Origin of the sequence: Rhodococcus erythropolis NBRC 15567 (assembly GCF_001552595.1) — a bacterium.
GTDB classification, from domain to species: domain Bacteria; phylum Actinomycetota; class Actinomycetes; order Mycobacteriales; family Mycobacteriaceae; genus Rhodococcus_F; species Rhodococcus_F erythropolis.
The window spans coordinates 568,418-683,760 of sequence record NZ_BCRM01000001.1 but is presented as its reverse complement, the minus strand read 5'-3'; the positions used below and the strand labels follow the sequence as shown (position 1 = coordinate 683,760).

The following is a 115,343-nucleotide window of genomic DNA, read 5'->3' as shown; positions in this document are numbered from 1 at the left end:
AGCCGGCGGAACGGGCTTGACGGGAAGGCGACTGACAGCGGCGATCGATCGGATCGTGGCGATGGTGGACCCGGAAGGTATGCGAGAACGTCGACGCCGTGCTCTCACCGATCGGTTCGTCGGGGTCAGCGCTGCCGAGGACGGGATGGCAAAGATCTTGGGCAGCATTCCGGCAGAGCAGGCTCGGGCATTCGACGGCCGACTACGCGAGTTGGCAATGTCGGTATGCCGAAACGACTCTCGAACATACGAGCAGCGACGAGCCGACGCGCTCTTCGAGTTGACCAACGGATCACCGTTCTTGCCGTGCAACTGTGACCGAGATGATTGCCCGCAGGATCGTAGCGGTGGTGTTGTCGTTCGTCGGCCCGTGGTTCACGTCGTGATGACTGATTCCACTCTGCGCGGAGGCGGCGAGCCCGCTCACCTCGACGGGTACGGGGTGATCAGCGCTGAGCATGCTCGCGACATCGCCCAAGACGCCGTAATTCGAAACGTCCGAGTACCCGCAGATGCCGCCACCGAACCGGTGCTTGCTTCGGCGTACGTCTACCGGCCGGGTTCAGTTCTCGATACCTGGTTGCGGATCATCGCGGGCAGCTGCCAATGGCTGCATTGTGATGTCCCGGCCTGGAATTCCGATCTGGACCACAATGAACCGTTCCATCATGGCGACCCCGAACGCGGCGGCAAGACAGTCGAATCGAATATGAGTGCGTTCTGCCGCAACCACCATCGCCTCAAGCATTCCGACCGGTGGCAATTCGCGTCGAACCAGGATCGGACCATGTCGCTGACATCGCCGACTGGGCATTGCTACCGAACACGCCCCGCAGGGTTGATGGCCGGGCCGCACGGCCCGATGCCGCCGCAGTGCGGTCGAGATCGGCGGACCCAGGCGGAGAACAAGGCCGCCCGTATCCAGTCCGAACGCAATCGTCAACGCCGACGGATACAGAAACGAGCTGAGGAGCACGTTCAATGCAAGCGGCGGAAATCACCGCGAGCCCACCGAGAACCCATCGACTACGGGGACGACCCGCCACCGTTCTGAGATACCGAGCGGCGTCGAGGCGCGTCGACGTGTCGCAGGGTCAGGTCGACGTGTCGCAGGGTCAGTCCGAGGCCGGCTTGGTGTCGTCATCTCCCGCTGACGGATCGTCTCCAGCAACCGGGTCCGGATCGTCTTCACCAAACGGATCGATGGTGTCGACACCTTCGAGGACGGTCAGCTCTTCTTCAACCTCGGCCAGGAGGCCCTTGGCTTCAGCTTCGAACTTCTTCTCCCAATCGGACATACCGAGCCTCTTCTCTTCCGAAGCGAGTTCCCGCTGTATATGAACTCAGACTACGTCGCCGGCGACGAGTTTCGCCGTCCCCTCGAGTCAGTACTCATGACCGAGTACTCATGATTCACGACAGACGGAGCACCCATGCCCGGACAGTTGGAAGGCAAAACCGCACTGATCACCGGAGCCGCCCGAGGTCAGGGCCGAAGCCATGCCGTGCGATTGGCGCAGGAGGGTGCGGACATCATTGCACTCGACATCTGCCGCCAGATCGAATCGGTGGCCTACCCGATGGGTACCGCCGAGGATTTGAGGCAGACAACGGCAATGATCGAGGCTCTCGGGCGAAATGTCGTCGCGCGAGAAGTCGACGTTCGCGATTTACCCGCGCTGGGAGCTGCGGTATCCGAAGGTATGGCAGTGTTGGGCAGCCTCGACATCGTCCTGGCCAACGCCGGTATCGGCATGATGTCCCCGGACATCGACGATGCCCGCGCCTTCCGCGACCAGATGGAGGTCAATCTTTTCGGCGTCTGGAATACCGTCCAGGCCGCAGCGCCCGCGATGATCGAGCAAGGGACAGGCGGCGCAATAGTCCTGACCGGATCAACACTGGGACTTGTCGGCCGCGGAGGTGATGGAACCGGCGGATCCGACGGCTACTGCGCGAGTAAACACGCCATCGTCGGGTTGGGGCGCACGTGGGCGCACTGGCTTGCTCCCCACAACATTCGTGTCAACTCCGTGCATCCGGCGGGAGCGAATACACCGATGGTCGTCAACGATGCCGTCGCGAAACTGTTCGCAGACTCCCCCGCATCGAGCGGAGCCGACGTCGGCAATCTCTTGGACGTCGGGCTGATCGAAGCTTCCGACGTCAGCAACGCGATAGCCTGGTTGGTCTCGGATCAGGCTCGATACGTCACAGGTATCGCGTTGCCGGTCGATGCGGGATTCACGGCCAAATAGACGCCGGATTCTCGAGCCGAATTACTGCCGATCAGTCGACGGTCGGCGCCCACTGCACACCGTTGATGTGCCCACCACCGTCGACGAAGAGAGTGTTGCCGGTGACGTAACGGCTGTCGTCGCTCGCCAGGAAGGCCGCAACGGGGCCGATGTCGTCGAGGGGATCGCCGATCCGCCCCATCGGGTTCTGTGCGGCCATCACTGCCGCGTTTTCCGGATTGGCTTCGGCGACACGCTTGTACGCCGCACTCTGCGCACCGGGACAGATGACGTTGCAGTTCACGTGCTTGGGAGCCCACTCGCGGGCAGCAGTGCGAGTCAGCGTTCGCAACGCTTCCTTGGCCGCGTTGTACTGCACCGAGTACATGTGAGCATTCACGCCGTTGAGGCTGCACATGTTGATCACGCGGCCGGTGCCGTGACGCTCGAGTTCCGGCAACGCAGCCTGCATGGCCCAGAAAGCGGCCATCACTGCCATGTCGAAACCGCCGCGCAATTGCTCGTCGGTCATCTTCTCGAGCCGAGCGAAACCGAAAGTCCGCCAAGCATTGTTGACCAGGATGTCGAGGCGTCCGAACCGCTCGACGGACTTGTCGACCATGGCAACAACCTGAGCTTTGTCGGTGACGTCGGTCCGGACGAATTCCGCCTCCGCGCCCCATTCGTCCCGCAACCACTGGGCGGTTTCAAGGCCCGCTGGCTCGTCGATCTCGGCAACCAACACCGACGCGCCTTCACGCGCGAACGCGCCTGCCACTCCGCGCCCGATGCCCATACCGGCACCGGTGACCACTGCTACACGTCCGTCGAGCTTGCCCACTGGGCCCTCCTTCGTCAGACCCCTATCTGGGGCGCGGCACGGTCTTGTCGATGAACAATCCCTCTACCGACACACACAATTCGCCGTCCGCAGTCTTGATCTCACCGACGGTGTGAATCTTGCGGCCGTCCTTGGAAAGGAATTTGCCGCTGATCGTGAGGGGCTCGAACAGTGGAGTCGGGCGATGGTACCGAGTGCTCAATTGTGCTGTCATGCCGGAAGTTCCACCCCAGGCGTTCGCGACGCCAAGAACGTGATCGAGCAGCAGCGCCGAAACACCGCCGTGTACATGGCCGGGAGGGCCCTGATACGGCAGCGTCAACGTGACCACTCCCTGCACCGACCCGTCAGCGAGCCCTTCCAGAACCAGCGGCGGCGCAATGGCATTCTCGGGGCCGGTCACCGGATCGTGACGGGTCACGCCCTCGCCGTTCCACATGTCGATCAAGCGCTCGGCGACCTCGGGCGAGTGCTGCTCGAGGTGCTCGGCAATGCTGTTGAGCTCCTCCGCAACCCGATCCAGATTGGCGTTTCCGCGGTCGGTGCGCAGCATCGCGTCGACAACGCGACGCGCAGCTGCCGTGGCCCGGTCGACCGGGGCGTCCTGCGGCGGCGACGTCAAAATCGTGCCGCCCGGGTGTGTGGCTGCCGTGGGGTGCGTGCCGAGGTCCATCAGTTGATCTCCATTGTTGCGTGTGTGAGAACCGGGGAGTTCTCGCGCTCGGGGCACGTCGCCGCCAAGGTCAGTGTGTTGCCGTCCCGCCATACCGAGGTGTTGATGGATTCGCCGGGGAACAGCGAACCGGCGAACCGCACCGAGTAGTTCTTCATCCGCGTCGGATCTCCGTCGAGAATTCCGTCGACCACCGCCTTGCAGACGATGCCGTACGACGCCAGACCGTGCAGAATCGGAGCGTCGAATCCCGCCATCTTCGCGAAGGAGGGATCAGCGTGCAGCGGGTTCATGTCTCCACTGAGTCGGTACACCAGAGCTTGTGAGGTACTCGTGCTCGACGTCAGTACCTTGTCGGGCGCCCGGTCAGGCACCCCGGCAACAACTTCGGGACCGGCGCTGCCGCCGAATCCACCTTCGCCGCGGGCCCAGATCTGCATTCCGGTGGTCCACAACGGATTCCCGTCAAGGTCCTCGGCCGCCGTCTCGAGCACGATGACGGCAGCCTTGCCCTTGTCCCACACGTCAGCGATGCGAGTGGAAATACGAGCAGCACCCGTCGACGGGATCGGCGCGTGAAGTGCCAGCGACTGCCCACCGTGCAGAATCTTGCGCAGGTCGATGTCGATTCCCTGCATACTCATCGACGCTGCGGGCAGTACACCCGCCGAAACTCCCTGGCCCGCAACCATTGCAAAGGTCGGGAGCACTTTCAGACCCTTTTCGTACACCCAGGTGAGCTCGGCGGGATCCAGAGCGTTCACGCCGGCGCCGAGCCCCAACTGGTAGAGCATGACGTCGCGGTCCGTCCACGACGCTTCGCGCACAGTCGGTTCGGCGGACAATGCCACCTCGAGATCGATAGCCATCAGTTCTCCAAAGTTCCGGCTCGGTAGACGGTCACGACGCACGCGCCGCCCAGTCCGAGGTTGTGCTGCAATCCGATTCGTGCGCCTTCGACCTGGCGAGCGTCTGCGGTCCCGCGAAGCTGCCACGTCAGTTCGGCGCACTGTGCCAGCCCGGTGGCACCCAGCGGGTGGCCCTTCGAGATCAGACCGCCAGACGGGTTGACGACCCACTGGCCGCCGTACGTAGTGGCACCGGATTCGACGAGCTTTCCGCCTTCACCGGCGCCGCACATTCCGAGACCTTCGTAGGTGATGATCTCGTTGATCGCGAAGCAGTCGTGCAGTTCGATGACATCGACGTCGTCGATGCTGATGCCGGCTTCGGCAAAGACCTGCTCGGCGGCCGCAGCCGTCATCGGCGCGCCTACTACGTCGATCATCGACTTCTCGGCAAACGCTGCCGAGGTGTCGGTGGTCATGGCCTGAGCGACGATCTCGATCGCACGGTCCTCGAGTCCGTGCTCACGGACGAACTTCTCACTCACGACGACGGCAGCACCGGCACCGTCCGAAGTCGGTGAACACTGCGAGCGCGTCAGCGGCTCGTGAATCATCTTGTCGCCGAGCACCTGTTCGAGGGTGTACTCGTCACGGAACTGCGCATACGGATTGTTGACCGAGTGCTTGTGGTTCTTGACCGCCACGGCTGCAATCTGCTCGACCGTGGTGCCGTACTTCTTCATGTGCTCGACGGCGGCATTACCGAACAACTGAGCGGTCATGGGCGATCGGGCGAAGCCGTAGTCCTCGACCATGATCTTCAGCTGCGAATCCAAAGTGGTGACCTTGGGCATCTCACCGGTTCCGGTCAGCGCCGTTTTGGTCATCTTTTCGAAGCCGACGGCCAGTGCGCAGTCCGCTTGTCCGGCCTGTACCCACTCGCGCGCCGTCATCAGTGCCGTCGAGCCGGTGGCGCAGTTGTTGTTGACGTTGAAGATCGGGATACCGGACAGACCCGTTTCGTACAGGGCACGCTGGCCTGCTGTCGACGCGTTGAACACGTAACCGACTGCAGCACGCTGGATCTGGTCGTAGCTGATCCCGGCATCGGTGAGTGCATTCGAGACGGCTTCGGTCACCATGTCCGGGTATTCCCAGTCGCGGGTCTCGATCTTCTCGAACTTGGTCATGCCCACGCCGATGACGAAGGTGCGATTGCTCATGTGCAGGTCACTTTCCCGGTTCGGGGTCGCGAGGCAGACCCAGGATTCGCTCACCGATGATGTTGAGCTGAACATTGGTTGTACCACCCGCGATGGACATGCACTGCGAGTTCAAGAACATCTGGGTTGCAGACATCCGATGCTGGTCGCCCAGAAGTGAACTCGGCCCGGCCCACTCCATTGCCACATCCCAGACCTGCTGGATGTGCTCGACACCGATCAACTTCGCCACCGAGGATTCGGCCCCCGGCTGCGCGCCGGTGAGCGAGCGCAGCGTGGTGCGCAGACCGAGCAGACCGCCGGACTGCGCGTCGCACAGCACCTTTCCGAGCACCGTCAGCTGCTCGTCGTCGATGCCACCGGGTAGTCCGTCGACCAGGCTCAGAAGAGCCTCACCGCCCGATCCGAGAGACGAGTCGTTGGACAGCGAGACACGCTCGTTGGCCAGTGTCGTGCGAGCGAGCTTCCAGCCGTCCCCCGGCTCGCCGACCAGGCACTCGTCGGGGACGAAGACGTCGTCGAAGAAGACTTCGTTGAACAGTGCTTCACCGGTGATCTCGCGAAGCGGGCGAATGTCGAGGCCGCTGTTCTTGATGTCGATCAGGAAGTAGGACAGGCCCTTGTGCTTGGGGGCGTCGGCGTCGGTGCGCGCGAGGCAGATTCCCCAGTGCGCGTCGCGTGCCATCGACGTCCACACCTTCTGGCCCTGCAACTTCCAGCCACCGTCGACCTTGGTGGCCTTTGTACTCAGCGCGGCGAGGTCGGAACCTGCGCCGGGCTCGGAGAAGAGCTGACACCAGACGATGTCGCCGCGCAGTGACGGCGGGACGAACTTGGCGAGCTGCTCTTCGTTGCCGTGCGCGATGAGCGTCGGGATGACCCAGTTGCCGATGATCATGTCGTGCGGCTTGATCTTCGCAGCGCGCAGTTCTTCGGCGATGACCAGCTGACTGACGGCATCGGCGGACTTGCCCCACGGAGCCGTGAAGTGCGGTGCGGTGTAGCCCTTTTCCGCGAGGTACGTCTTCTGCGCGGCACCTTCGAGTTCGAGTGCAGGAGCGAGCTCGGCGCGGACGTCGGCGCGGATCGCCTCGGCCTCGGGCGGCAACTCGATGCTGAGCACGCGACGGGTGCCGGCAATGGTCAGCTCGGCAACGCGACGACGCCAGGATGCCGTGGAACCCAGCAGAATTCGCAGGGACTGCGCGCGGCGCAGGTACAGGTGCGCGTCGTGCTCCCACGTGTAGCCGATTCCGCCGAGCACCTGGATGCAGTCACGCGTGACGGAGAAGCCTGCTTCGAGGGCCGTGGCTCCGGCGACGGCTGCTGCGAGAGAAGCCTCTTCGGCACCGACGCCGTTGGCGGGCGTCAGTGCGCGCGCAGCGTCCCACGCGCAGACGCGCGCCTGCTCGGCAAGAGCGAGCATCCGAGCGGCCTTGTGCTTGACGCCCTGGAACTGGCCGATCGGGCGACCGAACTGCTGACGCACCTTCGCGTAGTCGGCCGAGGTCGTGACGGCCCAGTCGGCCAAACCTGATGCCTCGGCCGCGAACAGTGTTGCGGCAATGTCGAGTACACGCTGCGTATCGATGGTGAGGATCTCGGAATCGGCGAGGACCAGTCCGTCGACGGTGACCTCGGAGTTACGACGTACGACGTCGTAACTGGCCAAGTCCGTGACCTCGAGGCGGTCACGTCCGAGCAGAACGAATCCGCTGTCCGTCGCGAGGAGGAACACGTCGCCGACATGGCCACCGAGAATCTGGCTGGACGTTCCACTGAGGGTGGCGGTGTCGCCGTCGCGGGCGATCTTCAGCGAACCCGGCTGCAGTGCAACGGCTCCGAGTGTGCTGCCGTCGACCAGTCCGGCCAGCGGAGCGGTGACTCCGGCGTCGCTGAGAACGGCGCTGACCACGACTGTCGGCAGGAACGTGCCGGGAACCATGGAGCGCCCGAGTTCCTCGACGACGATCGCGAGCTCGACCAATCCGTATCCAGCGCCGCCGAATTCCTCGGCCACGTGTAGTCCGAGAAGTCCCTGCTCGGCAAGCCCGCTCCAGAGTTGGGGGCGAGTTTCGACCTTCGCCTCGACCGCTTCACGGATAGCGGTGGGTGTTGCGTGACGTGCCGCCCAGCCCCGTACGGAGTCGCGGAGGTCACGATCTTCTTCACTCAATCCAATGGTCATGTCTACCTCGTCAATTCGACAGTGTGAGTACGGGTCAGATGCGTTCGATGATGGTGGCGGTAGAGAGAGCGCCACCGGCGCACATCGTGACCAGCGCCGTGGACTTGTTCGAGCGCTCGAGTTCGTGCAGCGCGGTCGTGATCAGACGAGCGCCGGTCGAACCGACGGGATGCCCGAGTGCGATCGCACCGCCGTTGACGTTGACCTTGGACAGATCTGCGTCGTGAACCTGCGCCCAGGAGAGCACTACCGAGGCGAACGCTTCGTTGATTTCGACGAGATCGATGTCGTTCAGAGTCATTCCGGCCTTGTCGAGCACCATCTGGGTGGATTCGATCGGTCCGTCCAGGTGATAGAAGGGATCGGATCCGACCATGCCGGACGCGACGATCCGCGCGCGGGGCTTCAATCCCAGTTCCTGTGCGCGCTCTTCGCTCATCAGCAGTACCGCAGCCGCGCCGTCACTGATCTGCGACGAGTTGCCGGCGGTGTGGATATGGCCTTCGATGACCGGCTTGAGTCCGGCCAGCGCCTCGGCTGTCGTCGCGCGCAGGCCACCGTCGCGGGTGACAGTGGCGATCTCACCGGTCGGCACACCTTCCTTGGTGACGACGGGAGCCTTGACGGGCACGATCTCACGGTCGAAGCGTCCTTCGGCCCAAGCCTGGGCTGCGCGGCGCTGCGATTCCAGGCCGAAGGCGTCGACGTCGGCGCGTGTGATGCCACGCTTCTCGGCGATACGCTGCGCAGAAGTGAACTGGTCACCCATGTCGATGGTCCAGTCGTCCGGGTACGGGTTTCCCGTACCGGGCGCGTTTGCCTGGCCCAGAAACACACGGCTCATCGCCTCGACGCCGCAGCCGATACCGGCCGAGATCTGACCTGAGGAAATCAGGCCGGAAATCAAATGCACTGCCTGCTGGGCAGATCCACAGGCGCAGTCGATGGTGGTTGCCGCTGTGCTGTACGGCAATCCGGCGTGCAGCCACGCTTGCCGCGTGACGTTGTTGGACTGCTCACCTGCCTGGGTGACACAGCCGCCGATGATCTGCCCGATGTCTTCCGGTGCGACGCCTGCCCGTTCGAGAACGCCGAGTTGCGCTGCTCCCAGAATCTCGGCGGGGTGCAGCCCCGCCAGGGCGCCGCGACGACGGCCGATCGGTGTCCGAGCGGCCTCGACGATGACTGCATGACCCATGATGTGCGCTCCTTCGTGGAGTTTTCGGTCGGTGAGCTGACTCACCGTCAACTTTTCTGTAATGTATTCTATTGTTGATGTCAGGGCAATGCCGGAATGAACGTCATCTTTGAACCAAGTCTGACTCGAATAATAGAATTGATTTCAATTTTGAGGACATGACGAACCCACCCCGAGAAGGGGCGAGGTCACGTCAGTGTCGTGAGAGATTCACCAGAAGCAGGTCGCACCCCTTGCGGATGTCGTACTCCGCATCCGGGATGGAAATTCGACCGTTGAGGCACGATTGGATGACCCCGAACCACAGCTGCATCAGCAGACGCAACCCGGTGTTGTCTTCCTCGGTCGGGTTCTCGATCCCGGCCGCATCGAGGATGATCTGCCGGAAGCCGCGATCGATCTTGCCCACGTCCGGCACCGTCGCGACGTTGGCGGTACTGGACGACTGCAGCATCGCAGTCGAAAGGGCCGGCCGACGCAGTAACCCGCGAGTCGCGCGCACCAGGACCTCGTACACGGCGTCCTGCGGATTGGCCGACTGCACCTGATGCTTGGCGAAACTGTCGCCGATCTGATCGATCTGCTCGACCATCACAGCGACGAAGAGGTGCGTCTTCGAAGGGAAATAGCGGTAGAGAGTGCCGATGGCCACGCCTGCCCGCTTGGCAACTTCGTGCATCTGAACCCGTGAGAGTTCTTTCTCGGTCCCCAATTCGGCGGCCGCTTCCAGCATCCGCACATGGCGCGCCCGCTGCTCGTCCGAACTGGGCTCAGCAGCGTCCCTGACCTCGGCAATTCTCGGCAACGTCGCCCCCATCATCGATTATGTGTCCCGGCCGCGAACGACCGCGCTAATTCTCTCACCTGGACCACCCATCTCGGCATATTGCCCGCTCAGTGGGACCTGGCATGGCCTTCCAGTGCCGTGCGGTATTCCGTGGACACCCCACCCTCTTGGAGTAAGGACGCAATGATGCAGGACTGGACCAGCGAGTGCGACGTGTTGGTAGTCGGCTCCGGCGGCGGAGCGCTGACCGGCGCATATACCGCCGCTGCTCAGGGATTGACGACGATCGTCCTCGAGAAAACCGATCGTTTCGGCGGGACCTCCGCCTACTCGGGCGCCTCGATCTGGCTCCCAGGTACCCAGGTGCAGGAACGCGCCGGACTTCCCGACTCGACCGAGAATGCCCGCACCTATCTGCGCGCGTTGCTCGGTGACGCCGAGTCCGAGCGCCAGGACGCCTACGTCGAGACCGCTCCCGCTGTCGTCGCTCTACTCGAGCAGAACCCGAACATCGAATTCGAGTTCCGTGCGTTCCCCGACTACTACAAAGCCGAAGGCCGGATGGACACGGGACGCTCCATCAACCCTCTCGATCTCGATCCCGCCGACATCGGTGACCTCGCCGGCAAGGTGCGTCCGGAACTGGACCAAGACCGCACCGGTCAGGATCATGCTCCCGGCCCGATGATCGGTGGGCGCGCACTGATCGGCCGTCTGCTGGCCGCAGTTCAGAGCACCGGTAAGGCAGAACTTCGCACCGAATCCGTCCTCACCTCCCTGATCGTGGAAGACGGCCGTGTTGTCGGCGCCGAGGTCGAATCCGGCGGCGAAACCCAGCGAATCAAGGCGAACCGCGGTGTCCTGATGGCAGCAGGCGGCATCGAAGGCAACGCCGAGATGCGTGAGCAGGCAGGCACCCCCGGCAAGGCGATCTGGAGTATGGGTCCCTTCGGCGCCAACACCGGCGACGCGATCTCTGCCGGTATTGCTGTCGGCGGCGCAACAGCCTTGCTCGATCAGGCGTGGTTCTGCCCCGGCGTCGAGCAGCCCGACGGCAGCGCCGCCTTCATGGTCGGCGTTCGCGGTGGGCTCGTCGTCGACAGCGCCGGTGAGCGCTACCTCAACGAGTCGCTTCCGTACGACCAGTTCGGACGAGCCATGGATGCTCACGACGACAACGGTTCTGCCGTGCCGTCGTTCATGATCTTCGACTCGCGCGAGGGTGGCGGACTGCCCGCCATCTGCATCCCGAACACGGCGCCCGCCAAGCACCTCGAAGCCGGAACGTGGGTCGGTGCCGACACTCTCGAAGAACTCGCTGCCAAGACCGGACTACCGGCCGACGCATTGCGCAGCACTGTCGAAAAGTTCAACGATGCCGCAAAACTGGGCGTCGACGAAGAGTTCCATCGCGGCGAAGACCCGTACGACGCGTTCTTCTGCCCACCCAACGGCGGTGCGAATGCGGCACTGACGGCCATCGAGAACGGACCGTTCTACGCGGCCCGCATCGTCCTCAGTGACCTCGGCACCAAGGGCGGATTGGTCACCGACGTCAACGGCCGAGTCCTGCGTGCTGACGGCAGCGCCATCGACGGCCTGTACGCCGCCGGCAACACGAGCGCGTCACTGAGCGGCCGCTTCTACCCCGGCCCCGGAGTTCCACTCGGCACGGCTATGGTCTTCTCGTACCGAGCAGCTCAGGACATGGCGAAGTAACGCAGTTCAATCACACTCCGTGGAAACAGATCGTGGGGCAGCCGATATCGCAATCGGCTGCCCCACAATCTTTCTCACGGCGTCGCTATGTTGAAATTCGGATCGAACGTGTCCATGATGTCGGCGAGGCGAGTCAGCGTTGAAACATCACCGTCGGACGTGACTTTTCCGGTGTCGAGGATGGCAGCGGCCTTTCCTGGTTGGAGAAGGATGCCGGCAAGCAACGGCTTCGGACCGGTCAGGGTCAGTTGCGCGTCAGGGGCGCGGCCCGAACGCGCGTTGAGAACTGCCCGTCGAATCCACATATTCCAATCCTGTTTCGTGTCAGCAAAACTGAAGTTGACGGAAATGTCGACGTCCTCGGCCTTCTCCGCGATGAGGTGTACTGCCGCGTAGTCGAAAAGCAGATCGATTGGCATCGCCAGAATCGTGTCGGTGGTGTCGGTGTTGATCTGACCGGCGCTCGTCACTCCGTTGCGCAATTCCATCGCCGTGGCGAGGAAGATCGACCGATACTGCGGGACTTCCTGCTGGTATCCGAGTTGTTCGTAGGCGTCCGCCTGCAAATTCTTCGCTTCCTCGTCGTCAGGATCGGCGAAGACCAGGTGATGGAGTAGCTGCACCGCCCACCGATAGTCGCCCGCTTCAAAAGCACTGCGCCCCTCGGCAAGTATTTTCTCTCGCCCGATCAGGTCGACGTGCCGCTTGGCGTGATCCTCGGGTAGCAACGGCAAGATCGTCGCCGGGTCACCGTCCCAGAATCCCAACTCCTTGTGGAATACCGCGCGGACGTTGTGGTGCAGTCCGCCGTGGTAGTAACGGTTGTACCACTTCTGTCCGATGGCTTCCGGTAGCCGGACGACCTCCGCAGCTTCGAGCGGCGTGTAACCCTGGTTCGCGAATCGTAGCGCCTGATCGTGAATGAACTTGTACATGTCCCGTTGCGATTCAAGGAATTCCACCACCGTGGCGTTCCCCCATACCGGCCATGTGTGCGGACCGTGGTGAACTTCGACCTCGTCGCCCCACCGCACCAATGTCTCATCCAGGTACCTGGCGAAGTTGCGCGCATCTCGGGTGCGTGCGCCGCGGATGGTCTGGATGTTGTGCATCGAGTGATTGGCGTTCTCAGCACAGGTGAGCGCTTTGATGGCCGGGATCCAGATATGCATCTCCTCCGGCGCTTCGGTATCGGGAGCGTAGAGGAACTCGAAGTCCCACCCGCCGAGATTGCGTACCTCACCGGTCTTGGTGATGCCGTCAGTGGGCGGAATGTAGGTCATGTGGATGTTCATGTTGTCGGCACCAGGGGACAGACCAACTGTCACCAGACCACAATCACATTGCGGCAGAATCAAACCGAAGGTGTATCCCATCCGCCGCGACATCGCATTACCGGTGATGACGTTCTCGCCGATCGCGAACTTGTTGAAAGACTCGATGGTTCCGGGCGCGACGATCGGGACTTTTCCCGATGCCACGTCTGCTTCGTCGACCAGGCCTTTGACTCCGGCGTAATGGTCGAAGTGTGTATGGGTGTAGATGATCGCAGCGATAGGTTTGTCATTGTTCAGCTCACGCCGGAACAGTTCGAGCCCTGCTTTGGCAAGGTCGGCGCTGGTGGTGGTGTCGATGATGACGAGCCCGTCGGGTGCGTCGACGATGGTCAGGTTAACCGCGAATCTGACCTGGTACAGACCGTCGACAACCTTGTACAGACCGGACCGCTTCACTACTTGCGACTGGCGCCACAGGCTGGGGTTGACGGACTCTGGCGCAGGTTTGTCGTCCGCGATGTACTCGAGTGGTCGACCGTCGTGGATCAGATCGCCGTTGTCGTTGAAGACTTGATCGTTGTCCCACCCGGTGATGAATCCGCGGTCCGCGTCGCCGAAATCCTCCCGGTCAGACATGGGATAGTCGTCGACTGCCGCGCGATTGACCTCGACGGTGAACGGTGTTGCAGGCTTGGTCTCAGCACCCATGAGCACTCTCCTCCGGTCCTTGTGTCCTCGTCCACGCAAGCACGCGATGCCATCGACGTGACCTCACGCGGAACCCTCTGCAACCAATCTGGTGGCCACGCGGAATTCGCGCATCACCCATCGCAGGTGCGACGGCGACTGAACAACGGACAGGACCAGAGCCTCACTCCGGGTCGAGACCGGGCAACCCGTCCACACTCTTCGCGTTCTTCTCGGCGCGATAGGCGATGAGCCGCTCCGGACCCCTCTTCTCCGCTACGCGGTCGAGCACGTCACGATCGGATTGGTAGTCCATCAGCGGTACTGCGTATCCGCACGAATCCGAAATGCGCGTCAGATCGACCACGACGATCGACCGCAGTCCCGGGTGCTCGGGGAACCTACCGACAAGCTCGTTGAACGGTTCCGACCCTGCGGGCAGAACTTGTCCGTGACCGTGCAGTCGAACGATCTTCGGTGGTCCGTCAAATGCCATGAACATCAGGGTTATTCGCGAGTTCTCGCGCACGTGCGCGATGGTTTCCACACCGCTGCCAGTGAGATCGAGGTACGCCACGCGGGTGGATGTCAGCACCACGAACGATCCGACTCCCCCTTTGGGTGAGCAATTGATCAACCCGTCAGGAGACAAAGGTGCGGTAGCAACGACGAACAGCGGTTGGGCCTGCAACCACGTGGTGAGCTTTTCATCGATGCCTTCGTAGACGCGCCCCATGTCGAGAGTGTAGTTCGCGCCGACTGGACGTCACGGGGCAGACGCTGCGGCGGCTCGAATCTCCTCACACATCGCTGCGAAGGCGCGGTCGTCGGCGGGATCCGCCGGCACTGCCAGTGCAATGCCGTCGCAGAGACTCGCGTATTTCGAACTCAGCACCCCGGGGAGTTCGGCGTAGGTGCATTGCGTGACCAAGATGTCGAGAACATCGTCCGTGAGCACAGCTGGTAGTCGAGCCCAATCACCCGTTCGTGCCATCGCAGTCAGCTTCTCGCCGATCCCCGCCAAGCCGAGAACCTCGAGCGCGGTTCGATATGCCGGTGTGGAGTAGAGAAAGGCAAGTTCACTGCGCACCGCTTCTCGTCGAGCAAGTATCGCGGCACGATCCTTGCCGGTGATCGCCTTCGGAACGGCAATCAGCCGCGGCTTCCTTCCGCCGGCCGTCAAGGATGGAATGATCCTCTCCGCGAGCACCTTCGGATGGGAGCTGGTGGGGTGAGCAACAAAGCCGTCGGCGACGGCTCCTGCCAGTGAGCACATGCGGGAGTTCACTCCCCCGGTCCAGATCTCGGGAGCTGGAACGTCGAGCGGCCCCGGATTGAAGTAGGGCTGCAGTCGGTTGAAGGTGTAGTGCGAGCCGGCATAGTCGAGTTCGCCGCCCGTCTGGAACGCTTGAAATATCTCCCTTACAGCACTGACGTAATCGCGCAGTTGTGCAACAGGATTGGTCCACGGCATCGAGTACCGCCCGACGATGTTCCCGCGCACCTGCGTTGCGAGCCCCAGTTGAAATCGCCCACCCGAGAAACCTGCAAGATCCCAGGCAGCCAAAGCCGTCACCATGGGACTGCGCGCAAACGCGACAACCATCGACGTCCGGACAGTGAGAGTACTGCTGTGCTCGACGGCCAGTGCCGCCACGGCAAAGGGGTCGCGAATGGTCTCGGAGATGTGCACCGTGTCGAAACCGAGGTTCTCGATGCGTTCGACGTGCTGAGCCACCTGCCGCAGCGGAGTGTCGGCAGGTAGCGAGGTCACCAATTCCATGTCAGCCCAAAGGCTCCAGACGAATCGACAGCAGCTTTCCTTCTGTTGCCACCTTGCGAGCGTGTTCGTTGAAGTCCGGGGCGGCACAGACGAACAGCGTACGACCGTCGGAACCGCCGAGCCCGCAAGCGAAGACGCCGCTGTCGAAGGCAATTTCATCGATTATCTTGCCAGACGGGTCGACGTGGAGAATTCGACTTCCGAGTGCGTCGGCCACCCACATCGAATCGTCTCCGTCGATGCAACATCCGTCGGGCGCAACGACGATCTCAGCGAGGGTGGTCTCCATCTCGGGTCCACCAGGTACCGGCCCGAACGACGCCCAATCACGGCGTTCGCCCAGAGAGCCGTCGGGCCGGACGGCAAACGCACTGATTCGATTTCCCAGCGTTTCGTCCACGAGCAGATCTCCGGTCGACGCCAGAGCCATCCCGTTGGGGAAGTGGAGATCTCGCGCCACGACGTGCACCGATCCGTCCGGGTCGACGCGGAGGAGATCTGCCGTCTCGACGGGGGCCAGGTTCATCAGGTCGAACCCGAAGTTGCCCACGTACGCTCGTCCCTGCGCGTCGACCAGCATGTCGTTGACGTTGGCACTCACGTACTCGGACAAGTCTGCGTGCACCACCAAATCGCCATCGGATTCTCGCCGCAGAATCTTCTGGTCCCGCATGGAGACGACCAGTAATCTGCCGTCCGGAAGCCACCCCAACCCGGACGGCTGCCCTGGAATCTCCGCCTCGACGCGTACGTCGGTCCCGTCCTCACGGGCCGAAAGCACCTGGTAGGTATAGAAGTCCGACACCCAGATTCGGTCCTCGTGCCAGCGCGGGCATTCGAAGTAGGTATATCCCTCGAGAACTACCGCAACCTCTGGTGCCATCAGGCTCTCCCACGTCGGTGATTGAATGGTGTGTTCACTCCATTCAATCACCGGTGCCCCGGTGGCGGTGTCCGATTCCCGACTACTCGCCGCGGTATACCTTGTCCAGCACGTCGAACGCGGATTCCCACCCGTCGTAGACGTTGCCGTCGCCCTTGAAACCCGGGATCCCGACCAGATGGAATGTCATCTCGGTCTTGTCTCCCCGATCTGCGAGCGTGACCGTGATTCGAGGCGCGGTGTCCACCGAATCTCCCGGATCCCCCCAGGTGAAGACTAGCTTCTTCGGCTCGTCGACCTCGAGATAGGTTCCACCGGTAGGAAACTCGGCACCATTCTCGTCGTTGATCATCAGGTAGCGGTACGTTCCGCCAACTCTGGGGTCGATCGTGACGTGCTCCCGAGGGCTGCTGACACCCTCGGGGTGCCACCACCGCGCCGCCTCGTCGGGATCGGTCCACGCTTGCCAGACAAGGTCACGCGGCGCATCGAAGATCCGGGTGATGGTGAATTCTGCGGTGGCATCGGCATTCTGGTCACTCATTGTCCTTCTCCTTCTTCGGTCGACGTTGCTTCAGCTCACGTAGGCGCTCGTCGAGGAGGTCGAAGCGTTCGTTCCAACCGCGCCGGTGTTCGTCGACCCATGCGCTGGCGTCGTCGAGACCCTCCGCGCGAAGGGTGCAGGTGCGCCATTGCGCGGTGGCGGTTCGTTCGATGAGACCGGCTCGCTCGAGCACCTTCAGATGCTGCGAGATGGCGGGCCGACTCATCTCGAACGGCTCGGCCAGCTCACCGACGGTCATCGAACCATCCGTCAGGCGAGAGAGCATTTCACGCCTCGTCGGGTCGGCCAGTGCGCTGAACACTGCATCGAGTCGACCACTTCGCTCGTCCATGTAAGCAACTCCTTAATTAAGGAATAACTTAAACATAGAACTCACGATCCTAAGCGTCAACCCCTTCAACTCCAGGTGTATCGAAGCCGCTCGACGGTTGTCGCCTCGTCCATCTGGGAGAACGTCTCCTGCTCAGCTCCCTTCACGGACACCATCGCTTCGATGATCGACTCCCCGAAGATTTCCCTCGCCACCGAGGAGGAGTTGAACTTCTGCACGATCTCGCCGAGATCGGTGGGGACTCGGGTCACCCCGCGCTCATCACGTTCCGCCTCTGTGAGAGTCGACGGGTTCACCACGATTTCAGGCGGCAATGGCGCGGCATTGTCGATACCGATCTGCGAAAGACCGAGTACCGCAGCGGTGGCCAGATACGGATTGGCCGATGGATCGATAATCTTGACTTCGGCGTTGGCGCCGTGTGGATTCGACGGTGACTCCGTGCAGAACCTCAGTGCCGCTTCCCGGTTCTCGAGCCCCCAACAGACGTAGGCCCCCGACCAATTGTCCGGACGCAGCCTGAGGCCGGAGAGCGGCGAGGAAGCAAAGACGGCCGTGAATTCCGTGAGGTGAGAAAGGATTCCACCCAAAGCTGATGATCCTTCGTCGGTCATCCCGTAGTCCTGACCACCACCGGAGAAGACGGGCCGCCCACCTGAGATCAACGAAAAGTGCTGGTGTGCACCGTTCCCGGCACCTCCGATCGTAGGTATCGGTGAAAACGATGCCGCCAATCCATGGGCTCTGGCAGTGCGGCTGATCAAGATCCGGGCAAGCACCACAAGATCGGCGGCCTGAACGGGAGTTGCCGGAGCGATGGAGATCTCGAATTGATCCGGTCCGTACTCCGCATGAACTTGCTCGATATGAAGTTGTGCGCGTTCGGCATTGCGCAGAAGGTCCTTGAGGAAGTCCTCGCGGCGAAGGACTGCACCTAACCCGTACGCCGACCACGCTCCGTCGCACGCATCACCGAAAAGAGTGAATTCGATCTCGTGACCCACGCGAGCTTCCAGTCCGTCGGCAGCAAGCCGCGCCACGACGGCAGTGAGTGCGGACCGAGTGCACACGGCAGCCGTCGAACCGTCTTGCGCGTACAGAGTGGCCGGCGCCCACGACACACCCTCGCCGAGATCGCGGAGGTCGGAACGGTCGATACGCAACCGGAGATCACCCACGACGGAAAAGGAATCGGTGAAGGCAATCCGATCGTCGCTGCAGAAAACATTCCAACTCGGCGAGACCCCCGCACCGACTTCCTCGAAGACACCGCTTCGGCCTGCCGGCATCACTTTCGCCCGCGCGACACCCGCCATGTCGACGATCGAGCCGATGGTCAAAGCCGGAACTTCCCTCATCCAGAGGCAAATACCCCACTCGGCGATGCGCCAACCCGTCAGATCAGGTTGTCCTCCACCGGCAGTCCGAACGCCGCCCGGCCGTACAGCGCCAACGCGCGCTCGGGTTCGTTGGCAACGTGAACGCTGCCCGCATGAACGTCTCGCCACGCACGCTCGATCGGGTTTCCGCGAGAGAGGGAGTTCCCGCCTGCCGTCTTGAACAGCATGTCGATCGCCTCCACCGAACGTTCCGTCGCGCGAACCTGATCACGACGCGCGCGCAGCCTCATCGAGAGCGGAAGCTCCTTGCCGGCGACAGCAAGTTCGTACATCTCCCGGATATTGCGATCCATCTGCAGAATCGCGGCATCGATCTCCGACGACGCACGCGCGACGGCAACCTGAGCGAACTGGTCCTCACTGAACCGTCCACCACCCAAGCTCAGACGGACCCGCTCACGCATCACGTCCAGGTACCCCTCGTAACAACCGGCGACGATGCCCACACACGGAGCCGCGACCGTCGAGGTGAAGATACTCCCGAACGGAAGCTTGTACAGCGGACCAGGATTGACTGCTTGGCCTGGGCCGCGAAGTTGTGCGGTCTCGTAGTTGCGCTTCAATCGGTGCTCGGGCACAAAGGCCTTGTCGACCACGATCTCGTTGCTCGCGGTGCCGCGCATCCCCACGACATCCCAGACATCTCGGATCTCGTAATCCGTACGCGGCACCAACACCGTCATGAAATCGACCGGCCGGCCGTCCATCCCGACCACCATCGCGCCCAGCAATGCCCAACTCGCGTGATCACAGCCGGAAGAGAAGCCCCACTGGCCCGACAGTTCGTAACCACCGTCCACCGCCGTCAGTCGACCGACCGGCGCGTACGCGGACGAGATGAGCGTCGTCTGATCCTCTCCCCACACGTCGGCCTGTGCCTGGTCGTCGAAAAGCGCCAGATGCCACGGGTGCACTCCCACCACCGACGCGACCCAACCGGTCGAACCACAGGCAGCGGAGATTGCCCTGACCACTTCGTAGAAGTGGACCGGGTCGCTCTCGGCGCCCCCATATCTCTTGGGCGCCAGCATGGAGAAGACGCCGGCTTCGGAAAGCTCCCGGATGGTCCGTTCGGAGATCTTGCGCGAATCGTCGACCTTCTGAGCGCGGGCCGCGATCTTCGGAAGCAGATCACGGACTGAGCTCAGAACCTTGTTGACCATGGAAGACACTCCTCGCACCGAACCGTGAGGGAGCGGATCGGCAGATAGACATAACGGCTGCCCCGTCACGATATGTCGGTCACGCGTTCCGATGATCGGAAGTCCCGGAGGCCGGGATCAGCCGCCGGATCCACTCGCTCGCCGCTGGTCCCGGCCAGTGAGACGAGGCCCCAGCGGTAATTCACGCTCCCCTAGCGTCGGGCGTCGACACTGACCCTGGAAAGGACGGGACTCATCGTGACGATCAATCAGTCCGACAACGACGAAGTTCGCGAGATCCAAGCTGGAACCGCGCCTACTCGCTTTGCACGTGGATGGCACTGCATTGGGCTCACGGAGTCCTTCAAGGACGGCCAGCCGCACTCCATCGAGGCGTTCGGCACCAAGCTCGTCGTCTTCGCCGACAGTGAAGGCAACGTCAAGATCCTCGACGCGTACTGCCGTCACATGGGTGGCGACCTGAGCCAGGGCACCATCAAGGGCGACGCCATTGCCTGTCCGTTCCACGATTGGCGCTGGGGCGGCAACGGCAAGTGCCAGAAGATTCCCTATGCACGCCGCGTTCCCCCGCTGGCCAAGACGCGCGCATGGCAGACCCTCGACCAGGACGGCATGCTCTTCGTCTGGCACGACCCCGAGGGCAACCCGCCGACCGACGACGTAGCCATCCCCCGTATCGAAGGCGCGCTCAGCGACGAGTGGAGCGACTGGGTCTGGTACACCACGACCGTCGACACCAACTGTCGTGAAATCGTCGACAACATCGTCGACATGGCGCACTTCTTCTACGTGCACTACTCCTTCCCGACGTACTTCAAGAACGTCTTCGAAGGCCACGCCGCAACGCAGTACATGCGCGGCGTCGCTCGCTCCGATATGCGTCCCCACGCAGCAGGCACCCCGAAGATGGTCGGCAGCAACTCGGTTGCCACGTACTTCGGCCCCTCCTTCATGGTCGACGACCTGACCTACGAGTACGAGGACTACAACGTCGACTCTGTGCTCATCAACTGCCACTACCCGGTCAGCGCTGACAAGTTCGTGCTCCAGTACGGCATCATCGTCAAGAAGTCCGATCGCTTCCAGGGTGAAGCCGCCGACGCGATGGCCGCGAACTTCGGCACGTTCATCGCCAAGGGCTTCGAGCAGGACGTCGAGATCTGGAAGAACAAGACTCGCATCGAGAACCCGCTCCTGTGCGAAGAGGATGGCCCGGTCTACCAGCTCCGCCGCTGGTACGAACAGTTCTACGTCGACGTCGCGGACATTGCTCCCGAGATGACCGAACGCTTCGAATTCGAACTCGACACCGCGCGACCCGTCGCCGCCTGGCAGAAGGAAGTCGAAGACAACCTCGCTGCGAAGAAGGCAGACGAAGATGCAGCCTCTTCAGTGCGCTGAGTGCAAGGCGCAGGTCCTGGTCCAGAAGAACAGTTGGGAACACACCACCGTTCAGTGGAGTGACCAGGCCCGCGCCCAGTGCCTCGAAATCGCCGACGACCGTGAATTCGGGCAGCGAGAAGGACGACCCGGTGCTCCCCGCAAGGAGTGCGGCGCCTTGATCGCGTCCATCGTGAACGCTGCAACGGCCGGCAAGCTCGAGATTCTCAACGACGAGCCGGTGCCTCAGCCGATCGTCGACGACAGCGAACCAGTACCCGCTCCGTTTCACTAGCCGAGCCAACATCTTTCGAAGAAGGTAGTAATGATCGATCCCCAGTACTACGGCCCGTGGGCAGTCATCGCCGGCGGTTCCGAAGGTGTCGGCGCAGGGTTCGCCGACGAGCTCAGCAAGATCGGCATCAACCTCGTTCTCATCGCCCGCAAGCCGGGGCCGCTCGAGGAGACTGCGGCCAAGGCACGCGCCAACGGCGTCGAAGTACGCACTCTCGCACTGGATCTATTGGTTCCCGACGCGCTCGACCAGATCAAGGCTGTCACCGACGACGTCGAGGTCGGCCTGCTCATCTTCAACGCCGGCGCCAACAGCTACGGCCACGAGTTCGTGACCGGTGATCTGACGGGATTCGCCGGAGTCATCGAGCTGAACATCAACAAGCAACTCGAACTCTCTCACCACTTCGGCGGTTTGATGAAGGATCGCGGACGAGGCGGCATCATGCTGCTCGGTTCGCTGGCCGGATTCATGGGCTCCGAGCACCAGAGCATCTACGCGGCCTCGAAAGCTTTCGGTCGCATCTTCGCCGAAAGCCTGTGGCTCGAACTTCAGCCGTACGGCGTTCACGTCGTCGAGTTCATTCTCGGTGTCACTCGCACGCCGGCCATGATTCGCGCGGGATTGAACTTCGACATCCCGGGCATGAACGTCGCAGAGCCCGAGGATGTTGCACGCGAAGGTCTCGAACACCTTGCCGACGGCCCGATCTGGGTTGCTGCAGGAAACTACGAAGGCGCCAAGAAGCGCAGCGGCTTCCCCCGAGACAAGATGGTCAAGGGCGCTGCCGAAGCGATGCGCAAGCTGCTGAACCGCTGACTTCTGCTGTGCGCCTTTATTAACCCCCCGACGTTAAGAAAGGCGCACAGCATGGGCGTCGACATCACCACTCTTCTCGACGAACGCGAGATCACCCGCTCCATTTTCGAGTTCGCCCGAGCCATGGACGCGCGGGACTGGGATGAACTCCACCGGATCATGACTCCGGACGCTACGGCAGAACTGGGAACCGGAACTCTTCGTGGACCTGCCGAGGTAGTGGCTTCCATCCGCTCGTTCCTCGACGAGTGCGGTCCCACCCAACATCTGATCGGCAACGTGCTGGTCGAGGTGGTCGGTGATATTGCCACCAGCCGCTCCTATGTCAGCGACATGCATGTGGGCACCGGGAGCAAAGCTCACCTGAACTTCTTCACCCTCGGCGACTACCACGATTCGTGGACCCGAATCGACGGAAGGTGGCGAATGACGCACCGCACCAAGCATTCACACGCCAGTCAGGGATCCATCGAGGTTCTGGGTGCCGGCCCCAGCGGTTGGCGGAGCTGACTCAGCTCAACATCGACGAACGGCCGGTCGCGAGCGGGCTCTTGCTGGTGAGTCCCCCGTCGACCACCAAGGTCTGCCCCGTCATGTAGCGAGACTCGTCCGAGGCCAGGTAGACCATGGCGTGTGCGATGTCTTCAGGTTCGCCGAGGTAGGGAAGCGCGTTTGCCTGCTTCATTCCTTCGATGACGTCAGCCGGGATGTTGTCCACGAGTGCGGGTGTCATAATCGCACCCGGTGCCACGGCGTTGCACCGAATGTTCTCCGGCCCGTACTGAACAGCGATGTACTGAGTCAGCCGGATCACCGCAGCCTTGGCCGCGCCGTAGGCCGACTGCAAAGAGTCACCGATCAATCCGCCAACCGACGCGGTGTTCACGATCGACCCACCGCCGGCCTTGATCATGTGCGGAATCGCCAGCCGCGACGCGACAACGGTGCTGCGAGCGTTGAGCGACATCACGCGATCCCACTCGTCCAGGTCCATCCGGAGCAGGTCGAGATCCTTGCGCGGATTACTACCGCCCACGTGATTGCACAAGACGTTGATGCCACCGAATTCGGCGACCGCCCTTTCGATCATCGCTGCCAGAGACTCCTCGTTCATGACATCGACGCCGAAACCCAGCGCAGTGCCGCCGGTCTCGCGTATCGCCGCCGCTGCTTCCTCCGCTCGAGCTGGATCGAGGTCGGCGACCAGCACCTTGGCGCCTTCTGCCGCCATGAGTTGTGCTGCTGCACGCCCGATTCCGCTGGCGGCGCCGGTGATCACTACATTTTTGCCTTCGAGCCTGTTCATATTCATTCCCTTCGCGGGGAATCGCCGTACCCGGATCTCATGTGCCCGAAATTGACAGCTCGGCGATTACCCGATCACTACCAGTGAACGCAGGATCGACAGCCGCGTCCAACTTTCTTGAATGAACTCACAAGTACGTGACCACGGCCCGCGCACCTGCTACACCGCCGAAATCGAGTGGCGACAGAAGACTCCACTGTGCTGAAGTGGCACTATGCAGAATTCTGTTCGACCGCTGTCCATCGACGACCTCGACCGTGCCGCCGAGGTTCTCGGCGAGGCTTTTGCCGACTATCCCTGGACGAACTGGTGCGTCGCCGAAGACTCTCACGCGGAACGGGTCGCCGCTCTGCAACGGATCTACCTCGAACACCTGGCACTACCGTTCGGACGTTCATACATCGATGATTCAGGCAACGGCGTCATCGCAGTCCTGCCGCCCGACGCCCCGGAGCCTGATGAAGCGACTGTCGAGAAGATCGTGGAACTGCACGGAGATCGGTTCGAGCGCGTTCTCCAGGCTGACGAACAACTGTCTGCGCTTCCCGCCCTCGAGCACGCGTGGTCGTTGGCAACGATCGGTACGACACCGCGTTCGCAGGGCAGTGGATTGGGCTCTGCACTACTGAAACATGCTTTGGCGGAACTGGATCGAACCGAACAGGCTTGCTGGCTCGACACGTCGACCGAACGAAATCTCCCGCTGTACCAACGGTTCGGTTTCACGATCGTCGGCCAGACCTCGCTCCCCGACGGACTGGACGTATGGCGGATGCATCGACTTCAGGGCTGATTGTTCGACTTCAGCACTCGCCGAATCATTTTCGACAACGACGTGTATTGGGTGATCGTGTTGACGGCGATCCACCTCGAGACCGGCCACGTCCGGGTCCACGAGAAAACCCCGACCGACAGCAGTTGATCGTCTTCGAGAGTTCCCACGTATCGACGCAGCGCTGCGACAGCCGCGCGCAAACGATCCCGAAGCTCTCGAACCGAGGTACCTGCACTCGCCTCGACCACCGACTGGTTCAGCGCGGGTGTTTGCGTCCACTTGTAACCCGCAGCCGGCGTCTGCGGTGTCTCGTCTTGCAGTCCGGCACCTATCCACTCTACGACGGCCTCTGCCCACCAGACACGCACAGCGAGTACGTCGTGCACCGTCCACGCATCGACGGCAACGGCGTCGAACGCATCGGCCTCGGCGACGCCGTCGAGTAACGCGTCGAGTTTCGAATACGCCGAGTCCAGCGCACTCGCCAGTTCCTCACGTGACAAGGTCTGCGCCACAATGCCTCCGAACGATCAGTAGAGAAAGAAGAAGCGGGACCATCTCGACTCGATGGCCCCGCATTCAACATTAACGTCCTACGAGTTTCAGTTCAGCTCGCCCAGGAACCTTTCGAGGTTCTCGGCGATCTCCTTCGACTTGGTGTGGTGTAGGTAGTGGTCTCCGTCCAGCAAGACCAATTCACCATGATCGACCGATGCTGCCTGTCCTTCGTGCAGCTCTGTCCAGCCCTGGACCTTGGAATTCTGTACAGCGAACAACAGAATCGGGAGATCGGCAGGGAACGTCTTGCCGATCGCCGCGGCGAAGTTGCTGGAAAGGTGATCCATTTCGTTGAGATACGTGTCGCTGAAGTTGTTCTTCGCGACCAGTCGGCTCATCTCTGCCTTCTCGGCTTCATCGAGGTAGGCATCGGTTTCCTCACTGCCACCGAGTTTCGCCAGAACGTCGGAGAAGCCCAATTTCTTTGCAACGCGGAAGACTTCGATCGGGAACTTGGTGTCCATGTTCGGCTGCCCCGGGACGCTGCTGTCGATGCCCACGAAAGCGGTGACCTCGTCGCCGTACTTCGCGGTGTAGTCCAAGGCATAAACACCTGTGATGGAGTGACCCATGAGGATGTATTCGTCAATCCCCAAGGCCTGCACAGCCTCGTGTATCTCTTCGACGATGTTCTCAGCCGTGCGGTCCTTGTCGGTTGCGTCGCTGTATCCGTAGCCGAAGGGCTCGATCGTGACAACGCGGTAGTCAGGTGCAAGCTCGTCGATGAGTGATTTGAAGTCGAGGATCGGTGCGGACGTTCCGAACCCGGGCAGCAGCACGATGGTCCGATCACCGCTGCCGCGAATCGAGTAGCTCATGTTCTTGCCGTCGACGGACACGAACTGGTTGCCCGTTTCCGCGGTCGGAACGTTCGCCTTGCTGGAGCCGACGTTGAATACGAGCGCTATCGATACCAGCACAACCAGAACTACGGACACCGAAGCAACCACCTTCAGTGCAACGGTACGAATCTTCTTCATTCTCATCCTCATCTTCTCGGGCGTCGATACGGCGTCGATACGGCTAGGAAAGGCTCGATATCGAGGCCGCACTGGTCTCGTCGAGCACACGCAACACGTTGTTGCCCATCAGCTTTGCCAAGTCCTCCGCGGACCAACCGCGTTCCGCCAGACGGTCTATCAACACCGCGAAACCGGATACGTCCTGCATACCGTCCGGAAAGTCGTCGAACCCATCGTAGTCACTTCCCAAACCGATGTGGTCGATGCCCGCGACGTCTCGGGCATGCTCGACGTGATCGGCCAGATGGTCCACCGTCATCGCCGGCCGTGGGCCGACCCGCCCGCCTTTGAACCACTCGTTGTACTCGGAAGAAAGGAACATGGGCACAAAGGCGATCATGATGACCCCGCCGTTGTCCGCGAGCAGCCTCATGACGTCGTCGGGAACATTACGGGGGTGACCGCATAGCTGAGTGCAGGACGAATGGCTGAAGATCACCGGCGCCGACGACGTCTCGATGGCATCTCTCATCGTTTCCACCGAGACGTGCGACAGATCGACGAGCACGCCGAGCCGGTTCATTTCGCGCACGATCTCGCGACCGAAGTCGGTCAGCCCGCCGTGTACTCGAGTGTCCGTCGCGGAGTCCGCCCACCCGGTGTTGTCGTTGTGCGTCAGAGTCATGTACCGAAGACCAAGGCGCGCCATCATTCTCAGAACGCCGAGCGAACTGCCGATGCTGTGACCGCCCTCCGCACCCAACAATGACGCGACCTTGCCCTCGCTCCAGATGCGACGCACATCGTCACCGGTGCGCGCGAATTCGAAAGTATCCGGGTACCGCTCGATCATCCGGTATACATAGTCGATCTGCTCGAGTGTGTACTGAACAGCCTCGGCCTCCGTCCTGTCACACGGGGTGTAAACCGACCAGAACTGCGCACCGACGCCACCGCGACCGAGTTTGTCGATGTCGGTTTGGAATATGGAATCCTTCTCCAGATTTTCCACCGAGTATGCGGCAGTTTCGCGAGCCGTCCATGCCAGATCGTTGTGACCGTCGATGACCGGCGCAAGGCCGTAAGCATCCAGTGCCGCTGGGTGATTCACGTCCGGAAAAGGAGCGAGAGGTTTCAACATGAGTTTTCCTCGAGAAAGTAGTGCGGGCAGGTCGAGGGCCCTCATCGCCCTCGACCTGCCCGAGATTTCATTCAGCGGAGAGAATCATCTCGCCGCGGCTAGTCGGAAATCTTCTTGAAAAGCCGTGTCATGTACAGATATTCCTCGCCATCGATCGTGAGGTGAGCCATCTCGCCAGAAGCGCTCTCGTTACTGATCGAGAACCGGGAAGCAGACAGAGGCACGACCTTGGTGGGCGGGGCCGGCGGCTCGCCGTCGATCTCGACCTTGGCGAAGTTCTGAACCTGGAATCCGCCGTCGTCGCCACGCGTGAGTTCGATTCGAACGGTTGTCGATTCATAGGTCCCGAGAATGTGAGACAGATCGATGTCTGCTGCATCCGGTTCGGACTTCGGCTCCGGCAGAACGAGATCGAGCTCCTGAGCGATCTCCTTCTCGATGTCGTGAGCCAGGGCACCGCCACCACGCGAGTTGGTGACAACTGCCATGGCCAGGCCGAGTTCGGGGAAGGTGTGAAAACGAGTGATCTGGCCGATCGTCGCACCACCGTGCTGCGCGGACGTCACACCGCCCCAGTCGGACAGGATCCAGCCGAGCCCCCAGGCCTGATCGACGCTCGAAACCGCGGTCAGGTCGAACTGTGGGGTGCGCATCAGACGCGCGGATTCTTCGGACAGGATACGTTCACCCGTCAACGCGAGGCCGTCACGCATGTGTGCAGCACCGAAGGTCAGAAGCGAGCTGACGGATCCGGTGATGATCCCGGCCGGACCGATACCGCGCGGAAGCAGCCACTGCTTGGTCGGAACCACCTTGTCCGGCGACGTCCGATCCGGGTTCGCCACATGACCGACGGCGGTGCGGAACAGCGGGGCATCCTTGGCCTTGGTGATGATGTGCGTCAATCCGAGTGGCTTCCAGAGGTATTCGACCAACGCCTCGTCCCACGTCATCTCACGAAGAACCTCGACGATACGGCCGGCAACGGCGAAACCTGCATTGCTGTAACTCAGATGCGCGCCGGGCTCGGTGACGCTGATCGCGGTCGCGAGTTCGTCGACGTACTTCTCGACGCAGTCGTCGCCGTCGCCGGTGTCGTTGAACAGGTCTCCGTCGATACCGCTTGTGTGCGTGAGCAACTGGCGGATCGTGATTTCCTTCGTGTTGGAAGGATCCGCGATCGTGAACTCCGGAAGCACCTCCACCACCAGGGTGTCCAGCGTCAGCTTGCCCTCGTCGACGAGCTGCATGATCAGAGTCGTCGTCCAGATCTTGCTCGCGGATCCGTACTGGAACAGGGTGTCTGCGTCGACGTCGACACGCGTGTTCAGGCTCGTCACTCCGGTGGTGATGACACGGATATCCGCTGCACCGTCTTCGCCCAGCGCGATCACACCGACCTGCGCGCCAGGTACCGAATGCTTGGCTGCCAGTTCGTCGAGGCGTTCCTGCCACTTCGGGGCGACAAGTAGGTCCTTGGGCAAGTCGGTCACAGGTCGAACTCCTTCGATCATGGAAGCCAGTGGCGTAGACAGCGTTGCTGCGATCCGCTCAGGTCTCACTCGTCGGGAAGTGAGGTTGCGGAAGCAATAACCGTCCACCCATGATCTCAGTGTGCTCGCAGTCACGTCCTGGTCGATTGCACCGAACTCGACCCCGAAAATGGTGCGATCGGACGAGCCTGCGTTCAGGACTCCCCACTCGAAACGATCAGCGCTCGAAGGTTCCTTCCAAGCGATTGCGTGAACCGGGGTGGATCAAGCGCGCCGCACTGACCAACCCGTTGGCCGACCAGGTGCGGCGGCGAATCAACAGACACGGTTCCCCTCGATCGATGCGGAGCAGCTCGCATTCGTCCGGGCTCCCTAACACTGCTTCCACGACATGCTCGCCGCGAACCAGAGGCGCAACGTCACTCAAGTAGTTGTTGGGGGTGATCGCGGTGAAGTCCTGGCGCAGATAGTCGGGCGCCTCGTTCGGATTCACGAACCGGTCTTCCACCTGAATCGGGGTTTCGTCCTCGAAGTGCACCATCAGCGAATGGAACACCCGTTTGCCCACCGATTCACGAAGGAACGTCTGCCCGTGGTCGGTTTCTTCCTCACGAACGAACACGACCGCGGTTCGATGACGGTGGCCGCGGCGCTGAATCTCGTCGGCGATGTTCTTTACTTCGAACAGCGGGGACGCGGTCTTCGTGGCGGCGACAAAAGTACCGACCCCCATCATCCGCACGATCAGACCGTCGCTGGTGAGTTCACGAAGCGCTCGGTTGATCGTCATACGTGACAACCCAAGCGCACTGACCAGTTGATTTTCCGAAGGCAGCTGATCGCCTTCGGTCCACCGACCCGAATTGATCTGCGAGACCACGAGGTTCTTCACCCGTTCGTAGGCAGGGGCGGACTCGCCGCCTGCCTCGTTGAACAGCACGGCGAGTTCTGCGTCCACTTCAGCAATCGCCATCGCCACCACCCGTTCGTCGAAAACCACCGAGTCGGTTCTCCCGTTCGGCCTTCGAAGTCTATCCGTCTCGCGCACCTTTCCGATCAATCCGCGGGCGTCCGCGCCGGGCCTAGCCCACCATGCGCCGCAATTGGCTCGTCGCAACCGAAAGCGCAGCAAGATCGTGTTGCCCCGATGCCTCGATCTCGGCGAGCGCGAGAGTCGACCTCTCGATTCTCGACGCATTCCTTTCTTCCCACCTGGAGAGTTTTTCCGCTGTCGAGTCACCCGCTTCCGCGTCGGCCAAGACGTCGAGGGTCAAGGCCCGCACCGTCGAGTACAACTCGTCCCGCAGCGACAACCTCGCCAATGCGTTCCATTTTCCGTCCTTGCTCAATGCCGACACTCGATTGAGCATCGGGACGAGCCCAACAAGCTCGCCGAGCCGGAAGTAGAGTTCACCGGTCTCCGAGATTGTGCGATCGGCGAGGTCAGCGATCTCCACCACATCGAGCAGTCCGAACTGATCGAGCAAGATCTCCACTCGCCTGACCAGGTTCTCCGGCGCGCCCTTGTCCGTGATGAGGACCGTTCGCGCAGCCAGGTTCCGCTGATCTGCGCCTACCAGCCAGTCATCGAGCTCGGTCGACGCCTCCGCGATGCGATCACCGAATCTGCTGATCTCGGCCCCGACGGCCAGCGGTTGCGGCCGACGCGTCAGCATCCACCGTGACGCCCGGTCGAGCAGTCGCCTGGTGAGCAGGATCAACTCGTCGGATACGGCAGTCGAGATCGAGGCTTTGCTGATGTCGTGCCACAACTTCCACAGTCCGAACACCTCGGAAACCACGGTGAAGGCACGTACCGCGTCTTCCGGATCAGCGCCGACCTCTTCACCGAGCCGATACGCATAGGTGATGCCGCCCCGATCGATGACGTTGTTCGTCAGCACGGTCGCGACGATCTCGCGCCGCAATGGGTGCCGGTCGAGGGCGTCGCCCCCTGCATCTCGAACACCCTCCGGAAAGTAGTTCACCAGCGCCTTGCGGTAGATCTGGTTGTCGATCGAGCTTCCAGCCAACAGCGTGGATTTCAGATCGAGTTTGACGTGGGCCATCAGTGTGGCGAGTTCCGGCGACGTCAGCCCCGTTCCCGTCTTCTCGGCCGCGGCGAACTGCTTCTTGGTCGGAAACCCTTCGATGACGCGGTCGACGATTCCGCGAGATTCGAGGTTCGAAATCACTCTTCCGTGCACGCCGATCATTGCCCCCGCATCCGCACGCGTGGTGCCCATCAGTTCGTTCTGTGAACGGTTGTCTGCAAGAACGAGTTCGGCGACCTGGTCGGTCAACGATTCGAGCAGTGCGTCGCGATGTGAGTCCGCGACGACGCCTGAGCTGATCAGGGAGTCGAGAAGGATCTTGATGTTCACCTCGTGATCGGAGCAATCGACTCCCGCGGAATTGTCGAGGGCGTCTGTATTGATCCGTCCGCCGATACGCGCGTATTCGATTCGTCCTGCTTGGGTGAGGCCGAGGTTGCCTCCTTCCCCGATCACACGTGCACGCACTTCGTTGCCGTTCACCCGAACCGCGTCATTACTCTTGTCGCCGACTTCGAGGTCGGACTCACCGGAGGCCTTGACGTACGTTCCAATGCCGCCGTTCCACAAGAGATCTGTCGGGGACCGCAGAATCGCCCGAACCAGTTGCGGTGGAGTCAGTTCGGTGACGTCGGCGTCGAGACCCAGTGCCTGTCGCATCTCGTCACTGATCGGAACGCGCTTCGCCGAGCGTTCCCACACTCCGCCACCCGCACTGATCAAGGTCGGGTCGTAGTCGGCCCACGACGATCGTGGGAGCGAGAAGAGACGTGATCGCTCGTCGTACGAGCGCTCAGGTGACGGGTTCGGGTCGACGAACACGTGCCGATGATCGAACGCCGCGAGGAGACGAATGTGCTTGCTGCACAACATACCGTTGCCGAAGACGTCACCACTCATGTCTCCGATCCCCACCGCGGTGAAGTCGTCGTGCTGGGTATCGACGCCGAATTCCCGGAAGTGCCGCTTGACACTCTCCCAGGCGCCCTTCGCCGTGATACCCATGGCTTTGTGGTCGTAGCCGACCGATCCGCCGGATGCGAAGGCGTCGCCGAGCCAGAATCCGTACTGCGCGGCAACGTCGTTCGCGATGTCGGAAAACTTTGCAGTGCCCTTGTCCGCGGCGACAACAAGATAAGTGTCGTCCCCGTCGTGGCGAACGACCCTTCGCGCCGCGACAACGGCGCCGCTCTGTTTGTCGACGTTGTCGGTCAGATCGAGTAGTCCGCGAATGAAGGATCGGTAGCACTCGATCCCGGCCGCCAACGTGGCTTCTCGGTCCGCGTCTACACCCTGTCCTGGAACCGGCGGGCGTTTGACGACAAATCCGCCCTTCGCACCGACAGGCACGATGACCGCGTTCTTGACTGCCTGCGCCTTCACCAATCCCAGGACCTCGGTGCGGAAGTCCTCTTTCCGATCCGACCAGCGCAAGCCGCCGCGGGCAACCGTACCGAAGCGAAGGTGCACACCTGCTACATCGGGTGAGTACACGAATATCTCGAACTTCGGTCGAGGGAAGGGCAGTACGGACACCTTCTCCGAATCGAACTTCAACGAGAGTGCGCCGAGCGATTCGGTGCCATAGACGAAGTAGTTGGTACGCAACGTGTTACGGACCAGCTCGGACAACGCGCGCAGGATCCGATCGGCGTCGAGTCCTTGCACTTGTGCCACGGCTGTTTCCACCTCCGCTGCTGCACACGCACCTCGATCTCCGTCTACGACGTCGGGATCGAAACGGCTCTCGAACAATTCGCACAGACCGGCGGCGATCTCGGGATGATCGGCAAGTACCTCGGCGACGCGACTGGTGCTGTACGGAAATCCTGCTTGCTGCAAGAACTCCGCGTATGCCCGCAGCACCACTACTTGTTTCCAACCGAGTCCGGCGATCGCGACAAGTTCGTTGAACGAGTCCGGCTCGGCGGAGCCGTTTCGAACCGCGGCAAACGTCGCCGCGAACCGCGCGGCAAAGTTGTCGAAGCCTTCGACCGGCGCACTCGGATAGTCGAGCGTGAACTCGTAGATCCAGGACTGTTCCGAACCTGCCGAGACGAGCTCGTACGGACGCTCGTCGACCACGTCGACGCCCAGGCTCTGCAATACGGGCAGAACCTCGCCCAGCGAGAGCGGGTCACCTGATACGTACAGCCCGAGTCGGTGAGTACCGGGTCCGTCGACAGATCGGGCCAACCGTGGGCTCACCTCTCCGAGTTCGAGGCCGTCGAATACCGCCATGTCCTCGGCGGCGCGGACGGCGTCGAAATCCTGCTTGTATGCCACCGGAACTTGCTCGGCGAACTGAGCACGCCTGCGCTGCTCGTCGTAGTGCGAAGCATCCAGAACGAATCGCTCGTCCCACGTCAGGCACGCGTCGACGACGAGATCCCGAATCTCCCGCGCTTGTCGCGCCGATGCGAAGTTTGCTCCACCGCCGACTGTGGCCGTGAAATGCACGACAGCCAAGGGAGATTCCGATACTCGACTGGAGAACTCGATGGTGCGGGCACCGAGCGCCTCGGCGAGTACCGACTCGGCCGTTGTTCTGATCGTCGTACTGAATTTCTCGCGCGGAACGAACAGCAAAGCCGACAGCTCCTGGTCTTGCCCCGTCGTCGGAGAGCATCCCACGGGTTGCAGGAACAGATGGAACGACGTGCGGCCGTCCACAGAAGTGAGTTCGTCCAGTGCGTCCGCAATTCGGGCCGGGTCGGCGGCAAAGAGGACTGTGATCGGAATCGACTGAATCACCGCCAGCATCGATTGTCCGACAAACGAATCCACGGTGGATCCGGAGGCGTCGAAGATGTCTGCGACGCGTCCTCGCACGAGCGGGGTCCGCCTGACGTCTGCGACAAGTCCGGTCGAGGTGAAGGACCCGATGAATCGGTATTCACGGTCACCGACGGACACGTCGATCTCGGTGGCGTATGCGGATCCACCGAACCCTTGCCCGAGGTACACCACTCCGATCGAGAGGGGCACCGCCTTCGAATCCGAAGAGCCGGTTGGATCGGGGAGCACGCCGAGGGTGTACGGCTCGTGCCTGTCGATTGTTCGCGCACCGCCGACGACACTGAAGTTTCCGGCACTGCACCACTGGAGGAAGTCAGCTTCTTCGGCGTGACCGCCCGAGGTCAGTTGCCCGCGCGCCTCGTCGACGAGATCCCGCAGGGGCGAGGTATCGCGGAAGGCACGCGCGATACGGTCGAGGATTCCGGCGACGTCATCAGCGATCACCTGCGCCTGCGCGTCCGAACAATGTGCGGGTAGTCCTATGTGGATCCATGATTCGGCACGCTCCCCGACCCGGGCGTCTTCGGTGCTGTGCGCCGGTTGCACGACTGTGCGAAGCACTGGGTGCACCACGAATTCCGGCTCCATGCGCGCGCGGGCAAGTGTCGCCAGTACCGCTTCGACGAGCTGCGGCATGTCGTCGCCGACGTATTGAATTGCCGGCCCGTCCCCCAGCTCCCCGGCCGGCGCGAGTCTCGAGATCGACGAGTTGTGTCCCCGTCGGCGCGAAAGATCCATGTGCGCGGCGACCATCGCAAGCTTGCGGTCTTCGGCGAGCGCCGCGTATCGATCAGCCGACAAGCCCTCGAAATACCTACTGCACACCCTCCTCACATTCTCGGAGTCCGGTGTCGTGTCGACTGAAACGAGGCTCATGTCAGCACCTTCCGCCGAAAGCCACGCTGCTTCCGACTTGTAGTGGGTTCGATCCGCGATCAACTTGTCTATACAGGATTAGACAAGTTGATCATTGCAGAACGTGAGCCGCGACACAACAGCTCCACCCCTGGACAAATTCGCCACCCTCAGCCATAGTCAGTCGTGCCAACTAGTGGCAATTAGATTCCATTAGATGAAATTCGTGAACTACCTCGCTTCGAAGGAGCCCCCCGTGACCACCCAGACCGCGCACGACATCGACAGCGTTGATCTCGCTGAGTTCCGCAGCACCGTCCGAGCCTTCGCCAACGCCGAGATCCAACCCGGAGCAGCCGCACGCGACGAATCCAAAGAGTTCCCGGCGCAGCTGGTCAAGCGCCTCGGACAGCAGGACCTCATGGGCATTTCCGTGCCGGAGGAATTCGGCGGTCTGGGCCTGTCGACACGAACCCAACTGGTCGCCATCGAAGAAGTTGCACGCACCGACGCCGCACTGGCATCGATTTACACCGCGCACTACCTGGGCCTCGAGCCGATTCTCGTCGGCGGTTCCGAAGAGCAGAAGCACCGCTGGTTGCCCCAGCTCGCGTCGGGCGAACTGCTGGCCGGATTTGCACTCACCGAACCCGACGCCGGCTCCGACATCGCCTCGATGCGTACCGTCGCTCGACGCGAGGACGACGGCTGGCATCTCTCCGGATCCAAGACGTACATCTCCAACGCGAAGGAAGCCGACCTGGTCGTGCTCTTCGCCAAGACGGACCCGAGCGCAGGATTCCGCGGCATCACCGCCTTCGTCGTCCCCAAGGGCACTCCGGGAATCAGTTACTCGGAGCCGCAGGACAAGATGGGAATTCGTTCGGCTCCGACATACACCGTCTACCTCGACGACGTCGTGCTGCCGCTCGACTCGGTGATCGGCACCGAAGGTCGCGGCGGCAACATCGCCTTGACCGCCCTGAACCGAGCACGCATCGACGTAGCGGCAATGGCAAACGGCATCGCTTTGCGCGCTTGGGAACTGGGACGCGAGTACGCAACGGAGCGAAAGCAGTTCGGCACGCCGATCTTCGACTTCCAGGCAATCCAGCTACTCCTCGGTGGCTGCGACGCGCAACTGGTCGCATCACGCGTCACCGCAGACTGGGCCGCCGACGTCAAGGACGCCGGTCAGGACATCCGCCGCGCCGCATCGATTTCGAAGTACGTCGCCACCGAGGCCTGCTTCTCGATCGTCGATCAAACCGTACAGATCCACGGCGGCGCGGGATTCATGCGCGAATCGGAAATCGAACGCCTGTACCGCGATTGCCGCATTCTCCGCATCTTCGAGGGCACCTCGCAGATCCAATTGCTCACCATTGCCGGCAACGCTCCGTCGCCGCGTTCCACCGATTTCTGAAAGGCACGGACATGTCTGCACTTCCCCCACTCGACGGCATCCGGGTCATCGACCTCTCGCGCGTCCTCGCCGGACCCTACTGCACCGCACTGCTTTCCGACGCCGGTGCGGACGTCGTCAAGATCGAATCCGAACACGGTGAAGACTCGAGGCACCTCGGCCCGTTCCGCGACGGCGAGAGCATCTACTTCAACGTGCTCAATCGTGGCAAGCGTTCGGTGGCACTCAACCTCAAGAACGACGAGGACCGTGAGGCGCTGCTGACGCTCATCGAGACCGCCGACGTCGTCGTGGAAAACTTTCGCCCGGGCGTCACCAAGCGCCTGGGAATCGACTACGAAGCTGCGCGGGCTCGCAATCCGCGGATCGTGTACGCGTCCATCTCCGGTTTCGGCCAGGACGGACCCATGTCCGGCGCCGCCGCCTACGACCTTGTAGTCCAGGCTCTTTCGGGAATCATGAGCATCACCGGCTCGGAAGAATCCGGCCCGACCCGGCTGGGTGAGTCGTTCGGAGACCTGGTCGCCGGGCTGTTCGCTGCCTGGGGAATCAGTACCGCCCTGCTGGGCGCTCGGGCGACCGGGCTCGGGCAGCATCTGGACGTCGCGATGTTCGACAGCATGCTCGCCATGCTGCCGACAGCACACAGCCAACTGCAATCCACCGGGCTCACTCCCCCACGCGTCGGTAACCGTCATCCGGTGTCGACACCATTCGACACCTATCGGGCCGACGACGGACTCTTTGTCCTCGCGGTTGCGAGCCAATCCGGCTTCGAGAAATTGGCGCAGACGATGAATCGCATCGACCTGATCGCAGATCCTCGATTTGCCGACGACACCGCCCGGACCGAGAACGAGCCGGCACTGCGCAAGGAGATCGAAAACTGGGCTGCCGGAAAGACCGTCGCCGACGTGGTCGGCATTCTCGGCGACGCGGGCCTCGCCGGCTCGGAGATCTGGGACGTCCAGCAGGCACTCACCTCCGCACAGGCCGAGTATCGCGGAGTCGTCGAATCGTTCGAGCACCCGGTAGCAGGAAAGATCTCCTACGTACGACAACCCGTCGTGTTCGGTGAGAGCCAACGCCCCGATGTCCGCCGCAGTCCCCTGCTGGACGAGCACCACGGTGAGGTACTGCCGGGCTCGCGATAGATTCAGCGCAGACATCCCTCGGCACTTGGAGTAGGACATGGCCCCCGGCGACGTGACCCGCAGCGCGAATCGCACGTTCGAACTTCTCGGTGCGATCGTCGAGCACGGCGGATTGACGCTCGGCGACGCCGCCAAGGCAACCGATCTGGCAACCAGTACCGCCCTTCGCCTGATCAGAAGCCTCGAACAAACCGAGTTCGTCGTTCGCGGCGAGGACAACGTCTATCGCGTCGGCCCGCGGCTACTGCAGATCGGAGCTCGCGCTCTCGGTGACAATCAACTGTTGCCGAGAGCCCGGCCCGCGATGAAGGCCATCGCCGAAACCACGAGGGAATCGACCTACCTGTCGACGATGGGACCGAAAGACACTGCGCTGTATCTCGATCAGATCGAGGGCACGCACGCGATCCGCCACATGGGGTGGGTGGGACAGAGCGTTCCCCTGGACGGCACCGCCGTCGGCGCAGCGTTGAGCGGCAAGGTAGGCGAGAGCGGGTACGCCATTGCGCACGACACCATCGAGGATCACTCGACCGGAGTTGCCGCGCCGATCTACAACGCAGTCGGTCAGATAGCCGGAGCGCTCAGCGTCGTCGGCCCGACATTCCGTCTGACGGACGAGGTCTGCGCCAGCCACGGTCGCGTCTTGGTGGAGCATTGCGCCCGGTTGTCCGCGGAACTCGGTAGCCAGACTCCCTGACCACCCCGAGCGCTTGGCGATTCAGTCTCGTATCCGAGACAATGTGGGTTCCCCACTCCCTCCTCCGACCTACCTGTAAGGACACACCCCATGAGCACGAGCCGCGTGAAATCCGCTGAGCGTGTGCTCGACGTGCTCGATCTGCTGGCTCGCCGGGGTGTGCCGCTGGCGACCGCGGACATCTCCAGCGCCCTCGACCTGCCCAAGAGCACGACGCATCATCTGCTCAATGTCATGCGGGATCGACGGTTCGTCTCGTACTGGGCTGATCAACGCGCCTGGACCCTGGGTGTCTCGGCGTTCGAAGTCGGTGCGTCGTACATGCGCTCAGGCCCACTTCACCGTGAGGGCCAACGATTCATGCTGGCACTCACTCAGTCGACGGATGAGACGTCTCATCTCGCGGTACTACAGGGGTCTGACGTCATCTACCTCGACAAACGTGAACCACTGAAGCCGGGCGTGCGATTGGTGACCGAAATCGGGACTCGCCTTCCAGCGCATCTCACCGCAGTCGGGCGCGCGATTCTGAGCCGTCTGGACGTGGAACAGATCAGTGCGCTCTACGAGGGATACACCTGGCCGACGCGGACCGGAACGGGACCGTCGACGCTCGCCGAACTGCGAGAACTGCTCGCCGCAGCACGTGAGAGCGGATATGCGGTCGAAGAGAATGCGACGACATCCGGAATCAATTGCATCGCCAGCCCCGTGATCACGCGGGACGGTCGTCCGGTCGCAGCTCTCGGCGTCACCTTCCTCTCGGGCTCCAAATCGGCCGAGGAGAGTGCCCTGATCGCCGACCGAGTGCGCGCCGTCAGCGCCGAGTTCTCCGCCGATCTCGGAGATCGAATGGTGGAGACCCCGACCGCAGACATGTAGCCAATTTCTCCGTTCCGTACTTTTCGGGCCTTGTTTTCGTCTCATATTCAAGACTAGAGTCTCGTATACAAGACTTGCTGAATCACCACCGCATCATCATTGGAGTCCCATGAACGCCACCCCTGCCACCCATACAGCCACCCGAACCATTGAGGTCGGAATCGGGGCTGTCACCATCGCCGACGTCGTCGACGTCGCGCGCAACGGTTACGGCGTCGCATTGACCGCGGAATCACTGACCGCGATCGCCGAAAGTCGTGCACGCATCGAGGCCCTGGCCGCAGATCCCACGCCGGTCTACGGGGTTTCCACCGGATTCGGCGCACTTGCCACCCGGCACATTCCGGCGCATCTGCGGACGCAGTTGCAGCGCAGCCTGATCCGCTCACACGCGGCAGGTTCGGGACCGGAAGTCGAACGCGAAGTGATCCGGGCCTTGATGCTTCTGCGCCTGTCGACGCTCGCCACCGGAAGGACCGGAGTGCGCCCCGTGGTCGCACAGGCGTACGCCGACCTACTCACCGCAGGCATCACCCCGGTGGTGCACGAATACGGCAGCCTCGGATGCTCGGGAGATCTGGCACCACTGGCTCATGTGGCGATGGCAATCATCGGCGAAGGTTCCGTCCGCACCGCCGACGGTGAACTCACCGATGCGGCAACGGCATTGGCTGCCCATGGCCTCGAACCGGTGGTTCTGGCCGAGAAAGAAGGCCTCGCACTGATCAACGGTACCGACGGGATGCTCGGCCAACTGGCCCTTGCGATCACCGATCTCGATCATCTGCTCAAGTTGGCCGACATCGCTGCCTCCATGAGCGTCGAGGGCTTGCTCGGCACAGATCAGGTGTTCGCCGCGGACCTCCAAACGCTTCGCCCCCACCCCGGCCAGGGCGCGGCCGCGTCGAACATGGTGCGTCTGCTTGCCGATTCCCCGATCGTCGCCAGCCATGCGGGCCCTGACTGCACCAGGGTTCAAGACGCGTACTCACTGCGGTGCGCACCGCAGGTCGCCGGCGGCGCACGCGACACCGTCGATCACGCCCGCCTCGTCGCCGGGCGCGAATTGGCCAGTGCTGTCGACAATCCCGTTGTCACCCTCGACGGACGGGTTCGATCCAACGGTAACTTCCACGGAGCTCCCGTGGCTTACGTCTTGGACTTCCTCGCCATCGTGACCGCGGATGTCGCGGGTATCAGCGAACGCCGAACCGACCGCTTCCTCGATGTTGCGCGCAACCACGGTCTGACTCCCTTCCTTGCCGACGACCCCGGAGTCGACAGCGGACTGATGATCGCGCAGTACACACAAGCTGCCGTCGTGTCCGAACTCAAGCGACTCGCGAGCCCCGCCAGCGTCGATTCGATTCCCTCCTCGGCCATGCAGGAAGATCACGTCTCCATGGGATGGTCGGGTGCACGTAAGCTCCGCCAGTCCATCGACGGTCTCACCCGAGTTCTCGCGATCGAGATACTCACTGCAGCAAGAGGAATCGATTTGCGATCCCCACTCGAGCCCTCACCAGCCACCGGAGCCGTCCTTCGGACCCTGCGCGAGAAGGTGCAGGGGCCGGGCACCGATCGCTTCCTGTCCCCCGAGATCGAGGCCGCGGTGGACTTGGCGGCATCCGGTGCACTCGTTGCGGCCGCGGAGAACGCGATCGGCGCCCTGGCATGAGCGCGCCCGGAGCGCTGCGGCCTCGCCCCCGACCCGAAATCGAAGCACTCCCTCGATACTCCAAAGCCGCCGGCCTCGAGCAGGTTCGGTGGCGGGCGTCGAGCAACGAGTCGACGGTTGCACCCTCGGCGGCAATTCTCGAGGCCGTCAATCTCGCGGCCTCACACTCGCACTTGTATCCGTCGCTGTTCGGCGACACGCTGATCGCCCGGTTGAGCGACCGCCTGGGCGTCGGCGACGACCAGGTATTGGTCGGCGCCGGGTCATTGGCACTGCTCCAGCAGGTATTGACCGCATACACGGGCCCGGGCACCGAAGTCGTCTACCCGTGGCGCAGCTACGAGGCGTACCCGATTCTGATCGGAATCGCCGGGGCGAGCGGTGTACCCGTCGCACTCGATTCCGAACACCGGCACGATCTGAGTGCAATGGCGGCAGCCGTGACTCCGCAGACCCGCGCGGTACTCGTCTGCAACCCCAACAATCCGACCGGAAGCGAGTTCTCGACCGCCGAGTTCGTCTCGTTCGCACGCTCGATCCCGGGTGACGTCCTCATCCTTCTGGACGAGGCTTACCGGGAGTTCGCGACCAGCGATGTCGACGGCGTCGACCTGCTTCGAGCCTTTCCCAACATAGTCGTATTCCGAACCTTCTCCAAGGCTTACGGATTGGCCGGCCTTCGGGCCGGCTATGCCATCACCAATCCGGCGATCGCAGCGGACCTTTCCAGCGCGGCACCGCCCTTCGGGCTCAGCGCCGTTGCCGAGGCCGCGGCCTGCGCAGCGTTGACCGATCCGGCGCACACCGATTCGATAGTCGAAACGGTAACCGCGGGTCGCGCTCACCTACGTGAGCAACTCGCTGTGCGCGGCGTCGAGTCCGTCCCCAGCGGAGCGAACTTCGTCTGGATCCCTCTCGGCGAGAGAGCTTCTGCACTAGAAGCGGCTTGCGTCGCCCAGGGTGTCTCGGTCCGGATGTTCCCCGGCGAGGGAGTGCGGGTCACCGTCGGCGAGCGGGCCGCAGAAGACGCCGTGATCGCGGCTGTGGACGCTCTCGCACACAACCTTTGACCGACTGGAGAAAAGAATGTCCGTCCACGAACTCGCTCGGTCGATCGGTTCGAGTCGCCTGATCACCGACCCGGCGGTAATGGACTCGTACCGTCGCGACGAGGCCCATCTCGCCGAACCCGGCCATCCGGCAGCCGTCATGCTCGCTGAAACTGCGGCCGACATTTCCGAGGCTCTGAAATGGGCTACTGCTCACCGTGTCCCGGTGGTAACCCGCGGTGCGGGAACCGGTTTGGCGGGTGGCGGGGCAGCCGTCGAGGGCTGCCTGGTCATCTCGACCACTCGCATGCGCTCGATTCTCGAGGTCAATCCGGACGATCAGCTGGCTGTCGTGGAAGCCGGGGTGATCAACGCTGACATCAGCCGAGCAGCAGACGAGCACGGGCTGATGTACGCCCCCGATCCGAGCAGCTTCGAGATCTCCACGATCGGCGGAAACATCGCCACCAACGCCGGTGGACTGCGTTGCGTGAAGTACGGCGTCACCCGCGATTCAGTCCTGGGTCTCGAGGTTGTGCTCGCCGACGGTCGGATCGTGCGGACAGGCCGAAGGACCGTCAAAGGTGTTGCGGGATACGACTTGACCAGTCTTCTCGTCGGTTCGGAAGGAACACTCGGAGTCGTCACGAGTGCCACGCTCAAGTTGCAGCCCAAGCCCAAGAGAGCACCGGTCACCGTCGTCGGCAGTTTCGATTCTCTCCGCTCCGCAGCGGACGCGGTTGCCGCGGTCGTTCGCGACGGAATCGGGCCGAGCCTGCTGGAGCTGATCGATCGAGCAACCCTTCGCGCAGTCGACGACTGGAAACGAATCGGGTTGGAAGACAACACCGCCGCGATGCTGATCGCACAGGCCGATGGGGTCGACGCCGACGCAGCAGCCGCGGCGATGCAGAAACACTTCGAGCAGGCCGGCGCCGATTTTGTCGCCGTCTCACAGGACGCAGCAGAAGCCGCACAGCTACTCGAGATTCGCCGACTCGCCTATCCGGCATCCGAACGACTCGGGCAATGTCTGGTGGAAGACGTCGGGGTCCCGCGGTCGAAACTGCCCGACATGCTCGAAAGTATCGACCGGGCGGCCGCCGAGCACTCGGTCAAGATCATGACCGTCGCGCACGCGGGTGACGGCAACGTCCATCCGACCTTCGTCTTCGACCGCACTGCCGACGGCTCGGCCCCCGAAGCCGTGTGGACCGCCGCGGACGAGGTCTTCCGGCGTGCTCTCGAACTCGGCGGAACTCTGACCGGAGAGCACGGCGTCGGCGTTCTGAAGCGTCGCTGGCTCTCTCTCGAGCTCGGTGAGGACAGCATGCAACTGCACCGATCGATCAAGGCCGCGTTCGATCCACTCGGAATCCTCAACCCTGGTAAGGGTTTCTGATTCTCGAGCGGTGTTACACAGCATTTACGCGAAATCGGGTTTCAGGTATTGACGCCTGTATATACAGGCATATACATTTATCCGCAGTGACAGTGACCCAGCGCACAGAGCACCAGGCGCAAAAGCACCAAGCACGAAGAAGGTGGGCAATACCCCGACGTCGATTCCGTCGCTCGACGGGCTCGCAGCAGAAAGACAGGCCTATGACTCACGATGGACCGGCCGAGGTCATCCTCACTCCGGAACGACGCACTATCGACGTCGTCCCGGATGCAGAACGACACGGCACCCCGCGCAGCCAGTTCACTCTCTGGTTCGGCGCCAACATGCAGATCACGGCAATCGTCGACGGTGCTCTCGCCGTCGTATTCGGCGCGGACGCCATCTGGGCAATCGTCGGACTTCTGATCGGCAACATCTTCGGTGGCGCTGTCATGGCGCTTCACTCCGCACAGGGCCCGCGCATGGGCCTCCCCCAGATGATCTCGAGTCGCGCCCAGTTCGGCGTCAAGGGAGCCGTCGTACCGCTAGTTCTCGTCATCCTGATGTACCTCGGCTTCGCTGCCACCGGCACCGTGTTGGCCGGCCAAGCCGTCAACAAGATCCTGCACATCGACAGCCCCACCGTCGGCATCGTCGTCTTCGGTCTCCTCACCGCATTCGTCGCGGTCACCGGCTACAAGCTGATCCACATCGTCGGCAGGATCGCCACCGTCGTGGGCATCGTCGGATTCTCCTACCTGGCCGTTCGACTGTTCCTCGAGTACGACGTCGCCTCGTACGTCGGCATCAAGGGCTTCGACATCGTCACCTTCCTGCTCGCGATCTCGCTGGGTGCCGGCTGGCAGCTCACGTTCGGCCCGTACGTCGCCGACTACTCGCGTTACCTGCCGCGCAGCACCTCCGAGAGCACCACTTTCTGGTCGACGTTCCTCGGTAGCGTCATCGGATCACAGTGGTCCATGACCTTCGGCGCCCTCGTCGCGGCCTGCGCCGGCGACGCCTTCCTGGGTAACCAGGTCGGCTTCATGGGAGATCTGGCCGGACCCGCTGCCATCGCCTTCCTGATCTACTTCGTCATCCTGGTCGGCAAGCTGACGGTGAACGTGCTCAACGCGTACGGCGGATTCATGTCGATCCTGACCACCGTCACAGCCTTCAACGGCCAGTCACGAATCTCGAGCACCGCCCGTACCCTCTACATTCTCGGTTTCACCGCTGTCTCGGTGTTGATCGCGATCGCCGCCAGCGCCGACTTCCTGGACAACTTCAAGAACTTCGTCCTGGTGTTGCTGATGGTGTTCACGCCGTGGAGTGCGATCAATCTGATCGACTACTACCTGATCTCCAAGGAGCGCATCGACATTCCGGCGCTCTACGACGTCAACGGTCGATACGGAGCATGGAACTTCACCGCATTGGCTTGCTACGCCGCCGGCGTTCTCGCCCAGATCCCGTTCCTCGCCCAGAAGATGTACACCGGCCCCGTCACGGACATGCTCGGCGGCGCCGACATCTCCTGGATCGTCGGCATCGTGTTCACCGGCCTGATCTACTACCCGCTCGCCAAGCGCACCAGCAATCCGCCTACATCGATGATCTACCCCGATCACACCGCGATGACCGACTCTCGCGTCTGATCCCCCAACATCTTTCGAACTTCAGTTAAGCAAGGAGAACACCATGGAAATCAGCACCCCCGGCCACGAGCCGCGCCCCGTCCGTGCTCCCCGCGGCCCCGAGCTCACGACGCTCGGTTGGCAGCAGGAGGGCGCCCTGCGCATGCTCATGAACAACCTCGACCCCGATGTTGCCGAGCACCCGGACAGCCTCGTCGTCTACGGCGGAACCGGTCGCGCAGCACGTAGTTGGGCGGCATTCGACGCCATGGTCGCCACACTGAAGACGCTGAAGAACGACGAGACCATGCTCGTGCAGTCCGGCAAGCCGGTCGGTGTCTTCCGCACCAACGAGTGGGCACCGCGAGTGCTGATCGCCAACTCCAACCTCGTCGGTGACTGGGCGAACTGGGAAGAGTTCCGCCGTCTCGAAGACCTCGGCCTGACTATGTACGGCCAGATGACCGCAGGCTCCTGGATTTACATCGGCACCCAGGGAATCCTGCAGGGCACCTACGAGACCTTCGGCGCCATTGCGAAGAAGCGCTACAACGGATCGCTCGCCGGAACGATCACGCTCACTGCGGGTCTCGGCGGAATGGGCGGCGCCCAGCCTCTCGCCGTCACCATGAACGACGGCGTCGCGATCTGCGTCGACTGCGACATCACACGCATCGACCGTCGTATCGCCCACAAGTACCTCGACACCAAGGCCGACAGCATCGAGCACGCGCTCGAACTGGCGACAGCGGCACGCGACGCCAAGAAGCCGCTCTCCATCGGCCTCGAAGGCAATGCGGCAGAGATCTTCCCGGCTCTGCTGGAGATGAAGGCCCCCATCGACATCGTCACCGACCAGACCTCGGCGCACGATCCCCTCGCCTACCTGCCGATCGGGATCGACTTCCCCGACATGAAGATCATGTCGGAGAAGGATCCGCAGAAGTTCACCGAAGATTCCCGCAACGCGATGGCCGCGCACGTCAAAGCCATGGTCGGATTCATGGACGCCGGCGCCGAGGTGTTCGACTACGGCAACTCCATCCGTGACGAGGCCCGCAAGGCCGGCTACGACCGCGCTTTCGACTTCCCAGGATTCGTTCCGGCCTACATCCGCCCGCTCTTCGAAGAAGGTCTCGGCCCCTTCCGCTGGGCAGCTCTCTCCGGTGATCCCAAGGACATCGAGGCCACCGACAAGGCCATCCTCGAACTCTTCCCCGAGAACGAGCACCTGCGTCGCTGGATCACCATGGCAGGCGAAAAGGTTGCCTTCGAGGGCCTTCCGGCCCGCATCTGCTGGCTCGGATACGGTGAGCGCCACCTCGCGGGCCTCAAGTTCAACGAGATGGTCGCCTCGGGCGAACTGTCCGCGCCGATCGCCATCGGCCGCGATCACCTCGACTCGGGATCGGTCGCCTCGCCGTACCGCGAAACCGAATCGATGATCGACGGGTCCGACGCGATCGCCGACTGGCCGCTGCTCAACGCCCTGGTCAACACCGCGTCCGGCGCTTCGTGGGTCTCACTTCACCAAGGCGGCGGCGTCGGTATGGGACGCTCCATCCACGCGGGACAGGTGTGCATCGCCGACGGCACCGAACTCGCAGCCAAGAAGCTCGAAGCGGTTCTCACCAACGATCCCGGGATGGGCGTCATCCGGCATGCGGATGCAGGATACGACCACGCCATCGACACGGCGGCCACGCGCGGCGTCCGTATCCCGATGACCGAGAACTGAAACAGCTCCACCACCTCACCCTGAGTTAGGAATGACATTGACCACGAATGGTTCTCGAACCACAGTTCTGACCAACATCGGAACCCTCGTCACCAATGACCCGACTCTGGGTGAGGGCAAGCTCGGCGTACGACACGACGCGGCAATCGTTTTCGACGACGGCGTTGTTGCTTGGGTCGGCGATTCCGCCGACGCCCCGGCTGCCGATATCGGTCAGGATATCGGCGGTCGGGCCCTGCTCCCCGGTTTCGTGGAGAGTCACTCGCACCTGGTGTTCGGTGGCGAGCGGGCCGAGGAATTCGCAGCTCGCATGGCGGGCGAGAAGTACGCCGCCGGCGGCATTCGCAACACCATCGAAGCGACGCGCTCGGCCACCGACGAGCAATTGCAGGCCAATGTTCGACGCCTACTCGACGAATCCCTGCGCTCGGGCAGCACAACCGTCGAATGCAAGACCGGGTACGGGCAGAACACCGAGAGCGAACTACGCAGCGCACTGATCGCCGGACAGTTCACCGACGAGGTCACACTGCTGGCCGCCCATGTTCCACCACCCGAATATGCCGGCCGCGCCGATGATTACGTCGCCATGGCGTGCGACGAGATGATCCCTGCCTGTGCGCCACACGCGAAGTGGATCGATGTCTTCTGCGAGCGAGGAGCATTCAACCGCGAACAGGCTCATGCAGTCCTGAGCGCAGGCGTCGCCGCCGGACTGATCCCCCGCGTCCACGGCAATCAGCTCGGCGAAGGGCCAGGAGTCCAGCTCGCCGTCGAGATGGGAGCAGCGTCCGTCGACCACGTCACGTACGTCACCGCCGAGGACATCGATGCCCTGGCTCAGAGTTCTACCGTCGCAACGCTGTTGCCCGGCGCCGACTTCTCCACCCGCAACAAGTACCCCGACGCCCGCGCACTGCTCGACGCCGGAGTCACCGTAGCTCTGGGCGCCGACTGCAATCCCGGTACCTGTTACACCACGAGCCTTCCGTTCTGCATCGCAATTGCGGTGCGAGACATGCACATGACGCCCGCTGAGGCAGTCTGGGCAGCCACTGCAGGTGGCGCTCGGGCGCTGCAGCGCACCGACGTCGGAACCCTTTCTCTCGGAACACGTGCCGACGCCATCGCGCTCGATGCACCGTCGTACCTCCACCTCGCCTACCGCCCGGGCGTCCCTCTGGTGCGCGAGGTCTGGAAAAACGGCGCACTCGCCACAAGCTACTGAAATACACTCACCGGGAGGCCGTCGTGGCACATCAGATCGCAGTCGACATCGAACCCAAGCCGTGGACCGGGCGCTCCGACGGCACCACTGCCGAGCATCTGCGGTGGCATCATGCCGTGCAACCGTATTCAGCCGAAACAGCTCCCGGCGACTGTGTTCTGATCGGATTCTCCAGCGACGAAGGAGTCCGCCGCAACAAGGGCCGCCGCGGCGCCGCGGATGGCCCGGACGCATTGCGAGCGGGGTTGGCCTCCATGGCGCTGGCCGAACCACTGCAGATTCAGGACGCGGGAACCGTTGCCGTGTCGGGTGAAGAACTCGAGGCCGGTCAGGCCGCACTCGGGAACGCCGTCAGTGCCGCGCTCGATTCGGGACACTTCCCCGTGGTTCTCGGGGGAGGACACGAAATCGCCTACGGTACATACCTCGGCGTCGCGGGCTCCGAGTTGCGAACCGCCGGAGCCAAACTCGGAATCCTCAACTTGGATGCGCACTTCGACCTTCGTGGCGACCCGATCCCCAGTTCCGGCACGCCCTTTCGTCAGATCGCCGAGGACGAAGCCGCGGCAGGCACCTCACATCAGTACAGCGTGATCGGAATCAGCCAACCGAGCAACACCACTGCTCTGTTCGACACGGCTCACCGCCTTGGCGTTCGCTATCTGCTCGACGAAGAATGCGGAGTGATCGCTCGAGGCGTCGTGGATCAGTTCCTCGCAGACTTCCTCGACGACGTCGATCTTGTCTACCTGACCATCGACCTCGACGTGCTTCCCGCCGCCGTGGCGCCGGGCGTCAGCGCACCCGCGGCCTACGGCGTCAGCCTGGAAACAATCCAATACGTATGTGATCGAGTCACATCCAGCGGAAAGCTCGCGGTTCTCGATGTCGCCGAACTGAACCCGAGCCTCGACATCGACAATCGCACTGCCCGGACCGCTGCTCGCCTGATCCACCGGATAGTCACCAAGCACGTGCCGGTTCGGCGCTAGCATCGGCGCGCCTCCAGCGCATCGAGGATGAGATCGAGACCGTAGGCGAACTCACGCGTGTGGTCGTAAGCCGGACTCAGACCGTGATCGACGATCATCTCGTGAAGGAAGGGCAACTCTCCAGCCGGAAGGTGCTCGAGGATGTCACTCGCAACTTCTTCGACGTCGACGGGCCCGCCGATCGGCAGATTCGCCTCCTGGAGAACATATCCGCCGACGTAGCTGTCGATCAGCGAGACTCCGTGGGCGGCCATCGGGAGTGTGAACCCGGCCTTCCGGAGCACTCCGAGCACAGCGTCGAGATGACGCAGGGTCGCCGAGCCAGGGTTGCGTCGCGAATCCAGCAAACCGAGAGCCCAACGGTGCTGCGACAGGACTGTGCGAGCGGAAAAGGCGCGTCCGCGGATTGCATCTCGCCAATCCGCGCACTCGCCGTCGGGTAGGTCGATCGCCTCGAAGACCGCATCGACGAGGCCGTCGAGAATCGCATCTTTGTTGGGCACGTGGTGGTAGAGCGACATCGCCTCGATGCCCAACTCCTGGGCCACCCGTCGCATCGTGACAGCCTCGACACCACCCGCGTCGGCAACGCGGATCGCACCCTCGATTACGCGAGTCCTGTTCAGCGACTGTCGCGGCTGCCGTGACACACAGACTCCCCTCCGAGGAACGAATACGTTGACAACCTTACATCCGTAAGTCACCCTTACAGGTGTAAGCCTGCCTTACGTTGGTAAGGCGCTCGCGAAGGGAGACCGCAATGCCGATGCCGAGATGGTGGGGACACGTCAACAAGCGAGTGTTCAATCCGCGAGCGATCTCGAGCGGAAAGTGGCCGGTACTGACACACGTCGGACGCACATCCGGCACGACCTACCGGACCCCTCTCGACGCCTATCCGGTCGAGGGTGGCTATGTCTTCATTCTGGTGTACGGATCGGGCTCGGACTGGGTGCAGAACGTCTTGAAAGCGGGGAGCGCTCGACTGTCGGTCGACGAGACGGAGGTGAGCCTCGGCGCCCCGCGCCTCGTCGCGAAAGACGAAGCATTTCAGACACTTTCCTCAGACGTGTCCCAACCCCCGAGACTGCTCCGCATCACCGAGTACCTTCGGATGGATCTGATTACGGCCTGAGGCTGCCCGTCACGCGAGGACCTCACGCACGGCGGACCTGACTTCGTCCATGCTGCAACCGGATTCGATCAGTTCAGTACCCGTATGCACCAGCGAGTTGATCAACTTGGCGGTGAGCTTCGGGTCCGACACGCCACGGAGGCGAAGGGCCTCGACAAGCGGAAGTACAAGACTGTCGTGCATTTCCATGATCCGCGAATCTCGAAACGTTTGCGGGGTCAGCGTCGCCAGCGCTCCGACTATCGCATGCTCCCCGTCGGCTACCAGTTGGAGGTTTGCTTCGACGTAAGCCCATATCGGATCGTCTGCGCCTGCCATCGCCTCGACGATCTTGTCGTTCCAGCGCGGGAACATGTCTTCGACGACGGCACTGAGGAGATCTTCTCGGGACCGGAAGTAGTGGTAGGCACTCGACCTGGCGAGCCCGGCCTTCGCTGCCACCTCACCGAGCCCCGGCGGCCGGTCCGGGGTCTCGGACAGAAGAGCGTGTGCAGCGTCGAGGAGGGCACGCCGCTGAGCAGCACGATGCTCGACCACAGTGGGGGCATCGATCCTCGGCACCGAATCTCCTCCAGTCCCCTTGCGGGCTTACTCGCTCTGACGCAATCGACCGTCAACCATTTCGAGGATGCGGTCGCAGTGCCCGAGCACGTCGTGATCGTGGGTCACCATGATCGTAGCGACGCCGGCCTCGTGAGTTTCGCGCGAGAGCAGTTCAACCACCTCATGGCTACGTTTTCGGTCGAGAGCAGCCGTCGGCTCGTCGACGAGCAGTAGCGAGGGATTGCTCATCAATGCCCGAGCGATACCGACGCGCTGTCGTTCGCCGCCGGAGAGTTGACCAGGTCGACGATCCGCACGGTGGCTCATACCGACCGAGTCGAGCAATTCCTCGGGATCGCGCCCCGGCCGCCCCGTGAGCTTGGGAATCAGCCGAAGCTGATCGCGCGCCGTCAGCGCTGGAATCAGATTGCCGGATTGAAAGACGAAGCCGACCTTGTCTCGTCGAAGTTTGGCCAATGCACGGGCCGGCATCGCCGACACGTCGACGCCGTCGATGACAATCGTTCCACTCGACGGCCGACCGAGTCCGCCTGCCACAGCGAGCAAGCTCGACTTTCCAGCCCCTGACGGCCCGACGATCGCCACGAGTTCGCCGCCCGTGACCTCGAGGTCCACGTTGTCGAGGGCGAGCACTGTGGAGTCACCGTCACCGAATCGAAGACTGACAGCGGTCAATACCAGTCCGGTAGTGGTTTTTTCGACTGTGGTCATCGGTTTTCCCCCAATGCAGTGAGCGGGTTGACACGCGTAACGCGGACGATGGAAACGGCTGCGCCGATCAGCCCGAGTACCGCCAAGAGCACTGCGCCGTTGACGACAGGGCCGGACTCCAGAGCAAACGGCATCCCACCGCCTTCGAGTCCCGAGCCGAGCCCCAAGCCCAGCAACACACCGATGCCGATGGAACCAAGCAGCACTACCAGTGCCTGTGCCATGCCGTCGCGAAGCAGAAAGCCGGTGGAGGCTCCCATCGCACGCAACACTGCGAGTTCGCGACCACGCTGAACTGTCCAGATACTGAAGAATGCGCCGACGACCAGTGCGGAGATCGCGTACAGAAACGCCTTGATCATCGACATTGTCATCATTTCCGCGGAGAAGCCCGGTGAGGAGTCGAAAGATTCCTCGAGCGTCTTTGCGGACGTTCCCGCCGCCGCATCGCCCGATACGAGGTTCGGCAGTGTATCGTCCAGCCCGCGAATCGCGACAACACTCGCTTCGGAATACGCACTGGCGTTGGCGGTTTCGCCGATCTTGGCACCGGCGTGAACCTCCTGCCAGGTACGCAGGGGCAGGTAGGCGACGTCGACGTGCCCGAAAGTGCGCTTGTCTTCGGTGAATCCGACAACTGTCAGCTCCGTACCGAGTCGATCGAGTATCACCGTGTCACCGATCGCAACACCATCATCACGGAAGGTAGAGCTGACGATGATGTCCGTGTCGGCTTGCAGTCCCCTCCCGTCGGCGGTGACGGGCTCGAGGAAGGAGCCAGGTTCGATACCGAAGAGCGTGAGATCGACAGGTGTGCCACTGCGAGTTTTTGCATTGACGATCATGTTGCCGAAGAGCTCGGCGTCTTGGACATCGGGTTGCATGCGCCATGCCTGCGCCTGCTCCTCGGTGACGACCGAGCGCGAAAACGCCGAGTCGGCTTTGGTGTCCGGCGCGAAGGCAAACGCCTGAATCGGCGTCCGCTGCAAAGCGGACACACCATCGTTGACCAGGCCGGACGAGAGGCCGGACAGGATCACCATCAGGATCGAGATGAGGGCAACCACGGCACCCATCAAGAGGAAACGATTTCGCGCAAACCACAGTTCACGCAGGGCGAGGAACATTCGGGAAGCTCCAAAGTCGTCGGTGCGAGTTACGCCGACTTTTATCGACGCCTTGTCGAAATCATATCGACAAGGCGTCGAAAAACTATGTGAGGTGCGTTACTACTATTCGTAGTAGACATCGTGAGGCGCTGAGCGTCGTATCAGTCCCCGACGCCCACTGGCCGATCGCCGACAATCGAGATTCGATCCATCACACGACGAGCCGGGAAGTAGTCACTGGCCGCGTAATGCTGGCAGGTCCGATTGTCCCAGAAGGCAACAGTATTCGGCTCCCACTTCAGTCGGACCTGGAATTCCGGACGATTGACGTGGCGATACAGCATCGCGAGAAGTTCGTTCGATTCCTCTTCGGATACGCCCAAGATCCGTTGCGTGAAGGTCATGTTGACGAACAACACCCGCCTGCCGCTTTCCGGAATGACCCGAACCACCGGATGCTGCACCGCGGGGAACTTCGGACGCAACATCTCGACCGCATCCGCCGGCATCGACCTGCCGAACGAGTTGATCCAATCATGTTCTGCAACAAGCGGGTCGATACGCTTCTTGACGTCTTCCGGAAGCAGATCGTAGGCAGCAGCGGTGTCAGCCCACAACGTGTCACCACCCACCTCTGGCACCTCGACTGCACGAAGTACGGCGGCAAATGAAGGAAACTCGTGCCACGTCACGTCGTTGTGCCAGTTGTTCTCGACGCCGCCGACCATCGCATCCTTGGCCAGCGTCGTGACATCGACGTCCGCCTGCCCTGGCTGCGTGTACTTGAAGAACGGATGCTGTTCGAGATCGCCCCAACGCTCGGCAAAAGCTCGATGTTCTGCTCGGCCGAGGTCCTGATCCCGAAAGAAGAGGACTTTCCATTCGAGGAGAGCGCGGCGAAGTTCCGCAATCACGGCATCAGACAGGTCCCCACCGAGTCGAATGCCGGAGATTTCCGCTCCGATCGTCGGCGTGACCGCCTTGACCGCACAGTGTTCGTACAGCGCCGGAACTACGGACTCGGGATTCCGGCGAGCGACAAGTGGACCATAGGCAGCAAGCGGATCGGTGGGGATCGGAAAGATCGTTGCCGCAGGCAAAAGGGTAGCCATCAAGGCACTTCCTCGGAATCGACGATGTCGTAACGGACAAAATCCAGATTAAGGCTATGTCCTTAACGTGTCAACGGTCACGTTCTCCGGCGCGCACCTTGACCCTGACGCCGCGTCAGGGTTGGAGAATGGTTTCCACAGACGAAATCCGAATCGACAAACGGGAGGGCGAGGCGATGATGACCATCGGCGAGCTGGCGAATCTGGCCGGCACCACCGTCAGATCCGTGCGCTACTACCACTCGAACGGGCTTCTCGAAGAACCACAACGCCAACCCAACGGCTACCGCATGTACCGGGCGGTGGACCTGGCACGACTGAGCCGCATCCGCCGCCTGCGCGATCTGGGGATTCCTGTTGCCAAGATCGCCGAACTGCTCGACGGCGACGCTCACGACACCCGGTCCGCACTCGACGCACTCGACAAGGAACTGGCAGCCAAGGCCGAACAGATCGCGGTTCAACGTGCTCACATCGAGTCGCTACGCCGCAACGCCGATCCCGAACTACCCGACGCGTTTTCGGAAGTGCTCGCACAGTATGTCGTTGCCGGTGCACCGACAGCGTGGATCGACAACGAGCGCGAACTCCTGATCCTCGCGCTCACCGTCTCCGGGGGTGATCCTGAAGTCTGCGATTCACTCCTGAGCGCACACCGCCGGGCGTTGGCGAAGCCGAACCGCAAGCAGGCAATCGAATTGATTACTCGCATGTACGCCCTCACCGACGCTCCGGCGGACGCCGACACGATTGCGGCCCTTGCCATTCAGTTCTGCGATTTCACCGAGAGAGTGCTTCCTGAACAGGCCGCACCGGAACGCCCTTCACCCACCCGGTTGGTAGCGGTGCTGCGCGAGCACCAAGCAGATCGAAGAACCCCGACCCAGGAAAGATTCGCGAAGGCTGTAGCGGCCGAGTTCGCTGCCCGCCAGTCTCGACCCTGAAACTCCGCCACTGAATCCCCACATCGGAAGTGGGGTGATCAACGCTGCCCGAAAATGGGCTCGAAACAAGGACACGACACGACAATGACTGGATCCATCATGCCCAGATCACGCACGCCTCGACCACGAAAGTGGCTGGCTACCACAATCGCCGCCGCCGCACTCGCAGTACCTGCACTGGCGGCGTGCTCGGATCCTGCTGCTCCGCAGGAAGATCCACAATCGAATCTCAGCGCGTTCTACGACCAGGATGTCGAATGGGGGCCATGCGCCACAGACACCGGAACATCGACGGCAAGTGACTGCGCCATGGTCACAGTACCTTTGGACTATTCCGCCCCTGACGGCAAGACAATCGAAGTGGCGATCTCGCGGGTCGCGTCCACCGACCCTGCACAGCGACGCGGGATCTTGCTCACCAACCCTGGTGGCCCGGGCGGCCGAGGACTGGGATTGCCCGAGATTCTGAATGCCGGGATGACACCGGAAGTCGCAGCGGCATACGACGTCATCGGCATGGACACCCGAGGGCTCGGCAAGAGCACGCCGATCGACTGCGGCGTCGAGCAGATGACATGGATGCGTTCACCGGGTACCACAGAGGAAGGGTGGAACGAAAGTGTTGCGCTCGCACGCGAGGCCGCTGACACATGCTGGGACAAGTACCCGGACTATCTGCCGCACATCAATACTCAGAACATCGCCCGCGACCTCGACGTGATTCGTGGCGCCCTCGACCAGGAGAAGGCGTCGTACTTCGGGTGGTCGTACGGCACATATCTTGGTGCGACCTATGCGCAAATGTTCCCAGACAGGATCGACCGTGTGGTTCTCGACAGCGCACCGGACCCGAAGAAATACGGATACGAGATGTTCCAGGACATGGGCCCGGCCAATGAGAAAGCGATCGACGGATTCTCACAGTGGGCAGCAGAACGCAATTCCACCTATGCACTCGGATCGACGCCCGCCGAAGTTCGCGCCCTCATCGAGAAGCTGATCTCGGACGCTGCCACCACTCCGATTCAGATCGGTGACTACGCCGTCGACGATCACGTCCTTCCATTCCTGATGTACGTCAACGGAACCGGGGACACCGAAAAGGAAAGCGAGGCATTCGCTCAGGTATTGGTTCAGTTGCGCGAACTCGCCGCAGGCAAGACCGTCGAGGACATCCATCCCCAGCTGACGGGACTGATGCAGGCGTGGTTCCAGACCGAATTGGGGACCGGCCCTGACTATGCCGGAACAATCGCCATTGTCTGCGGAGACGTGTCGATGCCGAGCGATCCCGCGTGGTATCGCAACAAGTTGGAGGAGCACCGTGGTGATCAGCCGATCTTCGCCGGCACGCACAACACGATCATGCCCTGCGCGTTCTGGCGCAGTGAGGCCCCGAAGCGGATCGACATCGACAACAACGTTCCGGCATTGCAGATCCAGGCAACCGGTGACACCCGCACGACGTACGACGAAGGCCTCGGCATGCACGAAGCGATGAAAGGCTCACGGCTCGTGACAGTTCCAGGCCGCACTCATGCGGTGTTCCCGGGCTACGCGAATACTTGCGCAAACGCCGCCGTCAACTCGTACCTGCTCGACGGCTCACTGCCCGCCGAAGACGTGGTGTGCGAGTCGTGACGATATCCGGCGATCCCATCACCGGAAGACCTGCGTGATCTGATGCGCGATTGCCCCTCGACAATCGCGCATCAGGCAGACAGAATAGTTCGGTGAGTCCCATTCATCGGGCCGATGGCGAGGTTTCCGCAATTGGTCGTTCCACCGAGATCCTGAAGACTTTTCGTGACAGCTCAGGCGTTCTCAGCGCAGCAGCGCTTGTTCGACGGACAGGCATGGCCAAAACAACGGTGTATCGAATGGTCGACGATCTCGTCCGAGTCGGGTTGCTCGAACGGCAAGGAACCAACTACCGCTTGGGTCTCCTCCTGTTCGAGATCGGCGAATCTGTTCCACGGCAGCGAAACCTCCGCGAAGCAGCGCGGCGCCACCTTTCGGCCTTGCGTGAAGCAACGGGGCACAACGTGGGACTCGCTGTATTGGACGGTTTCGACGTGGTTTACCTTGATGTCTTCCGTGGCGACGACGGACCACGCCTTCCGCAGCAAATCGGTGGTCGGTGGCCTGCACACGCAAGTTGTTCCGGCAAAGCAGTATTGGCGTTCACCAACTCTCGGGATTTCACGATGCCCACTGTCCTCGAAGCACACACCGAGAACACCATCACCGACCCCGAACTCTTCCACCGAGAACTGGATCGTGTTCGCAAGCGTGGTGTCGCCTTCGACCGCCAGGAAGCATTTCCCCGGATCGTCGGCGCCGCAGCACCAATATTCGGCCCGGACGAAGACGTCCTCGGCGCCATCTCCATTTCCGGTATGGCAGGCCGAATAAATCTGACCCGTATCGACGCGGCGGTGCGGACGACGGCAATCGCCATCTCACGTGATCTCTCGAGTGCCCAGTCCGTCGTCCGCCCTGTCCTACAACGACGCTGACGCCGTCAACCGCGCCCGACGTACGGCATCCGGTTTGCCATGATCGTCAGAGTCGGGACATTCACGTCGAGTGGTAGATCTATCAGTTGCACAACGGTGTTCGCGACATGACGAGGATCGAATGTCGGCTCGGGCCTGGTGGTGCCGTCAGCTTGTCGTGCCGAGTGGCCGATTCCGGCTGTCATGTCAGTTGCCGCATTGCCGATGTCGATTTGACTGCAACAGATGTCGAATTCTCGGCCGTCGAGAGAGATCGACTTCGTCAAACCTGACACACCGTGTTTGGTCGCGGTGTAGGCGGCACTGTCAGGCCGGGGCGTGTGAGCGGAGAGCGACCCGTTGTTGATGATCCGGCCTCCTCTCGGATCCTGTGTTTTCATGATACGAATCGCTTCACGCGCACAAAGGAATACGCCGGTGAGATTGGCTGCGACTGTCGCGTTCCACGCTTCAGGATCGATCTCGTCCACACTCCCCGACGGACCGAATGTCCCTGCGTTGTTGACAAGCACATCGAGTCTGCCGACACGCTCAGTCACGGATGTGAACAACCGGTGAACCGATTCGGGCGAGGACACATCAGCGGGAATTACCACTGCACGCTCGTGACCCCCACCTGTCGCTTCCAAGCTCACGCTGTTTCGACCAGCCAATACAACGTGGTGTCCTGCATCGAGTAGACCTCTGGCCATTGCGCGGCCGAGTCCCGACCCTGCACCGGTCACGACCACGACTCGGCCGACACGCTCAGTGATTGTCACCGTGTACCTCCGTTCCACGCCTGCCCACCAGGAAATCGAAATCGACTCCGCGGTCGGCCTGCATCACATGATCCACGAACAGTCGTTGATACCCACTCGTACTCTTTTGTACGCGTGGCGGCAACGCCTCGAGACGCCTGGCCAGCTCGTCGTCGTCGACGAGTACACGCAAGACTCCACGAGCAACATCCAACTCGATCAAATCACCATCCCTGACCGCGCCGAGAGGCCCACCGGCTCCCGCTTCAGGCGCAACGTGCAAAACGACTGTGCCGAAGGCTGTTCCGCTCATTCGCGCATCCGAGATCCTGACCATGTCTCGCACACCCTGCTCGAGCAGCCTTCGAGGGAGTGGCAGATTACCTACCTCTGGCATACCCGGAAACCCCTTCGGTCCAGCACCGGTGAGGACGATGACGTCGTCGGCTTCGATGTCGAGATCCGGCGAGTCGACGCGCGCCGAGAAGTCGTCCATTCCGTGAAACACGACCGCACGACCCACGTGGCTGAGCAACTCGGGCGACGCCGCAGACGGCTTGATCACTGCACCGTTCGGCGCGAGATTGCCGGTCAATACCGCTATGCCGGCTTGCTCCAGCAACGGTGCCGCCGTGCTACGAATTACGTCGTCATCCCAAATCGTTTCGCCGGAGTTGTTCTCACCGAGAGTCATTCCGGTAACCGTGGCGGCATCCAGATGGAGGATGTCTCCGAGCTCGGCGATCACCGCGGGCAGTCCGCCTGCGTAGAAGAAATCTTCCATCAAATAGGTACCCGAAGGCATGAGGTTGACCAGCAGGGGAACGTCACGACTCTGCTCCCCGAAATCGCTGAGTTCGAGGGGAATTTCCAGCCTCCCGGCGATGGCAAGCAAGTGCACCACAGCGTTGGTGGACCCACCGATAGCCGTGTTCACCTTGATCGCATTCTCGAATGAATTTCGGTCGACGACCGAAGACATCGTCAGGTTCTCGACGACCATCTCCACGATTCTCACGCCGCTGTCGCGTGCAAGTACACGTCGCCGTGAATCCACTGCCGGGATCGCAGCATTACCGGGCAGCGTGAGGCCCAAAGTCTCGACAATCGAAGCCATCGTCGACGCGGTGCCCATAGTGTTGCAGTGACCAGGCGATCGAGACATCGCCGATTCCGCTGCTCTGAACTCACATTCGCTCATGCACCCCGCTCGCACTGCTTCACTCATCTCGAACACCGAGGTTCCAGATCCGACAGTTTTACCTTGATGGCGGCCGTTCAACATGGGCCCACCGGATACGACAATGGTGGGAAGGTCACAACTGGCTGCGCCCATTACCAGCGCCGGGGTGGTTTTGTCGCAGCCGCAGAGCAGTACGACGCCGTCGATCGGATTGGCTCGAATCGACTCCTCCACGTCCATGCTGACGAGGTTCCGATAGAGCATCGTGGTGGGGCGGATGATCGTCTCACCCAATGACATCACCGGAAACTCAACTGGAAATCCGCCCGCTTCGATGACACCCAGTCGCACCTGCTCGGCCAGATCTCTGAAGTGAGCGTTGCACGGCGTGAGCTCGGAATACGTGTTGCAGATACCGATAACCGGTCGGCCGTCGAACATCCGATCAGGGATACCCTGGTTCTTCATCCACGAGCGGTGGATGAATGCATTGAGATCATTGCCTCCGAACCAATCCTGCGAGCGAAGTGTTCTACTCGTCGGTGTTCTACTCATCCGAACCCTCCAAACCAAGGATTGCCCTTGCCTCCCCAGGTGTTGCAGGCTGCATTCCGAGTCGCTGGACGATGTCGACGATGTTCTCCACCAAACGAACGTTCTCGGCCGGCTCCCCATTCGCGAGAAACGGATAGTCTTCGATTCCCACACGCACGTGCCCACCGAGCACGAGTGCATGAGTCAGACCACGCAGTTGATCTGGCCCGCTGATGCTCACGGAGAAGACCGATTTCTCCGGTAGGTGTTCCACCATCTGCTGCAAGATCTGCGGGGAGTACGGCATCGCATTCTGAAAAGTTCGATCAAGTCCCAGTACAAGATTGACGAGGTGCGGGCCAGGCTGCTCTTCGGTCAACGTACGTATCTCCTGGAGCAGATGTGACGGGCTGAAGGCCTCCCATTCAGGTTTGATTCCTAGTTCGCGCATTGACGCTGCCAGTTCGGCGGCACGACTGGGCGGCGTGTCCATCAGTACCTCACCGACCGGTGATGTCACATAGGCCGTGATGGCATCGAGCGTGCATGTGTCTGCTCCGCCATGCAGGCCCTGCAGCCTCGCGTCCCAGTCCACGACGCGCGTTCCGTCACTGCGAACACTCACCATGTCACCGTTGACTCCGCCGCCGGTCGAGTTGTTGATCACGATGTCGCAGCTTTGGCGGACAAGCGTATTCATCCGCCGATAGATTGCGGCATCACAGGTCGCTTGATCGTCCGGTCGTCGAGCATGAAGTGCTGCCACGCTGGCTCCAGCGCTGTGGCAGCGTGCCACATCCGCCGCAATCTGCTCAGGCTGAGTCGGAATGAACGGATTGTCGGCAACAGTGAGGAAGCCACCCGTCGGGGCAACTGTGACGATGACCTTGTCTCGCAGATCGCTCATGCCGGAACGCTCTTGTAGCTGGATGCGGCGAAGAACATGGCAATCGCCGATGCCCCAGGGTCCTCGACGCCCCTGGCGTGTTCTCCCACGTAGGTCGCGCGTCCGCGGCGGGCGAGCATCGCGCGAGTCGATTCGGCGCCGAGCCTCGCAGCCGTGGCCGCAGAGCTCAAGGCAGCAGACAAGGTTGCCCCGCTGACTGCCGCCTCGGTCAATGCGCTGGTTGCGGGGACCATGGCGTCGACCATGGTCTTGTGACCCACCTGGGCATTGCCGAGACGCTGCACCGCAGCTGTCGCCGTACCTAGGGCAGAAGCCAAGTCTGTTGCGGTCACTTCAACTCCAGAGACTGCTCCGATCCGGCCGAACCACAGACCGAGAAGTGGTCCGCTTGTCCCACCGATGCCGAGAAACGCATCCGACGTACGGGCGAACACTTCACCAGGACTGGTCGGCGGGTCGGAACGAAGTCGTTGCACCGCACTTCGCAGGCCCGTCCGCAGATTCATTCCGAAATCGCCGTCTCCGACAAGCCGGTCCAAATCTGTGAGGGAATCGAATTGATCTTCGGCGGCGTCGGCAAATCGATCGATCCACGCCCGAGTGTCCCCAACGCTCAACGTTGTCATCATGAAACTCTTTTCAGTAGTGCATATTCGAGTTACCAAGCGAGAGCGGGAGTGCGTACCGTTGCATCCCAGAGATCCACAAACTCCTCGGTCGAACGGAGAAGGGTGATAGAGAGCCCGTGCATATCCAATGCAGTGACGAAAGAACCTGCAATCACCCGATCCAAACCGATACCGGCATCCCCGAGGAAAGACTTCAATTCTGCAGTGGCAATCGATAATTCGAGTCCATGTGTTGCCCCTAGCCCATTCACTATCGCTATCACACCATCCCCGCGCTCCACCCCGACAGCATCGAGGATCGGCTCCGACAACTGCGCCACGAGTTCGGCGGCAGGAACCGTCGGACGCGTCTCACGTCCACGCTCGCCATGGATTCCGATGCCGAACTCCATCTCCCCCGGCGCCAGTTCGAAGGACGGACGATCCTGTCCGGGAGCCGTGCACGAGCGGAAAGCTGCACCCAACGTCGCCGACGCCGCCACCACCCGGCGCCCCAGGTCAGCGATCTCGGAAAGCGCCCAGTGCCGTTCCGCGGCCGCCCCACAAATCTTCTCCACGGCGATTACCGCAGCGGTACCACGACGTCCAGGTCCACCCTCGTCTGCAGTCGTCGTCGCGAGGTCGTCGTCGACCATCACGATCTCCACTTGCCGCTCAGTTCCGAGTAACTCGGCCGCGATCGAGAAATTCAGTTTGTCTCCGGTGTAGTTCTTCACGATGAGAAGTGCACCCCGTCCGGTCTCGACAGCATTGACCGCAGCACGGATCTGAAAGGCTGTGGGACTGGCGAAGACCGACCCAGGAACTGCGGCGTCCAACATGCCGGATCCGACGAACTCCGCGTGTAACGGCTCATGCCCGGCCCCGCCACCTGAGACCAACACAACTTTGTCTCGGGCGACAACCGCGCGAGTCACAAACAACGGATCTCGGTGGTAGGAGAGCATTTCCGGGTGCAGGATCTGAAGTCCTTCGAGCGCTTCGCGGACTACATCCTCGGGCCGGTTGACCACATGGCCGATCATGACGAACTCTCGGACGCCGACATTGGGCCGACAGGGAAGCGAACCGCAAACGCACTCACACACGTGCGAACGTTGTCACCGACCCGTATCCCAGCCGCCGCTGCGGGCTCGTTGACATACGAAACAGTTCCGTTGTGCCACATATCCATTCCATTGCTGATCTCGGCAGAGTCGTGACTGACCGCTACGCCGGCAAGTCCCGAATCTCCCATGCGGACGATTCCGATGATCCCCGCGTTGTCCTTGCCGATTCCGGCATCGTTCAGCACAGCCAACGCACAGCCCGTCGCAATCGCCATCCGCCCTGACTCTTGACCTCCGTTGGATGCCGCAACGACGATGCGGTCGCGGTCCGACCGTTCGATCTGCGACATACTGTCCATGACGACAATCTGTCTACCGTTCTCCACACCGACAATGTTCCGAAACATCAGTCGACGCTCCTCTCTATCAGTGCCAGCACTTCTTCGGAAACGCGGCTGCCCACACGCACACCCGCTGCGACTGCAGTCGGATTGGCATACGTCACGATGCCGCACTCCCACACGTCCTTGCCATCTCCGATACGCGAACTCTCGTGTCCGACTGCAATGCCGACGATCTTCTGGGCGTCGATCGCAGCCAAACCTGCGATTCCTGCCTTGTTCTTCCCTATGCCGGCGTCATTGCACACCACAACACGAACCCCGAACCCGACGGCGTACTCTCCAGCACTCGTCCCTCCGTGTGATCCGGTCACGATCACATCACCGGCCTGAGCCGAGGAAGCAAACGCAATCGAATCCATGATCCACACTCTCTTTCCGTTAGAGGAATGAACCAAAGTAGGTTCGGCACCTTCGGTTTCAACTACTCGCATGGACATCCACCCCTAGAATTCGACGTGCCTGATCAGGACTTGCGGGTTCACGCCCGTACCGCCGAGCGATCGAAACAACTTCGGCGACCAGATCAGGTGTGGAGGGGTATCCCAGTTCTTCGTAGTGGTAGTCACCGGCACCGATTGCTACATGGCCCCCGCGCTTGATCGACTCCTCCGCTGCTGCAAGAACATTGCCTCGGTAGGCCGAGACGATCCACTCCACTGGAAGATCAGTCGGCAGGAGGTCCAGTTGCGCACGTAGCCCTGCTGCTGTCGCCGGATGTGCAGCCGGAAACTCGTCACCACCGAGAATGAAAGCGATCACCAATGGTGACGACGGATTCCGCACCCTTGCGTGGGCGAAGATCGCGCGCGTCCAACTCACGTTGAATGACGTCTGATACGGCACCAGACCCAATTCACCAGCGCGCGAAAGTAACTCGATCTGTGTTCGAGTGTCGTTGACGAAGACCCTGGAATCGGTTGCGAACAAGCCTGTCGTCGCATCGATCAAGTCCATCGCCGCACAGCCCATATCGACGACCAAGAAGTCGGAACGTCGTTTCGGATCACTTTGGTTCGGGGCAAGATTCGACAGCCGCTCATCTATCGTGTAGCCGGGAACATTGGCCATCGACGGCGCAAGCAGCAGATTCGATACCGCCCGAACCCGCTCGACGATCTCTCCGTAGGTCGCCGCCGAGTGATCCACGCCGCCGTCCACGGCTCGACCGTGAAAATGCATCAACGACGCCCCCGCATCCTCACAAGCGCGAGCAGTGTCGGCTATTTCGCTGGGCGTCCACGGAATGTGGGGATTGGGTGCGCGCATGGTGTTCTCGTTGACGTGCACTCCGATGATTACCGGTTTCTCCGTTGTATTGGACGTTGCGTCAAGAGTCATGTCGCTCCTTCGCAAGATTCCAACCGGCTGTCATCGACTGACCTCCGTCGACCGTCCACGTCTGACCCGTCACGAAACCGGCGCCGGGACCAGCGACAAAGGTCACGACTTCGGCAATCTCAGCCGGCTCCGCGTAACGGCTCAACGGGATCGACTGCAAGATGGCGCTCTGCATTTCAGGGCTCTGGGCCCGACTTGCAAGCGGTGTCCGCGTCGAACCCGGTGCAACACAATTGACTCGGATCCCCTCGCCGGCGAGCTCGATCGCGAGTTGTGTGGTCAACGCGACCACGCCACCTTTCGAGGCGGAATACGCGGCACGGTCTACGCTGCCGCGTAGGCCGGAAACCGAGGCAATTGTCACCACCGATCCGCCGCCATCTCCGGCGAGCAGATCCACGAACTCCCTGACCACCGCAAACGTGGAAACGAGGTTCAGCTCGAGGGTTCGCCTGAATCGATCGGGTGTGGTGTGCCGGATCGGCGCGTTGTCCGCGGTTCCCGCCGAGGTCACAACCGTGTCGACACGACCGAACAGCTTTTCGGCGACGTCGCGAAGCCGTCGGATATCCCCCTCATCGGTGACATCCACTCGAACGCCGACTGTCCGTGTATCTGGTTCTGGCGCAGTGTCTCCGGATGTATGCGACAGGTCGGCAGAGATGACATTCCAACCCAAGTCGGCGAATCGTTTGCACGTTGCCAGGCCGATCCCCGATGCGCCACCAGTGACGATCGCTACCTTCCTACTCACGACTACAGCACCTTCCTCATGTCGCGAATGGGATTCGACCCGTCCCACTCCTTCGATGCAGCCTCGACTGCGCGAAACAGATCACCCTTCCTTCCGCTGACCTCCGAGATTTCGATGACTGTTCCCGGATACGGGCCGTCCTCGTAGTACACGAATCGCTCGTCCGGAGCGCCACTACCGGACCTACCACTCTGCAATTCGACGAGCCCTCGGTTCTTGGATTCCTCCATATATCGATCGAAATCCGTTGTCCAGTAGGCAACATGTTGAAGTCCTTCGAGCCCGCGATCGGCGAACTCGCGAAATGCCGACGGCTCATCGTTGTGTTGTTGAATCAGCTCGATCTGCGCGCTTCCGCTGTGCGCGAGCGCCACACTGAATCGAGGCGCACTCGACTTGCCACGGAAGACGAAGTCGTTCAACGGTTGGTCCTCCACGAAGAAGAAGGGGCCAACGCCGACAACGTCGATCCAATGCTTCAGCGCACTGTCGATGTCGTTGACCACAAAACCCAATTGGCGCAAAGGCCCGAAGTATCTACTCACGAAGTCCTCGTTTGTTCGTTGCCGACGAAACCACGGTCGACGACTGTGATCCTGATAAGTGATGATGTCCTGCGCATGCTCGCCTGAAGAATGAAGAATTCCCGTTGATCGGGAATCTTCCGGGCCGAGACTCGGCTCAAACCTGCTCAGGTGCAACCAAGGTTCCGGCGTCGCGCTCCGCCCGGTAATCCAGAGTCAGTTGGGCGTTGGCCTTGTCGGCCTTTCTGGTGATCACCTTGAGCAGCAGCACGATCAATGCTGCCGTCGCCAGCACCGCGGAGTACACCCCGATTGCCGGTGTGAAACTGTTGGTCGCGTCCTTGATCCAGCCGGTGACCTGTGGACCGAAATAGCCTCCGAGGTTACCCATTCCGTTGATGACACCGAAACCTGCCGCCAAGGCAGCGCCGGTAAGGAAGCTCGAAGGCATGGTGATGAAGATGCTCATCGAACTGTAGAGACCGATCCCGGCGATGCAGAATCCGAAGATGGCGACAACCGGTGTGGTGAAGAACAGCGCAGCAATAGCAAAACCGAGTGCTGCGACCGATGCGGCGATGGCGAAGTGCACGGGGCGCTCTCCGGCGCGGTCCGAATGGCGCGTCCACCAGATCATCGGTCCGATCGCAATCAGTGCAGGTAGTGCGGCAACCCATCCGATCTGATTGGTGCTCATCCCGAATTGCGCGTAAATCTGCGGCATCCAAATCTGGAAACCGTTGAGGCTGAAGGTGAAACAGATGAACACGGCGATCAACACCAGTACTCGTGGGTGCACGAGTCCCTGGAGGAAGCTGTGCTTACCGACGACCGCTTCGCGCTCTTGCGCCTCCGACTCGAGCGTATCGGTGAGCCAACCGCGTTCTTCCTCGGAGAGGAACTCCGCCTCGGAAGGCTTGTCCCGCAGAACCTTGTAGATCACAAACGCCATGACCACGGCGGGGACGCCGGTGAGAATGAATACCCATCGCCATCCGGAAAGCCCGAGAAAGCCGTCGATAGCCATCAGGTGTGTGGTGATCGGAGTACCCAGGCCGGAGATACAGATGAAGGTCACGATCCACGCCATTGCTTTGCCTCGATCCCGATTCGGGAACCACTTCGAGACGAAGAACAGCATGCCGGGCGAAAAGCCGGCTTCGGCAATACCCAACAGGAATCGTGCTGCCACCAATCCGCTGGCACCCTGAACGAACGCGGTTCCGATGGTGACCACGCCCCACGTGATCATGATTCGTGTGATCCAGCGCCGCGCACCGACCTTTGTGAGGATGTAGTTGCTCGGGGGTTCGCAGATCGTGTAACTCCAGAAATAGATTCCGGCCGCAAACCCGAACATCGAGGCCGATATTCCGAGTTCTTTGTTCATCGTCAATGCTGCAACGCCGATGTTCAATCGGTCGAGATACAGGACGATGTATGCCAATCCGATGACCGGCATGAAGCGGAGCATGACCTTCCGGACGGTCCTGGCCGGAAGGGGAAGTTGCTCGGTGACTGTTCTTTCGTGACGCATGATTCACCTCGTACTCATTCGAACACATCATTGTGATGGCTGACACAGAGACGATGCGGGTCGCGATTCGAACTTCACAGACACGATTCCCGATGATCGGTACTCGATTCGTGAGCAATCGACCGGCCGCGGTGACAAGAAGGCGGAGTGCCTGTCGGTTTCGACAGGCACTCCGCGCGGTGAAACATAGGCGTTCCGGGGGTATTCAGCCAGTCAGCTCGCTTTTGATCTCGTTCTTGAGAACTTTGCCGACCTTGGAGCGAGGTAGATCGTCCCAGACGATGACTTGCTTCGGAGTCTTCACACTTCCGATGCGAGACTTCACGAAAGCCATCACCTCGGCGCCGTCGATGTCTGCGCCGAGGTGTGGCTGCACCACTGCCACAACACGTTCGCCCCACTTGTCGTCCGGCAACCCGATCACTCCGCAGTCCTGAATCCCCGGATACGCCATGAGTGCCTGCTCCACCTCGACCGAATAGACGTTGAAACCGCCGGTGATGATCATGTCCTTCGCACGATCGACGATGAACAGGAAATTGTCCTCGTCCAGGTACCCGATGTCGCCGGTGTGATGCCAGCCGTGGGCTGACGCTTCCGCGGTTGCGTCGGAGTTCTTGTAATAACCCGCCATCACCAACGAACTGCGAATCACCACCTCACCACGCTCGCCACGTCCGAGCAGCGCGCCTTTGTCGTCCATGATCCCCACGGTCACCAGCGGCGACGGTCGACCCGCCGACGAAAGTCGTGACGTTGCGACAGTGCCGTCCGGGCCGAAATGCTCCTTCGGTGACATCGTCGAGATCATCATGGGGGCTTCACTCTGCCCGAACAGCTGAGCCATGACCGGTCCGATCTTGTCGATCGCCTCCTCTAGCCTGGTCGGGGAGATCGGTGCCGCGCCGTACCAGAAACACTGCAGCGAGCTACGATCCGTTACCGCGAGGTCCTCGTGCTCGAGCAACATGTAGATGAGCGTCGGCGGCAGGAAGGTGTGAGTCACCTTGTGCTTCTGAACGTTCGCGAGGAAGTACCCGAGATCGGGCTTCGGCATGATCACCACTTCGCCGCCGAGGGCCATGATCGGGAAGCACAAAACACCGGCGGCGTGAGTCAACGGCGCCAACGCCAGATACACCGGGCGCCCCTCGAATGGATAACTCATCAAAGTGATTGCGGTCATCGTCTCGATGTTGTGCCCGGTCAACATCACGCCTTTGGGGCGGCCCGTCGTACCACCGGTACCGACCAGCATGGTGACGTCGTCGGGCGCCGCGGCGTCGAGTTCTTCTTCCCCGAGCCAGCTTTCGAGGGACTGTGCCGAATCCCACTCGCCGTCGATACAGACGAGCGTCACCAACTGTGGAAGCGCGTCCTTGATCTGGTCGACAAGCGGCGCATAGGACTTCTGGAAGAACAGAGCGCGACAATCGAACAGATCCAACAGGTCTCGGTTCTCCGCAGCTTCGTTGCGGGGGTTGATCGGGCACCAGACCGCGCCAGCCCTACTGATACCGAATACGCAGGAGAACGAGATCGGGTCATTGCCGGACAGAATCGCGACCTTCTCGCCCGCCGCGATGCCCGAAGCCGCGAGCGAAGCTGCGAAGCGTCGGCTGAACTGTTGCACCTCGCCGTAGGAGAGAGTGCGCTCCCCCATCGTCAAACACGGTGCGGTGGAACCAAGAGAGGCTCCCTTGTCGAGATAGTCGGTCAAACGCATGGGGAGCCTCCAGGGCGGGGCTCCCGGCGCGATGCACGCCGGGAGCCGTGAACATGATAACGAGGGCGACGAGCTAGGCGTTGATGGTTACTTCCGGCTCCAGAGCCAGCCCGAAACTACGTAGCGCGCCAAGCAGTTCGCGATGGCCGAACGCCTGGCAGGCCGAGGCAAGCCCGGTCCGCTTGGGCGCCTGCTGAAGCAACGAATGCGCTGCATAGGCGTGCAGGAGGCCCGTCTGCTTGTAGTTGCAGTTTCCGTGAATCACGACGTGCGAGCGACCCAGCGGTCCCGACGCGTAGACGGAGTCGAGTGAGGTGTTGATGCGCGGATTTTCACGAGGGGGCATACCCGCCTGAACCGAACCGGCGATCTCGGCCAAGGCGGCTTCCTGCTCGTCGGCGGGCAGGGTCTTGATCTGCTCCTCCACGATCTTCTGTGTCGCGACAACACCTTCCATCACGGTGCGGTCGAACACCCCGCCCGCAGCCTTGACGTTGGAAACTCGCGGATCGTTCTTGAACCACACGGGGTGGCAAGTTCCGCCCCACGGCAATGCAAGCGCAGTTTCGTGCTGGCCGGGAACGACGACGTCGAAAGTCTGGCCGGGCGCCCACTGCACGTACTTGTTCTGCTCGAGGTAGTACCAGTTCGCTTTGAGGATGGTGAAGATCGTCTGAGTGGAGGCATAGGTGGGAAATCCCTTCCACAGCACGAGAATGTCGAGCGTATCGAGACCCGGCGTTTCCAGTGCGATGTTGGCCGCGATCTCACCGGTGGTGTACATCTGCGCGATACCGGGCGAGAGAAGCAGACCCTTCTCCTGGTACTTGTCGCCGAACTTCTCCTGGACGTCGAGTACCCAGTCCTGCTCACCGGTGGTGTCCATGTAGTGGCAACCGGCATTCAACGCAGCCTCGACGACGGTGCCGCCAAGCTTGATGAACGGCCCGACCATGTTGCTGACAACCTGTGCGCCGGTGAACAATTCGGTGAGAGCCTCGACCGTGTGCTCGACCTCGACGACCTCGTGATCGACGGTGTCCAAACCGGGGATCTTGTCGAGGACCTCTTGGATGCGAGCGGCGTCGCGACCGGCCGCGATGAACGGGATGTTGTACTCGCGCAGGTATTCACACACCAGACGGCCGGTGTACCCGGAGACGCCGTAGACGATGACTGGCTTCTTTTCGGACATGTTCGTGGAACCTTTCGAAAACGTGAGGAGGGTGTACGTACGAATGAGGAGGGCGAGTTACATGCCCATGCCACCGTCGACTGGTAGGCCGATTCCGGTGATGAATCGTGCCGCGTCGGAGGACAAGAACACCACGGCGTCAGCCATGTCGTTCACTTCACCGAGGCGGCCGAGCGGGGTGAGACCGATGACGTCGCCGACTGCCGCTTCGGCACTGGGCCACAGGCCGAGCTTCTCCATGTCCGCCGCGAGTCCGAGACCCATCTCCGTGGCGACGAGGCCCGGGTAGATGCAGTTGACGCGGACTCCGTAGCCGAGCTTGCCCGACTCGGCGGCGGCAACTCTGGTGAAGCGATCGACCGCGGACTTGGTCGCGGAGTATCCACTTATCCCGGGAAACGGAATGGTTGCGGCCACTGAAGAGATGTTGATGATGGAGCCGCCGGTTCCGGCTACGCCACCCGGACGCATGCTGCGCAGTCCGTGTTTAGTTCCGAGCGCTGTTCCGAGGATGTTGACCTCACACATACGGCGGATGTCGCCCGGATCGAGGTCAACCACCAGCGAGGAAATCTCGATGCCTGCGTTGTTGACGAGGATGTCGAAGCCGCCGAGAGTCTCCGCGGTGGCGGCGACTGCCTCTTCCCAGTTGGCGTCGTCGGTGACGTCCAGCTTTACGAACCCGGTTTTGACTCCGCCCGAACCAACGGCCTCTGCGGTGGCACGACCTTCGTCTTCGAGAACATCGCCGATCATCACCGACGCCCCCGCCTTCGCCAACGCCTCAGCCATTCCGGCTCCGAGCCCCTTGGCACCACCTGTGACCAGTGCTTTTCGTCCCTCGAGATCAAACACGCTCATTTTCGACTGCCTCCATGACTGAAACGACTCTCGCGATGCCACCGTTCACAGCGACGCTGCCAAGTGGTGTGAGTCACAGAGTATTCAACTTTGGACGAGTGTCAAGAGAAATCTTGACGACTGTCAAGATTTTGTTACACGCTCGTCAAAGACCAGGGGTTACACTGATTCGGACGCGGCGATCGTGCCGCTGTGGAAATCGCAGGGAACAGGACGTGCCATCGTGACCACGACAGTCGAGAAGCCAGGTGGGGCAGGAAAAAAGGCGGTTCCTGTCTCTTCGGAGAAGCGGTCCAACGCAGACAAGGTGTCACGTCGTCAGGTCGACAAATTCTCCGAGCGACGTGATCAACTGGCCGAGGCCGCACTGCAAACGCTGGCCGAACTGGGCTACGCACGCACGAGCCTGCGCGAAATCGCCCAGAATTCGGAGTTCTCACACGGCGTCCTGCACTACTACTTCAGCGACAAGGTCGATCTCATCACCCACTGCGTGCGCCACTACAAGGCACGCTGCGTCACCCGCTACGACGGCATCGTCGCCACCGCTCAGACGCCGGAGGAACTGAAAACGGGTTTCGGCGCGCTGCTCGCCGAGACCATGATCGACGAGCCGACGATGCACCGCCTCTGGTACGACCTGCGCGCGCAGTCGATGTTCGAGGAGTCGTTCCGAACCGACGTGGCCGCGATCGACGAGAGTCTCGAAAACATGATCTGGCGCATCGTCTCTCGCTATGCCGAGCTTCTCGACGTGGAGCCCTCGGTCACCTCGCCGGCGATGTACGCGATCTTCGACGGCCTGTTCCAGCAGAGTCTGCTGCGCCATCTGTCCGGTGATCAGACTGCCGCGAACTATCTTTCGGAGAGCGTCCAGCAGATGCTGCCCATGGTAGTGCCCACACCCTGAGCCGGCACCACGTCCTGAGTCGACTCAGCGAGCAGCGATGCCTTCCGCGACGTACCTGGCACCGCGATCGAATTCGCCGACCACGTCGTAATCGGCGTCTTGCCGCCAGAAGCGGACCAACGCTCCGTACGTACCGCCGATCATCTGCGCGAGAAACAGCGGCGGGTAGTCCGATCTCACTTCGCCGGCTTCGATACCGGCAGTGACGATCCGCAGAAGTTCCACATGGAACCGATGATCGTGTGCCGCCCCCGCTCCGGAGGAGGCGAAGTCGCGCTCGAGTTCTGCAGTCACCATGCGCAGATAGCGCGGATGCATGATCGCTTGTTGCGCAAAGTCCTGAAAAATCCGGGAGATCCGATCAGAGGTCGGCATCGGAGATTCCATGAGCTGATCCACCAGTGCCGCAAGCTGATCGAGATGATCACTGTGCAGCGCCTCGAGAACCGAGTCCTTGCCCTGGAAGTAATTGAAGAAGGTGGCTCGCGACACCTCGGCTCGCTCGGCGATGTCGTCGACGGTCGTGCTGGCGAAACCCTTTGCCGAGAACAGAATTCGAGCAGCTAAGAGCAACCTGTCGTTGGTATCGCGCTTGTTCTGTTCTCGTTTGGAAATCACGTCGACCTGCCTTTCTCCGCCTCAGGACACAGTCTTCGCCACAGTCCGGAATGTGTCCAATGTCGGTCTCGCCAGTTGACGCACCACCCCCTCGATAGATGGACTACAGTCCAATTATGTCGACTGTTTCCACAGAACGCCACGACCGCGTTCTCATCGTCAGAATCGAACGCGAAGAACGTCGTAATGCGATCAATCGTGAAACTGCCGAGGGAATCGAAGCCGCACTGAACCTTCTCGACGACGACCCTTCTCTGTGGGTCGGCATCATCACCGGAACCCCCAACATCTTTTGCGCCGGAACCGATATCCGAGAGCGAGCCGACCTTCGCATGCCTCGCGGCGGTGAGTACGGCGTCATTCGGCGTCAGCGAAACAAGCCTTTGATCGCCGCAGTGGAGGGATACGCGCTGGGCGGCGGCTTCGAAATCGCATTGGCCTGCGATCTGATCGTCGCTTCCGCCACAGCCCAATTCGGTCTGCCCGAAACCAAACGCGGTCTGGTTGCGACGTCCGGTGCGCTCTTTCGGGCGCCACGTGCCCTTCCGATCAATGTCGCTCGCGAACTCCTGATCACCGGGCGCACTCTCGATCCCAATCGGGCCAAAGATCTCGGCGTCGTCAATGCAGTGACTGCCCCGGGTAAGGCGCTCGACGAGGCTCTGGTGATGGCGGCCGAGATCTGCGAGTCCTCTCCGACCTCGGTAAGCCTGAGCCTGAAGGCAATCGACGCTCTTTACGCCGAGGCCGATACTGCCGGATGGACCATCACCGACGACGCCAAGGACGCGGTGCTCCGATCGCCGGACATCGCCGAAGGACTCGACGCTTTTGCGAGCCGTCGGACGCCGCAGTGGAGCGGACTGCCGCCCACATGAGCGACCACGATCCGAGACGGATTTCCTATAGGGCTGGTCGGAAAGGGTGGGAACCGGTTACAGTCTCTTCCGTGACGGGAATTGGCGCATACGAGACGGGCACGCTGCTGACGCGGCGACGCCATGTCGATTTTGCGCACGTCTGTACATCCGGGTGTCCGATCTACTGATCGGACCTACGACGTGAGCGCCGCTCACGTCGATACTCGTATGTACACCCAGATCAGGGGACATTTCTGTCATGACCACCGCTTCGATCTCGCACCTGAGTTCCGTCGTAGCAGCCAATGCCGACGCCATCGACAAGGACGCAAGCAAAGCGCACGTCGTCTTCAAGGCATCCGCTCAGGCGCACGACGCCGTTGCCAGCACCATTTCTCTCGGTAAGTACACCGTCGAGGTCGACGAGCCGCCGGCCCTCGGCGGCGAGAACACCGCAGCCAATCCCGTCGAGTACTACCTCGCATCCCTGCTCTCCTGCCAGGTGGTCACCTACCGTGTGTGGGCGGACAAGCTCGGTATCGCGCTCGACGACATCTCGGCCAGGGCAGAAGGCGACCTCGACGTTCGTGGATTCTTCGGATTCGACGATGCCGTCCGCCCGGGATTCTCCGAGGTTCGCGTCGTGGTGACCCTGACCGGTCCGGAAACTCGCGAGCGATACCTCGAGTTGCAGGAGACGGTCGACGCCCACTGCCCCGTACTCGATCTCACCCGAAATCCCGTCCCAGTGCATACAGTCGTCGAAACCGCCTGACCCGCACCAACCCACCTTCACCACGGAGTATGAATTCATGAGCGAGAACACCCCCGTCGACACCGATCCGACCGCCGATTGGTCGTTCGAAACCAAGCAGGTCCACGCCGGACAGGGCCCGGACAGCGCTACCAACGCTCGAGCGCTTCCGATCTACCAGACCACCAGCTACGTCTTCGACAACACCGACCATGCGGCGGCGCTCTTCGGCCTCGCCGAGCCGGGCAACATCTACACCCGCATCATGAATCCGACGCAGGACGCCGTCGAGCAGCGCATCGCCGCTCTCGAAGGCGGAGTCGCGGCTCTGCTGGTTGCGTCCGGTCAGGCCGCCGAGTCCTTCGCGATCCTCAACCTCGCCGAGGCCGGGGACCACATCGTCTCCAGCCCTCGCCTGTACGGCGGCACGTACAACCTCTTCCACTACACGCTGCCCAAGCTCGGCATCACCGTCGACTTCGTCGAGGACCCGGACAACCTCGATCACTGGCGTGAGGCGATCCGTCCGAACACCAAGGCGTTCTACGGCGAAACCATCTCCAACCCCAAGAACGACGTATTCGACATCCCCGGCATCAGCGCAGTCGCCCATGAGCACGGCATCCCGCTGATCGTGGACAACACGGTTGCAACTCCGTACCTCATTCAGCCGCTGAAGCACGGCGCCGACATCGTCGTCCACTCCGCCACCAAATACCTTGGTGGACACGGCACCGCAATCGCCGGCGTCATCGTCGACGGCGGCACGTTCGACTGGACCCAGGGACGCCACACCAACTTCACGACCCCCGACCCCAGCTACCACGGCGTCACCTTCGCCGATCTCGGTGCACCCGCCTACGCCCTCAAGGCACGCGTTCAGCTTCTGCGCGACCTCGGCTCGGCCATCGCACCGTTCAACGCCTTCCTTATCTCGCAGGGCATCGAGACACTGAGCCTGCGCATCGAGCGCCACGTGTCCAACGCCCAGAAGGTCGCGAAATTCCTCGAGGGCCGCGCCGAAGTCACGTCGGTCGCGTACGCCGGACTGGAATCCTCACCCTGGCACGAGCGTGGAAAGCAGCTGGCTCCCAAGGGAACCGGCGCCATCGTCGCGTTCGAGCTCGCCGGCGGAGTCGACGCAGGCAAGAAGTTCGTCAACGCACTGACGCTGCACAGCCACGTCGCCAACATCGGTGACGTTCGCTCACTCGTCATCCACCCCGCGTCGACGACGCACTCGCAGCTCACCCCCGAGGAGCAGCTCGCTTCGGGTGTCACCCCGGGGCTCGTCCGCCTCGCGGTCGGTATCGAAGGAATCGACGACATCCTCGCCGACCTCGAAACCGGTTTGGCAGCAGCAGCTTCCTGATCGAGCACACGAAAAAGCTCGGTCCCGACAGGCGTCGGGACCGAGCTTTTTTGTTGCGTCAGAACTAGCTCTTGGGAGTGAACGCGGCCAGCGGTTCACTGTCGGACCAGTCATGGCCCCAGTAGCTGTCCGCCGTGATTTCCTCAGCGGTGTAGAAGGTTTCGTCGACAAGCGTGCCTTCACAACCGAACTCGAGATCCCAGCCACCGGGTGCGCGCACGTAGAACGAGACCATCTTGTCGTTCGTGTGGCGACCCAACGTCGAGGAGATCGAGAAGCCGAGCTTGGCAACACGATCGAGAGCCTGACCGACGGCGTCGAGAGTCTCGGCTTCCATCATCAGATGCACGAGACCGGGTTCGTCAACCGGCGGCGCCGGGCACAGCGCCAGGCTGTGGTGGCGCTGGTTGACACCCATGAAGCGAACGCGGCGAGCCGGCGGCGGCGCATCGATTCCGCCGAGACGGATGGAACCGCGCGGGAGGAATCCGAGCACCTCGGTGTAGAAGGTGTACGCCTCGTCGAAACGCGTAACCGGAAGCACCACATGGCCGAGTCCCTGATCACCGGTGACAAAGCGGCCGCCGTGCGGGGTGACCAACGGGCTGTGGTCGAGTACCGGTCCGAAGAAGACCTCGACACGGTTGCCGTTGGGATCGTCGAATGCGATGACCTGCTCGGCATCGCGGTAGCTGGCGTCGACCTCGGAAAGAACCTCGACCTCGACTCCGGCCTTCTCGACCTCTTCACGAACACGCTGGAGCGCGAACTGATCTCGCACTTCCCAGCCCACTGCGAGGGCCTTGTCCGTCTCACCGGGCAGGACAATCAGTCGCGCACGACGCTCGTCCAGGCGCAAGTAGAGGCCGTCGGCTTCCGGGCCACTACCGACCGCGAGGCCGAGTCCGTCGACCACGAGCTCGCGCCAGCGAGCCACGTCCTGCGTTTGGATCCTGAGATACCCCAGGCCCCGAATTTCAGTCATGCCTAACCGTCCTTGCTTCGAGAGTGATTGTGGGACTAGATCATCGAGCGGTGGATGCCCTGCGGTTCGCCACCGATCTGCGAGAGCGTCGACGCGTGGAAGATGGAACCGGGTACGTGGATCGCGTGCGCGAGACCGGCATGCGCGTCACGCCAGAACCGCTGCATCGGCGTGTTCAACTGCAACGCGCCACCACCGGAACGAGCAAAGATCTCGTCCACCGCCCGCACCGCCCGCCACGCCGCAGCAGTCTGCGTACGCCGACCGATCGCACGAAGCTCGAACGAAACTTCCTGCCCCTTCTCGGTCATGTCCCAGAAACGATCCACCGTCTCCAAGATCGCAGCCCGAGAAGCAGCGATCTCGGCCGCAGCCTCACCGATCGCGAACAACACGTACGGATCTTCCTTGATCGGAACACCACTGACCGTCACACGCTCACGCTGCGCCGCCATGTTGCACGCCAACGCACCCTCCGCGATACCGATCAACGACGAAGTGATCCCCAACGGGAAAATGCAGGAGAACGGGAACTTGTACAACGTCTCCGTACGGCCCGCTTCCTTCCACGCCGTCCCGTCGTACACCTTTCCGGCGTCGATCGTGCGGTAGGTGGGCAGGAACGCGTCCTTGACGATCAGATCCTTCGACCCCGTACCGCGCAGCCCCACGACATTCCAGCTGTCCTGGTCGATGTCGTAATCGGAGCGCGGCAGCAGTACGTGCAGGTGCTTCGGCGGCATCAACGGCTTACCGGACTCGTCACCGACCATCGCGCCGATCATGATCCAGTCACAGTGATCGGTACCGGAGGAGAACGACCAGCGCCCGTTGAGGATGTAGCCACCCTCGACCGGCCTCGCCACGCCCATCGGCGCATACGGTGACGCCATCCACGTATCGGGATCGGTTCCCCACACCTCTTCCTGAGCCTTGCGGTCGAAGAACGCAAGCTCCCACGGATGAACACCGACGATGCCGCTGACCCAGCCCGTGGCACCGTCCATCGCGCCGATAGCCATTGCCGTCTCGGCGAATTCACGCGGATGTGCCTCGATGCCTCCGAATTCCTTCGGCTGGAACATCCGGATGACGCCGGAGTCGCGCAGGCGCTTCGCGCTGCCGTCCGTCAAGCGCATCAGCTTGTCGCCCTCGACTCCGTCGGCGCGGATCTCGTCGGCGAACTGTGAGATGTTGTCCAGAACCTGACCCATGATTTTTCCGGCTTTCTGGTTTCGCTACCCGGCGAGTGCCTGGGCAGAATGAAAATCTGTTGGTGAAACGGTGGCAGGTAGCCCGCCGAAGTGCAGAAACGCTTCCCGGTGAGTGGGAGCACCCCCTGTGCGCCTTTTTGGTAGTGGGAGCTACCAAAAAGGCGCACGGGGGCGAAGCCCCTTACTTGCCTTCTGGACGCGTCAGGAATGCCAGAACGGACGCGACCCAGGCGTCACGGGCTTCGATCATCGTCCAGTGTCCGCAGTTGGGGAAGATGTGAACTTCGCCGTTGGGGATGTCGCGCATCGGCAGTATCGCCATGTCCACGGGGCTGACGCGGTCGTCGCGTCCCCAGGTCAACAGCGTCGGCGCCTTGATCTTGTTCAGCTGCGCCCAGTACGGCACGGCGGTCGACGCAGCGGCAGCCGCGCCCATGGCGGCCATGGCCTTGCTGCTGTACATCCGTCGGGCGATCTCGAGCGTCGTCGGCTCGGTGGCCAGGGCCCAACGCTCTTCGATGAGCTGCTCGGTGACGACGGCGCGGTCGAAGACCATCGAATGCAACCAGCGGACGAGAGCTTCGCGAGTGGGGTTGTCGGTGAACTCCATGAGGAGTTTGATGCCTTCACCGGGGCCCGGCGAGAAGGTGTTCTTTCCCATGCCGCCGATGGTGACGAGCTTGCTCACCCGGTGCGGTTCGTCGATCGCGACCTTGGTGGCGACGATGCCGCCCATGGAGTTGCCGATCATGTGGACAGGTCCGAGGCCGAGGCCGTCGAGGAACATCCCCACCGATGCCTGCGCCATCATCATCGGGTGGTCGGGGCCGGGATCGCTGACGCCGAATCCGGGGAACTCGAGAACGTAGCAGTGGAAGTGCTCCGCGAAGTCCGCGAGAACGCCGCGGTAATTACGCCAACCCGTGACACCGGGGCCCGAACCGTGCAGCAGCAGGAGCGGCGGGCCGTCGCCGGCTTCGTGGTACCGGAGCACACCGAGATCGGTCTGCAGTTCCTTCAGGGTTCCCTCGTAGCTCAGTTCAGTCGTCATGGTCCGAACGGTGCCATCAGTACCGCTGAGCTGCTATGACTCGTCCCGATCAGCGAGACAAGTCGATCAAAATACGTCAGATCCAGTGGTCGGACGACGCTGCCAGCAGGCGATCCATCGTCTCCGCCGAGAACGTATTGGTCGGAACGGGAGGCGTCTTGCGGCCGCGTCGAGGAGCACCCAGTTCGGGGTACAACGTCCGCGAGACCTCGCGAGCCGCGTCGACGACCAGCGGAGCAACTCGCTCGAGCTGAGCGGTCCGCATGTCACCACACAACGCGATGCTGCCGACGGGACCCTCGTGTCCGCGAATTGCCGAAGCCACACATGCGACTCCACGCGCCGACTCCCCGCGTTCGAAAGCCAGTCCCCGACGCTGACGGATGCGGTTCAGTTCCTGATGGAGCACGGCGACGTCGGTGATGGTGTTCTCGGTGCAGCGGGGAAGTGCCGACCCGAACAGAGCGTCGACGCGCTCGGGGTCGATCCATGCCAGCATCGCCTTGCCGCCGGCCGTCGAATGAGCGAGCACTCTGCCGCCGACGCGGGACGGCAGCGCCGCGGCGAATCGTCCGCCGACCTTGTCGAGGTAGACGCTCTCGCGTCCGTCGAGCACCGACAGGTGAACGACCATGCCGGTCTGCAGGTGCAGTTCGTGCAGAAGCGGTGCTGCGGCTTCGCGGATCTGGCTGTGGCCGCCGTCGCCACCACCGAGGCCGAGCGCGCGGCGCCCGAGGCAGTAGCCGAACGATGCGTGATCGACCCAGTCCAGCTTGACGAGCTGATCGAGAATGCGGTGGACGGTGGACCGCGGCAACTGAGTGCGGCACGCGACTTCTTCCAGCGTCAGCCGCGCGGCGCGGCCGTCGAAGGCGTCGAGAATCAATGTCATCCGCTCGACCATCGACGGCGGCAGATCCTTCTTGGGTTGCCCGGCGGCGTTCTGGACGGTGGACAGTGTGTCGTTCATGTCAACGATGGTCATGGACGCCTCCCGAAAACTGGAATTGATTCTACCGACTATAACCCAGGTCACAGTTTCTGGAAAGTGAATCGGTCGTTTCGATCCCGATCAGCGGTAATTCACCCGCCGCCGCGTCGGTGGGAGCGCTATAAACGCCCGATGCACCTGGGAATCGTCACGCCGGTCCTGATTCAGCACCCGAGCACGCGTTCGGAGTGGGAGGCGAGTGCTGACATCGGCGAGATCGCCACAGTGGCTGCCACGGCGGATCGACTCGGTTTCCATCATCTGACCTGCAGTGAACACGTGGCGGTTCCCGAAGAAATTGCCACCGAACGCGGCGGAACCTATTGGGATCCGCTCGCCACGCTGGGTTACCTGGCCGCACGCACGTCGCGGATCCTCCTGGCGACGCAGGTGCTGGTACTGGGTTATCACCACCCCCTCGAGATCGCCAAGCGCTACGGAACGCTTGATCGCGTCAGCAACGGACGTCTGATACTCGGTCTCGGAGTGGGGACCCTGAAACAAGAATTCGATCTCATAAATGCTCCGTTCGTCGACCGAGGAGCACGTGCCGACGACGCTCTGGCAGCACTTCGAGCATCACTGTCGACTCCGACTCCGGAGTATCACGGCGAGTTCTACGACTACTCCGGATTTGTCGTCGAACCCCATGCCGTCCAGAAACGTGTGCCCCTCTGGATCGGCGGCCGGACCAAGAGATCGTTGCGCCGGGCCACCACACACGGCGACGGGTGGGTGCCGTTCGGGCTGCGATTCTCCGAACTGAAGGAAATGCTCGACGCCACGACGCTCCCCGACGGATTCGACGTAGTGCTTCCCGCCGGTGCTCCGCTCGACCCCCTCGGCAATCGCGAATCCGCCCTTCGCGCCTTGACACGCGTCCGTGACGCCGGGGCGACCATAGCCAGTTGCTCGGTCGGCGCTCGAAGCGTCGAGCACTACTGCGAACAACTCGAAGAACTTCACCGAATCGCCCTCGCCGAGGGCTCTTCTTTCACCACTTCCTGATTTGCCGACAATCCAATGCAAAGGACGTACCGATGACCGACTCGACCGCCCTGATCGAATCTCTGCTCGCCCGAGTGGAATTGCTCGAGGACAAGCTCGCGATCACCGAACTGCTGACCACGTACAGCCCTGCCGTCGACAGTGGATCAGCCGACGAGGTCGCGAACCTGTGGCTCGAGGACGGTGTCTACGACGTCGACACCGGCGCGATGCACGGCCGCGGCGAACTGCGTGCGATGGTTCACAGCGCCTCTCACCAGAACTGGATCATGAACGGCGCGGCTCACATAATGACGCCCGCGCACATCCGCATCGACGGCAACAAGGCCGTCGCGACCTGCCATTCGCAGTTGGTCATCAAGGACCCCGAGAACCCGACGGGGTTCAAGGTCCTCCGTATCACCGCGAACCGTTGGGAACTGATCAAGACCGACGGCGAGTGGAAGGTCGAACTGCGTACCAACGCGCTCCTCGACGGCCGACCCGAGGCCCGCGCTCTCCTGGCCGCCGGGGTGACTGCCTAACCCCTGTGCGCGGTTAGGGACCCTCTGGGGTCGCTGACCGCGCACAGCTGTTGAAAGTTCGGCTCCCCGAACTCTATAGTTCACATATTCGAACCAACAGGTCCGAGCACGTGTGACCAGGAGACCGATGAGCACCAGTACGCAAGAGCCGACGACTCCGCGCCGACGACCTACGGGAAGATCCATCGCCCTGCTCGGTCCGGCGTTCGTCGCGGCAATCGCGTACGTCGATCCGGGTAACGTCGCCGCCAACCTGACCGCCGGCGCGAAGTACGGCTACCTCCTCATCTGGGTACTGGTACTCGCCAATGCAATGGCCGTCCTGGTGCAGTACCTCTCCGCGAAACTCGGGCTGGTCTCCGGCAGATCCTTGCCCGAAATGCTGGGTCAGCGCCTGCGTAAGAACAACCGCCGCGCCTTCTGGCTCCAGGCCGAGATGATGGCGATCGCAACCGACGTCGCCGAAGTCATCGGCGGCGCAATCGCACTCAACCTGCTGTTCAACATCCCGCTCTTCCTCGGCGGGTTGATCACCGGATGCGTGTCGATGGTGATCCTGACGATCCAAAGTCGGCGCGGACAGCGCACTTTCGAGTTCGTGGTCATGGGATTGCTGGCCATCATCACCATCGGCTTCCTGACCGGGCTCGCCTTCACCGACGTCTCCGGCAGCGAAGCCGTCGCCGGGTTGGTCCCCCGCTTCGAAGGAACCGAGACCGTACTGCTCGCCGCCAGCATGCTCGGAGCAACGGTCATGCCGCACGCGATCTACCTTCACTCCGCATTGGCACGTGATCGCCACGGCCACATCAAACCCGGGCCACGGTTGCAGCGACTACTCAAAGTCACCCGTTGGGATGTCGTCGTCGCGTTGATCATTGCCGGTGGCGTGAACATCGGCATGCTGCTTCTGGCCGCTTCGGCGCTGCGCGGAGTACCCGGCACCGACACCATCGACGGCGCGCATGCCGCGATCGAGAATTCACTCGGTCCGGGCGTAGCCGTGGTGTTTGCGATCGGACTCCTCGCCTCCGGACTCGCGTCGACCTCCGTGGGGTGCGCGGCCGGCGCCGAGATCATGCATGGTCTTCTGGCCATTCGCATTCCGGTGATCACACGCCGAATCGTCACTCTCATCCCGGCACTGATCGTGCTCGGACTCGGCGTCGACCCGACGCTGGCACTCGTGCTCAGCCAAGTGGTCTTGAGCCTGTGTATCCCCTTCGCGATCATCCCGCTGGTGCGAATGACCTCGGACTCCGAACTCATGGGCGACGCGCGCAATGCCCCGTTCACGACCGTCGCGGCATGGATTGCGGCCGGCTTGATCGTTGCACTCAACGTCGCTCTGCTGGTTCTGACGGTGACAGGCTAGAGCACCGGAGCCACCCAACGCGTCCCTCACAAACGCGCTGGATGGCTCCGGCCGGACTAGGAAACTTGCTCGGCGAGAGTGGCCTTGGCCCAGCGATAGTCGGCCTTTCCGCTGGGAGAACGCCTGATCGACGGAACGTTCATGACGGTGCGCGGCACTTTGTACCGAGCGACCTGCGACGCGCAATGCTCACCGATCTCGGCAGCGTCCGGGACGTCGAAGCCTTCTCGGGTCGTGATGACCGCAGCGACGCGCTCACCGAACTTCGCATCCGGAATTCCCGCGACCAGAGCGTCGAGCACCGCCGGGTGACTCTTGAGTGCCTGCTCGACCTCTTCGGGGTACACCTTCTCCCCGCCGGTGTTGATGCACTGAGAACCACGCCCCAGCAGGACGATCGAGCCGTCGGCTTCCACGCGCCCGACGTCGCCGAGCACCGACATCCGCACCCCGTCGATCACCGGGAACGTAGCCGCGGTCTTGACCGGATCGTTGAAGTAACCGACCGGCACGTGACCACTGCGAGCGATGTAACCGGTCTCGGGCGATCCCGGCTCCAGCGGCCGCATCCTTTCGTCCACGACGCGGGTCTCGTCGCGAGCGGCGATGCGCATCAGGCCGTCTTCGCCGATTTCGAGATTGCCGTCGACGCCCGACTCCGAGGAGCCGAATCCGTCGCGGATCACCAGGTTCGGAAGTATCGACTTGAGCTGCTCCCGCAGTGAGAGCGAGAACAAGGCCCCGCCGGACGAGACCATGCCGACCGTACTGAGGTCGTAATCTGCTGCGTTTGCTGCCAATTCGTCTGCGAGCGGACGGGCCATCGCGTCTCCGACGACGGTGATGGAGACGGCCTTCTCACTCCCGGCGAGCTGCAGGGTCGTCTTCGCGTCGAACCGCGCCATGAGAATTGCGTTGGCGCCCATGAAGAATCCGGTGAACAGCGAGTACGACGCCGCACCGTGCATCAGGGGTGCGGTACTGAGCATGTTCATCGCGGGAACGTTCGGCACCGCGGCGAACAGAGCCTGTGCGGTCGTGTGCGGCGGACCGAACGGATTTCCGCCGGTGAGCGCCGCGAAGTAGAAGTCTTCATGACGCCACATGACACCCTTGGGCATACCCGTCGTGCCGCCGGTGTAAATGACAAAGAGGTCGTCGTTGCTGCGGGGCGCGAAGTCACGAGTGGCGGGCTGCTCCGCGGCGGCGTCGGCAAATCGAACGACGTCGACGCCTTCGATATCGCGGACGGCTGACTCGCCGACGACAACGACGTGCTTGATGCCGGGCGCGGCCGGGAGAACCGTCTCCACGACGGAAACGAACTCCTCGTCCACGATCAGTGCCACCGACTGCGAATCGTTGTACAGGTAGGTCAGTTCGGCGTCGACGTAGCGATAGTTGACGTTGATCGGGACCGCACGAATCTTGAGGCAGCCGAGCAAACTCTCGACGAACTCGACGCTGTTGCGCATGTGCAGAGCGACGTGATCGCCCGGCCCGACACCGACACTCGCCAAGTGGCTGGCAATGCGGTTCGATCCCTCGTCCAGTTCGACGTAGGTGCGACGACGGCCATCGCACACGAGCGCCGTGCGGTCCGGAATCAGATCCGAAATGCCCTCGTACAGATCTGCCAAATTCAGTGACACTGCTGGTGCCTTCCTTGATGTCCGGCCCGGTGAATTCGGGGCCGACCGTACTGCGTTTTCGGTGAGAACTATCCGACCCTGGAGCCGACGAATGCGGCCGAGAACTGAGCGGATCGGTGGTGACGCAAACGCGTACGCGGTGGGATCGCCGCGTCGACCCAAGGTGGCATGCAGCGCTCGTGACCCAGATCACCGCTCCCGCTGAGTGAGACTGCCCCTCAGTTGGTCAAACTTCTGCTCAAAACTAGAACTAATTCTGATTTCGCTCGAATGATTTTTTCGGAAAGACTGCCGAACTCTCGACTTCAAATTAGAATGAATACTAATTTTTCTGTACCTACCCGGCAGACCGGATCGAAGGAGCACGACATGACGCAATCACTGAGCTTGGAAGGCAAAGTTGCCGCCGTCACCGGCGCCGGCGCCGGCCTGGGTCGCGCCGAAGCACTCGGACTCGCGGCTGCCGGTGCAGCCGTCATCGTCAACGACATGGGTGCAGCGGCCAACGACGTGGTCGACGAGATCAAGGCCGCAGGTGGACAGGCACTCGCCATCACCGGCGACGTCTCCGACTGGTCGCTCGGCGGGCGCATCATCGAAGAGGCTGTCAAGAACTTCGGATCCTTCGACATCCTCGTCAACAATGCAGGCATCCTGCGCGACAAGATGATCTTCAACCTGACCGAATCCGATTGGGACGACGTCATCCGCGTGCACCTCAAGGGCCACGCCGCCACCTCGCACGCAGCCGCAGTCCACTGGCGCGCAGCCAGCAAGGCAGCCGACGCACCGGTCTACGGCCGCATCATCAACACCTCTTCCGAGGCCTTCCTCTTCGGCAGCGCCGGACAGCCCAACTACTCGGCAGCCAAGGCCGGCATCACCGCTCTGACGCTCTCGAGCGCAGCAGGTCTCTCCCGCTACGGCGTCCGCACGAACGCGATCTGCCCCCGTGCCCGCACCGCCATGACGGCAGAAGCCTTCGGCGAGAACAACACCGGCGTCGTCGGCCTCGATCCGCTTGCACCCGAGCGCGTCGCGACCCTGGTCAGCTACCTCGCATCCCCCGATTCCGACGAGATCAACGGACAGGTCTTCGTCGTCTACGGCAAGATGGTGGCGTTGATGGAAGCACCCAAGGTCGAGAACCGTTTCGACGCAGCCGGATCCGCGTTCACCGTCGAAGAACTCGGTGGCCAGCTCTCGTCTTACTTCTCCGGCCGTGGGCCGTACGAGACCTACGCTGCCTACAGCATCGCCGGCCTCGAAAAGATCGCACTTGCAGTCGACGAGACCGCAACAGTTTAAGCAGCACTTACGAAGAGGAGCGTTTTCATGAGGTTGAACGGCAAGGTAGCGATCGTCACCGGCGGCGCCGGTGGAATCGGTCGCGCTATCACCCGAGTCTTCGCCCGTGAAGGCGCGAAGGTCCTGTTCGTCGACATCAACGACGAGCAGGGCCAGGCCCTCGAACAAGAACTGGCCGGCTCCGGCAAGTTCCTGAACGTCGACCTTGCTGCCGCCGGTTCGGCCGAGCAGATCCGTGACGCCGCGCTCGAGGCTTTCGGCAAGCTCGACATCCTGGTGAACAACGCTCACGCGTCCCGTCAGGCTCCGTTGCTCGAAACCACGCAGGACATGTTCGACCTGTCCTTCAACACCGGTTTCTACCCCGTTGTCCACCTCATGCAGGCGTGCCACGACGAACTCGCGAAGACCAAGGGTTCGGTCGTCAACTTCGCATCGGGTTCAGGTTTGGACGGAATGCCCACCCAGACGTCCTACGCTGCGGCCAAGGAAGCTGTGCGAGGCCTGACGCGCGTCGTCGCCAACGAGTGGGCGCCGGAAGGCATTCGGGTCAACGTGGTCTGCCCGTTCGCCGCCACCGAAGGCGTCGTCAAGTGGCAGGAAGCCTTCCCCGAGCGCGCAGCCGCATCGGTTGCCAAGGTACCTCTCGGACGCATCGGTGATCCCGAAACCGACATCGCTCCCGTCGTGGTATTCCTGGCGAGCGAGGATTCCAAGTACATGACCGGACAGACGTTGATGGCCGACGGCGGCAGCATCAAATTGCGCTGAGCGAAATACTTCTCGGTGGGCTCAGCTCACCGAGAAGAGTTTCGCAGCGTTGTCGTGCACGACGGCTCGCAGCCATTCGTCTCCGAGATCGAAGCGCGTAACCGCTTGCAAGGCTGTGAGATACGGGTACGGAATGTTCGGGAAGTCGCTACCGAACAGAATCCGGTCCTGCATGTCGACGAGCCTTGAAACGTCTGCCTTCGGGAAGGCGCACTGCTCTTCCGTGAAATCGGTGAACGCCATGGTCGTATCCAGGCGGACGTTGCCGTAAGCCTCTGCCAGATCGAGGAATTCGCTGTACTCGGGCATCCCCATGTGGGCGACGATCAACGACAGGCGCGGGTACCGTGCGAGCAGCGAAGCAATGCGATCGGGTCCCGTGTACTCCCCCGGCGCCGGTCCCGATCCACAGTGAATCACGATGGGCGTCTCGGAGTCCTCGAGCTGACCCCAGACCTTGTCGAGCAGAGGGTCGTTCGGGTCGTAGTTTCCGACCTGGATGTGGGACTTGAAGATTCGCGCGCCCGACTCCAGAGCCTTTCCGACGTACGACGCCGCCGACTCCTCGGGGTAGAACGTGGCCGTGTGCAGGCAATCAGGTGTTTGCGCGGCAAATTCGACGGCCCACTGATTGAGCCACTCGGCCATCGCGTGCTTGTGCGGGTAGATCATCGACGTGAAAGCCCGGACACCGAACTCGCGGAGACGGTGTACCCGCTCCTCCTCGGCAAGTCGGTACGCGATCGGCCATGGTCGACCGATCATCGGTCCCGCTGAATCGAAGTAGCCCCACACCTTGTCCATGACGCTCTTCGGCATGAAATGGGTATGGACGTCGATCACGCCAGGAACACCCAACTCGCGCCAGAAAGCCCGAACCTCGGCGATCTCCTCCGGTCCGGTCGATGGGACCTCTTCGGTACACACGTCTGACACCCCTTTCGTTCGCTCGACCATACCGAGTGCCGTCGCGCTCACCGGGACAGGTCGTTGACGGCCCGCGCTGAGCACCCGAATGTGAACCCATCTTGCCGATCACCGTTGGAGGTTGAATGTCTCAGGCCGAGTCCGAAGTGGGATCGATCAGTGCCGTCGAGGAACTGCTCGCAATCGAGGAAATCAAACGTGTCTTCGCCGCGCGCCTACGCTGCATGGACACCAAGCAGTGGCACGTCTACCCAACCCTGCACACCGCAGACGTCGTCAGCGAGACGTGGGGCGGACTCCCGACAGACAAGCAACCCAAGACCGGTGACACCTCGAACCAGGTAGTGGGCATCGACAAACTCACCGCGGCAATTCGGAACATGCTCGACGGCGACATCCCCCTCACCACGGCGCACCACGCACACACTCCCGAAATCGTGCTGACCTCACCCACCACCGCAACCGGTATCTGGGCGATGGAAGACATGCTGTGGTGGAACGACGGCGAGAAAGAACTACACCTGCACGGCTACGGCCACTACCACGAGGAATACCGCAAAGAAGACGGCAAGTGGCTGATCAGCTACCGAACCCTCACCCGGCTCCGTGTCGACCAGGACCCCGGATTCTTCCGATTCATGAAAGCGCTGTGACGAAGTGACCAACCCGCTGTTTCAACCGCTCCGCATCCGTTCGCTCGAATTGTCCAACCGCATAGTCATGTCGCCGATGACGCGCACGTACTCCATCGAGGGCGTGCCTGGCCGCGACGTCGCCGACTATTACCGCCGACGCGCCGAGGGCGGTACCGGACTGATCGTCACCGAAGGCGTCGCGATCGATCACGAGACTGCTGTCGACCACGCCAACGTCCCCAACCTCCACACTCCCGCTGCTCAGGCCGGATGGCGCAAGGTAGTCGACGACGTGCACGCTGCTGGCGGCAAGATCGTGCCTCAGCTCTGGCACGTCGGGCCTCTGTGGGGCGCGATGACGCAGATGGACCCTTCGCTCAAGCCGATGCGTCCCTCGGGCGAGTGGGGTCCGCTCGGCGTCACCTCGTACTCCGCGGCCTACGTCGAACGCGCGCAGGCGAGCACCGAAGCGATGACCGAGCAAGACATCCAGGACGTCATCGACGCGTATGTCCGTAGCGCGAAGCACGCCGTCGAACTCGGCTTCGACGGTATCGCGATCCACGGCGGTCACGGCTACCTCCTCGATTCCTTCTTCTGGGAGGGCACCAACCAGCGCGACGACGCGTGGGGCGGCGACCTGGAGCGTCGAACCAAGTTCCCGGCCGCCGTCGTCGCTGCGATCCGCGCGGCCATCGGACCGGATCTGCCGATCATCTATCGTTTCTCGCAGCACAAGCAGCAGGATTTCACCGCGAAGATCGCGGAGACCCCCGAGGAGTTGGGCGTCATCCTGGGCGCGCTGGTCGACGCCGGAGTCGACGTTCTCGATGCCAGCATCAGGCGCTTCGACGTCCCCGCCTTCGAAGGCAGCGATCTCTCGCTGGCCGGCTGGGCGAAAAAATTGACCGGCGCCGTCACGATGGCCGTCGGCAGCGTCGGTATCGGAAAGTCGCTGCGGGACAGCCGTATCGAAGGCGTCGCCCCTGTCGTCGACAACATCCCACAGCTCGAGGAGCGCATCGGCAGTGGAGAGTTCGATCTGATCGCGATCGGCCGTCTCCACCTCGCCGATCCGGCATTGGCGACAACCCTGCGCGACGGTAGTCCGCTGCCGGCCTTCGATCGAGCGGTGCATGAGGGCAGCTTGATCTAGGGGCTCCGCCCCTGTGTTGATCTAGGGGCTCCGCCCCTGTGCGCCTTTCCGGTAGTTCGCACTACCGGAAAGGCGCACAGGGCCGAAGGCCTTTATGTTCGACCCATGACTACTTTCAACGCCTGGGTCGCCCGCGAAAGCGACGGCACCATCGACTTCGCCCCCGAAACCGTCGACGAATCCTTCCTCCCGGCAGGTGAGGTCACCATTCGCGTCGAGTATTCGAGCGTCAACTACAAGGACGCGCTCGCGGTCACGCCGAAAGGCGGGGTGGTTCGCGAGTACCCGATCGTCCCCGGCATCGACGTCGCCGGCGAGGTCATTGCCTCCGAGTCCGACGCATTCGCCCCGGGAGACAAGGTCGTCGCACATGGCTACGAGATCGGGACCGCCCGCAACGGCGGCTACGCCGAGATCGCCCGTTTGCCTGCCGAGTGGGTCGTGAAGCTCGACGGCATTTCCACCGCCGACGCTGCTGCGATCGGCACGGCAGGATTCACCGCAGCCATGAGCGTCCAAGCCATTCTGGCCAGCGGAGTGAAGCCCGCCGACGGTCCCGTCCTGGTGACGGGCGCGAGCGGCGGAGTCGGCACCGTCAGCGTCGACCTTCTGGCAAGCGCAGGCTTCGACGTGGTCGCCTCCAGCGGTAAGCCAGGCGCGGCAGACCTTCTGACGTCACTCGGTGCGTCTTCGGTGATCGGCCGGCTCCCCGAAGATCCCGACGCCAAGCCTCGCCCGCTCGGAAAATCTCAGTGGGCGGCGGCCGTCGACTGCGTCGGTGGAAAGACCCTCGCTCACGTTCTGAGCACGATCAACTACGGCGGTGTTGTGGCCGCCAGCGGATTGACCGGCGGCGCCGCGCTGCCTACGACCGTGCTGCCGTTCATTCTCCGCGGAGTCTCACTGCTGGGCATGGACTCGGTATTGATGCCGATCGAACCCCGTCGCGCGCTGTGGGGCCGTCTGGGCTCCGACTTGGCCCCACGTCATCTGAAGGAGATCACGAACCTCGTTGCCGTCCGTGACGTCGTCTCGGTGATCGATCAGGTACGCGAAGGCAAGTACACCGGCCGGGCACTGGTTCAGGTTGCCGACGGTTTCTGAACCGCTCAGAAAAGTGTGAACAGATCTGCCGGTTCTTCGGCCGTCGTGGACTTCTCCTTGTAAGGGGAGTTCACGGCGGTCGGTTCCTTCTTCACCGGGGCAGCAAGCGGGACCGATGCGATGTCCCCCGAGACGATGGCGCGTGCGGCTTCGCCGGCCAGCTTGTCTGCCATTTCGTTGTAGTGGTTGCCGACGTGCCCGCGCACCCAACGAAAGCGCACCGGACCGACTCGATCGGTGATGGCTCGGTCGATGCTCTGCACCAGTTCCAGGTTCTTGACCGCCCCGCCGCTCGCGGTCTTCCAGCCCTTGCGCTTCCAACTCGGCAGCCATTCCGACGCGCACTTGATGGCGTACTGCGAGTCGGATTCGATGAGCAGAGGATCAGCACCGGGATGGGCGACGACGGCCTCGAAGAGCGCACGCAACTCGGCAATCTGATTGGTGCCGGACGCTTCTCCGCCGGACATGCTCGGACCCTCGTGATTGACCCACGCCCAGCCGATAGCCCCGCCGGGGTTTCGCAGACAGGATCCGTCGGTGCTCACGATGATCATGGCTCGGACAATACGTTGCGCCACCGACACACGCCTTAACGGAGGATGGACGGTGGCGATACGCTGACCTCGATGACGCCGCTATCTCCGGTCGACGAAGTCACGGTGACTTCTCAGCGACCGCTCGATGCCGCGCTGACGCTCAGCCCGCATCAGCGCGGACCCGGCGACCCCGCACAACGACGGTCAGCCGACGGAGCGATCTGGCGAGTTTCCCGCCAACTTTCGGGTCCTGTGACCTACCGCATCACGCAGTCGGATCGCCATACGGTCCGGGTACAGGCCTGGGGTCCCGGCGCCACGGAATTTCTGACCGGCGCCGAAGCTCTGCTCGGTCTCGACGACGAGGCCGAAGATTTTGCGCCCGAGCATCCCAAGCTCGCCGAAGCTCATCGACGCTTCCCTCATCTGCGCATCGGCCGCACCGGACGCGTCATGGAAGCCCTCGTTCCCGCGATCCTCGAGCAACGCGTCCACGGCATCGACGCGTTTGCCGCATGGCGCCGGCTGCTGACCAAATTCGGGGAGCGCCCACCCGGCCCCGCGCCCGACGGAATGCGAGTTCCACTCACCGCGGACCAATGGCGACGAATGCCGTCGTGGGAGTTTCATCGCGCAAATGTCGATCCCGCGAGATCCAAGACGATCGTTCAGTGCGCTCGGGTCGCCGACCGCCTCGAGCAGGCGTCATCGTTCCCCCGGGCCGAAGCGACCAAACGATTGCGAGCGGTGCCCGGCGTCGGGATCTGGACTGCCGCGGAAGTGGCTCAGCGCGCCTTCGGCGATTCGGACGCACTCTCGGTCGGCGACTACCACCTCGCTGCGGTCGTCGGCTGGTCGCTCCTGGGTGAACCGATCGACGACGCCCAGATGGTGCAGTACCTCGCTCCCCTCCAACCGCATCGATACCGTGCCGTGAGGCTTCTGCAGGTCAGCGGCCAAGCCGTCAAACCCAAGTTCGGTCCGCGAACTGCCGTTGCCGACCACCGCTGGCACTGAGCACCAGGAGATAAAGAATGTCGACCCGATACGCACACATCGCCTTCTCCCCCGCTGCGGTGGAGCGTCAGCGGTCGACCGGGAGTTTCACCGTCTACGGTTCAAAGCTCGATCAGCCCGACGAAGGCCCGATGGAATTCGATTTCCGCGCTCAGGGATTCGTGAGATCCGTGGATTCCTTCTTCATGTCCACTGTGACGCCCGACGGTTGGCCGTACGTCCAACATCGCGGCGGCCCGCGCGGATTCCTGCATGTGTTGGGCCCGAATCGAATCGGATTCGCCGATCTCCCCGGCAATCAGCAGTTCGTGACGCTCGGCAATCTGGAAGAGAACAATCGCATCTCGCTGTTCGTCATCGATTACCCGACGCGAACGAGATTGAAGATCTACGGGCGTGCACACGTGATCGAAGCGGACGAGGACCCTGAACTGCTGCAACAACTCTTGCAGGTCCCCGGCGGCATCATGACAGCAAAAGCGCAGCGCTCCATCGTCGTCGAGGTCGAAGCGTTCGACTGGAACTGCAGTCGAAATATCACACCTCGCTTCGACAAGGAGCGCATGGACGAATCCCTCGCTCTGGCACGCCAACCCCTGCAAGCCGAGGTCGATCGGCTTACTGCCGAGGTCGAAGAATTGCGCGCGCGGTTGTCGAAAAACGAATGAGACTGGGCGGTTTCAGGGCCCCCTGAGTCGGGTAGCCACCAAACACGGCCCGTCGCGCGGAGACGACGGGTCCCGTTGTGCCCGAGGAGGTCCGCACGATCGATCCAGACGGTGGAGTTCTGGTTAACGAACTGCACCGCCACCATTCACGACTGGTTCCACACAGACAGATTGGCCGTCCCCATGAAACTGTCCCGAACTCTCACCATGTCCGTACTCGTCGTCGCCGCTGTCGGCGCCGGAGCCGGCACCGCGGTCGCAGCGCCCCCGAATGCGGGCTTCGATCCGTCCCAACCCGTACTGACACCGACCGCCGAGTCGAACAGCCAGGCGGCGTTGATGCTCTTCCCCGGTAACGATCCGAAGCAAGCCGCGTTCGACACGATGGCCAACGAGGTCAATATCGGCTGGAACAACGGCGGCGTGCAGTCGACGCTCATCGGAGCCAACCTCGGCGTCGGAATCGGCTGCCTGTCGATCTTCCCGAACTTCATCGCCGGCTGCATCGTCGGTGGAGTCATCGGCACGGTTGCCGGAGTCGGCGCGGGAATCACCAACGGAAACCCGAACGCTGCGCCGGCCGTCGAGAAGTTCTTCGCGACTCCTTGAGAGACGCTCAGCTGTGCGTGTGCCCTGGGGTGGGTGTCTCGTCGTGAAAATGTGTGGCGCCGATCGAATGCAACAGCTGGTGAACGGTGTCGTCTGCCAGTTGGTATCGCATCGATCGGCCGTCGCGCGTCGCGCTCACCCACCCCTGGCTACGCAGTAGCCGCAGCGCATGTGAGACGGCTGTGCCGCTCATCCCCAGCGCCACGGACAGATCCGTGACGCAGATACCCGGTGCGTGGTGAAGGCAGAGCAACAGACGCAGACGGTTGGCGTCGGAGAGAAGCTCGAAGCGACCGGACCAACTGGTGACATCGAGACCCTCGAGTGCAGCCCTGGCGCGACGAACATCCTCGACGCTCAGCGCGCCACTGGTGTCTGCTGCGCCTGCATTCGTCAACCGACTGCCTCCGTAGAACTTCCGATCCCCCGCCGCAAGTGTACCCAGAAGCGAACCTCGTCAGGCAGACTCCACCACGGCTGCCATGCCCTGGCCACCGCCGATACACATGGTCAACAGCGCTTTTCCGCCGCCGCGACGGCCGAGTTCGTGAAGCGCGGTTGTTGCCATACGCGCACCCGTCGCTCCCACGGGGTGCCCGAGCGAGATGCCGGAACCGTTGACGTTCAGTCGATCGAGGTCCTCGAAGCCCCATTCCTTCACTACGCCGAGAACCTGGCACGCAAACGCCTCGTTCAGCTCGACCAGATCGAAGTCGGCAAAGCCTGCCCTTGTGCGAGCAAACAGTTTCGAGACGGCGGCAACCGGTCCGAGGCCCATCAGCGCCGGTTCACAACCGGCCGCGGCCCAACTGTCGAGGAACCCGATGGGTTCCAGCCCCAGCTCGTCCAGGCGATCCTCGGCGACCACCAACATCGCTGCCGCAGCGTCATTCTGTTGGCTGGCGTTACCGGCGGTCACGACGCCTCCCTCGGACACCGCACGCAGCCGTGCCAGGGTTTCGAGTGAGGTATCCGGACGGATCCCCTCGTCAGCACGAAACTGTGTGACGTTCCCTTTTCGATCCGTCAGTTCGACGGCGACGATTTCGGCATCGAATCGGCCGGATTCTCTTGCCAGTGTAGCTTTTCGGTGACTCTCGACGGCGAAGGCGTCCGACTCTTCCCGCGTGATCCCGCAGCGTGTCGCGACGTTCTCGGCTGTTTCGATCATTCCGCTGATTCGGCCGAAACGCCACTCGGGTTGCGAGCGCTCTCGACCACGATCGAGGCGGTCGAACAGTTGCAGCCCACCGGATTTGGTGCCCCACCGCGCTCCGGTGGTGTAGTGCTCGATCCCGCTCATCGATTCGACGCCGCCCGCGAGAACCACGTCGGCAGCACCCGTCTGGACCATCATGGCCGCGGTAACGATGGCCTGCAGACCCGTTCCGCATCGGCGATCCGTCTGGAAGCCGGCTACCGAAATCGGCAACCCGGCCTCGAGCGCCGCCCACCTTCCGATGCACGGTGCCTCCGAATTGGCATACGACTGCCCCATCGCGACGTCGTCGATGCGGGACGGATCGATTCCGCTACGACGCACGGTCTCCTTGACGACAGTGGCAGCCAAACTTTCCGCAGGCATGTCACGAAGTGCCCCTCCGAAACGGCCCACCGCGGTTCTGACCGGCGCGACCAATGCTGCTCGTTTCACAACTGACCTCGAATTTCGTTCTGGAAGAATGGAAAAGGATTCAGGAGACCAACAGGCGCACGGTATCCGCCACCAGCGCAGGTTTACCTGCTCCTTCGATTTCGATCGTGTACCGCACGACAATCGTCGCGCCCTTCGCGGTGCGCTCGAAGGAAAGAATCTCCGCACCTGCCCGCACCGAAGAAGCGACCTTGACCGGTTCGGGGAATCGCACCTTGTTGCTGCCGTAGTTCACGGTCATGGAGATTCCGTCGACACGCATCACCTGAGCGCCGAGCACCGGCAACAACGAAAGAGTCAGATAGCCGTGGGCGATGGTGCCGCCGTACGGACCCTGCGCTGCGCGCTCGGGATCCACGTGAATCCACTGGTGATCCTCGGTGGCGTCGGCGAACTTGTCGATCCGATCCTGTGTGACCGGAAACCACGCGCTGTAGCCCAAGTGCTCACCGACAGCCGTCTCAACTTCGTCGATTCCGTTGAAAATTCGCATAGTTCTCTCCTGAAAGGTGTTGAACAGCAAAGAAAAGTGCAGCGCTAATGTGCGCCGCGGCGCAGCGTGACCCGATACGTGTACTGCTCCGGCAAGAAATAGCTCACCGACAACTCGTTGGCAACGCCCTGCGCGTTGGAGTACAAACGGTCCACCCGCAACATGGCGTGGCCGATCTCGCAATCGACATCCCTGGCAACGTCTGCCGTTGCCGGGGACACCGTGATCGATTGTGCTGCTTCGACAATCGGACTGTCGATCAGCGGTTCCAGCAGACCGATCACCGTATTGGCGCTCACCGCACCGGCCGCCATGGCGGGCAGGTCGATGATCTGCCGAGCTATCGCCTCCGGCAGATGCGCCGTCGTCTGCACGAACGGAACTCCCTCGTGTATCCGTCGGAAGACCACGGTGTACACGACGTCGGTGTCGAGCCGAAGTCGACTGGCCGCCTCGATGTCCACGCGCCGTTGCAGCGGTGACACCACTTCCATCGTCGTGTCCCGCGAAAGGTTCATGAGATCTTCGATGGATCCGAGATGACGGAGATAGCGGCCGCTGTTCTCGGTCACGAAAGTTCCGCGCCCGGGTACTCGGTACACGATGCCCTCGGCAACAAGATCGTGAAAGGCTCGGCGGACCGTCTGCCGACTCACGCCGTGATGCTGCGCCAGTTCGGATTCGGTGGGCAGTTGAATGCCGTCGCGGTAGGTACCGGCAGAGATCTGCTGACGAAGCTCACGAGAGAGGCGTTGGTACGCCGGCTCCGTCTCTCTTTCCTTACCGCTCATAGCGACATGATCCTACTTGCTCACCGGTCCGTCACAGACCGCCGCGGGCAACCAGCTGCGAAACGATCACGTTGCGCTGAATTTCGTTGGTTCCCTCCCCGACGATCATCAGTGGTGCATCACGGAAATACCGCTCGACGTCGTACTCCGTCGAGTAGCCGTAACCGCCGTGGATGCGGACGGCGGACAACGCGATTTCCATCGCCACTTCGGAGGCGTACAGCTTGGCCATGCCTGCCTCCATGTCGCACCGCTCGCCGCTGTCGTACATCTGCGCCGCGTGCCAGGTCAGCTGCCGCGCGGCCGTCAGCTTCGTTGCCATGTCGGCGAGGTAGTTGCCGATCGACTGGTGCTTCCAGATCGGCTGGCCGAAGCTCTCGCGCTGCTGCGCGTACGCAAGTGAATCTTCGAGTGCGGCCGTGGCGACGCCCAGTGCACGGCAAGCCACCTGGATACGGCCGGTCTCGAGCCCCTTCATCATCTGCCCGAAACCCTTTCCGGGAGTACCACCCAGAATGGCCGACTCGGCGATGCGGTAATTGTCGAAGGACAGTTCACAGCTCTCGACGCCCTTGTATCCGAGCTTCGGGAGGTCGCGGGACACGGTCAGGCCTTCGCCGTGCTCGACGAGAACGATCGAGATGCCCGCATGACGAGGGCTTGCGCTTGGATCGGTCTTGCACAGCAAGGCGATCACGCCGGATCGGCGGGCATTGGTGATCCATGTCTTGGCGCCGTTGACGACCAGATCTGTGCCGTCGCTCTTGGCATTGGTTGTCATGGCCTGCAGATCGGAACCACCGCCGGGCTCGGTGAGGGCCATCGTTGCCCGGATCTCGCCGGTTGCCATTCGCGGCAGGTACTTCACCTTCTGCTCTTCGGTACCGAACAGCGAGATGAGCTTGGCGACCACTGTGTGTCCACCCATCGCTCCTGCCAGGGACATCCATCCGCGCGACAGTTCCTGCGTCACCTGCGCATAACAGGGCATGGACACCGGTGATCCGCCGTACTCCTCGGGAATCGCGAGGCCGTAGATCCCGATCTGCTTCATCTGATCGATCCACTTCTCGGGATACTCGTTCGCGTGCTCCACCTCCTGGACCGTGGGCTTGACCTCTCGGTCGACGAACCGGCGCACGGTTTCGATCAGGAATGTCTCTTCGTCGTTGAGCTTGAGCATGAATCCGCCTCGACTTGAAATAAGTTTGTACGGCCATATTTCGATATTGTTCGCGCAATGTCAATACCGCGCCTTGACATCGATACGCAGCAACTGCCAGCATCGAGGCAGTTCGCTGCACATCAACGCCGTTCACGGCAGCACATCTATTTCGCAACTGGCCGTACATTTGATCACCAGATCGAGGTAATCGACACACTATGGACGAGAACCACTACCGCGCGACCAGACGCCGTGCGTCCCTGGTCGCTCCGGGTTCAGACGAGCGCAAGGCCCGCAAGGCACTCTCTTCGAACGCAGACGAGGTGATTCTCGACCTCGAAGATGCCGTCACTTCGGCGAACAAGGACCTTGCGCGAACCCTCGTGAGTTCCTTGGTGCACGAGTTCGGTAGGGCGCGCACCATCTCGGTCCGAATCAACGGCCTCACCACGCCATGGGCCCGCGACGACCTGATCGCCTGCGGCACCCTCGGAGAATCGCTGACGAGCGTGATCGTCCCGAAGGTCGAGTCCGTCGACGAACTCCTCGAGGCCGAGCGCATTCTCTTCACTGCCGGTGGGCACCACACCACCCTGCAAGCCCTGATCGAAACTCCGCTCGGCGTCCAGAATGCCGACTCCATCGCCCGCGCGACTCCTCGTCTGCAGGCCGCGATCATCGGATACGCCGATCTCGGTGCAGCGCTGGGTCGCTCACGCTCGGCACTGCCCGAACACTGGCTTGCCGTCCAGGACAGAATCCTGATCGCCTGCCGCGCAGCCGGCGTCGCCGCCATCGACGGACCCTTTCTCGGCATCACCGACGACGACGCCTTCCGCCGCGCCGCGCACTGGACCAGCGCTCTCGGGTTCGACGGTAAATGGGTCATCCACCCGGCGCAGATCGACTCGGCCACTACCGCATTCACTCCTTCGGACGACGCCGTCGATGACGCCAGACGGGTGTTGACCGCACTCGAAGAAGCCGAAACCCTGGGTTCCGGCGCCGCCCAGCTCGACGGCCAAATGCTCGACGAAGCAGTGGCCGTGGCAGCGCGTCGTACGCTTGCCCGAGCCGAAGGAGTCACCGTATGAGCGAGCACTACGTGGGAGGACCGTACTTCGACGAACTCACCCACGGTCAGATCTTCGACGAAGCACCAGCGGTGACGTTGACCAGTGGACTCGCCGCCTCCCATCAGTCGATCCTCGGTGACCGCATGCGCTTGCCTCTCGACGCACACTTGTCGTCGAGCGTCACAGGTTCCGCTGCACCAGTGGCGAATCCAGGACTGGTCACCGACGTCGCCATCGGCCAGTCAACCGTGGTCACACACCACGTCAAGGCAAACCTCTTCTACCGCGGACTGCGATTCCACCGTTTCCCGGCACTCGGTGACACCCTGTACACGCGCACCGAGGTTGTCGGTCTACGCGAGAACTCGGCCAAGCCGGGACGCGGCGCCACCGGACTTGCCGCGCTACGGATGACGTCCGCTGATCAGAATGGCAACACGGTCCTCGACTTCTACCGCTGCGCCATGCTCCCCCTGAGCCCCGACCCGATCGAGACGAGAACTCGCCACGCCGACGACCTCTCCGTGATCGGTCCGTCCGAACCTGCGCCGTACGTATCACCTGACGGTTGGGACCTCGACACATATCGAGACCGGGTACCCGGCAGGCACTTCGATTCCGACTTGGTGGGCTCCGTCTTCCACAGTAGCGGCGACGTCGTCTCCAGTGCACCCGAACTTGCCCGGCTGAGCTTGAACATCGCAGCGACGCACCACGACGATCGCGTCGGCACCCACGGTCGCCTCGTCTACGGCGGCCACACCATCGGAATTGCACTTGCCCAGGCAACTCGCGCTCTGCCCAACGTGGTGACGGTTCTCGGATGGCACTCGTGCGATCACACCGGCCCCGTTCACGAGGGCGATACCCTCACGAGCGAACTGCACGTCGAAAGTTCGTCGCCCCTCGAACACGGAACCGCAGTGCAACTGCGTTCACTCGTGTTCTCCCACAATGCTTCTGCAACACAGACTCCGGTTCTCGACTGGCGTTTCACCGTGTTGATGGCATGATCGCACACTCTTCTATCACGGAGGACCACAGATGACTCAGACCCAAGGCCCGCTGTCCGGGCTTCGCATCGTCGAGGTCTCGAGCTTTGTCGCCGCGCCCCTGTGCGGACTGACTCTCTCCCAGCTCGGCGCCGAGGTGATCCGGATCGACCCGATCGGAGGTGCCTCCGATTACAAGCGCTGGCCCGTCACCGACACGGGTGAAAGCATCTACTGGACCGGACTCAACAAAGGCAAACGGTCACTGTCAGTGGACATGCGCGCCGAGCGCGGCCAAGAACTGATTCGCCAACTGGTCACGGCTCCGGGACCTGGCGGCGGAATCCTGGTCACCAATGCCGGCGGTCGCGCCTGGATGAGCCACGACTCCCTGGCCCAGTTGCGTAGCGACGTCATCACCCTCGAGGTTCTCGGACGCCGCGACGGCAGCCCCGGGGTCGACTACACGGTCAACGCCGCGTTGGGATTTCCACAGATCACCGGCCCCGCCGACTACGCCGGAGTTGTCAACCACGCACTGCCCGCCTGGGACGTCGCCTGCGGGCTCTATGCCGCCCTGTCGATCACTGCCGCAGTGCGCCAACGTGACTCGACCGGACACGGCACGCAGATCACGCTGCCACTCGAAGACGTCGCATTGGCCACCGCAGGAACACTCGGCTACCTCACCGAAGTACAAGTGAACGGTCGCAGTCGCGAGTCCGGCGGAAACGCCGTCTACGGCACGTACGGAATCGATTTCGTCTCCCGCGACAACGAACGGTTCATGGTCGTTGCGCTCACTACTCGCCATTTCCGTGACCTTGCGTCGGTCACCGGCACCACGGCGGCTGTCGACGCCGTCGAAGGTGCCCTCGGAGCCGACTTCTCCACCGAAGCGGATCGCTACCGTCATCGAGAGGTACTCACTGCTCTGTTCTCACATTGGTTCCGGGAACACAGCGGCGCCGAGATCGCTGCAGCGCTGGACACATCGTCGGTTCTGTTCGAGAGGTACCGCAGTTTCGAGGAAGTGGTGAATTCCGGTGAACTGGAGAACAACCCGATGTTCTCTGCACTCGATCAGCCTCGAATCGGAAGTTATCTGGCTGCCGCGAACCCAGCCTCGTTCGACGGCGCCCACCTGAGCGCCGGACCGGCCTCCGAGGTCGGCGGCGATTCGATTGCGGTGCTCGCGGATGTCCTCGGAACCACTGCTGATCACGCCTCGGCACTGATCGCGGACGGCATCGTCGGCATTCCGGCGAACTGATCTACCTGGAACATGTTTTCGGCCTCGGAACAAATGTTCCGAGGCCGAAAACATGTCGAGAGTGCGTCAGAGACCAAGATCCTTCGCGATGATGGTCTTCATGACTTCACTCGTGCCACCGTAGATTCGTGTGACACGCGTGTCTGCGTAAAGACGCGCGATGGGATACTCGGTGATGTAGCCGTACCCGCCGTGCAATTGGAGGCACTTGTCGATCACTCGACCTGCTGCCTCGGTGCAGAACAGTTTCGCCTTCGCTGCGTCGGCAATCGTCAGAGTGCCGCGGTCATGACATTCGAGTGCGTTGTCGGACACCAGCTGGATGGCATCAACCTCGGTAGCACATTCGGCCAGAACGAATTTGGTGTTCTGGAATGCCGCGACGGGCTTACCGAACACCTTGCGATCTTTGACGTAGTCGATGGCAAAGCGAAGCGCTGCACTGGCAGTGGCGGCCGCTCCGAAAGCGATGGTCAACCGCTCCTGAGCCAGGTTGTGGGTCAGATAGCTGAATCCGTCGCCCTCTTCTCCGAGCCGGTCCTCGACGGGCACCTGTACGTCGACAAACGAAAGCTCCGCAGTGTCGGAGGTCTTGAGACCGATCTTGTTGATCTTGCGCCCCACCGAGTATCCGGGCGACGACGTGTCGACCACCAGGATCGACAACCCGGTGCGTCGGTTCTCCGCTGTGCTCGGCGCGGTGCGGCACACCACCAGGACGCGATCGGCAAGTACCCCGCCGGTGATGAACGTCTTGGAACCATTGACCACGTAGTGCGTACCGTCCTCCGACAGCTTGGCCGTCGTCGCGATGTTCGCCAGATCCGACCCTGTTCCCGGTTCGGTCATCGCAATCGCGAACATCAGATCGCCGGAGGCGAAGCCCGGCAACCAGCGGCTCTTCTGCTCGTCGTTCGCGTACTCGAGCAGGTAGGGCAGGATCAGGTTCGTATGCACCGACTGCGAGCCGAAAGACGCCCCGGCGGCAGCAACTTCCTCGGCGACGACGACGTTGAACTTGAGCGACTTCTCGCCGCCTCCGCCGTATTCCTCCGGCACCTGAATTCCGAGTACGCCCAGCTCTCCGAGTCGTCGGTAGAAGTCACGGGGCGGGTGACCGTCCTCTTCCCACTTCTCGTGGACCGGGGTTACTTCCTTCGCGATGAAATCGCGGACGGTAGCCCGGAATGCCTCGTGATCCTCGTTGAACACGGTGCGCTGCATGTATGAACTCCAGTCGGTCAAGGGAACAGGGTGATCCTGATCTCACCTTGCCTCAAGGCTCCGCATTCGATCCAACACTCATCGGCTATGCGTCCGATAGGGCGTACCAATATGGCCTGACCTGCGATACATAGGCAACCGCTATCGTTCCGATCATCGACGCGACATTGCTCAAAGTGATCCAGAACACGTTGAATGGGTCAGCCGGCAAACACAACACCATCGATCGCTTCGAGGCCGCGCTTCGAGCACGATCGCATCCGCCCACCAGTCTCGAAGGGACGCCACGTGACCCCCATCGCGCCACAGCGTAACGACGTCCAGCCCGAAGCAACAGCAACGCCAGATTCGTCAGCAGTCCCCGTCTTCGGTACCCGCAAGCGTGCGTGGACGATGACCGGGCTCGTCGTCTTCCTCTACATCGTCAACTACGCGGACAAAGCAGTCCTCGGAATCATCGCTCAGCCCCTCGCTCGCGAGCTCGGACTGAAGTCTTCGCAAATCGGCATGGTCGGCTCGCTGTTCTTCCTGATGTTCTGCATCGGCGGATTTCTCGCCGGACCGCTCAACAAGTACCTGACCCTACGTTGGGCGCTGTTGATCCTGGCCGCAATCTGGTCCGTGGTCATGCTCCCCCTCGTTCTCGGTGCCAGCCTCGCGATGTTGATCGTCTCGCGCATGCTCCTCGGATTCGCCGAAGGCCCCAGCTCGGCGCTGATGCACACCGCCGCGTACTCGTGGCACCCGCCGGCCAAGCGCGGCCTTCCCGGTGCAATGCTCGCCGGATCCGCCTCCGTCGCGAAGATCGCCCTCGCGCCCGTACTGACCTTCATCGCCGTTCACTACGGCTGGCGCGCAGCGGTTCTCTCGCTCTCTGTCCTCGGACTCGTGTGGATGGGTTGCTGGCTGGCCGGTTGGTCCGAAGGCCCGTACACGAGCAAGGCCGTCAAGGCGACCAAGACTGCAGATACAGAAGCAACCGAGGCGACCGGGACGGCAACGAAGGCAGTCACCGAGCCCAACGTTCCGTGGCGCAAGATCCTGCTCTCCCGCACCTTCGTCAGCTGCTGCTTCCTCATCGCCACCATCTACGCACTGACCACCGTCGTTCTCACCTGGTTGCCGTCGTACTTCGAGGTCGGCCTCGGATACAGTGCGATGCAAGCCGGTTCGATGTTCGCGCTGCCCTCGATCGTCGGCCTTGTCCTCATGATCACCTCCGGTTCCGTCACGGACAAGTTGATCGGCCGCGGCTTCACCTCTCGCACGGTTCGCGTCATCGTCCCCTGTGTCGGCGTTCTGATCTGCGGATCGATTCTCTTGTTCCTGCCACAGATCTCCACTCCCATCGTCGCTGTCGCCATGGTCTCGATCGGTTACGGATTCTCGGCAATCACCTTCCCGCTCATCAATGCTGCGATCTCCGAACTGTGCCCGCCGCAGCAGACTGCAGGCACCATGGGATTCTTCCTCGCCATCATGTCGATCGGTGGCCTGATTGCTCCCTACGCAACGGGAGTCATCGTGGACAACGCAGCAACCCCGGCCGACGGTTACGCCCAGTCCTTCCAGGCAATCGGCATCATCGGAGTCGTCGCCGCGGTTCTGGTCCTCGTCTTCGCCAATCCCGAGCGCGATCGCAAGCTCATCCGCGGCTGAATGCTCCACGTATAGCCATTCGCTAACAAAGCCATTCACCGAAAGACATTGCCGGGTCGGCCCGCTCGTGATCGACTCGAGGTACGCCCCGACCGCACAATCGCAACACCGGGCACGAACAGCAGGAGAGATACATGCGAGATGCCGTCATCGTCGACGCAGTACGTACACCGATCGGCCGTCGAGGACGCGCCCTCTCGGAGATCCATCCGGCCGAACTGTCCGCACATGTACTGCGTGCACTCGCTGAACGGACCGGACTCGACGCGGCCACGGTCGACGACGTGATCTGGGGATGCGTCAGTCAGGTCGGCGAACAGGCCGGAAGCATCGCCCGCACAGCGGCACTCGCCGCCGGCTGGCCCGACAGCGTTCCCGGCGTCACATTGACCCGGGCATGCGGATCGAGCCAGCAGGCAGTTTCCTTTGCTGCGGCCACCGTCATCGCCGGTCAGAACGACGTGGTCGTAGCCGGAGGCGTCGAATCGATGTCGCGAGTTCCGATGGGAACCGCCAGCAAGAACGGTGAGCATTTCCCGGCTTCGGTACTCGAACGCTACGGTGTGGACAGTTTCAGCCAGGGGACCGGCGCCGAGATGATGGCCCGGAAATGGGCACTCACCCGAACGGCCCTGGACGAATATTCCCTCCGCTCACACGAACTCGCGGCCAGCGCCACCGATGCAGGAGCATTCACCGGGCAAATCACTCCGATCGCCGGGTTGTCCCAGGACGAAGGCATTCGGCGAGGCGGAAGTCTGGAGTCGCTCGCGAAGTTGCCCCCGGCCTTCGACGCCGACGGTGTCATCCACGCCGGCAACTCTTCTCAGATCTCCGACGGGGCGGGCGCCACACTCGTCACGACCAGCGAGTACGCCCGGGCACGCGGTTGGAAGCCGCTCGTTCGTATTCACACCGCAGTGGTCGCAGCCGACGACCCGGTCATCATGCTCACCGGTCCGATTGCCGCCACCGCAAAGGCACTGGACCGCTCCGGATTGTCCATCGACGACATCGGTGCCTTCGAGATCAACGAGGCCTTCGCCCCCGTCCCGCTTGCCTGGCAGGCTGAAACCGGCGCAGCCATCGATCGTGTGAATCCGCTCGGCGGCGCTATCGCGGTCGGCCACCCACTCGGCGGATCAGGTGCGATCTTGATGACTCGCCTGGCACATCACATGCGCGACAACGGAATTCGATACGGTCTCCAGTCGATGTGTGAGGCCGGCGGCATGGCCAATGCGACCATTCTCGAATTGATCTGACCCGACAACGCTTTCGGGCCGACACGTCATCCAGCAGGAAAGAAGAATTGATCCATGAAACTCGAGGGACTTTCCACCGCGATCACCGGCGGCGCTTCAGGTCTCGGCCTGGCAACCGCTCGACGGCTGCTCGACGCCGGAGCGCAGGTCACGTTGATCGATCTGCCTTCGTCCGACGGTAAGCAGGTGGCGGCCGATCTCGGAGCTGCCGCGCAATTCGCCCCGGCCGACGTCACCGACAGCGAACAATTCGCCGAAGCACTCGACGCGGCGCACGAGCGCGGCGGCCTTCGCGGCGTCGTCCACTGCGCGGGTGCCGGGCGTCGCATGCGCATTCTCGACAAGGACGGAAAAGCCGGATCGGTCGAAGATTTCGAGTTCGTCGTCAAACTGAATCTTGTCGGTTCGTTCAACGCACTCCGTCTCGGCGCCGAGCGGATGGCAGAACTCGATGCCGTGGACGGTGAGCGAGGAGCCATCATCATGACGGCGTCGGTCGCAGCATTCGAAGGTCAGATCGGTCAGATCAACTACACGGCGTCCAAAGCCGGCATCGTCGGTATGACGGTCACCGCTGCCCGCGATCTCGCCAGCCGCGGAATCCGCGTCAACACCATTGCTCCCGGCATCATGGACACTCCCCTGCTGGCGCGCCTGCGCGAAGACGTGCGCACGGCCCTCGAAGCCTCGGTTCCCAACCCCTCACGGCTGGGTCGCCCGGACGAGTTCGGCCAGCTGGCCGTCTCGATGCTCGAGAACAGCTATCTCAACGGCGAAACCATCAGACTCGACGGCGCTATCCGAATGGCTCCCCGGTGACGGGCATCAGCGTGATCGCCAATCCACAACTGCGCCACAACATGCACTACCCGGACACCACCATGGCCTACTGGGCACCCAGCATGGCGGCGCTCTACGGTGATCGCCTCGCCGTCGTGGACGGCGAGCGCACATGCACGTTCCGCGAACTCGGTCAGCGCAGTGCACAATTCGCCGGCGCACTGCGGCAGGCCGGGGTCGGCGTCGGCGACGTCGTGTTGCTACATCTCGGGAACTGCGTCGAGTTCCTCCAGGCCTACTACGGCTGCCTGCAGGCCGGGACGACCGTTACATTGGTCAATCCGCTGCAGCCAGAACTTGGACTGCGCAAGCAGATCGAGGAGACGTCCGCCGTTGCTGCGGTCACTCAGAGTTCGCAGCTGCACACACTGCTCGCGGCCTCCTCAGGAACCTCCGTACGTACGATCGTGATGGTCCAGGACACCGAGGGTGCGCTCGACACACCGGAGTCGGTCGTCGCGTTCGACGCCTTCATCGCCGATCTACCCACCGAATTCACCCCTGCCTCCGTCCGAAGCGACGACATCGCACACATCGCGTTCACCGGCGGAACCACCGGAGTATCCAAAGGTGTTCGTGTTCTTCACCGCAACGTCGTCGGCAACATCACGCAGATGTGTGGGTGGAGAACCGGGCACGAGTTGGAGGCAGGTCCGGACGGTCTCGTCACGCCTCGACGCATCGACGGCCTCGACGTGCTCGGTCCGACGCCGGGAACAGGGGCGACCATCGTGGTCTCACCTCTCTTCCACGCACATTCGTTGCTCAACACGTCGTTCCTGTTGATTTCCGGTCTCACCCAGGTATTTGCCGGTCGGTTCGAACCCGGCCGGATGCTCGAGCTGATCGAAAAGCACGAGGCCACCTATCTCACGGGGTCTCCTGCCATGTGGCATGCACTGTCGGTTCATCCCGACGCTACGGTGCGCAACACCGACAGCGTGTGCGTCGTGTCTTCGGGCGCTGCCCCGATCGACAGCGTCACGCTCGCCGCACTCCGCCGGGCATTTCCCAAAGCGCTCGTCGTCGAGGGGTACGGGCTGACCGAGGCCACCTGTGTGGTCACGGCAGCTCCGCTGATCAACGGCTCGGAATACCGGCAGAGCAGCGTCGGCCTCCCGATCTTCGACACCGAAATCCAGATTCGCGATCAGCTGGACCGGAAGACCGTTCTGGGCGAGAACGAACGCGGCGAACTGTGGGTGCGTGGGCCTCAGGTCACCGACGGCTATCTCGGACACCCGGAAACCACCGCAGAACAGTTCGTCGACGGCTGGTTGGACACGGGTGACATCGCGTACCTGGACTCGGACGGATACCTCTTCATCTGTGACCGGGCGAAGGACATGCTCATCTACAAGGGGTACAACGTCTATCCGCGTGAACTCGAAGAGATTCTGGTTTCGCACCCGGCGATCTCGACTGCCGCGGTTGTCGGCCGCGAAGTGGGGAGCAACGGCCAGGAGCCCGTAGCCTTCGTGGTGATGATTCCGGGCGCCGAGTTCGACGCCGAGCAGATCAAGGCGTTTGTCGCCGAGCAGGTGCTGCCGTACAAGAAGATTCGCGAGGTCGTCGAGGTAGAACTCCTTCCGACATCGGCTGCCGGTAAGGTCCTCAAGACCGACCTCCGCTCGAGACTTCTCGAATCCGTCGATCAGAAAGGCGGTTCCAGGTGACGACCTTCGCAGACCTGACGTCGCAATTGCGTGTCCCTGTTCTCGCTTCACCGATGTTCATCATCTCGACTCCTGACCTCGTCATCGCGCAGTGCACCGCTGGGATCATCGGGTCCTTCCCGGCACTGAATGCTCGTCCGCAGTCGGCACTTCGGGATTGGCTCAAACTGATCACCGTGGCTCGTGAGGAACATGATCGTGAGCACCCGGAGAATCCGTCGGCGCCATTTGCCGTCAACCTCATCGTCCACCGGTCCAACAACCGCCTGGAAGAGGACCTGGCGACCATCGCCGAGTTCGAGGTTCCGATCGTCATCACGTCCCTCGGCGCTCGCACCGACATCAACGACGCCGTCCACGCATACGGTGGAATCGTTCTTCACGACGTCATCGACAATCGCTTTGCACGCAAGGCGATCGAGAAGGGCGCCGACGGACTGATCGCGGTAGCTGCCGGGGCCGGTGGTCATGCCGGTAGGCAGTCGCCGTTTGCCCTGATTCGGGAAATTCGTGAGTGGTTCGCCGGTCCACTGCTGTTGTCAGGTGCCATCGCTCATGGTGATTCGATTCTCGCTGCGCTCGCGGCCGGAGCCGATTTGGCATACGTCGGATCAGCTTTCATCGCAACCGAAGAGGCTAACGCGGATCCTGCGTACAAGGAGATGATCGTGGGTTCAGGGGCCTCCGACATCGTCTACTCCAACCTGTTCACCGGAGTACACGGAAACTACCTGCGGGGCAGCATCGTTGCCGCCGGCTTGGACCCCGACAACCTAGCCGAATCCGATCCTTCCGCAATGAGTTTCGCGACCACCGACACCGATACCAAGGCGTGGCGTGACATCTGGGGCGCCGGACAGGGCATCGGAGCGATCGACGCCGTACTTCCGACGCATGCAGTAGTAGAGCGTCTCGCCGCCGAGTACGCTGCCGCTCGAGAACGCATCTGCCGACTCTAGTGCTGTGACCGGTGTTCGTCAGAGAGGGATTCGTCAGAGCGGGATTCGTCGGACAGGTACTCGTGAATCAGGTTCACGAATACCTGTCCCACCGGCGACAACGTCGAGGGGTCGAAGGCGAGACCGTACGCACGCAGGAATCTCGGCTCGCAGGCCCGTTCCACGACCTGACCAGGCATCGATTTCGCCACCGAGCGCTCGACCAACGAACCGCCGAGGCCGGCGATGACCATCGGGAGCCGTGACTCCCGTTGCTCGGTCACCACCGCGAGTTCCGTTCTGGTACCGGCCTTTCGGATCGAATCTTCGATCGCGTCACCCATCGCTGCCCCGCGAGGAACGAATACCATGGGAATGTCCGGCATTTCCGAAAGGCGTACCGGCCCCTCGGGTAGTTCGGTTCCCGCCGGGTAGACCAGGCGGTACTCCTGCTCCCCCAATTCGACGATCTCGAGCCCTTCGCCCGCTTCGAGTGGCAGATGAGCCACCGCGAATTCGCAGTGGCCGTCCCGAATGAGACTTTCCAGATTGTCCTCTCGCTCGAGTTCCGAGAATCTGACTCGTGCTTGCGGATAGCGTCGACAGAACTCCGCAATCAGATCGACGATCGTCCCCGAGGTCAGTGCAGGGAAAGCCATGATGTCGAGGCGACCGACGATGGCGCCATCGGATGCCGTCAACTGTTCAGCCGCCGCAGCTACGTCTCGCAAAACCTGTCGACTCGGGCCGACCAGGCTGCGACCGGCCGCACTGAGCACCATGCCGCGCCCGATGCGATGGAAAAGCCGCACTCCCAGTTCACGTTCGAGCCCGCGCAACGCTTGTGACACGGTCGGCTGAGCAACTCCCAATGCAGCTGCGGCGCCGTTGATTCCCTTGTTTTCGACGACCGCGAGGAAGTACTCCATCTGCCGGAATTCCACAGTTCACTCCTCTTCCTTGGACGGAACGGCGGAGGTGGCCATTTCCGCAGCCGTCGCGATGAATGCGGCGGCTGCCGGGGATTGCTCGCCCGAGCGATAGACGATGCCGACGTCGCGTGTCAGCGGCGGATCGAAGGAGAAGGCGCAGACGTCTGTCATCTGCTGCTGTGCAACCCTTCTCGGCACGACGGTGGCGCCGATCCCTCGACGCACGAGTTCCCACGTGGTCACAGGGTGGACACAGTCCACGACTACGTTCTCGGCGCCTTCGCTGAGTAGACCCCGGAACTGATTCGATTGATCACCGAGATCGACCACCAGCGGCAAACTGTGCAAGAGCGTTCGCGGAACCGGATCCGCCAACGGCGTTGCAAGCCGCCCGGACAACGACGCATGGGTGGCGAGTACCAACTCCTGAGCGGCAATCGGAGCCGTGACCAAACCTTCGTACCCGATACTCAGATCGGTGACGCCGACCTCGGCCGACCCTCGCCGTAACGCATTGTCGACCCCGGCCGGGCCGTACGTGTCGAGGACGCGCACGACGATCTTCGGAAAGTTGGCCCGGAATCGACGAACCAACTCGACCATCGGATCGATGGAGAACGCCGAGTACGAGACGACGTCCACCCGGCCGAACTCGAGTTCGCGAACGGCGGTCACTTTCGCCTTCGCGCGCTCGACGTCGGCAAGGATTCTCCTGGCCGCGAGATCGAACGTGCGGCCCGCGTCGGTAAGAACCAACCGTCTGCCGGTCCGGTCGAACAGCGTGGCGCCGAGTCGACGCTCGAGCGTGCGAATTGCCTGTGACAGCGAGGGCTGCGAAATATAGAGAGCCTGAGCGGCCTTCGTTATCCCACCGTGGTCGACGACAGCGACGAAGTAGGTAACGAAGTGCAGATCCACTCATCCATCATACGACCAGCGATCTGACGCTCACTCCACTCGAGTTAGCCCTGGTACGGCCCACTCTCCGGTGAAGACCGGCTCCCGCTTTTCCACGAAGGCACGAACCGCGTCGGTAGCATCCGTCGCAAAATTGACCGCTTGCGCCCTCGCCTCGTTGTCCAAGGCTTCCCGCAACGAGAGTGAGGTGTGATGTTCGAGCATGGCGGCAGACTGACTCAGTGCGGCTGGCGGACCGTCAGCGAGCCGCTGCGCAAGCTTCGACGTGTGTTCGTCCAGTTCACCCGGTTCGACCAGATAGGTCACCAGCCCGAGCTCGTAGGCTTCCTGTGCGTCGATCGTCTCGGCGAGCATCACCAGTCGCTTCGCTTGCTGGAGGCCGACCAGTCTCGGCAGGATCCACGAACCCCCGAAGTCGACAGACAACCCCCGTTTGGCGAAGATCTGGCTGAACTTGGCGCCCTTGGCTGCCACGACGAAGTCGCAGAGCAACGCCATGTTCCATCCGGCTCCGACGGCAAACCCGTCGACCTTCGCCACCAGAGGCTTGGGAAACTCACCCAGTGCGATCGCCGTTGCGTTGATGACACGCATGCGATCGAGCGGGTGCGACGAGCCGCGTTTGTCCAGATCGGACCCCGCACAGAAGGTCCCGTCCGCGCCGGTCAGGATCACAGAGCGAATCTGCGAATCCTCTTGAAGTTCGAGGACTGCTTCACGTAGAGCGATCCAGGCGTCGAGATCGAGAGCGTTGCGGCGGTGCGGCCGACAGAGAACAATCGTCGCGACAGCACCGTCACGTTCGATGCTTACGGCCGCGCGCTCGATCGTCTCGGCACTCATGAGCCACTCCACACGGGAGAGCGCTTCTCGGCAAACGCCGTTGCACCTTCCTTGGCGTCCCGTGAGGTGAATACCGGATCGATGAATTCACGTTGCGCGACAAAGGCATCCGGGTCGGTGTACTTGGCGGACATTGCCAGTACCTGCTTGGTCGCGCGAACAGCCAGTGGACCGTTTGCCGCTACTCGGGCCGCAAGCTCGCGTGCGACGGTCAGCGCCTGTCCAGGTTCGGCGAGCCGATTGACCAAGCCGTGATGATGCGCCACGGTGGCACTGAGCGGATCCCCCGTGATCGCGATTTCCATGGCCAACTGATACGGGAGGATCTTGGGCAGACGCAGAAGGCCACCGGCGGCCGCGGCAAGTCCCCGCTTCACCTCGGGCAAGCCGAATTTCGCGTCGGTGGACGCCACGATCAGATCGGCTGCCAACGCCAGTTCGCACCCGCCGGCGAGGGCCCACCCCTCGACGGCTGCGATCAGCGGCTTCGACGGCGGAGCCTCGGTCAGACCGGCAAAACCACGACCGGGCAGCGATGGCCGTTCCCCTCGCGCAAATCCCTTGAGATCCATACCAGCGCAGAAGGTTCCACCAGCTCCGGTCAGAATGCCGATGGTGAGATCGGCCCGTTCCTCGAACTCGTCGATGGCCGCAGCCAAGGCTTCGGCAAGTTCGAGATTGACCGCGTTCTTGGCCTCGGGACGATTGAGGGTGATGACGGCAACACCCTCGGCGAAGTCGGTGAGCACGACGCTCATGTTCGGTTCCTACTTCCGTGATGAGATTCTTGAAAGGTCACTGCGCGCGAATGCTCCAGCGCACGGGTGTGCCACCGGACGGTGTCACGATCTCCCGCTTGGCCAAAACAACGAGATGAGCATGGGTTTCGCGGACTGCCAAGCGAAGTAGTCGCGGCGACATCTGTTCGAACGGGCGAGACCAGGAGATCGTGCGTGAGAGTTCCCAGGCCGTGGATTCGGGCTCATCCTGAACCGCAGCCACGATCTCCGCCAATCGCTCCTCGTGGTGCCCCATCAATTGACGTGCACGATCGGCGATCCCACGGAATCGATATTCATGTGCCGGAAGCACTTCGCACTCGCCCAGTGTTGTCGTCGCCTCGAGCGAGAGAAGATAACGATGAAGCGGGTTCTCGAGTTCACCGGGAATCGTGGAGATGTTCGGGCTGATCCTCGGCAGCATGTGATCGCCGCTGAACAACAAGCCTCTGTCCTCTTCCACGAAGCAGAGATGTCCGGGAGTGTGCCCCGGTGTCCACTGAGCCCGGAGATTCCACCCGGGAAGATCGAGTGAATCACCATCTCCCAGAACAATGTCGATGGTTTCGTGCTCAGCGAACCGCACCAGGTCGACCCGAGACGCGTCGAGCACTTCGGCCGGTGCGCCGAGTTCGGACAATTGCAGGTTCCAGCCACTGATGTCGTCGCGGGTCTGCTCGGGACCGTGGTATCCGAGGAGCGTCGCGTCGGCCACGTGCATCGCAAGCGTTGCGCCGCTGACCTGCCGAAGACGCGGCGCCAGACCGAAGTGATCGGGATGCAGGTGCGTGATTGCCGCATAGCGCACTTCGGAAACGTGGTATCCGATCGATGCTATGCCGTCGACGAGAGCCTGCCACGACTGTTCGTGATCCCAACCGACGTCGATGAGGGCAAGTCCGTCGTCGAGCGCGAGTGCGTAGACGAGCACGTAACGCAAAGGGTTGTCCGGCATGGGAACAGGGATCGACCACAGTCCGTCCCGCACCTGTTCGACCGGTGGAAGGACTTTGTTCGCCCACGCCTCACGTTGTGCGACACCGACGTCTTCGGTCACGATCATGATGCTTCTCCGCTCGCGTTCAGCATGGTCCGCAGGCTCGACTTGAGCAGTTTCCCGCTCGCGTTGCGAGGCAAGGAGTCCACGAAATGGATCTGGCGAGGTTTCTTGTACGACGCCAACTTCGCTGTGCTGAACGCGATCAACTCGTCGACGCTCGGCACGTCGGCACCGTCGACCAGTTTGACCACCGCGGTGACGGATTCACCCCAGCGCTTGTCCGGAACCCCGACCACCGCGACCTCGGCAACCGAGGGGTGTTCGGCCAGAATGGATTCCACCTCGATCGGATAGACGTTCTCACCGCCGGTGATGATCATGTCCTTGAGGCGGTCGGTGACGAACAGATACCCCTCGTCGTCCAAATGGCCGGCGTCGCCTGTTCGGAGAAAGCCGTCCTGAGTGAACAATTCCGCGGTCTCTCGGTCACGTCGCCAGTACCCGCGAGTGTTGTTTCTGCTGCGCGCAACGATCTCACCGGATTTGTTGGGCGGCAATACCTCACCAGTTGTGACGTCTCGAATGGAGATCTCGACGCCGATCATCGGTTTTCCCGCAGAGCGGAGCAACTCCGAACGCGGTCCGCTCACATGATGGTCGAAGGCACGAAGGACGGATACCGAACCCGTTGTCTCGGTCATCCCGTATCTCTGGACGAATTTGCAGTTCAAGACAGTCATCGCATGAGCGAGGAGTGCCGGAGTGATCGGCGACGCCCCATAGGCGACCACCTCCAGGCTGGCCAGATCGAAACTGTCGAGAGTGGGCAGATCTACCAGCGTCTGAATGACGGCAGGCACCAGAAATGCGTGGGTGACGTGGTGAGTCGCGATGGCATCAGCAACCCGAGCCGGCGCCATGTCTCCGAGCAGCACCAAAGGCACTCCGGCCGACAAGCACGTACTCATCCAGCCGGCGCCGGCGATGTGAAAGAGGGGAAGTGCGTCGAGTGCGACTGCATTCGAACCGAATTCGTAGACATCGAACCCCTCTGGCTCGTTGTACAGATTCCGGTGCGTGGCCACGACGCCCTTGGGCCGGCCGGTTGTCCCGGAGGTGTACAGCTGCAGAACTGCTGCGTCCGGATCGTGCCCCTGTCCGGGGTCGACGCCGTTCCCGGAGGCCACGAACTCCGCCCAGGTTCGCGAATCCGGCAGGCCCCCTGCAGCTCCCACGGTTATGACCTCGATGTCCGGCAACGCTGCGGACATCGCCGCCGCCCCCGCGGCGAACTCGTCATCGACGATCAAGACGTCGAGCTCCGCGTCCTCGGCGATGTCGACGAGTTCGAGTGGGTTGAGCCGCCAGTTCAACGGGATGAACACAGCGCCTGCCTTCGCACACGCGACGAAGGTTTCCGCACCTTCGAGCCCCATCCGCAGTAGCGCACCGACGCGAGCACCGGCTGCGGTCACTTCTGCCAGCGCGCTCGCCAAGGTACTGGTCTCGCCATCCAGCTCAGCCCATGTCAAAGTTCGGTCGCCGCACGTGATCGCCGGATCGGACGGCCGTGTCGACGCCGAGTGGCGTATCCGGTTGGGTAGGTGAAGCTCGCTCACATCACGCTCCTGTGTTCCAGGTACTCACCGAGCACGAACCGCGGTCGGTGGTACTGGAACAGTCGACCATCGCTATGGCCTGCGCCACAAAGACGAGAAGGCGCACAGAGCCATAGCTGAGACCTATGTCTGCAGGTCGCAGCAAGTCACCGCCGCCAAGGTCCGGTCATCTGGGAGAATTTGCCAGATGCAGGCACCCGGGATGGACATACGCAGCGCGCAGTATCTCGTCGCCGTCGTCGATCACGGCAGCGTCACCGCCGCCGCGGACGTCCTGCGTATCTCGCAACCGTCACTCTCGCAGGCCGTACGCAACCTCGAACGAGCACTCGGAGCCACACTCTTCGAGCGCACCACTCGCGGTCTGGCTCCCACCACAGTCGGACTGGCAATTACCGATTCTGCACGTGCGCTGCTCGCCGACGTTGCTCGGGCCGAAGCCGCGGTGGCCGCAGTAACCGCTTTGCGCGCCGGCGAACTCGCCATAGCTGTTCAGTCCGATCTTGCCATCGACCCTGTCGCAGAGGTCGCCGGACGCCTCCATCTGACGGCGCCCGGAATTCGGTTCTCCACGAACGCCGTCCCGAACGCACAGGACGTGCGCGCGCTGGTCAGAGCGGGCACGTGTGAACTCGGGTTTCTCGAGACCCACCCGGGTACCGATGTCTCCGACGGGCTTCGAGAAATTGCCGTGAGTACCCAGGAAACGGTCTTGTCGATCCCCGTTCGCCTGGCCACAGACCTCCCCGATCCGGTTCCGCGCGCCGTGGTTGCGCGCCTGCCGATGGTGGTCGAGGCATCGACATTTCGGCGCGGGCGTTCGATCGACGGCGATCTGGAGCTCACCAACGTCGTCGTGGAAGTACCTGATCGCCTTGCCGTCCGGGAAATGGTCGGGCAAGGTGTAGGCGCCGCGCTGCTGCCCAGATCGATCGCCGAACAAGACTCCCCAGCATCTGAGGTTCGCTCGCTTCTCCCACCGATCACGCGGCAGACGATCTTGGTCTACCGCGACGGCCCGCTCTCGCCGGCCGGGTCTGCGTACATCGAGAACGTCTCCACACGTCACAAGCCGCCTACGAACAGCCTGCCCAACGGCGAGAGCGTCTCCGGATCGAACTCGATGCCGTAATTCAGTGAGATCGCCGGCTCCACCGGAAATATCTCCGCGCCGGACGCGACCGATCTCTCGGCCAACGAACGCTCCATGAATGCCATGCCCAAACCCGCAAAGACGAACGCGCCGACGGTCTCCCGCTGCGCCAACTCCGTCGACATCCGAGTCCGGGCCCCGGCGGCCTGCAGAGACGACTCGATGGCAAGCCGAGCCCGCGAGTGTTTGAGCACACCCACCACGGGGAGATCGGGCAATGCCGTCAATGACACCGGCTCTCCCGCAGCGGGTTTCACACCATTCGGCCAGACGTCAGGATGAACCCCCGACGGCACTGCCAGCCAGTATTCGTTCACCCCGATCACTTTCGTGGACAGCGCCGACATGTCGGGTGGCCAATAGCTGAAGACCACCTCACATGCGCCGTCTGCCAACACCTGCTCAGACGTTGCACCCTGCGGCAGTTCACCGACCCGAACGGTCACAGCAGGCCACCGCTCTCGAAAGTCCGCCACGATGCGTGCGATCGGACCTTCGAGACCATGTGCCGCGGAGCAGATGTCGAGCCGCCCACGAGGCTCGTCGGCCGTCCCGGTCGCGACATTGAATGCGGCCGCACTGCTGCGCATCATCTGCCGCGCCGGCCCTACCAACGCCCGACCTGCCGCCGTCAGAACCAAACCGCGACCGACACGGTGAAACAGTTCGACTCCGAGTTCACGCTCGAGACCACGAATACCCTGCGACAGCGACGGCTTGGTGACCGACAGATTCTGCGCAGCCGTCGACAAGGACTCCCCACCGGCAACGGCAAGGAAGTACTCGATCTGACGTAGGTCCACGCCATCGACTTTGCCATAAGCGCAGCCGACAGTACCGCCGGCAAGCGCGGACGGTGTTCATACACGCTTCACTAGTCGGACATACAGGACACACCTTTTTCTACCCGGCGCCACCTAGCGTAATTGGTCCAGACCAATTACGGATGGGTCTGAACCACCGCGTCGAAGACAAGGAATCCTCGTGAGACGTACGACCATCGCGATAGCAGCCGTGACCGCGGCTCTCGCCGTTCCCGGCATCGCCCCCGCCGAATCCCAAGCCGAACCCAGCTGGGGCAGTTCATCCTTCGAATGGGGTAGCTCTTCGGGCGAGAACAACACGCCGCCCGCAGCGCCCGGCGTCAGCGTCCCCGGCGGACGGTACGAGCACCCTGTCGATCTGACCTTCACCGCCGAGCGCGGCGCCACCGTCCGCTACACCTTGGACGGAACGACACCCACCACCGACAGCCAAGCTGCCACACCGGGACGTCCGCTGCAGATCGCACAGGACACCAACGTCACTGTCGCCGCTTTCCGCGGCGATCACGCGAGCGCGGCCGTCTCGTTCGGCTACCTGATCAAGACCTCGGAGAAGCCGCTGGCTCAGGTCGTCGTGATGTCCGACGTCCACGTCGGC

111 protein-coding genes (2 of these 111 running past the window's edge) are annotated in these 115,343 nt (G+C 62.2%); 48 read left to right on the top strand and 63 right to left on the bottom strand.

Annotated elements, in window-relative coordinates; translation table 11 throughout:
- Positions 1-1,054 carry the 3' portion of a DUF222 domain-containing protein gene (locus tag RE4_RS03325; protein ID WP_060937979.1) on the top strand. Its footprint begins 443 nt before the window's first position, so 1,054 of the gene's 1,497 nt are visible here — the last part of the coding sequence; the start codon falls outside the window, past its left edge; the stop codon is at positions 1,052-1,054.
- Positions 1,055-1,115: 61 nt separating this feature from the next.
- On the opposite strand, the gene RE4_RS03320 is transcribed toward RE4_RS03325, so the two are convergent.
- Entirely contained in the window at positions 1,116-1,298 is a 183-nt protein-coding gene (locus tag RE4_RS03320; protein WP_020909150.1) for a hypothetical protein, read from the bottom strand.
- Between the two features lie 135 nt (positions 1,299-1,433).
- Here RE4_RS03320 and RE4_RS03315 point away from each other — a divergent pair, with 135 nt between their 5' ends.
- Entirely contained in the window at positions 1,434-2,258 is an 825-nt protein-coding gene (locus RE4_RS03315; protein WP_060937978.1) for a mycofactocin-coupled SDR family oxidoreductase, read from the top strand.
- A 31-nt stretch (positions 2,259-2,289) separates the two neighbouring features.
- Here RE4_RS03315 and RE4_RS03310 read toward each other — a convergent pair whose 3' ends face one another.
- From RE4_RS03310 to RE4_RS03280, 7 genes are all read right to left on the bottom strand, one after another.
- On the bottom strand, positions 2,290-3,078 hold the full coding sequence (locus RE4_RS03310) for an SDR family NAD(P)-dependent oxidoreductase (protein ID WP_020909152.1): 789 nt from the start codon (positions 3,076-3,078) through the stop codon (positions 2,290-2,292).
- Between the two features lie 22 nt (positions 3,079-3,100).
- The gene (locus RE4_RS03305) at positions 3,101-3,751 is read right to left on the bottom strand and encodes a PaaI family thioesterase (RefSeq protein WP_019745318.1); all 651 of its coding nucleotides are present in this window, start codon (positions 3,749-3,751) and stop codon (positions 3,101-3,103) included.
- Positions 3,751-4,620, bottom strand: a complete 870-nt coding sequence (locus RE4_RS03300; protein WP_060937977.1) for a MaoC/PaaZ C-terminal domain-containing protein — start codon at positions 4,618-4,620, stop codon at positions 3,751-3,753. Before RE4_RS03300 ends, RE4_RS03305 begins: the two co-directional genes overlap by 1 nt.
- Positions 4,620-5,822, bottom strand: a complete 1,203-nt coding sequence (locus RE4_RS03295) for a lipid-transfer protein (RefSeq protein WP_019745320.1) — start codon at positions 5,820-5,822, stop codon at positions 4,620-4,622. Before RE4_RS03295 ends, RE4_RS03300 begins: the two co-directional genes overlap by 1 nt.
- Before the next feature lie 7 nt (positions 5,823-5,829).
- The gene (locus RE4_RS03290; RefSeq protein WP_060937976.1) at positions 5,830-8,010 is read right to left on the bottom strand and encodes an acyl-CoA dehydrogenase family protein; all 2,181 of its coding nucleotides are present in this window, start codon (positions 8,008-8,010) and stop codon (positions 5,830-5,832) included.
- 34 nt (positions 8,011-8,044) lie between these two features.
- Complete coding sequence (locus RE4_RS03285) at positions 8,045-9,208, bottom strand: steroid 3-ketoacyl-CoA thiolase (protein ID WP_020970810.1); 1,164 nt, start codon at positions 9,206-9,208, stop codon at positions 8,045-8,047.
- Positions 9,209-9,401: 193 nt separating this feature from the next.
- Complete coding sequence (locus tag RE4_RS03280; protein ID WP_019745323.1) at positions 9,402-10,028, bottom strand: TetR/AcrR family transcriptional regulator; 627 nt, start codon at positions 10,026-10,028, stop codon at positions 9,402-9,404.
- Positions 10,029-10,181: 153 nt separating this feature from the next.
- Here RE4_RS03280 and RE4_RS03275 point away from each other — a divergent pair, with 153 nt between their 5' ends.
- The gene (locus RE4_RS03275; protein ID WP_020909157.1) at positions 10,182-11,714 is read left to right on the top strand and encodes an FAD-dependent oxidoreductase; all 1,533 of its coding nucleotides are present in this window, start codon (positions 10,182-10,184) and stop codon (positions 11,712-11,714) included.
- Between the two features lie 74 nt (positions 11,715-11,788).
- Here RE4_RS03275 and RE4_RS03270 read toward each other — a convergent pair whose 3' ends face one another.
- The 8 genes from RE4_RS03270 to hsaA form a co-directional block, all read right to left on the bottom strand.
- The gene (locus RE4_RS03270) at positions 11,789-13,699 is read right to left on the bottom strand and encodes an alkyl/aryl-sulfatase (RefSeq protein ID WP_060937975.1); all 1,911 of its coding nucleotides are present in this window, start codon (positions 13,697-13,699) and stop codon (positions 11,789-11,791) included.
- A 163-nt stretch (positions 13,700-13,862) separates the two neighbouring features.
- Positions 13,863-14,414, bottom strand: coding sequence for a pyridoxamine 5'-phosphate oxidase family protein (locus tag RE4_RS03265; RefSeq protein WP_019745326.1), 552 nt, complete (start codon positions 14,412-14,414; stop codon positions 13,863-13,865).
- A 30-nt stretch (positions 14,415-14,444) separates the two neighbouring features.
- Positions 14,445-15,461: a TIGR03617 family F420-dependent LLM class oxidoreductase gene (locus tag RE4_RS03260; protein ID WP_060937974.1), complete on the bottom strand. Its 1,017-nt coding sequence runs from the start codon at positions 15,459-15,461 to the stop codon at positions 14,445-14,447.
- 1 nt (position 15,462) lies between these two features.
- On the bottom strand, positions 15,463-16,344 hold the full coding sequence (locus tag RE4_RS03255) for an SMP-30/gluconolactonase/LRE family protein (RefSeq protein WP_060938250.1): 882 nt from the start codon (positions 16,342-16,344) through the stop codon (positions 15,463-15,465).
- Between the two features lie 82 nt (positions 16,345-16,426).
- Positions 16,427-16,888, bottom strand: coding sequence for an SRPBCC family protein (locus tag RE4_RS03250; protein WP_021345567.1), 462 nt, complete (start codon positions 16,886-16,888; stop codon positions 16,427-16,429).
- Positions 16,881-17,240: an ArsR/SmtB family transcription factor gene (locus RE4_RS03245; protein WP_003940373.1), complete on the bottom strand. Its 360-nt coding sequence runs from the start codon at positions 17,238-17,240 to the stop codon at positions 16,881-16,883. Before RE4_RS03245 ends, RE4_RS03250 begins: the two co-directional genes overlap by 8 nt.
- Positions 17,241-17,305: 65 nt before the next feature.
- Positions 17,306-18,598, bottom strand: a complete 1,293-nt coding sequence (locus tag RE4_RS03240; RefSeq protein WP_060937973.1) for a type I glutamate--ammonia ligase — start codon at positions 18,596-18,598, stop codon at positions 17,306-17,308.
- 38 nt (positions 18,599-18,636) lie between these two features.
- Positions 18,637-19,803 carry a 3-hydroxy-9,10-secoandrosta-1,3,5(10)-triene-9,17-dione monooxygenase oxygenase subunit gene (gene hsaA / locus RE4_RS03235; RefSeq protein ID WP_020970820.1) on the bottom strand — a complete coding sequence of 389 codons (1,167 nt, stop codon included), beginning with the start codon at positions 19,801-19,803 and terminating at the stop codon, positions 18,637-18,639.
- A gap of 237 nt (positions 19,804-20,040) precedes the next feature.
- On the opposite strand from hsaA, the gene RE4_RS03230 reads away from it, so the two are divergent.
- The 4 genes from RE4_RS03230 to RE4_RS03215 are packed head-to-tail and all read left to right on the top strand — an operon-like array spanning position 20,041 to position 22,807.
- Positions 20,041-21,204, top strand: a complete 1,164-nt coding sequence (locus RE4_RS03230; RefSeq protein ID WP_019745333.1) for a 3-ketosteroid-9-alpha-monooxygenase, oxygenase component — start codon at positions 20,041-20,043, stop codon at positions 21,202-21,204.
- Positions 21,182-21,478: a hypothetical protein gene (locus RE4_RS03225; RefSeq protein WP_019745334.1), complete on the top strand. Its 297-nt coding sequence runs from the start codon at positions 21,182-21,184 to the stop codon at positions 21,476-21,478. The genes RE4_RS03230 and RE4_RS03225 overlap by 23 nt, the downstream gene beginning before the upstream one ends.
- 30 nt (positions 21,479-21,508) lie before the next feature.
- Complete coding sequence (locus tag RE4_RS03220) at positions 21,509-22,297, top strand: SDR family NAD(P)-dependent oxidoreductase (RefSeq protein WP_020909164.1); 789 nt, start codon at positions 21,509-21,511, stop codon at positions 22,295-22,297.
- A 51-nt stretch (positions 22,298-22,348) separates the two neighbouring features.
- Positions 22,349-22,807 (top strand): nuclear transport factor 2 family protein, encoded by a 459-nt coding sequence (locus RE4_RS03215; RefSeq protein WP_021331968.1) that lies wholly within the window; start codon positions 22,349-22,351, stop codon positions 22,805-22,807.
- Between the two features lies 1 nt (position 22,808).
- On the opposite strand, the gene RE4_RS03210 is transcribed toward RE4_RS03215, so the two are convergent.
- Positions 22,809-23,603: an SDR family NAD(P)-dependent oxidoreductase gene (locus RE4_RS03210; protein ID WP_081098293.1), complete on the bottom strand. Its 795-nt coding sequence runs from the start codon at positions 23,601-23,603 to the stop codon at positions 22,809-22,811.
- 214 nt (positions 23,604-23,817) lie between these two features.
- Here RE4_RS03210 and RE4_RS03205 point away from each other — a divergent pair, with 214 nt between their 5' ends.
- Positions 23,818-24,396, top strand: a complete 579-nt coding sequence (locus tag RE4_RS03205) for a GNAT family N-acetyltransferase (RefSeq protein ID WP_060937971.1) — start codon at positions 23,818-23,820, stop codon at positions 24,394-24,396.
- Here RE4_RS03205 and RE4_RS03200 read toward each other — a convergent pair.
- From RE4_RS03200 to RE4_RS03175, 6 genes are all read right to left on the bottom strand, one after another.
- Positions 24,387-24,893 carry a ClbS/DfsB family four-helix bundle protein gene (locus RE4_RS03200; RefSeq protein WP_047888946.1) on the bottom strand — a complete coding sequence of 169 codons (507 nt, stop codon included), beginning with the start codon at positions 24,891-24,893 and terminating at the stop codon, positions 24,387-24,389. The two genes, RE4_RS03205 and RE4_RS03200, sit on opposite strands and share 10 nt — an antisense overlap.
- 87 nt (positions 24,894-24,980) lie before the next feature.
- Positions 24,981-25,916, bottom strand: coding sequence for an alpha/beta fold hydrolase (locus RE4_RS03195; RefSeq protein ID WP_020970826.1), 936 nt, complete (start codon positions 25,914-25,916; stop codon positions 24,981-24,983).
- Positions 25,917-25,959: 43 nt separating this feature from the next.
- Positions 25,960-27,039 (bottom strand): dipeptidase, encoded by a 1,080-nt coding sequence (locus tag RE4_RS03190; protein WP_020909170.1) that lies wholly within the window; start codon positions 27,037-27,039, stop codon positions 25,960-25,962.
- A 98-nt stretch (positions 27,040-27,137) separates the two neighbouring features.
- The gene (locus RE4_RS03185; protein WP_238076575.1) at positions 27,138-28,532 is read right to left on the bottom strand and encodes a serine hydrolase domain-containing protein; all 1,395 of its coding nucleotides are present in this window, start codon (positions 28,530-28,532) and stop codon (positions 27,138-27,140) included.
- Between the two features lie 217 nt (positions 28,533-28,749).
- Positions 28,750-29,505 (bottom strand): histidine utilization transcriptional repressor HutC, encoded by a 756-nt coding sequence (gene hutC / locus RE4_RS03180; protein ID WP_174531760.1) that lies wholly within the window; start codon positions 29,503-29,505, stop codon positions 28,750-28,752.
- 109 nt (positions 29,506-29,614) lie between these two features.
- Entirely contained in the window at positions 29,615-34,261 is a 4,647-nt protein-coding gene (locus RE4_RS03175) for an NAD-glutamate dehydrogenase (RefSeq protein WP_238076578.1), read from the bottom strand.
- A gap of 235 nt (positions 34,262-34,496) precedes the next feature.
- Here RE4_RS03175 and RE4_RS03170 point away from each other — a divergent pair, with 235 nt between their 5' ends.
- From RE4_RS03170 to hutG, 11 genes are all read left to right on the top strand, one after another.
- Positions 34,497-35,666 (top strand): acyl-CoA dehydrogenase family protein, encoded by a 1,170-nt coding sequence (locus RE4_RS03170; protein ID WP_019745344.1) that lies wholly within the window; start codon positions 34,497-34,499, stop codon positions 35,664-35,666.
- An 11-nt stretch (positions 35,667-35,677) separates the two neighbouring features.
- Entirely contained in the window at positions 35,678-36,820 is a 1,143-nt protein-coding gene (locus RE4_RS03165) for a CaiB/BaiF CoA transferase family protein (RefSeq protein ID WP_060937967.1), read from the top strand.
- A 37-nt stretch (positions 36,821-36,857) separates the two neighbouring features.
- On the top strand, positions 36,858-37,520 hold the full coding sequence (locus RE4_RS03160; protein WP_019745346.1) for an IclR family transcriptional regulator: 663 nt from the start codon (positions 36,858-36,860) through the stop codon (positions 37,518-37,520).
- Between the two features lie 90 nt (positions 37,521-37,610).
- Positions 37,611-38,402 (top strand): IclR family transcriptional regulator, encoded by a 792-nt coding sequence (locus RE4_RS03155; protein ID WP_019745347.1) that lies wholly within the window; start codon positions 37,611-37,613, stop codon positions 38,400-38,402.
- A 109-nt stretch (positions 38,403-38,511) separates the two neighbouring features.
- Complete coding sequence (gene hutH / locus RE4_RS03150; protein ID WP_060937966.1) at positions 38,512-40,080, top strand: histidine ammonia-lyase; 1,569 nt, start codon at positions 38,512-38,514, stop codon at positions 40,078-40,080.
- The gene (locus tag RE4_RS03145) at positions 40,077-41,150 is read left to right on the top strand and encodes a histidinol-phosphate transaminase (RefSeq protein WP_046379311.1); all 1,074 of its coding nucleotides are present in this window, start codon (positions 40,077-40,079) and stop codon (positions 41,148-41,150) included. The genes hutH and RE4_RS03145 overlap by 4 nt, the downstream gene beginning before the upstream one ends.
- A 16-nt stretch (positions 41,151-41,166) precedes the next feature.
- Positions 41,167-42,531 carry an FAD-binding oxidoreductase gene (locus RE4_RS03140; RefSeq protein WP_060937965.1) on the top strand — a complete coding sequence of 455 codons (1,365 nt, stop codon included), beginning with the start codon at positions 41,167-41,169 and terminating at the stop codon, positions 42,529-42,531.
- Positions 42,532-42,734: 203 nt separating this feature from the next.
- The gene (locus tag RE4_RS03135) at positions 42,735-44,171 is read left to right on the top strand and encodes a purine-cytosine permease family protein (RefSeq protein WP_019745351.1); all 1,437 of its coding nucleotides are present in this window, start codon (positions 42,735-42,737) and stop codon (positions 44,169-44,171) included.
- 43 nt (positions 44,172-44,214) lie between these two features.
- Positions 44,215-45,888 carry a urocanate hydratase gene (gene hutU, locus RE4_RS03130; protein WP_019745352.1) on the top strand — a complete coding sequence of 558 codons (1,674 nt, stop codon included), beginning with the start codon at positions 44,215-44,217 and terminating at the stop codon, positions 45,886-45,888.
- 37 nt (positions 45,889-45,925) lie between these two features.
- Positions 45,926-47,116 carry an imidazolonepropionase gene (gene hutI, locus RE4_RS03125; RefSeq protein WP_029256288.1) on the top strand — a complete coding sequence of 397 codons (1,191 nt, stop codon included), beginning with the start codon at positions 45,926-45,928 and terminating at the stop codon, positions 47,114-47,116.
- Between the two features lie 23 nt (positions 47,117-47,139).
- Complete coding sequence (gene hutG, locus RE4_RS03120) at positions 47,140-48,108, top strand: formimidoylglutamase (protein ID WP_021331955.1); 969 nt, start codon at positions 47,140-47,142, stop codon at positions 48,106-48,108.
- Here the strand turns inward: hutG and RE4_RS03115 are convergent.
- A complete protein-coding gene (locus RE4_RS03115) occupies positions 48,105-48,758 on the bottom strand; it encodes a TetR/AcrR family transcriptional regulator (RefSeq protein ID WP_060937964.1) in 654 nt (217 codons plus the stop codon). The two genes, hutG and RE4_RS03115, sit on opposite strands and share 4 nt — an antisense overlap.
- A gap of 110 nt (positions 48,759-48,868) precedes the next feature.
- Here RE4_RS03115 and RE4_RS03110 point away from each other — a divergent pair, with 110 nt between their 5' ends.
- Entirely contained in the window at positions 48,869-49,243 is a 375-nt protein-coding gene (locus tag RE4_RS03110; protein WP_060937963.1) for a PNPOx family protein, read from the top strand.
- 9 nt (positions 49,244-49,252) lie between these two features.
- Here the strand turns inward: RE4_RS03110 and RE4_RS03105 are convergent, their stop codons facing one another.
- The 4 genes from RE4_RS03105 to RE4_RS03090 all read right to left on the bottom strand — a co-directional run bounded on the left by RE4_RS03105 (position 49,253) and on the right by RE4_RS03090 (position 52,739).
- Entirely contained in the window at positions 49,253-49,804 is a 552-nt protein-coding gene (locus RE4_RS03105) for a TetR/AcrR family transcriptional regulator (RefSeq protein WP_019745357.1), read from the bottom strand.
- Positions 49,805-49,831: 27 nt separating this feature from the next.
- On the bottom strand, positions 49,832-50,518 hold the full coding sequence (locus RE4_RS03100) for an ABC transporter ATP-binding protein (protein ID WP_020970838.1): 687 nt from the start codon (positions 50,516-50,518) through the stop codon (positions 49,832-49,834).
- A complete protein-coding gene (locus RE4_RS03095) occupies positions 50,515-51,645 on the bottom strand; it encodes an ABC transporter permease (protein ID WP_046379316.1) in 1,131 nt (376 codons plus the stop codon). Before RE4_RS03095 ends, RE4_RS03100 begins: the two co-directional genes overlap by 4 nt.
- 143 nt (positions 51,646-51,788) lie before the next feature.
- Positions 51,789-52,739 carry a TauD/TfdA dioxygenase family protein gene (locus tag RE4_RS03090; protein ID WP_060937962.1) on the bottom strand — a complete coding sequence of 317 codons (951 nt, stop codon included), beginning with the start codon at positions 52,737-52,739 and terminating at the stop codon, positions 51,789-51,791.
- A gap of 128 nt (positions 52,740-52,867) precedes the next feature.
- On the opposite strand from RE4_RS03090, the gene RE4_RS03085 reads away from it, so the two are divergent.
- The 3 genes from RE4_RS03085 (at position 52,868) to RE4_RS03075 (ending at position 56,202) form a co-directional block, all read left to right on the top strand.
- Positions 52,868-53,683: a MerR family transcriptional regulator gene (locus RE4_RS03085; protein WP_019745361.1), complete on the top strand. Its 816-nt coding sequence runs from the start codon at positions 52,868-52,870 to the stop codon at positions 53,681-53,683.
- Positions 53,684-53,782: 99 nt separating this feature from the next.
- Positions 53,783-55,324, top strand: a complete 1,542-nt coding sequence (locus RE4_RS03080; RefSeq protein WP_238076580.1) for an alpha/beta fold hydrolase — start codon at positions 53,783-53,785, stop codon at positions 55,322-55,324.
- 92 nt (positions 55,325-55,416) lie between these two features.
- The gene (locus RE4_RS03075) at positions 55,417-56,202 is read left to right on the top strand and encodes an IclR family transcriptional regulator (protein WP_019745363.1); all 786 of its coding nucleotides are present in this window, start codon (positions 55,417-55,419) and stop codon (positions 56,200-56,202) included.
- Between the two features lie 5 nt (positions 56,203-56,207).
- Here RE4_RS03075 and RE4_RS03070 read toward each other — a convergent pair whose 3' ends face one another.
- The 14 genes from RE4_RS03070 to RE4_RS03005 form a co-directional block, all read right to left on the bottom strand.
- Positions 56,208-56,963, bottom strand: a complete 756-nt coding sequence (locus RE4_RS03070) for an SDR family oxidoreductase (RefSeq protein WP_060938249.1) — start codon at positions 56,961-56,963, stop codon at positions 56,208-56,210.
- Entirely contained in the window at positions 56,950-58,680 is a 1,731-nt protein-coding gene (locus tag RE4_RS03065; protein WP_019745364.1) for an IlvD/Edd family dehydratase, read from the bottom strand. Before RE4_RS03065 ends, RE4_RS03070 begins: the two co-directional genes overlap by 14 nt.
- On the bottom strand, positions 58,673-59,566 hold the full coding sequence (locus tag RE4_RS03060) for a beta-keto acid cleavage family enzyme (RefSeq protein WP_020909189.1): 894 nt from the start codon (positions 59,564-59,566) through the stop codon (positions 58,673-58,675). Before RE4_RS03060 ends, RE4_RS03065 begins: the two co-directional genes overlap by 8 nt.
- Positions 59,563-60,195, bottom strand: coding sequence for a dihydroxyacetone kinase subunit DhaL (gene dhaL, locus RE4_RS31515; RefSeq protein ID WP_020909190.1), 633 nt, complete (start codon positions 60,193-60,195; stop codon positions 59,563-59,565). Before dhaL ends, RE4_RS03060 begins: the two co-directional genes overlap by 4 nt.
- 29 nt (positions 60,196-60,224) lie before the next feature.
- Positions 60,225-61,220 (bottom strand): dihydroxyacetone kinase subunit DhaK, encoded by a 996-nt coding sequence (locus RE4_RS31510; RefSeq protein ID WP_029537040.1) that lies wholly within the window; start codon positions 61,218-61,220, stop codon positions 60,225-60,227.
- Positions 61,217-61,651: a hypothetical protein gene (locus RE4_RS03045; protein WP_020909192.1), complete on the bottom strand. Its 435-nt coding sequence runs from the start codon at positions 61,649-61,651 to the stop codon at positions 61,217-61,219. The genes RE4_RS31510 and RE4_RS03045 overlap by 4 nt, the downstream gene beginning before the upstream one ends.
- Positions 61,651-62,007 carry a hypothetical protein gene (locus tag RE4_RS03040; protein ID WP_127160019.1) on the bottom strand — a complete coding sequence of 119 codons (357 nt, stop codon included), beginning with the start codon at positions 62,005-62,007 and terminating at the stop codon, positions 61,651-61,653. Before RE4_RS03040 ends, RE4_RS03045 begins: the two co-directional genes overlap by 1 nt.
- Before the next feature lie 58 nt (positions 62,008-62,065).
- Positions 62,066-62,986, bottom strand: a complete 921-nt coding sequence (locus RE4_RS03035; protein WP_019745366.1) for a beta-keto acid cleavage family enzyme — start codon at positions 62,984-62,986, stop codon at positions 62,066-62,068.
- Positions 62,976-63,740, bottom strand: a complete 765-nt coding sequence (locus RE4_RS03030; RefSeq protein ID WP_019745367.1) for an SDR family NAD(P)-dependent oxidoreductase — start codon at positions 63,738-63,740, stop codon at positions 62,976-62,978. The genes RE4_RS03035 and RE4_RS03030 overlap by 11 nt, the downstream gene beginning before the upstream one ends.
- Positions 63,741-63,742: 2 nt before the next feature.
- Positions 63,743-64,285: a VOC family protein gene (locus RE4_RS03025; RefSeq protein ID WP_024488162.1), complete on the bottom strand. Its 543-nt coding sequence runs from the start codon at positions 64,283-64,285 to the stop codon at positions 63,743-63,745.
- A gap of 136 nt (positions 64,286-64,421) precedes the next feature.
- Positions 64,422-65,801, bottom strand: a complete 1,380-nt coding sequence (locus RE4_RS03020; protein ID WP_019745369.1) for an MFS transporter — start codon at positions 65,799-65,801, stop codon at positions 64,422-64,424.
- Between the two features lie 205 nt (positions 65,802-66,006).
- The gene (locus RE4_RS03015; RefSeq protein ID WP_019745370.1) at positions 66,007-67,527 is read right to left on the bottom strand and encodes an AMP-binding protein; all 1,521 of its coding nucleotides are present in this window, start codon (positions 67,525-67,527) and stop codon (positions 66,007-66,009) included.
- Between the two features lie 73 nt (positions 67,528-67,600).
- Positions 67,601-68,722 (bottom strand): DUF5938 domain-containing protein, encoded by a 1,122-nt coding sequence (locus RE4_RS03010; RefSeq protein WP_060937961.1) that lies wholly within the window; start codon positions 68,720-68,722, stop codon positions 67,601-67,603.
- 57 nt (positions 68,723-68,779) lie between these two features.
- Entirely contained in the window at positions 68,780-69,583 is an 804-nt protein-coding gene (locus tag RE4_RS03005; RefSeq protein WP_019745372.1) for an SDR family NAD(P)-dependent oxidoreductase, read from the bottom strand.
- A gap of 307 nt (positions 69,584-69,890) precedes the next feature.
- Between RE4_RS03005 and RE4_RS03000 the strand changes: the two genes are divergently transcribed.
- A complete protein-coding gene (locus RE4_RS03000) occupies positions 69,891-70,493 on the top strand; it encodes a TetR/AcrR family transcriptional regulator (RefSeq protein WP_060938248.1) in 603 nt (200 codons plus the stop codon).
- A gap of 24 nt (positions 70,494-70,517) precedes the next feature.
- Here the strand turns inward: RE4_RS03000 and RE4_RS02995 are convergent, their stop codons facing one another.
- Entirely contained in the window at positions 70,518-71,111 is a 594-nt protein-coding gene (locus RE4_RS02995) for a TetR/AcrR family transcriptional regulator (protein WP_019745374.1), read from the bottom strand.
- A gap of 116 nt (positions 71,112-71,227) precedes the next feature.
- Between RE4_RS02995 and RE4_RS02990 the strand changes: the two genes are divergently transcribed.
- From RE4_RS02990 to RE4_RS02980, 3 genes are all read left to right on the top strand, one after another.
- Positions 71,228-71,989: an enoyl-CoA hydratase-related protein gene (locus RE4_RS02990; RefSeq protein WP_031330800.1), complete on the top strand. Its 762-nt coding sequence runs from the start codon at positions 71,228-71,230 to the stop codon at positions 71,987-71,989.
- 241 nt (positions 71,990-72,230) lie between these two features.
- A complete protein-coding gene (locus RE4_RS02985; RefSeq protein WP_019745376.1) occupies positions 72,231-72,746 on the top strand; it encodes an OsmC family protein in 516 nt (171 codons plus the stop codon).
- Between the two features lie 37 nt (positions 72,747-72,783).
- Positions 72,784-74,097, top strand: coding sequence for a bifunctional o-acetylhomoserine/o-acetylserine sulfhydrylase (locus RE4_RS02980; RefSeq protein ID WP_019745377.1), 1,314 nt, complete (start codon positions 72,784-72,786; stop codon positions 74,095-74,097).
- Between the two features lie 64 nt (positions 74,098-74,161).
- Here RE4_RS02980 and bphC read toward each other — a convergent pair whose 3' ends face one another.
- The 4 genes from bphC to RE4_RS02960 form a co-directional block, all read right to left on the bottom strand.
- On the bottom strand, positions 74,162-75,082 hold the full coding sequence (gene bphC, locus RE4_RS02975; protein WP_020909199.1) for a biphenyl-2,3-diol 1,2-dioxygenase: 921 nt from the start codon (positions 75,080-75,082) through the stop codon (positions 74,162-74,164).
- Positions 75,083-75,117: 35 nt separating this feature from the next.
- Positions 75,118-76,296 (bottom strand): acyl-CoA dehydrogenase family protein, encoded by a 1,179-nt coding sequence (locus tag RE4_RS02970; RefSeq protein ID WP_060937960.1) that lies wholly within the window; start codon positions 76,294-76,296, stop codon positions 75,118-75,120.
- 181 nt (positions 76,297-76,477) lie between these two features.
- Positions 76,478-77,347 (bottom strand): alpha/beta fold hydrolase, encoded by an 870-nt coding sequence (locus RE4_RS02965; protein ID WP_019745379.1) that lies wholly within the window; start codon positions 77,345-77,347, stop codon positions 76,478-76,480.
- 76 nt (positions 77,348-77,423) lie between these two features.
- Positions 77,424-78,332 (bottom strand): IclR family transcriptional regulator, encoded by a 909-nt coding sequence (locus tag RE4_RS02960; protein WP_020970849.1) that lies wholly within the window; start codon positions 78,330-78,332, stop codon positions 77,424-77,426.
- Positions 78,333-78,470: 138 nt separating this feature from the next.
- Between RE4_RS02960 and RE4_RS02955 the strand changes: the two genes are divergently transcribed.
- The 3 genes from RE4_RS02955 (at position 78,471) to RE4_RS02945 (ending at position 81,245) form a co-directional block, all read left to right on the top strand.
- A complete protein-coding gene (locus tag RE4_RS02955) occupies positions 78,471-79,346 on the top strand; it encodes a TIGR03619 family F420-dependent LLM class oxidoreductase (protein ID WP_060937959.1) in 876 nt (291 codons plus the stop codon).
- 32 nt (positions 79,347-79,378) lie between these two features.
- Positions 79,379-79,870 (top strand): nuclear transport factor 2 family protein, encoded by a 492-nt coding sequence (locus RE4_RS02950; RefSeq protein WP_060937958.1) that lies wholly within the window; start codon positions 79,379-79,381, stop codon positions 79,868-79,870.
- Positions 79,871-79,997: 127 nt separating this feature from the next.
- Complete coding sequence (locus tag RE4_RS02945) at positions 79,998-81,245, top strand: Nramp family divalent metal transporter (protein WP_019745383.1); 1,248 nt, start codon at positions 79,998-80,000, stop codon at positions 81,243-81,245.
- A gap of 56 nt (positions 81,246-81,301) precedes the next feature.
- Here RE4_RS02945 and RE4_RS02940 read toward each other — a convergent pair whose 3' ends face one another.
- Positions 81,302-82,897, bottom strand: a complete 1,596-nt coding sequence (locus tag RE4_RS02940) for an acyl-CoA synthetase (protein ID WP_060937957.1) — start codon at positions 82,895-82,897, stop codon at positions 81,302-81,304.
- Positions 82,898-83,266: 369 nt separating this feature from the next.
- On the opposite strand from RE4_RS02940, the gene RE4_RS02935 reads away from it, so the two are divergent.
- Together RE4_RS02935 and RE4_RS02930 are read left to right on the top strand one after the other, a co-directional pair.
- Positions 83,267-84,205, top strand: coding sequence for a 3-oxoacyl-ACP reductase (locus RE4_RS02935; protein ID WP_007729451.1), 939 nt, complete (start codon positions 83,267-83,269; stop codon positions 84,203-84,205).
- Positions 84,206-84,232: 27 nt separating this feature from the next.
- Positions 84,233-84,976 (top strand): SDR family NAD(P)-dependent oxidoreductase, encoded by a 744-nt coding sequence (locus RE4_RS02930; protein ID WP_019745385.1) that lies wholly within the window; start codon positions 84,233-84,235, stop codon positions 84,974-84,976.
- A gap of 21 nt (positions 84,977-84,997) precedes the next feature.
- Here RE4_RS02930 and RE4_RS02925 read toward each other — a convergent pair whose 3' ends face one another.
- The gene (locus tag RE4_RS02925; protein WP_003940342.1) at positions 84,998-85,903 is read right to left on the bottom strand and encodes an amidohydrolase family protein; all 906 of its coding nucleotides are present in this window, start codon (positions 85,901-85,903) and stop codon (positions 84,998-85,000) included.
- 125 nt (positions 85,904-86,028) lie between these two features.
- Between RE4_RS02925 and RE4_RS02920 the strand changes: the two genes are divergently transcribed.
- From RE4_RS02920 to RE4_RS02910, 3 genes are all read left to right on the top strand, one after another.
- Positions 86,029-86,556 (top strand): nuclear transport factor 2 family protein, encoded by a 528-nt coding sequence (locus tag RE4_RS02920; RefSeq protein WP_019745387.1) that lies wholly within the window; start codon positions 86,029-86,031, stop codon positions 86,554-86,556.
- Positions 86,557-86,560: 4 nt separating this feature from the next.
- The gene (locus RE4_RS02915; RefSeq protein WP_019745388.1) at positions 86,561-87,694 is read left to right on the top strand and encodes an oxidoreductase; all 1,134 of its coding nucleotides are present in this window, start codon (positions 86,561-86,563) and stop codon (positions 87,692-87,694) included.
- Positions 87,695-87,799: 105 nt separating this feature from the next.
- Positions 87,800-88,798: an MDR family oxidoreductase gene (locus RE4_RS02910; protein WP_042952982.1), complete on the top strand. Its 999-nt coding sequence runs from the start codon at positions 87,800-87,802 to the stop codon at positions 88,796-88,798.
- A gap of 5 nt (positions 88,799-88,803) precedes the next feature.
- Here RE4_RS02910 and RE4_RS02905 read toward each other — a convergent pair whose 3' ends face one another.
- Entirely contained in the window at positions 88,804-89,355 is a 552-nt protein-coding gene (locus tag RE4_RS02905) for a ribonuclease H family protein (protein WP_007729467.1), read from the bottom strand.
- A 45-nt stretch (positions 89,356-89,400) separates the two neighbouring features.
- Between RE4_RS02905 and RE4_RS02900 the strand changes: the two genes are divergently transcribed.
- From RE4_RS02900 to RE4_RS02890, 3 genes are all read left to right on the top strand, one after another.
- Positions 89,401-90,354 (top strand): DNA-3-methyladenine glycosylase family protein, encoded by a 954-nt coding sequence (locus RE4_RS02900; RefSeq protein ID WP_060937956.1) that lies wholly within the window; start codon positions 89,401-89,403, stop codon positions 90,352-90,354.
- A gap of 17 nt (positions 90,355-90,371) precedes the next feature.
- A complete protein-coding gene (locus RE4_RS02895) occupies positions 90,372-91,022 on the top strand; it encodes a pyridoxamine 5'-phosphate oxidase family protein (RefSeq protein WP_060937955.1) in 651 nt (216 codons plus the stop codon).
- A 111-nt stretch (positions 91,023-91,133) separates the two neighbouring features.
- Positions 91,134-91,631: a hypothetical protein gene (locus RE4_RS02890; RefSeq protein WP_060937954.1), complete on the top strand. Its 498-nt coding sequence runs from the start codon at positions 91,134-91,136 to the stop codon at positions 91,629-91,631.
- A 7-nt stretch (positions 91,632-91,638) separates the two neighbouring features.
- Here the strand turns inward: RE4_RS02890 and RE4_RS02885 are convergent, their stop codons facing one another.
- From RE4_RS02885 to RE4_RS02865, 5 genes are read right to left on the bottom strand one after another with little or no spacing between them, the layout of a single operon-like run.
- Positions 91,639-92,028 carry an ArsR/SmtB family transcription factor gene (locus RE4_RS02885; protein WP_019745393.1) on the bottom strand — a complete coding sequence of 130 codons (390 nt, stop codon included), beginning with the start codon at positions 92,026-92,028 and terminating at the stop codon, positions 91,639-91,641.
- A 60-nt stretch (positions 92,029-92,088) separates the two neighbouring features.
- Entirely contained in the window at positions 92,089-93,285 is a 1,197-nt protein-coding gene (locus RE4_RS02880; RefSeq protein ID WP_060937953.1) for an acetyl-CoA C-acetyltransferase, read from the bottom strand.
- 40 nt (positions 93,286-93,325) lie between these two features.
- Complete coding sequence (locus tag RE4_RS02875) at positions 93,326-93,778, bottom strand: MaoC family dehydratase (protein ID WP_020909210.1); 453 nt, start codon at positions 93,776-93,778, stop codon at positions 93,326-93,328.
- Between the two features lie 44 nt (positions 93,779-93,822).
- Positions 93,823-94,569, bottom strand: a complete 747-nt coding sequence (locus tag RE4_RS02870) for a GntR family transcriptional regulator (protein WP_003940169.1) — start codon at positions 94,567-94,569, stop codon at positions 93,823-93,825.
- A gap of 31 nt (positions 94,570-94,600) precedes the next feature.
- Positions 94,601-95,752, bottom strand: coding sequence for an acyl-CoA dehydrogenase family protein (locus RE4_RS02865; RefSeq protein ID WP_019745395.1), 1,152 nt, complete (start codon positions 95,750-95,752; stop codon positions 94,601-94,603).
- Between the two features lie 200 nt (positions 95,753-95,952).
- On the opposite strand from RE4_RS02865, the gene RE4_RS02860 reads away from it, so the two are divergent.
- From RE4_RS02860 to RE4_RS02850, 3 genes are read left to right on the top strand one after another with little or no spacing between them, the layout of a single operon-like run.
- Entirely contained in the window at positions 95,953-96,828 is an 876-nt protein-coding gene (locus tag RE4_RS02860; protein WP_020909212.1) for an HpcH/HpaI aldolase/citrate lyase family protein, read from the top strand.
- Positions 96,825-97,823 carry a MaoC family dehydratase gene (locus tag RE4_RS02855; RefSeq protein WP_020909213.1) on the top strand — a complete coding sequence of 333 codons (999 nt, stop codon included), beginning with the start codon at positions 96,825-96,827 and terminating at the stop codon, positions 97,821-97,823. The genes RE4_RS02860 and RE4_RS02855 overlap by 4 nt, the downstream gene beginning before the upstream one ends.
- A 31-nt stretch (positions 97,824-97,854) precedes the next feature.
- Positions 97,855-99,075, top strand: coding sequence for a CoA transferase (locus tag RE4_RS02850; protein WP_020909214.1), 1,221 nt, complete (start codon positions 97,855-97,857; stop codon positions 99,073-99,075).
- Positions 99,076-99,141: 66 nt separating this feature from the next.
- Here RE4_RS02850 and RE4_RS02845 read toward each other — a convergent pair whose 3' ends face one another.
- Positions 99,142-100,299: an acyl-CoA dehydrogenase family protein gene (locus RE4_RS02845; protein WP_020909215.1), complete on the bottom strand. Its 1,158-nt coding sequence runs from the start codon at positions 100,297-100,299 to the stop codon at positions 99,142-99,144.
- Between the two features lie 195 nt (positions 100,300-100,494).
- Between RE4_RS02845 and RE4_RS02835 the strand changes: the two genes are divergently transcribed.
- The 5 genes from RE4_RS02835 (at position 100,495) to RE4_RS02815 (ending at position 106,698) form a co-directional block, all read left to right on the top strand.
- The gene (locus RE4_RS02835; protein WP_019745400.1) at positions 100,495-101,958 is read left to right on the top strand and encodes an MFS transporter; all 1,464 of its coding nucleotides are present in this window, start codon (positions 100,495-100,497) and stop codon (positions 101,956-101,958) included.
- Positions 101,959-102,092: 134 nt separating this feature from the next.
- Positions 102,093-103,223 (top strand): thiolase family protein, encoded by a 1,131-nt coding sequence (locus RE4_RS02830; RefSeq protein WP_060937951.1) that lies wholly within the window; start codon positions 102,093-102,095, stop codon positions 103,221-103,223.
- Between the two features lie 54 nt (positions 103,224-103,277).
- Positions 103,278-104,042, top strand: coding sequence for an SDR family NAD(P)-dependent oxidoreductase (locus tag RE4_RS02825; protein WP_060937950.1), 765 nt, complete (start codon positions 103,278-103,280; stop codon positions 104,040-104,042).
- A gap of 41 nt (positions 104,043-104,083) precedes the next feature.
- Positions 104,084-105,739: a class I adenylate-forming enzyme family protein gene (locus RE4_RS02820; RefSeq protein WP_029256319.1), complete on the top strand. Its 1,656-nt coding sequence runs from the start codon at positions 104,084-104,086 to the stop codon at positions 105,737-105,739.
- Between the two features lie 53 nt (positions 105,740-105,792).
- Complete coding sequence (locus RE4_RS02815; RefSeq protein WP_153211945.1) at positions 105,793-106,698, top strand: NAD(P)H-dependent flavin oxidoreductase; 906 nt, start codon at positions 105,793-105,795, stop codon at positions 106,696-106,698.
- Here RE4_RS02815 and RE4_RS02810 read toward each other — a convergent pair.
- The 6 genes from RE4_RS02810 to RE4_RS02785 are packed head-to-tail and all read right to left on the bottom strand — an operon-like array spanning position 106,695 to position 112,768.
- The gene (locus RE4_RS02810) at positions 106,695-107,621 is read right to left on the bottom strand and encodes a LysR family transcriptional regulator (RefSeq protein ID WP_060937949.1); all 927 of its coding nucleotides are present in this window, start codon (positions 107,619-107,621) and stop codon (positions 106,695-106,697) included. The two genes, RE4_RS02815 and RE4_RS02810, sit on opposite strands and share 4 nt — an antisense overlap.
- Before the next feature lie 3 nt (positions 107,622-107,624).
- Positions 107,625-108,527 carry a LysR family transcriptional regulator gene (locus RE4_RS02805; protein WP_019745405.1) on the bottom strand — a complete coding sequence of 301 codons (903 nt, stop codon included), beginning with the start codon at positions 108,525-108,527 and terminating at the stop codon, positions 107,625-107,627.
- Positions 108,528-108,557: 30 nt separating this feature from the next.
- Positions 108,558-109,370 carry an enoyl-CoA hydratase/isomerase family protein gene (locus RE4_RS02800; protein ID WP_020970866.1) on the bottom strand — a complete coding sequence of 271 codons (813 nt, stop codon included), beginning with the start codon at positions 109,368-109,370 and terminating at the stop codon, positions 108,558-108,560.
- On the bottom strand, positions 109,367-110,128 hold the full coding sequence (locus RE4_RS02795; RefSeq protein ID WP_020909221.1) for a crotonase/enoyl-CoA hydratase family protein: 762 nt from the start codon (positions 110,126-110,128) through the stop codon (positions 109,367-109,369). The genes RE4_RS02800 and RE4_RS02795 overlap by 4 nt, the downstream gene beginning before the upstream one ends.
- 37 nt (positions 110,129-110,165) lie before the next feature.
- Positions 110,166-111,212, bottom strand: a complete 1,047-nt coding sequence (locus RE4_RS02790) for an MBL fold metallo-hydrolase (RefSeq protein WP_003940131.1) — start codon at positions 111,210-111,212, stop codon at positions 110,166-110,168.
- Positions 111,209-112,768, bottom strand: a complete 1,560-nt coding sequence (locus RE4_RS02785; RefSeq protein WP_060937948.1) for a long-chain-fatty-acid--CoA ligase — start codon at positions 112,766-112,768, stop codon at positions 111,209-111,211. Before RE4_RS02785 ends, RE4_RS02790 begins: the two co-directional genes overlap by 4 nt.
- A gap of 187 nt (positions 112,769-112,955) precedes the next feature.
- Between RE4_RS02785 and RE4_RS02780 the strand changes: the two genes are divergently transcribed.
- A complete protein-coding gene (locus RE4_RS02780) occupies positions 112,956-113,900 on the top strand; it encodes a LysR family transcriptional regulator (protein WP_060937947.1) in 945 nt (314 codons plus the stop codon).
- On the opposite strand, the gene RE4_RS02775 is transcribed toward RE4_RS02780, so the two are convergent.
- The gene (locus RE4_RS02775) at positions 113,834-114,724 is read right to left on the bottom strand and encodes a LysR family transcriptional regulator (protein WP_021331928.1); all 891 of its coding nucleotides are present in this window, start codon (positions 114,722-114,724) and stop codon (positions 113,834-113,836) included. The genes RE4_RS02780 and RE4_RS02775 overlap by 67 nt on opposite strands.
- Before the next feature lie 181 nt (positions 114,725-114,905).
- Between RE4_RS02775 and RE4_RS02770 the strand changes: the two genes are divergently transcribed.
- A protein-coding gene (locus tag RE4_RS02770) for a chitobiase/beta-hexosaminidase C-terminal domain-containing protein (protein WP_060937946.1) crosses the window boundary here: on the top strand, positions 114,906-115,343 show its start. Its footprint extends 1,233 nt past the window's final position; 438 of the gene's 1,671 nt are visible here — the first part of the coding sequence; its start codon is at positions 114,906-114,908; its stop codon lies beyond the right edge, outside the window.

Bases quoted from the DNA above. Each gene is read 5' to 3' on its own strand.
- RE4_RS03320 (WP_020909150.1), bottom strand. From the start codon at position 1,298: ATGTCCGATTGGGAGAAGAAGTTCGAAGCTGAAGCCAAGGGCCTCCTG.
- RE4_RS03315 (WP_060937978.1), top strand. From the start codon at position 1,434: ATGCCCGGACAGTTGGAAGGCAAAACCGCACTGATCACCGGAGCCGCC.
- RE4_RS03305 (WP_019745318.1), bottom strand. From the start codon at position 3,751: ATGGACCTCGGCACGCACCCCACGGCAGCCACACACCCGGGCGGCACG.
- RE4_RS03300 (WP_060937977.1), bottom strand. From the start codon at position 4,620: ATGGCTATCGATCTCGAGGTGGCATTGTCCGCCGAACCGACTGTGCGC.
- RE4_RS03295 (WP_019745320.1), bottom strand. From the start codon at position 5,822: ATGAGCAATCGCACCTTCGTCATCGGCGTGGGCATGACCAAGTTCGAG.
- RE4_RS03290 (WP_060937976.1), bottom strand. From the start codon at position 8,010: ATGACCATTGGATTGAGTGAAGAAGATCGTGACCTCCGCGACTCCGTA.
- RE4_RS03285 (WP_020970810.1), bottom strand. From the start codon at position 9,208: ATGGGTCATGCAGTCATCGTCGAGGCCGCTCGGACACCGATCGGCCGT.
- RE4_RS03280 (WP_019745323.1), bottom strand. From the start codon at position 10,028: ATGATGGGGGCGACGTTGCCGAGAATTGCCGAGGTCAGGGACGCTGCT.
- RE4_RS03275 (WP_020909157.1), top strand. From the start codon at position 10,182: ATGCAGGACTGGACCAGCGAGTGCGACGTGTTGGTAGTCGGCTCCGGC.
- RE4_RS03270 (WP_060937975.1), bottom strand. From the start codon at position 13,699: ATGGGTGCTGAGACCAAGCCTGCAACACCGTTCACCGTCGAGGTCAAT.
- RE4_RS03265 (WP_019745326.1), bottom strand. From the start codon at position 14,414: ATGGGGCGCGTCTACGAAGGCATCGATGAAAAGCTCACCACGTGGTTG.
- RE4_RS03260 (WP_060937974.1), bottom strand. From the start codon at position 15,461: ATGGAATTGGTGACCTCGCTACCTGCCGACACTCCGCTGCGGCAGGTG.
- RE4_RS03255 (WP_060938250.1), bottom strand. From the start codon at position 16,344: ATGGCACCAGAGGTTGCGGTAGTTCTCGAGGGATATACCTACTTCGAA.
- RE4_RS03250 (WP_021345567.1), bottom strand. From the start codon at position 16,888: ATGAGTGACCAGAATGCCGATGCCACCGCAGAATTCACCATCACCCGG.
- RE4_RS03245 (WP_003940373.1), bottom strand. From the start codon at position 17,240: ATGGACGAGCGAAGTGGTCGACTCGATGCAGTGTTCAGCGCACTGGCC.
- RE4_RS03240 (WP_060937973.1), bottom strand. From the start codon at position 18,598: ATGAGGGAAGTTCCGGCTTTGACCATCGGCTCGATCGTCGACATGGCG.
- hsaA (WP_020970820.1), bottom strand. From the start codon at position 19,803: ATGGTCAACAAGGTTCTGAGCTCAGTCCGTGATCTGCTTCCGAAGATC.
- RE4_RS03225 (WP_019745334.1), top strand. From the start codon at position 21,182: ATGCAGCCTCTTCAGTGCGCTGAGTGCAAGGCGCAGGTCCTGGTCCAG.
- RE4_RS03220 (WP_020909164.1), top strand. From the start codon at position 21,509: ATGATCGATCCCCAGTACTACGGCCCGTGGGCAGTCATCGCCGGCGGT.
- RE4_RS03215 (WP_021331968.1), top strand. From the start codon at position 22,349: ATGGGCGTCGACATCACCACTCTTCTCGACGAACGCGAGATCACCCGC.
- RE4_RS03210 (WP_081098293.1), bottom strand. From the start codon at position 23,603: ATGAACAGGCTCGAAGGCAAAAATGTAGTGATCACCGGCGCCGCCAGC.
- RE4_RS03205 (WP_060937971.1), top strand. From the start codon at position 23,818: ATGCAGAATTCTGTTCGACCGCTGTCCATCGACGACCTCGACCGTGCC.
- RE4_RS03195 (WP_020970826.1), bottom strand. From the start codon at position 25,916: ATGAAGAAGATTCGTACCGTTGCACTGAAGGTGGTTGCTTCGGTGTCC.
- RE4_RS03190 (WP_020909170.1), bottom strand. From the start codon at position 27,039: ATGTTGAAACCTCTCGCTCCTTTTCCGGACGTGAATCACCCAGCGGCA.
- hutC (WP_174531760.1), bottom strand. From the start codon at position 29,505: ATGGCGATTGCTGAAGTGGACGCAGAACTCGCCGTGCTGTTCAACGAG.
- RE4_RS03175 (WP_238076578.1), bottom strand. From the start codon at position 34,261: ATGAGCCTCGTTTCAGTCGACACGACACCGGACTCCGAGAATGTGAGG.
- RE4_RS03165 (WP_060937967.1), top strand. From the start codon at position 35,678: ATGTCTGCACTTCCCCCACTCGACGGCATCCGGGTCATCGACCTCTCG.
- RE4_RS03160 (WP_019745346.1), top strand. From the start codon at position 36,858: ATGGCCCCCGGCGACGTGACCCGCAGCGCGAATCGCACGTTCGAACTT.
- RE4_RS03155 (WP_019745347.1), top strand. From the start codon at position 37,611: ATGAGCACGAGCCGCGTGAAATCCGCTGAGCGTGTGCTCGACGTGCTC.
- hutH (WP_060937966.1), top strand. From the start codon at position 38,512: ATGAACGCCACCCCTGCCACCCATACAGCCACCCGAACCATTGAGGTC.
- RE4_RS03145 (WP_046379311.1), top strand. From the start codon at position 40,077: ATGAGCGCGCCCGGAGCGCTGCGGCCTCGCCCCCGACCCGAAATCGAA.
- RE4_RS03140 (WP_060937965.1), top strand. From the start codon at position 41,167: ATGTCCGTCCACGAACTCGCTCGGTCGATCGGTTCGAGTCGCCTGATC.
- RE4_RS03135 (WP_019745351.1), top strand. From the start codon at position 42,735: ATGACTCACGATGGACCGGCCGAGGTCATCCTCACTCCGGAACGACGC.
- hutU (WP_019745352.1), top strand. From the start codon at position 44,215: ATGGAAATCAGCACCCCCGGCCACGAGCCGCGCCCCGTCCGTGCTCCC.
- RE4_RS03110 (WP_060937963.1), top strand. From the start codon at position 48,869: ATGCCGATGCCGAGATGGTGGGGACACGTCAACAAGCGAGTGTTCAAT.
- RE4_RS03100 (WP_020970838.1), bottom strand. From the start codon at position 50,518: ATGACCACAGTCGAAAAAACCACTACCGGACTGGTATTGACCGCTGTC.
- RE4_RS03095 (WP_046379316.1), bottom strand. From the start codon at position 51,645: ATGTTCCTCGCCCTGCGTGAACTGTGGTTTGCGCGAAATCGTTTCCTC.
- RE4_RS03090 (WP_060937962.1), bottom strand. From the start codon at position 52,739: ATGGCTACCCTTTTGCCTGCGGCAACGATCTTTCCGATCCCCACCGAT.
- RE4_RS03085 (WP_019745361.1), top strand. From the start codon at position 52,868: ATGGTTTCCACAGACGAAATCCGAATCGACAAACGGGAGGGCGAGGCG.
- RE4_RS03080 (WP_238076580.1), top strand. From the start codon at position 53,783: ATGCCCAGATCACGCACGCCTCGACCACGAAAGTGGCTGGCTACCACA.
- RE4_RS03065 (WP_019745364.1), bottom strand. From the start codon at position 58,680: ATGAGTAGAACACCGACGAGTAGAACACTTCGCTCGCAGGATTGGTTC.
- RE4_RS03060 (WP_020909189.1), bottom strand. From the start codon at position 59,566: ATGAGCGATCTGCGAGACAAGGTCATCGTCACAGTTGCCCCGACGGGT.
- dhaL (WP_020909190.1), bottom strand. From the start codon at position 60,195: ATGATGACAACGTTGAGCGTTGGGGACACTCGGGCGTGGATCGATCGA.
- RE4_RS31510 (WP_029537040.1), bottom strand. From the start codon at position 61,220: ATGATCGGCCATGTGGTCAACCGGCCCGAGGATGTAGTCCGCGAAGCG.
- RE4_RS03045 (WP_020909192.1), bottom strand. From the start codon at position 61,651: ATGTTTCGGAACATTGTCGGTGTGGAGAACGGTAGACAGATTGTCGTC.
- RE4_RS03040 (WP_127160019.1), bottom strand. From the start codon at position 62,007: ATGGATTCGATTGCGTTTGCTTCCTCGGCTCAGGCCGGTGATGTGATC.
- RE4_RS03035 (WP_019745366.1), bottom strand. From the start codon at position 62,986: ATGACTCTTGACGCAACGTCCAATACAACGGAGAAACCGGTAATCATC.
- RE4_RS03020 (WP_019745369.1), bottom strand. From the start codon at position 65,801: ATGCGTCACGAAAGAACAGTCACCGAGCAACTTCCCCTTCCGGCCAGG.
- RE4_RS03015 (WP_019745370.1), bottom strand. From the start codon at position 67,527: ATGCGTTTGACCGACTATCTCGACAAGGGAGCCTCTCTTGGTTCCACC.
- RE4_RS03010 (WP_060937961.1), bottom strand. From the start codon at position 68,722: ATGTCCGAAAAGAAGCCAGTCATCGTCTACGGCGTCTCCGGGTACACC.
- RE4_RS03005 (WP_019745372.1), bottom strand. From the start codon at position 69,583: ATGAGCGTGTTTGATCTCGAGGGACGAAAAGCACTGGTCACAGGTGGT.
- RE4_RS02990 (WP_031330800.1), top strand. From the start codon at position 71,228: ATGTCGACTGTTTCCACAGAACGCCACGACCGCGTTCTCATCGTCAGA.
- RE4_RS02985 (WP_019745376.1), top strand. From the start codon at position 72,231: ATGACCACCGCTTCGATCTCGCACCTGAGTTCCGTCGTAGCAGCCAAT.
- RE4_RS02980 (WP_019745377.1), top strand. From the start codon at position 72,784: ATGAGCGAGAACACCCCCGTCGACACCGATCCGACCGCCGATTGGTCG.
- bphC (WP_020909199.1), bottom strand. From the start codon at position 75,082: ATGACTGAAATTCGGGGCCTGGGGTATCTCAGGATCCAAACGCAGGAC.
- RE4_RS02970 (WP_060937960.1), bottom strand. From the start codon at position 76,296: ATGGGTCAGGTTCTGGACAACATCTCACAGTTCGCCGACGAGATCCGC.
- RE4_RS02965 (WP_019745379.1), bottom strand. From the start codon at position 77,347: ATGACGACTGAACTGAGCTACGAGGGAACCCTGAAGGAACTGCAGACC.
- RE4_RS02960 (WP_020970849.1), bottom strand. From the start codon at position 78,332: ATGACCATCGTTGACATGAACGACACACTGTCCACCGTCCAGAACGCC.
- RE4_RS02955 (WP_060937959.1), top strand. From the start codon at position 78,471: ATGCACCTGGGAATCGTCACGCCGGTCCTGATTCAGCACCCGAGCACG.
- RE4_RS02950 (WP_060937958.1), top strand. From the start codon at position 79,379: ATGACCGACTCGACCGCCCTGATCGAATCTCTGCTCGCCCGAGTGGAA.
- RE4_RS02945 (WP_019745383.1), top strand. From the start codon at position 79,998: ATGAGCACCAGTACGCAAGAGCCGACGACTCCGCGCCGACGACCTACG.
- RE4_RS02935 (WP_007729451.1), top strand. From the start codon at position 83,267: ATGACGCAATCACTGAGCTTGGAAGGCAAAGTTGCCGCCGTCACCGGC.
- RE4_RS02930 (WP_019745385.1), top strand. From the start codon at position 84,233: ATGAGGTTGAACGGCAAGGTAGCGATCGTCACCGGCGGCGCCGGTGGA.
- RE4_RS02920 (WP_019745387.1), top strand. From the start codon at position 86,029: ATGTCTCAGGCCGAGTCCGAAGTGGGATCGATCAGTGCCGTCGAGGAA.
- RE4_RS02910 (WP_042952982.1), top strand. From the start codon at position 87,800: ATGACTACTTTCAACGCCTGGGTCGCCCGCGAAAGCGACGGCACCATC.
- RE4_RS02905 (WP_007729467.1), bottom strand. From the start codon at position 89,355: ATGATCATCGTGAGCACCGACGGATCCTGTCTGCGAAACCCCGGCGGG.
- RE4_RS02900 (WP_060937956.1), top strand. From the start codon at position 89,401: ATGGACGGTGGCGATACGCTGACCTCGATGACGCCGCTATCTCCGGTC.
- RE4_RS02895 (WP_060937955.1), top strand. From the start codon at position 90,372: ATGTCGACCCGATACGCACACATCGCCTTCTCCCCCGCTGCGGTGGAG.
- RE4_RS02875 (WP_020909210.1), bottom strand. From the start codon at position 93,778: ATGCGAATTTTCAACGGAATCGACGAAGTTGAGACGGCTGTCGGTGAG.
- RE4_RS02870 (WP_003940169.1), bottom strand. From the start codon at position 94,569: ATGAGCGGTAAGGAAAGAGAGACGGAGCCGGCGTACCAACGCCTCTCT.
- RE4_RS02865 (WP_019745395.1), bottom strand. From the start codon at position 95,752: ATGCTCAAGCTCAACGACGAAGAGACATTCCTGATCGAAACCGTGCGC.
- RE4_RS02860 (WP_020909212.1), top strand. From the start codon at position 95,953: ATGGACGAGAACCACTACCGCGCGACCAGACGCCGTGCGTCCCTGGTC.
- RE4_RS02855 (WP_020909213.1), top strand. From the start codon at position 96,825: ATGAGCGAGCACTACGTGGGAGGACCGTACTTCGACGAACTCACCCAC.
- RE4_RS02850 (WP_020909214.1), top strand. From the start codon at position 97,855: ATGACTCAGACCCAAGGCCCGCTGTCCGGGCTTCGCATCGTCGAGGTC.
- RE4_RS02845 (WP_020909215.1), bottom strand. From the start codon at position 100,299: ATGCAGCGCACCGTGTTCAACGAGGATCACGAGGCATTCCGGGCTACC.
- RE4_RS02835 (WP_019745400.1), top strand. From the start codon at position 100,495: ATGGGTCAGCCGGCAAACACAACACCATCGATCGCTTCGAGGCCGCGC.
- RE4_RS02830 (WP_060937951.1), top strand. From the start codon at position 102,093: ATGCGAGATGCCGTCATCGTCGACGCAGTACGTACACCGATCGGCCGT.
- RE4_RS02825 (WP_060937950.1), top strand. From the start codon at position 103,278: ATGAAACTCGAGGGACTTTCCACCGCGATCACCGGCGGCGCTTCAGGT.
- RE4_RS02820 (WP_029256319.1), top strand. From the start codon at position 104,084: ATGCACTACCCGGACACCACCATGGCCTACTGGGCACCCAGCATGGCG.
- RE4_RS02815 (WP_153211945.1), top strand. From the start codon at position 105,793: ATGTTCATCATCTCGACTCCTGACCTCGTCATCGCGCAGTGCACCGCT.
- RE4_RS02800 (WP_020970866.1), bottom strand. From the start codon at position 109,370: ATGAGTGCCGAGACGATCGAGCGCGCGGCCGTAAGCATCGAACGTGAC.
- RE4_RS02795 (WP_020909221.1), bottom strand. From the start codon at position 110,128: ATGAGCGTCGTGCTCACCGACTTCGCCGAGGGTGTTGCCGTCATCACC.
- RE4_RS02790 (WP_003940131.1), bottom strand. From the start codon at position 111,212: ATGATCGTGACCGAAGACGTCGGTGTCGCACAACGTGAGGCGTGGGCG.
- RE4_RS02780 (WP_060937947.1), top strand. From the start codon at position 112,956: ATGCAGGCACCCGGGATGGACATACGCAGCGCGCAGTATCTCGTCGCC.